The sequence below is a fragment of the Rhizobium changzhiense genome, from assembly GCF_013087625.1.
In the GTDB taxonomy this organism is placed as follows: domain Bacteria; phylum Pseudomonadota; class Alphaproteobacteria; order Rhizobiales; family Rhizobiaceae; genus Rhizobium; species Rhizobium sophorae.
Map to the genome: position 1 here is coordinate 631485 of NZ_JABFCQ010000003.1, position 115343 is coordinate 746827.

General features: G+C 59.5%; 94 protein-coding genes and 8 pseudogenes (1 of these 102 only partly in view). 64 read left to right on the forward strand and 38 right to left on the reverse strand.

Annotation, left to right across the window (positions count from 1 at the left end):
• From G9X68_RS18055 to G9X68_RS18065, 3 genes and pseudogenes are all read left to right on the forward strand, one after another.
• Positions 1–612, forward strand: the 3' portion of a protein-coding gene (locus tag G9X68_RS18055) for an MBL fold metallo-hydrolase (protein ID WP_171603547.1). The gene continues 255 nt to the left of window position 1, outside the view; only the last 612 of its 867 coding nucleotides appear in the window; its start codon lies off the left edge, out of view; the stop codon is at positions 610–612.
• Between the two features lie 85 nt (positions 613–697).
• Positions 698–1222 (forward strand): annotated as a pseudogene (locus tag G9X68_RS18060) (hypothetical protein); the annotation flags it as partial.
• Positions 1223–1921: 699 nt separating this feature from the next.
• The gene (locus G9X68_RS18065; RefSeq protein ID WP_171603548.1) at positions 1922–2227 is read left to right on the forward strand and encodes a putative quinol monooxygenase; all 306 of its coding nucleotides are present in this window, start codon (positions 1922–1924) and stop codon (positions 2225–2227) included.
• Positions 2228–2285: 58 nt separating this feature from the next.
• On the opposite strand, the gene G9X68_RS18070 is transcribed toward G9X68_RS18065, so the two are convergent.
• Complete coding sequence (locus G9X68_RS18070) at positions 2286–3386, reverse strand: LacI family DNA-binding transcriptional regulator (RefSeq protein ID WP_171603549.1); 1101 nt, start codon at positions 3384–3386, stop codon at positions 2286–2288.
• Between the two features lie 516 nt (positions 3387–3902).
• Here G9X68_RS18070 and G9X68_RS18075 point away from each other — a divergent pair.
• The 7 genes from G9X68_RS18075 (at position 3903) to G9X68_RS18105 (ending at position 11747) form a co-directional block, all read left to right on the forward strand.
• Positions 3903–4937, forward strand: coding sequence for a 2-dehydropantoate 2-reductase N-terminal domain-containing protein (locus G9X68_RS18075; protein WP_171603550.1), 1035 nt, complete (start codon positions 3903–3905; stop codon positions 4935–4937).
• A gap of 117 nt (positions 4938–5054) precedes the next feature.
• Positions 5055–6116, forward strand: a complete 1062-nt coding sequence (locus G9X68_RS18080; RefSeq protein WP_171375924.1) for a ketopantoate reductase family protein — start codon at positions 5055–5057, stop codon at positions 6114–6116.
• Between the two features lie 52 nt (positions 6117–6168).
• Positions 6169–7275 carry a sugar ABC transporter substrate-binding protein gene (locus tag G9X68_RS18085; RefSeq protein ID WP_240603640.1) on the forward strand — a complete coding sequence of 369 codons (1107 nt, stop codon included), beginning with the start codon at positions 6169–6171 and terminating at the stop codon, positions 7273–7275.
• A 15-nt stretch (positions 7276–7290) separates the two neighbouring features.
• Complete coding sequence (locus G9X68_RS18090) at positions 7291–8316, forward strand: ABC transporter permease (RefSeq protein ID WP_171603551.1); 1026 nt, start codon at positions 7291–7293, stop codon at positions 8314–8316.
• Entirely contained in the window at positions 8313–9824 is a 1512-nt protein-coding gene (locus G9X68_RS18095; RefSeq protein WP_171603552.1) for a sugar ABC transporter ATP-binding protein, read from the forward strand. The genes G9X68_RS18090 and G9X68_RS18095 overlap by 4 nt, the downstream gene beginning before the upstream one ends.
• A gap of 62 nt (positions 9825–9886) precedes the next feature.
• The gene (locus G9X68_RS18100) at positions 9887–10867 is read left to right on the forward strand and encodes an ABC transporter permease (protein WP_171375921.1); all 981 of its coding nucleotides are present in this window, start codon (positions 9887–9889) and stop codon (positions 10865–10867) included.
• 106 nt (positions 10868–10973) lie between these two features.
• Complete coding sequence (locus G9X68_RS18105; RefSeq protein ID WP_171375920.1) at positions 10974–11747, forward strand: SDR family NAD(P)-dependent oxidoreductase; 774 nt, start codon at positions 10974–10976, stop codon at positions 11745–11747.
• 188 nt (positions 11748–11935) lie between these two features.
• Here G9X68_RS18105 and G9X68_RS31970 read toward each other — a convergent pair whose 3' ends face one another.
• Both G9X68_RS31970 and G9X68_RS18115 read right to left on the reverse strand, forming a co-directional pair.
• Complete coding sequence (locus G9X68_RS31970) at positions 11936–13657, reverse strand: extracellular solute-binding protein (protein ID WP_171603553.1); 1722 nt, start codon at positions 13655–13657, stop codon at positions 11936–11938.
• A 72-nt stretch (positions 13658–13729) separates the two neighbouring features.
• The gene (locus G9X68_RS18115) at positions 13730–14767 is read right to left on the reverse strand and encodes an NAD(P)-dependent oxidoreductase (RefSeq protein WP_171375918.1); all 1038 of its coding nucleotides are present in this window, start codon (positions 14765–14767) and stop codon (positions 13730–13732) included.
• Between the two features lie 244 nt (positions 14768–15011).
• Here G9X68_RS18115 and G9X68_RS18120 point away from each other — a divergent pair, with 244 nt between their 5' ends.
• The 32 genes and pseudogenes from G9X68_RS18120 to G9X68_RS18275 all read left to right on the forward strand — a co-directional run bounded on the left by G9X68_RS18120 (position 15012) and on the right by G9X68_RS18275 (position 50630).
• Complete coding sequence (locus G9X68_RS18120) at positions 15012–16145, forward strand: ABC transporter substrate-binding protein (protein WP_171375917.1); 1134 nt, start codon at positions 15012–15014, stop codon at positions 16143–16145.
• A gap of 65 nt (positions 16146–16210) precedes the next feature.
• Entirely contained in the window at positions 16211–17698 is a 1488-nt protein-coding gene (locus tag G9X68_RS18125; protein ID WP_171603554.1) for a sugar ABC transporter ATP-binding protein, read from the forward strand.
• 10 nt (positions 17699–17708) lie between these two features.
• A complete protein-coding gene (locus tag G9X68_RS18130) occupies positions 17709–18674 on the forward strand; it encodes an ABC transporter permease (RefSeq protein ID WP_171603555.1) in 966 nt (321 codons plus the stop codon).
• A complete protein-coding gene (locus tag G9X68_RS18135) occupies positions 18674–19654 on the forward strand; it encodes an ABC transporter permease (protein ID WP_240603892.1) in 981 nt (326 codons plus the stop codon). Before G9X68_RS18130 ends, G9X68_RS18135 begins: the two co-directional genes overlap by 1 nt.
• Before the next feature lie 18 nt (positions 19655–19672).
• A complete protein-coding gene (locus tag G9X68_RS18140) occupies positions 19673–20461 on the forward strand; it encodes a glucose 1-dehydrogenase (protein WP_171603556.1) in 789 nt (262 codons plus the stop codon).
• A gap of 15 nt (positions 20462–20476) precedes the next feature.
• On the forward strand, positions 20477–21244 hold the full coding sequence (locus G9X68_RS18145) for an SDR family NAD(P)-dependent oxidoreductase (protein WP_171603557.1): 768 nt from the start codon (positions 20477–20479) through the stop codon (positions 21242–21244).
• A 16-nt stretch (positions 21245–21260) separates the two neighbouring features.
• A complete protein-coding gene (locus tag G9X68_RS18150) occupies positions 21261–22334 on the forward strand; it encodes a 2,3-butanediol dehydrogenase (RefSeq protein WP_171603558.1) in 1074 nt (357 codons plus the stop codon).
• Between the two features lie 3 nt (positions 22335–22337).
• Positions 22338–23105 (forward strand): SDR family NAD(P)-dependent oxidoreductase, encoded by a 768-nt coding sequence (locus G9X68_RS18155; protein WP_171603559.1) that lies wholly within the window; start codon positions 22338–22340, stop codon positions 23103–23105.
• Positions 23106–23117: 12 nt separating this feature from the next.
• The gene (locus G9X68_RS18160; RefSeq protein ID WP_171603560.1) at positions 23118–23402 is read left to right on the forward strand and encodes a YciI family protein; all 285 of its coding nucleotides are present in this window, start codon (positions 23118–23120) and stop codon (positions 23400–23402) included.
• Positions 23399–24412 (forward strand): Gfo/Idh/MocA family protein, encoded by a 1014-nt coding sequence (locus G9X68_RS18165; protein ID WP_171603561.1) that lies wholly within the window; start codon positions 23399–23401, stop codon positions 24410–24412. Before G9X68_RS18160 ends, G9X68_RS18165 begins: the two co-directional genes overlap by 4 nt.
• Before the next feature lie 10 nt (positions 24413–24422).
• Entirely contained in the window at positions 24423–25406 is a 984-nt protein-coding gene (locus tag G9X68_RS18170; RefSeq protein ID WP_171603562.1) for a zinc-dependent alcohol dehydrogenase, read from the forward strand.
• A 4-nt stretch (positions 25407–25410) separates the two neighbouring features.
• Positions 25411–26469: an SDR family oxidoreductase gene (locus tag G9X68_RS18175; RefSeq protein ID WP_171603563.1), complete on the forward strand. Its 1059-nt coding sequence runs from the start codon at positions 25411–25413 to the stop codon at positions 26467–26469.
• Between the two features lie 17 nt (positions 26470–26486).
• Positions 26487–27368 carry an intradiol ring-cleavage dioxygenase gene (locus G9X68_RS18180; protein WP_244956190.1) on the forward strand — a complete coding sequence of 294 codons (882 nt, stop codon included), beginning with the start codon at positions 26487–26489 and terminating at the stop codon, positions 27366–27368.
• Between the two features lie 9 nt (positions 27369–27377).
• Positions 27378–28442: a maleylacetate reductase gene (locus G9X68_RS18185; protein WP_171603564.1), complete on the forward strand. Its 1065-nt coding sequence runs from the start codon at positions 27378–27380 to the stop codon at positions 28440–28442.
• A 394-nt stretch (positions 28443–28836) separates the two neighbouring features.
• Positions 28837–30009, forward strand: coding sequence for a sugar ABC transporter substrate-binding protein (locus tag G9X68_RS18190; protein WP_171603565.1), 1173 nt, complete (start codon positions 28837–28839; stop codon positions 30007–30009).
• Between the two features lie 54 nt (positions 30010–30063).
• Entirely contained in the window at positions 30064–31575 is a 1512-nt protein-coding gene (locus G9X68_RS18195; RefSeq protein ID WP_171603566.1) for a sugar ABC transporter ATP-binding protein, read from the forward strand.
• Positions 31576–31604: 29 nt separating this feature from the next.
• Positions 31605–32546, forward strand: a complete 942-nt coding sequence (locus tag G9X68_RS18200; RefSeq protein ID WP_171603567.1) for an ABC transporter permease — start codon at positions 31605–31607, stop codon at positions 32544–32546.
• A gap of 17 nt (positions 32547–32563) precedes the next feature.
• Positions 32564–32812, forward strand: a pseudogene (locus tag G9X68_RS31975) (YciI family protein); the annotation flags it as partial.
• 822 nt (positions 32813–33634) lie between these two features.
• Positions 33635–34645: a GlxA family transcriptional regulator gene (locus G9X68_RS18210; protein ID WP_171603569.1), complete on the forward strand. Its 1011-nt coding sequence runs from the start codon at positions 33635–33637 to the stop codon at positions 34643–34645.
• A gap of 185 nt (positions 34646–34830) precedes the next feature.
• Positions 34831–36510, forward strand: a complete 1680-nt coding sequence (locus tag G9X68_RS18215; protein ID WP_206679762.1) for an ABC transporter substrate-binding protein — start codon at positions 34831–34833, stop codon at positions 36508–36510.
• Between the two features lie 70 nt (positions 36511–36580).
• Complete coding sequence (locus G9X68_RS18220) at positions 36581–37594, forward strand: ABC transporter permease (RefSeq protein WP_168311998.1); 1014 nt, start codon at positions 36581–36583, stop codon at positions 37592–37594.
• 3 nt (positions 37595–37597) lie between these two features.
• Positions 37598–38473, forward strand: coding sequence for an ABC transporter permease (locus G9X68_RS18225; RefSeq protein ID WP_168311999.1), 876 nt, complete (start codon positions 37598–37600; stop codon positions 38471–38473).
• Positions 38470–40560 (forward strand): dipeptide ABC transporter ATP-binding protein, encoded by a 2091-nt coding sequence (locus tag G9X68_RS18230; RefSeq protein ID WP_171603571.1) that lies wholly within the window; start codon positions 38470–38472, stop codon positions 40558–40560. The genes G9X68_RS18225 and G9X68_RS18230 overlap by 4 nt, the downstream gene beginning before the upstream one ends.
• Positions 40560–41819, forward strand: a complete 1260-nt coding sequence (locus G9X68_RS18235; RefSeq protein ID WP_171603572.1) for an MFS transporter — start codon at positions 40560–40562, stop codon at positions 41817–41819. Before G9X68_RS18230 ends, G9X68_RS18235 begins: the two co-directional genes overlap by 1 nt.
• The gene (gene hydA / locus G9X68_RS18240) at positions 41816–43249 is read left to right on the forward strand and encodes a dihydropyrimidinase (protein WP_171603573.1); all 1434 of its coding nucleotides are present in this window, start codon (positions 41816–41818) and stop codon (positions 43247–43249) included. Before G9X68_RS18235 ends, hydA begins: the two co-directional genes overlap by 4 nt.
• Positions 43246–44007 carry an SDR family NAD(P)-dependent oxidoreductase gene (locus G9X68_RS18245; RefSeq protein WP_168312003.1) on the forward strand — a complete coding sequence of 254 codons (762 nt, stop codon included), beginning with the start codon at positions 43246–43248 and terminating at the stop codon, positions 44005–44007. The genes hydA and G9X68_RS18245 overlap by 4 nt, the downstream gene beginning before the upstream one ends.
• A gap of 33 nt (positions 44008–44040) precedes the next feature.
• Positions 44041–45078, forward strand: a complete 1038-nt coding sequence (locus G9X68_RS18250; protein ID WP_171603574.1) for an NAD-dependent epimerase/dehydratase family protein — start codon at positions 44041–44043, stop codon at positions 45076–45078.
• Complete coding sequence (locus tag G9X68_RS18255) at positions 45078–45986, forward strand: allantoinase PuuE (protein ID WP_168316416.1); 909 nt, start codon at positions 45078–45080, stop codon at positions 45984–45986. Before G9X68_RS18250 ends, G9X68_RS18255 begins: the two co-directional genes overlap by 1 nt.
• On the forward strand, positions 45979–47664 hold the full coding sequence (locus G9X68_RS18260) for a thiamine pyrophosphate-requiring protein (protein ID WP_171377228.1): 1686 nt from the start codon (positions 45979–45981) through the stop codon (positions 47662–47664). Before G9X68_RS18255 ends, G9X68_RS18260 begins: the two co-directional genes overlap by 8 nt.
• 16 nt (positions 47665–47680) lie before the next feature.
• On the forward strand, positions 47681–49015 hold the full coding sequence (locus tag G9X68_RS18265) for a dihydroorotase (RefSeq protein ID WP_171603575.1): 1335 nt from the start codon (positions 47681–47683) through the stop codon (positions 49013–49015).
• A gap of 10 nt (positions 49016–49025) precedes the next feature.
• Positions 49026–49799: an SDR family NAD(P)-dependent oxidoreductase gene (locus tag G9X68_RS18270; RefSeq protein WP_171377230.1), complete on the forward strand. Its 774-nt coding sequence runs from the start codon at positions 49026–49028 to the stop codon at positions 49797–49799.
• A 45-nt stretch (positions 49800–49844) separates the two neighbouring features.
• Positions 49845–50630: an SDR family oxidoreductase gene (locus G9X68_RS18275; RefSeq protein ID WP_171603576.1), complete on the forward strand. Its 786-nt coding sequence runs from the start codon at positions 49845–49847 to the stop codon at positions 50628–50630.
• A gap of 324 nt (positions 50631–50954) precedes the next feature.
• Here the strand turns inward: G9X68_RS18275 and G9X68_RS18280 are convergent, their stop codons facing one another.
• From G9X68_RS18280 to G9X68_RS18315, 8 genes are all read right to left on the reverse strand, one after another.
• Positions 50955–51884 (reverse strand): aldo/keto reductase, encoded by a 930-nt coding sequence (locus tag G9X68_RS18280; protein ID WP_168312010.1) that lies wholly within the window; start codon positions 51882–51884, stop codon positions 50955–50957.
• A gap of 368 nt (positions 51885–52252) precedes the next feature.
• The gene (locus tag G9X68_RS18285; RefSeq protein WP_171603577.1) at positions 52253–54496 is read right to left on the reverse strand and encodes a glycoside hydrolase family 95 protein; all 2244 of its coding nucleotides are present in this window, start codon (positions 54494–54496) and stop codon (positions 52253–52255) included.
• Positions 54497–54498: 2 nt separating this feature from the next.
• The gene (locus tag G9X68_RS18290) at positions 54499–55596 is read right to left on the reverse strand and encodes an ABC transporter ATP-binding protein (RefSeq protein WP_171603578.1); all 1098 of its coding nucleotides are present in this window, start codon (positions 55594–55596) and stop codon (positions 54499–54501) included.
• Positions 55597–55633: 37 nt separating this feature from the next.
• A complete protein-coding gene (locus G9X68_RS18295) occupies positions 55634–56668 on the reverse strand; it encodes a LacI family DNA-binding transcriptional regulator (protein ID WP_168312030.1) in 1035 nt (344 codons plus the stop codon).
• Positions 56669–56808: 140 nt separating this feature from the next.
• Entirely contained in the window at positions 56809–58860 is a 2052-nt protein-coding gene (locus G9X68_RS18300; protein ID WP_171603579.1) for an alpha-amylase family protein, read from the reverse strand.
• Positions 58861–58864: 4 nt separating this feature from the next.
• Positions 58865–59686, reverse strand: coding sequence for a carbohydrate ABC transporter permease (locus G9X68_RS18305; RefSeq protein ID WP_171603580.1), 822 nt, complete (start codon positions 59684–59686; stop codon positions 58865–58867).
• On the reverse strand, positions 59683–60642 hold the full coding sequence (locus G9X68_RS18310; RefSeq protein WP_168312015.1) for a carbohydrate ABC transporter permease: 960 nt from the start codon (positions 60640–60642) through the stop codon (positions 59683–59685). The genes G9X68_RS18305 and G9X68_RS18310 overlap by 4 nt, the downstream gene beginning before the upstream one ends.
• Positions 60642–61949 (reverse strand): ABC transporter substrate-binding protein, encoded by a 1308-nt coding sequence (locus G9X68_RS18315; protein ID WP_171603581.1) that lies wholly within the window; start codon positions 61947–61949, stop codon positions 60642–60644. The genes G9X68_RS18310 and G9X68_RS18315 overlap by 1 nt, the downstream gene beginning before the upstream one ends.
• 157 nt (positions 61950–62106) lie before the next feature.
• On the opposite strand from G9X68_RS18315, the gene G9X68_RS18320 reads away from it, so the two are divergent.
• Positions 62107–62946 carry an SDR family NAD(P)-dependent oxidoreductase gene (locus tag G9X68_RS18320; protein WP_171603582.1) on the forward strand — a complete coding sequence of 280 codons (840 nt, stop codon included), beginning with the start codon at positions 62107–62109 and terminating at the stop codon, positions 62944–62946.
• A gap of 124 nt (positions 62947–63070) precedes the next feature.
• Here the strand turns inward: G9X68_RS18320 and G9X68_RS18325 are convergent.
• A pseudogene (locus tag G9X68_RS18325) lies at positions 63071–63619 on the reverse strand (aminotransferase class I/II-fold pyridoxal phosphate-dependent enzyme); the annotation flags it as partial.
• A 319-nt stretch (positions 63620–63938) separates the two neighbouring features.
• Positions 63939–64392 (reverse strand): annotated as a pseudogene (locus tag G9X68_RS18330) (Ku protein).
• A 918-nt stretch (positions 64393–65310) separates the two neighbouring features.
• On the opposite strand from G9X68_RS18330, the gene G9X68_RS18335 reads away from it, so the two are divergent.
• Positions 65311–65505: a hypothetical protein gene (locus G9X68_RS18335; protein ID WP_003577126.1), complete on the forward strand. Its 195-nt coding sequence runs from the start codon at positions 65311–65313 to the stop codon at positions 65503–65505.
• 295 nt (positions 65506–65800) lie between these two features.
• On the opposite strand, the gene G9X68_RS18340 is transcribed toward G9X68_RS18335, so the two are convergent.
• The 7 genes and pseudogenes from G9X68_RS18340 to G9X68_RS31985 all read right to left on the reverse strand — a co-directional run.
• Entirely contained in the window at positions 65801–66073 is a 273-nt protein-coding gene (locus G9X68_RS18340) for a hypothetical protein (RefSeq protein WP_017959920.1), read from the reverse strand.
• A gap of 745 nt (positions 66074–66818) precedes the next feature.
• Entirely contained in the window at positions 66819–67091 is a 273-nt protein-coding gene (locus tag G9X68_RS32420) for a DUF982 domain-containing protein (RefSeq protein ID WP_372353425.1), read from the reverse strand.
• Positions 67092–68878: 1787 nt separating this feature from the next.
• The gene (locus G9X68_RS31980) at positions 68879–69295 is read right to left on the reverse strand and encodes a hypothetical protein (RefSeq protein ID WP_244956226.1); all 417 of its coding nucleotides are present in this window, start codon (positions 69293–69295) and stop codon (positions 68879–68881) included.
• 744 nt (positions 69296–70039) lie between these two features.
• Positions 70040–71413 carry a metallophosphoesterase gene (locus G9X68_RS18355; protein WP_171603583.1) on the reverse strand — a complete coding sequence of 458 codons (1374 nt, stop codon included), beginning with the start codon at positions 71411–71413 and terminating at the stop codon, positions 70040–70042.
• Positions 71410–72723, reverse strand: coding sequence for a protein kinase domain-containing protein (locus G9X68_RS18360; protein WP_171603584.1), 1314 nt, complete (start codon positions 72721–72723; stop codon positions 71410–71412). The genes G9X68_RS18355 and G9X68_RS18360 overlap by 4 nt, the downstream gene beginning before the upstream one ends.
• 19 nt (positions 72724–72742) lie before the next feature.
• On the reverse strand, positions 72743–73639 hold the full coding sequence (locus G9X68_RS18365; protein ID WP_171603585.1) for a vWA domain-containing protein: 897 nt from the start codon (positions 73637–73639) through the stop codon (positions 72743–72745).
• Positions 73640–74086: 447 nt separating this feature from the next.
• Positions 74087–74203, reverse strand: a pseudogene (locus tag G9X68_RS31985) (SMP-30/gluconolactonase/LRE family protein); the annotation flags it as partial.
• Between the two features lie 31 nt (positions 74204–74234).
• Between G9X68_RS31985 and G9X68_RS31990 the strand changes: the two are divergent.
• From G9X68_RS31990 to G9X68_RS18385, 4 genes are all read left to right on the forward strand, one after another.
• On the forward strand, positions 74235–74501 hold the full coding sequence (locus G9X68_RS31990) for a type 2 periplasmic-binding domain-containing protein (protein WP_244956192.1): 267 nt from the start codon (positions 74235–74237) through the stop codon (positions 74499–74501).
• Positions 74502–74831: 330 nt separating this feature from the next.
• Positions 74832–75716 (forward strand): DUF72 domain-containing protein, encoded by an 885-nt coding sequence (locus tag G9X68_RS18375; protein ID WP_171603586.1) that lies wholly within the window; start codon positions 74832–74834, stop codon positions 75714–75716.
• 652 nt (positions 75717–76368) lie between these two features.
• Positions 76369–76953, forward strand: coding sequence for an alpha-ketoglutarate-dependent dioxygenase AlkB (locus G9X68_RS18380; RefSeq protein WP_171603587.1), 585 nt, complete (start codon positions 76369–76371; stop codon positions 76951–76953).
• A 279-nt stretch (positions 76954–77232) separates the two neighbouring features.
• Positions 77233–78165, forward strand: a complete 933-nt coding sequence (locus tag G9X68_RS18385) for an NAD(P)/FAD-dependent oxidoreductase (RefSeq protein WP_171603924.1) — start codon at positions 77233–77235, stop codon at positions 78163–78165.
• Between the two features lie 50 nt (positions 78166–78215).
• Here the strand turns inward: G9X68_RS18385 and G9X68_RS18390 are convergent.
• Together G9X68_RS18390 and G9X68_RS18395 are read right to left on the reverse strand one after the other, a co-directional pair.
• Positions 78216–78784 (reverse strand): annotated as a pseudogene (locus G9X68_RS18390) (nutrient deprivation-induced protein).
• A gap of 99 nt (positions 78785–78883) precedes the next feature.
• A complete protein-coding gene (locus G9X68_RS18395; protein WP_171603588.1) occupies positions 78884–79930 on the reverse strand; it encodes a DMT family transporter in 1047 nt (348 codons plus the stop codon).
• Between the two features lie 90 nt (positions 79931–80020).
• Here G9X68_RS18395 and G9X68_RS18400 point away from each other — a divergent pair, with 90 nt between their 5' ends.
• Positions 80021–80638 carry a CGNR zinc finger domain-containing protein gene (locus G9X68_RS18400; protein WP_171603589.1) on the forward strand — a complete coding sequence of 206 codons (618 nt, stop codon included), beginning with the start codon at positions 80021–80023 and terminating at the stop codon, positions 80636–80638.
• A gap of 654 nt (positions 80639–81292) precedes the next feature.
• A complete protein-coding gene (locus tag G9X68_RS18405; protein WP_171603590.1) occupies positions 81293–81790 on the forward strand; it encodes a sigma-70 family RNA polymerase sigma factor in 498 nt (165 codons plus the stop codon).
• A gap of 1 nt (position 81791) precedes the next feature.
• Here G9X68_RS18405 and G9X68_RS18410 read toward each other — a convergent pair whose 3' ends face one another.
• Positions 81792–82178, reverse strand: a complete 387-nt coding sequence (locus tag G9X68_RS18410; RefSeq protein WP_244956193.1) for a response regulator — start codon at positions 82176–82178, stop codon at positions 81792–81794.
• Between the two features lie 453 nt (positions 82179–82631).
• Here G9X68_RS18410 and G9X68_RS18415 point away from each other — a divergent pair, with 453 nt between their 5' ends.
• On the forward strand, positions 82632–82838 hold the full coding sequence (locus tag G9X68_RS18415; protein WP_171603592.1) for a hypothetical protein: 207 nt from the start codon (positions 82632–82634) through the stop codon (positions 82836–82838).
• A gap of 50 nt (positions 82839–82888) precedes the next feature.
• Here G9X68_RS18415 and G9X68_RS18420 read toward each other — a convergent pair whose 3' ends face one another.
• On the reverse strand, positions 82889–83386 hold the full coding sequence (locus tag G9X68_RS18420; protein WP_171603593.1) for a DUF4142 domain-containing protein: 498 nt from the start codon (positions 83384–83386) through the stop codon (positions 82889–82891).
• A gap of 153 nt (positions 83387–83539) precedes the next feature.
• Between G9X68_RS18420 and G9X68_RS18425 the strand changes: the two genes are divergently transcribed.
• Positions 83540–83908, forward strand: a complete 369-nt coding sequence (locus G9X68_RS18425) for a hypothetical protein (protein ID WP_171603594.1) — start codon at positions 83540–83542, stop codon at positions 83906–83908.
• A gap of 269 nt (positions 83909–84177) precedes the next feature.
• A complete protein-coding gene (locus tag G9X68_RS18430) occupies positions 84178–84438 on the forward strand; it encodes a DUF982 domain-containing protein (RefSeq protein WP_171603595.1) in 261 nt (86 codons plus the stop codon).
• Here G9X68_RS18430 and G9X68_RS18435 read toward each other — a convergent pair.
• Positions 84401–84886, reverse strand: coding sequence for a response regulator (locus G9X68_RS18435; protein WP_342355351.1), 486 nt, complete (start codon positions 84884–84886; stop codon positions 84401–84403). The genes G9X68_RS18430 and G9X68_RS18435 overlap by 38 nt on opposite strands.
• Before the next feature lie 6 nt (positions 84887–84892).
• The gene (locus G9X68_RS18440) at positions 84893–85870 is read right to left on the reverse strand and encodes a PAS domain-containing protein (RefSeq protein ID WP_171603596.1); all 978 of its coding nucleotides are present in this window, start codon (positions 85868–85870) and stop codon (positions 84893–84895) included.
• Between the two features lie 201 nt (positions 85871–86071).
• On the opposite strand from G9X68_RS18440, the gene G9X68_RS18445 reads away from it, so the two are divergent.
• Both G9X68_RS18445 and G9X68_RS18450 read left to right on the forward strand, forming a co-directional pair.
• Positions 86072–86584: a ferritin-like domain-containing protein gene (locus G9X68_RS18445; protein WP_171375787.1), complete on the forward strand. Its 513-nt coding sequence runs from the start codon at positions 86072–86074 to the stop codon at positions 86582–86584.
• 214 nt (positions 86585–86798) lie between these two features.
• On the forward strand, positions 86799–87305 hold the full coding sequence (locus G9X68_RS18450) for a YciE/YciF ferroxidase family protein (RefSeq protein ID WP_128461526.1): 507 nt from the start codon (positions 86799–86801) through the stop codon (positions 87303–87305).
• Positions 87306–87373: 68 nt separating this feature from the next.
• Here the strand turns inward: G9X68_RS18450 and G9X68_RS18455 are convergent, their stop codons facing one another.
• The 8 genes from G9X68_RS18455 to G9X68_RS18490 form a co-directional block, all read right to left on the reverse strand.
• A complete protein-coding gene (locus G9X68_RS18455) occupies positions 87374–88240 on the reverse strand; it encodes an SDR family oxidoreductase (RefSeq protein ID WP_280526511.1) in 867 nt (288 codons plus the stop codon).
• Positions 88241–88353: 113 nt separating this feature from the next.
• A complete protein-coding gene (locus G9X68_RS18460) occupies positions 88354–90651 on the reverse strand; it encodes a glycosyltransferase (protein ID WP_171603598.1) in 2298 nt (765 codons plus the stop codon).
• Complete coding sequence (locus G9X68_RS18465; protein WP_171603599.1) at positions 90648–93887, reverse strand: glycosyltransferase; 3240 nt, start codon at positions 93885–93887, stop codon at positions 90648–90650. Before G9X68_RS18465 ends, G9X68_RS18460 begins: the two co-directional genes overlap by 4 nt.
• Positions 93880–96231, reverse strand: a complete 2352-nt coding sequence (glf, locus tag G9X68_RS18470; protein WP_171603600.1) for a UDP-galactopyranose mutase — start codon at positions 96229–96231, stop codon at positions 93880–93882. The genes G9X68_RS18465 and glf overlap by 8 nt, the downstream gene beginning before the upstream one ends.
• Before the next feature lie 66 nt (positions 96232–96297).
• Positions 96298–97317, reverse strand: a complete 1020-nt coding sequence (locus tag G9X68_RS18475) for a glycosyltransferase (protein ID WP_425328649.1) — start codon at positions 97315–97317, stop codon at positions 96298–96300.
• A gap of 381 nt (positions 97318–97698) precedes the next feature.
• Positions 97699–99270, reverse strand: coding sequence for a PQQ-dependent sugar dehydrogenase (locus G9X68_RS18480; protein ID WP_171603602.1), 1572 nt, complete (start codon positions 99268–99270; stop codon positions 97699–97701).
• Complete coding sequence (locus G9X68_RS18485) at positions 99270–99707, reverse strand: DUF2231 domain-containing protein (protein ID WP_171603925.1); 438 nt, start codon at positions 99705–99707, stop codon at positions 99270–99272. The genes G9X68_RS18480 and G9X68_RS18485 overlap by 1 nt, the downstream gene beginning before the upstream one ends.
• Positions 99708–99884: 177 nt before the next feature.
• Complete coding sequence (locus G9X68_RS18490; RefSeq protein ID WP_171603603.1) at positions 99885–100475, reverse strand: SOS response-associated peptidase; 591 nt, start codon at positions 100473–100475, stop codon at positions 99885–99887.
• A gap of 56 nt (positions 100476–100531) precedes the next feature.
• Here G9X68_RS18490 and G9X68_RS18495 point away from each other — a divergent pair, with 56 nt between their 5' ends.
• Positions 100532–101029, forward strand: coding sequence for an SOS response-associated peptidase family protein (locus G9X68_RS18495; protein ID WP_171603926.1), 498 nt, complete (start codon positions 100532–100534; stop codon positions 101027–101029).
• Here the strand turns inward: G9X68_RS18495 and dinB are convergent.
• Both dinB and G9X68_RS31995 read right to left on the reverse strand, forming a co-directional pair.
• Positions 100983–102117 (reverse strand): annotated as a pseudogene (gene dinB / locus G9X68_RS18500) (DNA polymerase IV). The gene G9X68_RS18495 and the pseudogene dinB sit on opposite strands and share 47 nt — an antisense overlap.
• Before the next feature lie 3 nt (positions 102118–102120).
• Positions 102121–102384 carry a hypothetical protein gene (locus G9X68_RS31995; RefSeq protein WP_244956219.1) on the reverse strand — a complete coding sequence of 88 codons (264 nt, stop codon included), beginning with the start codon at positions 102382–102384 and terminating at the stop codon, positions 102121–102123.
• Positions 102385–102558: 174 nt separating this feature from the next.
• On the opposite strand from G9X68_RS31995, the gene G9X68_RS18505 reads away from it, so the two are divergent.
• From G9X68_RS18505 to G9X68_RS18520, 4 genes are all read left to right on the forward strand, one after another.
• On the forward strand, positions 102559–103317 hold the full coding sequence (locus G9X68_RS18505) for an ImuA family protein (protein ID WP_171603604.1): 759 nt from the start codon (positions 102559–102561) through the stop codon (positions 103315–103317).
• Positions 103238–104749, forward strand: a complete 1512-nt coding sequence (locus G9X68_RS18510; RefSeq protein ID WP_171603605.1) for a Y-family DNA polymerase — start codon at positions 103238–103240, stop codon at positions 104747–104749. The genes G9X68_RS18505 and G9X68_RS18510 overlap by 80 nt, the downstream gene beginning before the upstream one ends.
• The gene (locus G9X68_RS18515) at positions 104746–108009 is read left to right on the forward strand and encodes an error-prone DNA polymerase (protein WP_171603606.1); all 3264 of its coding nucleotides are present in this window, start codon (positions 104746–104748) and stop codon (positions 108007–108009) included. Before G9X68_RS18510 ends, G9X68_RS18515 begins: the two co-directional genes overlap by 4 nt.
• 202 nt (positions 108010–108211) lie before the next feature.
• Positions 108212–108706: a hypothetical protein gene (locus G9X68_RS18520; protein WP_171603607.1), complete on the forward strand. Its 495-nt coding sequence runs from the start codon at positions 108212–108214 to the stop codon at positions 108704–108706.
• A gap of 158 nt (positions 108707–108864) precedes the next feature.
• Here the strand turns inward: G9X68_RS18520 and G9X68_RS32000 are convergent.
• Positions 108865–108980, reverse strand: a pseudogene (locus G9X68_RS32000) (ATP dependent DNA ligase); the annotation flags it as partial.
• 52 nt (positions 108981–109032) lie between these two features.
• Positions 109033–109344 carry a hypothetical protein gene (locus G9X68_RS18525; RefSeq protein ID WP_171603608.1) on the reverse strand — a complete coding sequence of 104 codons (312 nt, stop codon included), beginning with the start codon at positions 109342–109344 and terminating at the stop codon, positions 109033–109035.
• Positions 109345–109906: 562 nt separating this feature from the next.
• Here G9X68_RS18525 and G9X68_RS18530 point away from each other — a divergent pair.
• From G9X68_RS18530 to G9X68_RS18545, 4 genes are all read left to right on the forward strand, one after another.
• On the forward strand, positions 109907–111490 hold the full coding sequence (locus G9X68_RS18530) for an ABC transporter substrate-binding protein (protein WP_171603609.1): 1584 nt from the start codon (positions 109907–109909) through the stop codon (positions 111488–111490).
• Between the two features lie 129 nt (positions 111491–111619).
• Complete coding sequence (locus tag G9X68_RS18535; protein ID WP_171603610.1) at positions 111620–112600, forward strand: ABC transporter permease; 981 nt, start codon at positions 111620–111622, stop codon at positions 112598–112600.
• Positions 112600–113523, forward strand: a complete 924-nt coding sequence (locus G9X68_RS18540; protein WP_171603611.1) for an ABC transporter permease — start codon at positions 112600–112602, stop codon at positions 113521–113523. Before G9X68_RS18535 ends, G9X68_RS18540 begins: the two co-directional genes overlap by 1 nt.
• Complete coding sequence (locus G9X68_RS18545) at positions 113520–115343, forward strand: dipeptide ABC transporter ATP-binding protein (protein ID WP_171603613.1); 1824 nt, start codon at positions 113520–113522, stop codon at positions 115341–115343. The genes G9X68_RS18540 and G9X68_RS18545 overlap by 4 nt, the downstream gene beginning before the upstream one ends.

A 115343-nucleotide genomic window follows, 5' to 3' on the forward strand; every position in this document is an offset into this window, starting at 1 on the left:
GGCGATCACTTCTTCGGACTGGCACCACTTCTCGAACGTTTTCCGAATGCCAGGGCCGTTGCAACGCCGGCCGTGGTCGAGGCCATGCGCGAGCACCTGTCGCCGGCCTCGGTCGAAAACTTTTGGCGCAGGCTTTTTCCAGGCCAGATCCCCGAGCGGCTGCTTGAGGCAGAACCGATGGAAAACAATGAACTGGAGCTGGAAGGGCACAAGCTTCTGGCCGTGAACGCGGGGCGCACCGATACGGCCGTGTCGACAAGCCTGCATGTCCCGTCGACGGGGCTGATCGTCGGCGGCGACGTCGTCTACAACGGCATTCACCTCTATCTCGGGGAAACCACGACCGAGAGCCGGCTCGAATGGATTTCGGCGCTGGACAAGCTCGAAGCCCTTGCCCCTAAAGCGGTGATCGCAGGGCACAAAGTCCCGGAAAATCCTGACGACCCGCGCATCATTAGCGAAACGCGGCAATATATCCGCGACTTCAATCGCCTGAACAAAACGACCACGACGGCGCGCGAACTCTACGACGCCATGCTGCAACTCTATCCCAATCGGGTCAACGTCGGCTCGCTCTGGGGAGCCGCGAACGTCGCGAAGAAGCGCGCTTGAAGCCGAAGACGGGCTGGTCGTCATGACCCGCCCCTCCCTACGATCCAAAACACGTCCAACGACCTCATTTCGAAAAGAAAAGACAATGCAAAAAATGCTCTTTGCCGCTACTCTCGCCTTGGCGACTGCTTTGGCGGGCTTCGCAACCGTGGCTTCCGCAGCCAACAACGGGCCGCTGGACGCCCGCACCATCGGCACGATCGAATCGCGCTTCGGCAAACTCATGGAGCTGGCGAACAAACACGACATCAAAGGTTTGCACGCGATGTTCTGGCAATCGCCGTCCGCTCTTCTGGTGGCGAAGAGCGCCGTTCCATCCGAAGGCAATTGGGCTGGCTTCTGGGGCAACGACGCGATCGACCAGAAGCTGCATGACATAGCGGCCTCCGGCCCCGTCGTGCTAACGCCTGATCTTTCAAAGCTCAAGGTCGTCGGGCTGACACTCGATATCGCGGAGTCCTATGCACCTATGAAAATTACTGTCTCCTATGCCGGACAGGATGGAACTCCCAAGCCGTTCCTGATGATCATCACCTGGAAGAAGATCGCCAAGGACTGGAAAGTAGCCTCGGAAATCATACTGCCTGTGCCGCCGACACGGTCGCCGAAAAACTCCGCCGGTCATAGCAACCCCCGGAGCAAGCTTCGATCTCCACCACCCACGAAGGAAGATAATTTGGACTGCTATCGTTTTGAGGGCTTGCTGAATTCAAGCGAAGCTGACCGACGAGTTTCGCGCTCGGTCGGTCGCTTCGCCTGATCATGTTGAAGGCTCAACTCCGGCGGTTCCATAAGGCTGGCGCTGCAAAGCCGCTTTTTCAGCGTCGCTATGCAGAGGTGATGCGGGTCAAAAGTTCACCTCCAATCAAGGCGACCAAATCAAAACAGTCCGCCCCGCCAATCATCAGATGTAATGCCGTCATGCGGAAAAATATCCGAACCGGATAAAATCGTTCTCGAAAAACGCATTCACCCCGCGCACAATCACGTCCACTGAAAGCTGGCATGGGGGATGCCAGCGGATTGGGATCATCCGCGTTATCCATCAATTTCGGAGGAAAAAATGGGCACATTCGATTGGAAAAGATTCTGGGCGTGGCTCGCGGAATGCGGTGCCGTCCACTGCATTTATGATGCGAGCGAAATACGTCCGACGGCTAAGTCGTCCGCTGAGAAGCAAATCCTCCTCGGCAGACGCGGTTCAGGCTCTCGCTGATATCGTCCCCAATTTCAAGGATCCTGGCCTGCGATTGGCGGCCGACACCGCAACGGAGCGGCAGGATTGGACATAAGCCAGGGAAGGGCAACTATGTCGCAGCAGCTTACGGTGATAGCGCATCTGGTCACCCGGCCCGAGAAGATCGACGAGGCAAAGATGGCCATGCTGTCGCTGATCGGGAAGACCCGCTCAGAAGATGGGTGTCTCGACTACGATCTGCATCAGGACAGCGACAATCCCATGGAATTTACATTCTACGAGATCTGGAAAAATCGCGAGGCGTGGGAAGAGCACATGGAGATGCCCTACCTGAAAGAATTCGTCGCCCGTGGAGACGAGTTCTTCGAGATCGAGCCCAAAATTCGTTTCATGGCAATGATTTCCGGCAGGAGATAATTCGCGCCGTCAAATGCGGGAAGGCGCAACAGCTTAGCGATCGCTCTGAGGGATCAGCTCATTCGACGGCATCATGATCCGCTCTCAGCGTGAGACGATCGGCTTTGCCCGGTGCTGGCGCCGGGCCGGTCGTGCCGCGAACGATCATATGCGGCGTGAGTAGAACGCGTTTCACCGGCTGACTATGATTGCTTATCAGGCTCATGAGCAGCTCGGCGCTTTCAAAGCCAAGATCGCGGCCAGCCGTATGCAGGCTCGTCAACGGCGGTGACAGCAAATCCATGAACCGAAGATCATTGATGCCGGTCAGTGAAATCTGTTTCGGGCAGGCGATCCCTGCAGACTTCAGGGCGATCAGGCACCCGACGGCGAGAAGGTCGTTAAAGGCCAGGACAGCAGTGCTCTTCAGCCCCGCGGCCAGCATCTGCCGCATGATGCGCTCACCTTCCGCGACGTCATAGGCTCGCGCTTCGATCACATCAAATCGGCAACCGGCGGCTTTATCCAGTTGGGCGCCGGCTTTGAAGCCGGCAAGCCTGTTCTGAGCCGTTGATGCCGCCAATGGCGGGGTAATGTACACGATATCCCTGTGACCGAGCTCTAGCACGTGCTCCACCAACGCCTGGACACCTGCGGTATCGTCCATCGTCACCGACGAAATAAGGCTGTGCCGCGGATCGCGAAGGACAGCCACGGTCGGTATACCCGATTTCAGGCACAGCTCTACCGACGGGTCGTTCAGCTCAAAACTCGCCACGATGAGACCGGCAACGTATTGGCCGCCCATACGCTCGATGATCGAGACCAATTTGTCCGGTTTATAGTCCGAGCTTGCGACAAAGGTTATATACCCGTCTTTCGCGACACGCTCTTCGATTGATGCGATGATCGGCGCGAATAAAGGGTCGCTGAGACTGGGAACGACAAGACCGATCGTTCCGGATTTCTGCGTGCGCAGACTTGAGGCCAGCGTGTTGGGCTTGTAGCCGAGCTCTTGGGCGACCTTCTCGATTTTCTTGACGACCTTGCCCGAAATGCGATGACGGGAGGTCGGGTTCAACGCACGCGAGGCGGTCGAAATATGCACGCCGGCACTGTTCGCAACGTCGACGATCGTGACGCGAGAGCGCTTTTTATCATTGTCCGATATACCAGTCATATTTCTGTCCAATCACGTGCAAATGGCGCGTCATGAGCGCGAAAGGTAGTTGATCAAACCTTTGCGCACAAGGCGCGCACCGAGGCGTCCCTTGGCCGTTGTCCATCGATTTCACAATGGCGTGCGCCAACAGCCGGGGATCGTTTATCTCGACTTCGCCTCGCGGGTAGCCAAGTGCGCCATCTCGGCTTGCATCCGTAGAAATGCCCATAGTCCTTCAACTGACTGCGCGGCAATCCCGTGTCGGCATTTTGTGTGCGCCGGTTTCGTTGCTTGCTTTGACCATGACGGCTGAAACTAGTCCCGTCGTGGAAAAAATGCAAACGGTTGCCTTAGCTGTACGCGCCACTCCTCCCGCATCTAAGGGCTTTCATTGATATATTGAGCTCGTTTCATTCTGGATGACTTTTCCCTTGTGCAAACGTTTGTTCTTGACACCGGTATTCCGAGACGATATCGGTGCTCCAAGATCCGGCGGACCGAAATCCGCCGAATGGGACGCGGAGGAGAGGCGCTGTGGCTTGGGATGAAGCGCGGAATTTGAGGATTGCCGTCGTTGGCACGGGCGCCCAGGGCGCCTCGATTGGCGCTGATTTCGCATTGGCGGGCCTGGATGTCACCTTTATCGAGCAGTGGCCGGAGCACGTCGCCGCGATGCGGGCAGCCGGAATAACGGTCAACATGCCTGACCGCTCGATCACTGCAAACGTTCGCGCACTTCATCTTTGTCAGGTGGCGGAATTGCGCGAGCACTTCGATATAGTCTTCCTTGTGGTCAAGGCATACGACACCAAGTGGACGAGCCAATTGATCGAGCCCGTATTGGCATCTGATGGGCTCGTCGTCGGTGTTCAGAACGGGATGACGCAGGACGATATCGCTTCCGTCGTCGGCGTGGAGCGCAGCGTTGGTGCTGTCTTCGACATGGCCTCCAACATGTTCGTGCCCGGCATGACCAATCGCCAGAACGACCACGATACCTCCTGGTTCGCGCTTGGCGCGCTCGATCCGGCAAATCAGGGTCGCGTGGAGAAGATTGCGGAATTGCTACGCCACAGCGGCAGGGTCGAGGTCACAGAGGACATCCGCTCGGCCAAATGGATGAAGCTGATCGTCAATGCCGCCCAATTGGTGCCTTCGGCGATCCTCAACCTACCATTCGCCGAGGCGATGAAGGTTCCCGGCATGGCCGAAGTCATGCGGGCTGCCGGATACGAAGCGATGCGCGCCGCGATTGCCGATGGTGCGAAGATTGTACCGATCCTCGGCATGCAGCCGACAAAGGTCAACGACCCCGAGCGCTATGTCGACCAGATATTCGACGAGGTCCAGAAGACTTTCATGATGGCCGACACGCTGACGACAGTCCTGCAGGACTGGCGCAAGGGCCGTCGCGGCGAGGTTCTGGATCTCAACGGGCACGTCGTGCGGACCCTCGAAAAAGCGGGTCAGACGGCTCCCGTCAACAAGCGGGTTGTGGAAGCTGGCCGCGCAATCGAGGCAGGGAAACTGCCGCCCCAGCTTTCGAACAGTTCGCTGCTCGTCGCGTGAGCTCTGAAGTTTTGCGTCGGTTCGCCGATGCGCAACCTGGCGGTCCGCCGGCCGGGAGAGATGTTCTCAAATCATGCGCGTGTCATCGCGCATGCCAATGTCAGAAGGAGATGCCATATGAGTTGGGATAGAAAGGGCGGCCCGAGGATCGCTTTTCTCGGAACAGGCGCACAAGGTGCGTCCATTGGAGCCGATTTTGCTCTGGCTGGCCTTGATGTCACCTTCATCGAGCAATGGCCCGATCATGTGAATGCTATTCGCGAGAATGGCATTACCGTCAACCTGCCGACCCGGACGATCAACGCCAAGGTTCCGGCACTGCATCTGTGCCAGGTCGCCGAAGTCAAAGAGCCCTTCGACATCGTCTTTTTGGTGGTCAAGGCCTACGATACCAAGTGGGCTTGCCAGCTGATCGAGCCGGTCCTGGCGCCCGATGGTCTGGTCGTCGGCCTTCAGAACGGCATGACCCATGAGGACATTGCCGGCATCGTCGGTCGCGAGCGCACCATTGGCGCCGTCATCGAGATCGCCTCGAACATGTTCGTACCCGGTGTCACCAACCGCCAGAACGATCACGACGAATCCTGGTTTGCCCTTGGCGCGCTTGATCCGAAGACGCAGCTGCGCGTCGAAGCGGTAGCCGAACTGCTGCGCAACTCGGGCACCGTCGAGGTTACCGACGATATTCGCTCCGCCAAGTGGATGAAACTCGTGGTCAACGCTGCCGAGCTGATCCCCTCGGCGATCATCAACCTGCCACTGGCCGACGCCGCCCGCGCGCCAGGCATGCTCGAAGTCATGCGCGCCGCCGGATATGAGGCGATGCAAGCAGCTCTGGCCGATGGCTCGAAGATCGTACCGATCATCGGCATGCCGCCGGTCACGACCAACCATCCCGAGCGCTATGTCGACCAGATCTTCGAGGAGGTTTTGAAGACATTTTCTCGCGAGGACACGCTGACCACGTCTCTGCAGGACTGGCGCAAGGGCCGCAAGGCCGAGGTTCAGGAGGTCAATGGCTGGGTGGTCGACATCCTGCGCGCCCATGGGCGCACATCACCGATCAATCAACGCGTCATGGACGTCGCGTTCGACATTGAGGCCGGCAAACTCGAGGCGCACCCGGACAATTCGAAGCTTCTTATCGAAGCCTACGAGGCCGTGGCCGATCACCGCTGAGGACGCAGCCACCGGTCGGTTGGACAGAGTTTAACAAGAGGAGGAGAATGACATGAGATCGCATCAAAAAGCTCGCATATCCGCGCGCTGGCTTCTGACGACAGTCGGCGCCTGCGCAATGGTGGCACTTTCGCTCGGCCACGCCGGCGCTGAAGAGGCCAAGGGCGGCAAGCTTATCATCGGCATCGACGAGACCGCTTCCGAATACTGGTCCGAATACATGCAGGGCGTGAAGGATATTGGTGACTCCCTCGGCAAGGAGCCCGTCGTTCTGACCAGCAACTACCAGGGAGACCAGCTGCTCGCCCAGCTCGGTGCTACCTACGCTACAGGCTGCAACCAGTGCGCGCTCGCGACCGACCCTTCTTCAAACGCCTTCGTCAAGGCGGTCGTCAACCGCTCCGCCAAGGCAAAGGTCCATGTCGTCACCATCTGGAACCGGCCGGAGAACATCCACCCCTGGGATACCGATCCGAAATACTGGGTCGCACACACGTCCTTCGACGGCGTCATGTCGGGTTACTATCAGGGCATGGCGCTCTGCAGGGCGTTGAACGGTAAAGGCAAGATCGCCGCCATCCAGGGCGTTCCGTCGACGCCGCCGGCGTTTCAGCGCATCGCCGGATTAAAGAAGGCCCTCAAGGAATGCCCGGGGCTCGAGCTCGTCGACACGCAAGTGGGTGAGTGGCAGGAGACCAAGGCGCAGAACATCACCCGCACCTGGATGGCTCGCTATGGCGACCAGTTGCAGGGCATCTTCGCCTCCAACGATGCGATGGGCCGCGGCGCCGTCGCTGCGCTCAAGGAAAAGGGACTGAACGGCAAGGTTCTGGTGACCGGTTCCGACGGTTCGAATATCGGCCTTGAAATGGTCAAGAGCGGTGACATGCTTGCCACCGTCTGGAACGATCCGGTTCTGCAAGGCGCCGTTTCAATATCGCTCGCCTATGCCGCCGCCATCGGTGACATCGATCCGGAAAAGCTGACGCATGCCCAGCGCGACTTCTACATCAAACAGGATGTTGTCACCAAGGACAACGTCGACAAGTACCTGGAGATGAAGAAGAACGCGCCGAAATACACTTACGCCGACATCAAGAAGGACTTCTGGAAGGACTCGGCAGGTCAGATTCCAGAAGGCGCAAACGACAACAAGTAATTGGAGGATAGGTCGATGGAGGCCGCTACCAGAATGAGCTCCAGAACGGGCAGCCAGTCGTTGACGCTTCTTGGCGAACTTAAAACCAAGTTGCCACTGGCCCAGATCGCTGCACCGATCGCAGCGCTCATCGTGCTGTCCGTGGGCTTTCAGCTGATCAGCGGTAGCTTCTTCACCATCGACAACCTCAAATCTGTTGTGGAGGCAGCGGCGGTACCCGCAATACTCGCCGCTGCCATCAGCTTCGTCGTCATCATGGGCTCCATCGATCTTTCGTTGGAAGGTATCATGGCGGCGACCAGCATGATCGTTGCCCTGCTCGTCGCCAATGGCGTCAACGGCAATGACTACGGCGTCATGGGATTGCTCATCGCGCTTGCGGCCGGCCTGGGGTTTGGTCTCTTCAATGCCGTGCTGAATGCAGTCCTGAAGATGCCGTCGTTGATCGTGACGTTGGGAACCTGGTTTATCGGCTTGGGCATTGCAGCTTTGCTTTTCCCCGCCCGCGTGCCGCAGATCAACGATCCGTTCATTCTCGATCTGGCCAGGTTCCGGATCTTAGATATCAGCCTGGTGGTCTATATCGCCCTGGCGGTCATCGCGGTCAGCGAACTCATCCTGAATTTCACGACCTTCGGCCGCATGATTTACGCGATCGGCGGCGACGAGGGACTGCTTCTGGCCTCCGGCCTGCGCGTCCGGCGCTTCAAGGTCATTGCTTTTGCCATTTGCGGCCTGCTGGCCGGCATGTGTGGGGTACTGCTCTCGGCGCAGCTGAGCACCGGCAATGCGAATATCGGCAGCGGCCTGTTGTTCCCCGCCATCAGCGCCGCCGTTCTAGGTGGAACTGTGTTGACGGGCGGGCGCGGCGGCGCCGTGCAGTCCGCACTTGGAGCTGTGATCCTCGAAGTGCTCAATAACGGCCTCATCCAGATCGGGGCAGGTCCATACACGCGTAACATCATCAGCGGCGCCGTCATCGTCGTCGCGGTTGCCGCAGGCGGCTGGCATCGCCGCCGAAAAATGAGGGTGGTTAAATGATCGGCTCGCTCGTTCTCAAAGGCATTCGCAAGACCTACGGCAATGTCGTGGCGCTCGAGGGCCTGGATCTGGAAATCCCCAATGGGCAGGTTCTCGGTCTGATCGGCCAGAACGGCTCTGGGAAATCGACCCTCCTGAAGATATTAGCGGGCCTGACCACACCCGATCAGGGACAGCTGATCCTCGATGGTAAACCGATTGTGTTGGATTCAGCGCAGAGAGCCGGCAGTTACGGCATTGGGATGGTGCATCAGGAGCAGTCGCTGATCCCCAACCTGACCGTCGCGGAAAACATTTTCCTCGACAAGCCGCACCCGGCCAAGCGAAACGGCCTCTATCGTTGGTCGGCCCTGACCAAGGCTGCCCGCGCGCAGCTTCACAAAATTTCGGTCGACCTGCCGACGCACGTTCTGGTCGAGGATCTGCGCTTTGCCGAACGCCAGCAGGTGGAGTTTGCCAAGGTGCTGGCCATCGAGGAACTGGTCGATCGGCCGCCGATCATCCTGTTCGACGAGCCGACATCGGTGCTGACGCCGGATGAAATCAAGCTCCTCTTCAAGCAGATCAACCGACTTCGCGGCAATGCCACGATAGTTTTCGTCTCGCACCGCCTCGAAGAGGTTCTGGAGATCAGCAACCGCATCATCGTCATGACCGACGGCCGCAAGGTTGCGGAACGCAAGAGCGACGCCGTTGACCGTAGCGAACTCTATGAATTGATGATCGGCCGGCGGCGAGTGGTCGACGTCAGAACCGATCGCAAGCCGATCGATGCCCCGCCGGTCCTGAAGATCGACCGTCTCGGCTGTGGGTCACATTTCCGTAATGTCAGTTTCGACCTTCGCCCCGGCGAGATCCTCGGCATTGCCGGCGTTCTCGGATCCGGTGCCGAAGAAGTATGCCGAGCTCTGTTCGGCGCCGAGAGTATCGAAACCGGTGAGATCGAGCTCGATGGCAAGGCACTGACGCCCACTTCGCCGCGGGCAGCTGTCCGCTCCGGCATCGGATATCTCCCAGCGGATCGGCGAAGCGAGGGCATGTTGCCCAGCCGGTCGATCATGGAAAACGCTGTCCTCACCTTCGGTCTTGAGTATGGCCTGCGTTCTCTGGTCCTGCGTCGCTCCAAGGAGCGGCCGGCCGCACTCCACTGGATGCAGCGCCTGAAGGTCAAGATGGACACACCCTTCGCGCCGATCTCCAGCCTGAGCGGCGGCAATCAGCAAAAGACCGTGTTGGCAAAATGGTTGATGGCCAAGGAGCTGAAGGTCTTACTCCTTGATCATCCGAGCAGAGGGCTCGATCCCGGCGCCAGAGACGACCTGTTTGACGTGATCCGCGAGCAGGCGCGTAAGGGCCTTGCGATCATCTTTGTCGGAGACACGATCTCCGAGCTTCTGGAACTCTCCGATCGCGTCGTCGTCATGCGCGATGGCGAAATCACGGCCCGCTTCGATCTGTCCACCGAAGAGATGCCGAGGGAAGAGGAAATCGTCGCAGCCATGGTCTGACCGCCTTTTTGGAAGGCGATCACCCGAGCAACTCGAACAATAGCTATACGGACGGCAGGAACATGGGAACAGCGCTAGACAATTCCATTATCCGCACCCTGGGTGCCGATCGATCGACGGTCTGGAGAACTTTGGGACCGTTGGGCGTGCTGATCGCACTGGTGGCTATCAGTGCCATCATAGCGCCCGGCGTCCTGGAACCGGATTCCCTGATCGGATTCCTTTCGGATGCAGCTCCGATCGTCGCCCTCGTCATCGGCGGCACTTTGCCGATATTGGCCGGGAGTATTGATCTTTCCGTTGCCGGCGTAGCCTCGCTGACCGGCGTTCTGGTCGTCGCGCTCAATCCGATCCTGGGTCCGTGGACATCCGTTCTCGTCGTTGTCATTGCGATGGTGTTCGGCGCGATACAGGGCTTTATCCATGCCTGGCTGCAACTACCGTCATTCATCGTCACGCTCGGCACGCTCAGCATGCTCTCCGGCCTGTCGCTTCTCCTGTCGAACGCGACCGCCGAGCCGGTGCCGGACAGCGACATCCTTGTGACCTATCTTGCAGACAGCACCGGCGGCATCCCGAATAGCGTCATTGCGCTGATCCTCATCGTCGTGGTGTTAGGGCTCATGCTGCGTTACCTCCGCCTGGGGCGTGATATCTATGCGCTGGGCACCGGTGAAAAGACGGCGATGATGTCGGCCGTCAATGCAGTTGCGGTACGAACGATCATCTTCGCCATATCGGCGGGATGTGCGGCAATCGCCGGTCTATTCCTGGTCTCGATTACAACGTTCAGTTCACCGACGCTGGCAGGCAATCTGCTGCTGCTGTCGATCGTCGGCGTCGTGCTTGGCGGCACCGCCATATCGGGTGGCGTGGGCGGCCTGATGCCGGCTGTCGTGGGCGGCCTGATCACATCCTGGCTGCGGATCCTCACCGTCATCATCGGCGTGGCGCCGACCGCGCAGAATATCGTCTTCGGTCTGACGGCTCTGTTTGCCGTCGCACTGACAACTGATCGCAGCAAACTCGGGATCATCAAGTAGCGATTGGGCGACAGGCAGTTCGGCCGTTCAACATTGCTATCGGTGAGCTCATAGCCGGGTTCGGCGGGACGCAAGGATGGCGGCCGCAAATTCAAGGGAGAGCATCATGAAGGACGGAAAACTTTGCATTCTAACGGGCGCAGCAGGGGAAGTCGGCCGCGCCACGGCCCGACGATTTGCCGAATCCGGCTGGTCGATCGTGCTCTGCGATCGGACCGACGACGTAAAGGCTCTGGCCGATACGTTGTCGAGAGAGTTCATAGGCGAATATTTTGGCGTCCAGATGGACCTCACAAACGATGAAGAAATCGATTCCGTCGCCAGACTGGCTGCCCAAACCGCCATCCCCTTGCGTTTCCTCGGGCTCATCGCCGCAATCAACCACGATGCCGTCAGCATCGAACACATGGACATGTCGGTTTGGGACAAAGTCCATAATGTGAATCTGCGGGCAAACGTGAAGTTCATCAGCGTCTGCGTGCCACTACTGCGCAAGGCCGGCAACGCATCCATTGTCACCGTCTCGAGTTTCTGGGGGAGGGAGGGCCATGCATTCTTCAGCCCCTACTGCGCGTCAAAGGCGGCATTGATTTCACTGACGCAGAGTGTGGCAGCAGAACTCGCTCCCGATATCAGGGTCAACTGCGTCGCACCCGGCAACATCAACACGCCGATGCATTTTAATGCGCTTGCTGTCGAAGCCGAGAAGCGAGGTATTTCGGCAGAGGAGATGCGTGCGACAGAGTGGAGCAAGATACCTATGGGTCGACCAGCCGAAACCGCAGAAATTGCAGCTGCCATCCATTTCCTATCAACGGATGACGCGAGTTACTTCATCGGCGCAACTCTCGACGTCAACGGCGGGTGCCGGTTGACGTAACCATACGGGCGCTGCTTGGCTTGACGGCATGAACCCTTACCGAGGGCCACGCCAAAAGTGCCTAGCCGCGTCTACTCAGGCTCCGATCGTCCTTCCATGGCAATTATACTGCTATGGGTGGGCGGCAGCAGGCGCACCCTAATCCATCCGCCTTGCTACATGTGTGAAATCAGGAATCCAGGGTTTGTCTAAAGTGCCTGGTGCCTGGCCCACTTTTTGTGCCTGGATTTCAAGCTGGACTCCACCAGCGCGGCCGCACTCTCAAGAGCGGCTCGTGGGGATTTTTTTCCAAGCAGAGCGTCATGGATCTCCGTACCAAGAACCTTCTCGATTGTGGTGTATTGGGGGATATTGGGACGCTGCCAGGTATGCAGCAGGTTTTTCTTGGCCAGTTGGTCGACAAACCGCACAATCGGCGAGCTTGCCGCCGCTTCCGGATCGGCGCTGACCGAAAAGCGTGGCGCTACCGGGAATCCGTTCTTCACATGCGCCTTCATCGCCTCGCGCGAGGCCATCCAGGCGATGGCGTCGGCGGCAAGCTCAACGCGTTCTTCGGGTAGGTTTGTCGGAATACAGAACAGAAAGCCCCCTATTGGCGAAACCCTTGTCCCGCCCGGCCCCGACGGCTGGGGCAGGTACTCGACGCGGCGCTTTACGACAGATTGAACGTCATATTCGAAGCGGGCAGTGCGCATCGTCCAGAAATAGCCGAGGCTGGCGCGCCCTTTGAAGAATATCTCGAGTGTCTGGTCCCAGGCCATTTCGAGTATGTTGGGCGGCGATATGTCCAGCAGCCGCCGCATGAACTCCAGAGCGGCAAAACCTGCGTCCGATACGATCGTACAGCTCAGTTCGTCCGGATCGACGCCATCCAGCGTGAAGCCCGACCTGGTCTTCCTGAGCGAGATTGCCGGTTGACCGCATGCCCCAAGGAAGAAGAGAAAGCTCGACGCGATCGGCATGCCCCGCGCACCGTCCCAGACGGCCCCGAACATTCCATTCTCAGGTGCGTGAAACCGCCGACCGGCGGCAATCACCTCGTCGAACGTCTTTGGAAACGGCAGGTCGGCATCGCTGAAGAGATCCCTGCGGGCTGCCAGGATTTCGATGGTACAGTAGCCGGGCACACCGTAGTCTTTTCCTTCCCAGGTGGCGGTGGACCAGATGGACGGGTGAAAGTCGAGGGGATTGATGCCCGTCTTTTGAATGTAAGTATCGATGGGGCGGACGATGCCGCTCTCGGCAAATTCACCGAGCCATGGCATGTTTATGGCGATGACATCGTAGTCGGAGACCGGCTTGCTGCCATTCTCGCGCGCACGCCGGTACAGTTCCGGCAGAGGCAGAAGATCGAAGTTCTTGCGGGATGCAAGGTTGTTGCGGAAATCCGCCCACATGTTGCGCATCGCCGAGAAGTAGTTGTCGTCGTTCAGCAGAAACCGCAATTCGATCTGCGACTCCGCCCTCTTCTGGACCAGGCGCATCGGGGGAATGATCTGGGATCCGAGCGGCGTTCCCCCGAAATAATACTCATCTTCCTCTTCACCCACGCGCAGGCCAAGCGTTTGCGCAAGCAACGACTTCGTCTTGCGCGCATAGGTCTGGAAGGAGCGCAGTAGACCGTCGCTCGGCTGCAGCGCGAAGCTTTTGCCCGTCGATCCCTTGGCGATGCGTTGGATATAACCCGCCTCGATCAGCCGGTTTATCAGCCGCATTGAGGTAGCATAGGCCAGGCCCGATTCCTGACCGAGCGTCGAGATGGAAACGGTTTGACTGAGTATATGCGACTTGATGAGATAGGTGACGATTCTCCAGACCGCATCGTCGTCGGAGATCTCCACCACCTCTCTAAAGGGACGTCGCGTTTTTTCGAGAAAGTCGATCACGCGCAGCATCTCGTATTCGTTCACGTCGGCCTCCCCACCGTCGCGCATCCATTCAGAAAGAGTTTAAACAGGAAAACGCAAGATTGACGAGTGCACTCAGACTGCTGTGAGGTTTTGCGGTTTGTCTTCGCGTGGCGAAAGACCAGCCAGCCTCTCGGATTGTTCGAACAACACGAAGAAGTCCTTTTCAGCGAGCCCGTCCGCATAAGCGGCTTCGTACTGCTGCCGGATCATGGACGCCAGGTACATCGGAACATGGTCCGACTTCGCCGCACCGAGGATGAGGTCGAAATCCTTCATCATTTGCGAGACTGAGAAGGCCGGATCGAAGTTGCGGCTGACCAACAGGTCACGCTTGTAAGCTATCAGAGGCGACGCTACGGCACTTTCGCAAATGACGCTCAGCATCGTCTCGACGGAAAGGTTGCCTTTCAGGCCGAGCGTCAACGCTTCGCCCAGCAGGGCGGCGGTTGCGCCGACCAACGCATTGAGAACGAGCTTCAAATAACGGGCCTCTTCTCCCTTGCCGAGATAAAATTGCCGGGAGGAAAAACATGCCAGCATCGGTTCGACCTTCCGGTAAGCATCATCTGGCCCTGAGACCATCACCGAAAGGTTCCCGGAAGAGGCTGTGATCGTGCTGCCCGATACCGGTGCGCGGAGATAGGCAACACCGCGTTCGCTAAGTGCTGCGCTCACCTCTGCGGAAATTTCGGGAGAGACGGTGCTCATCTCCATCAGGATCTGACCGGGGTTCAGAGCATCCGCGAGAGCGCCCCTGGATAGCACCAGATCGCGAAGAATGGCATCGTTCGGAATTGTCAGCACCACGACGTCGGATGCGGCTGCCAGATCCTCCAGCGAATGAGCGACATTGGCGCCTTCCGCGACAATCGTTGCGCGATTTTCCGGTAATGGTTCGAATACCGATAGCGCGTAGCCGGCTTCCAGCACGCGTCGGCTCATGGGGGCCCCCATCTTGCCGATGCCTGCCCATCCAACCCTTAATGTTTCACCCATCTTAAACCTCCCTTCCTTGCCGGAAATTGCCCCGGCGTGAAGTAACCAATGCTGTTGTTGTCGGAGAGGTTCGTGCGAACATGCCGTTTTCCGCAGATGCAGAACGCGTGTCACTCCTCCCACAGGTTTAGTATGGCGAGGCAAAAATAGAATGCGCGACTTAAAATATCCATTTCGGATAATTATAGGTTTGTGAAAGATGTGGTTCATCCCTTAACTTTCACATCGGATCGCACGGCGGTTCCTATGGGAGGAATATAGGCCGTCAACAGAGAGACATACCCCGAGGCGCTCGCCATTCCGGGAGCAATACTTTGTTGTCATGCGGTTTGACTAAGTTACATGAGGAGGATCGATCATGAAAACCAAAATTATCGGTATGTTTACTTCACTGGCTTTGCTGTCCGGCGCGGCCCCGACACTCGCAGACACCTATGCCGGGGTTCCGCGAACCTTCCTTTTCAACCCGTCGCTTGATGTCTGCTTCAAGGATACTTCACAATACAAGAAGGACGGTCCCTATGTGATCGGCTTTTCGAATGCCGGGCTTGGCGACAGCTGGCGCGTTGTCATGCTGCATTCCATGGAAAAGGCCGCTTTTGAACACAAGGACCAGATTAAGCAACTGCTGATCACCGATGCGGGTCATGACGACGCAAAACAGGTTTCCGATATCCAGGACCTCATTTCGCGCGGCGTCGATCTTCTTGTCGTCAGCGCCAATACCGAACAGGCGGTCGATCCGGCTGTGTCCCGCGCCATGGAGCGCGGAATTCCCGTCGTGATGGTCGACCGTCGTGTGTCTTCCGACAATTTCGTCACCTTCGTCACCGCATCGGATGCGATGATGGGCCGTCTCTTCGCGCAATGGATCGTCGAAAAACTGCATGGCAAGGGTAACATCGTCATCCTTGGCGGCCAGGCGGGATCGAGCCCCAACGAACTGCGCGTCAAGGCGGCCATGCAGGTTCTGAACCAGTATCCGGACATCAAGATACTTGACACTGTCTACTCCGACTGGAGCCCCGTAAAGGGCAAGCAGGTCATGCAGGCCGTCATCTCGAAATACGGCAAGGACATCAACGCGGTGCTTTCTACCCATGGCCTGCAGACGCCAGGCTCCATCGAGGCCTTCCTCGAGGCAGGCTTCAAGCCGGGCGATATCCCGCCGCACACCACATCTGATGTCAACGGACCGCTGCAGATGGCTTTGAAATACAAGGTTCCGATGCTCGAAGTGGGCTATCCCCCGGCCATGGGCGGCACCGCGATCGATGTTGCGCTTAAGGTGCTTGCCGGCGCTCAGGTTCCCTGCACCTACGAGATCAATGCACAGATCGCCACGACCGATGGCGATGAGACCCCCTCGATCCATCCCGACCTTCACATCAAGGACATGGTGCTTCCGAACGCGCCGGCCGACATGCTGGTCACCGGCGGAATGGGTCCCGACTACAACCCGACGACATTCAAGATCGACTACCCGCAATAACCTCCCAGGAACTCGGCGGGGCGCGAATGCCCCACCGTTTTTTAGAGACTCGCGAGGATCAGGCAATGTTGTCACTCGACGGAATATCCAAATCGTTCCCAGGCGTTCACGCGCTGACGGATATGCGGCTCGACGTTCGTGCAGGAGAGATCCACGCGCTTGTCGGGGAGAATGGTGCGGGAAAATCGACGCTCACGCGTATCATCGCCGGTGTTCACCAGCCCGACAGCGGCGTGATCCGGTTTGACGGAAATGATGTGCGCTGGGCAAAGCCGCGTGACGCGAAAGAACGAGGCATTCACGTCATCTACCAGGAATTCGTGCTCTTCCCGCATCTGACGGTCGCCGAGAACATTTTTATCGGCCACGAGCGCAGAAACCGGTTTGGTCTGATCGACCACCGCAGGACGGCCAATGACGCATTGGAGCTCCTTGCACGGTTCGGGCTTCAAATCGACCCGAAGGCTCTGGTCAAGGACCTTTCGGTGGCCGACCAGCAGATGGTTGAGATTGCCAAGGCGCTCGTTCATGACGTCAAGCTGCTCATTCTGGACGAGCCGACTGCTGTCATATCCGGACATGAGGTCGAGGTCTTGTTCGGGCGTCTTCGAGGACTTCGCGATGCCGGCGTTGCCATCATCTACATCTCCCATCGCCTCGAGGAAATCTTCGCGCTTTGTGACCGGGTGACGATTCTTAAGGACGGCAAATATGTGGGAACACGCGATGTCGCAGCGGTCAATCGCGACCAACTGATTGCTCTCATGGTTGGACGGTCCCTTTCCGAACTCTTTCCGTCGCGCCGACCGGCTGCCGAACGCCCGGTGGTGCTGGAAACGCAGGACCTTAGCATTCCCGGCCGCGTCAGGGCCGCATCGATCGCGCTCAGGGCCGGAGAGATCACCGGGCTTGCTGGCATGGTCGGTTCGGGACGGTCCGAACTCGCCTTCGGGATATTTGGCGCCTTGCAGAAATCGGAAGGCCGGATTCTCATCGAGGGTCGGGAGATCGCTTCCATGACGCCGGCACGGGCGATCGCTGCAGGCATCGGCCTAGTGACCGAGGACCGGAAGGGACAGGGGCTGGCGATGCTTCTCGACATTGCGGCGAACGTCACCGCCTCGACATTGCCGAGCGTGACGCGCTTGGGCCTGATCGATAGCAAGCTCGAGAACGATATCGCCCGCGCGGAAATCGAGAACTACAAGATTGCCTGTCGCGGTCCCTCGACGGCCGTGTCTCTGATGTCCGGCGGCAATCAGCAGAAGGTCATCGTCGCCCGCTGGGCCCGGACCAGCACGAAAGTGCTGATCCTCGACGAACCGACCCGTGGCGTCGATGTCGGCGCAAAGGCCGAAATCTACCGGATCATGCACGATCTCGCCAATCGCGGGATAGCGATCCTGATGATCTCCTCGGAACTTCCCGAGATCGTCGGCATGTCTGATCGCGTCATCGTCATGCGCGAGGGGACAATCACCGGCGAGCTCCTCGCCCACGAGATCAACGAAGAGGCCGTCATCGGCCTCGCGACCCATCACGCGGCGGCTTGAGGATATTGTCATGAGCGCCATCGCTTCCACCACATCCCGATTTTTCAGCGGTTCGCGCGCCGGCCTCGCCGTCGTCGTCGGCCTGCTTGTCCTGCTGTTCCTGATAGGCCTGACGGTTTCCGATCGCTTTGCGACCTCGAACAACATTCTCAACATCTACGAGCAATCGACCGGGCTCGCCCTGGTGAGCCTCGGCCAGACTCTGACGGTGCTGACCGGTGGCATCGATCTTTCCGTCGGCTCGATCATCAGCCTGTCATCGATGCTGACCTCGGGCCTGATCAACGGTGACCCGAACATGGTCATTCCTGTCGTCGCTGGCGTCCTCGTGCTCGGCGCAGTCATCGGCGCAGTGAACGGTGGCGTCATCGTCCTGACCGGCGTGCACCCGCTGATCGTCACTCTCGGGACCGGTGCGGTACTTCAGGGGATCGCGCTTCTCTACGGCCTTGGCCCGATCGGCAAGGTGCCTTTGAATTTCGATTACTTTGCCTATGGGCGGCTTGCGGGCGGCCTGTCGGTCGGAGCCACGTTCGTCCTCTTTCTGTTTATCGTCACTGCACTTCTGCTGCGCAACACCAGATGCGGGCGCTATGTCTACGCGGTCGGTGACGATCCCCACGCGTCGGTCCTGATGGGCCTGCCGAAGACGGGCGTGATTATCGGCGTCTATACGCTGTCTGGACTGTTTGCCGCCTTGACCGCCGTCTATCTCGTCAGCCGCTTCGGGGTGGGGCAGCCCTATACAGGTGCAAACTACACGCTTGCATCGATTACGCCCGTGGTGGTCGGCGGCACCATGCTGGCGGGTGGGCGAGGGGGCGTCATGGGCACGCTTCTGGGCGTCTATCTGGTCTCGCTGCTCAACAATCTGCTCAATTTCCTCGATGTCTCCACGCACTACCAGCTGGTCGCCCAAGGCCTGGTGATTATCGCGGCGGTATCTGTCTACGTTGAAAAACGGAGGGTCGCGTGATGAATGTCGCCAATGCCAACAAGGGTGTTGCTATGACGCGCTCTGCTCCAAGCTTCACTTTTCTTGCCGCCGCGAAGTCGTACGGCATCTTCATTTTCCTCGTTCTTGCGATCGCCGCAGCGACGATAGCGAGCCCCGCCTTCATCAGCGGCGCCAACGTTTCCAACATGCTGATGCAGCTTGCTCCGCTCGGGATCGTGGTCATCGGCCAGGCCTTTGTGATCCTGGTGCGCGGCCTCGACCTGTCCGTCGCCTCGGTGATGGCAACGGCCGCGGTCATTGCCACGAGTTTCAACGGGCAGAACGGCGACGCGCCGATGATCGTCGCGGCCTGCGTGCTCATGGGAGCAGCAACGGGACTGGCCAATGGCCTCCTGGTGACGAAGCGCAATGTGTCGCCCTTTCTGGCTACGCTCGCAACCATGATCGTCCTGCAGGGATTGCGCTTCGCCTGGACGCAGGGTGCCCCGTCCGGCAACGTGCCGCCTGTCTTCCGGGCGCTCGGCGCGGGCACGGTATGGGGCATTCCGTACAATCTGATTGTCATGCTGACGGTCGCCGCGGTCTTTGCAGTCCTTTTGCATCGCGCCGCCTTCGGCCGGCGGGTCTATATCACGGGCGGCAATCCCATCGCTGCACGCCTCGTCGGCATCTCCGCCGATCGCATCATCATTCTCTGCTACGTCATCTGCGGCATCCTGGCGGCCGTGGCTGGGCTCGCGCTTTCGGGCTTCGTCGGCGTCGTCGACAATTTCGTCGGCAAGGGGTTCGAACTGGACTCGATCGTTGCTGCCGTGATGGGCGGCGTCGCGCTCTCCGGTGGACGGGGTTCTGTTCTGGGCGCACTCGCCGGCGCCGCGATCCTTGTGGTGTTGTCGAACGCCGTCGTGATGGTCGGCATGCCGGTTCAATTGCAGATCATCGTCAAGGGCGTCGTGATCATCGTCGCCGCGAGCCTTTACGTTCGCACCGTTCGCTGAAACAAAAGGGAGAATTTCGTGAGCCAGTCGGAAGTAAAGAAGGTTGTCATCGTCACCGGCTCCGGCCGCGGAATCGGCGCCGGCATTGCTGCGGACCTGGCAGCAAATGGCGCAAGCGTCGTGATCGCGGATATCAATAGGGATGCTGCGGTGGCCGTTGCCGCCAGGATCAAGGACGCCGGCGGCGAAGCGTTCGCCAGCAGCGTGGACGTCTCCGAGCGTGCGAGCGTCAAGACGCTGATCGCGGAAACGGTTCGCCACTACGGCCGTCTGGACGTCATGTTCAACAATGCCGGCATCAGCCAGACCTGCCCGTTCCTGGACGTCACGGAAGATGACTTCAACAGGATCATGAAAATCAACGGCCTGGGTGTGCTGATCGGCACACAGGAGGCTGCAAAGCAGATGATTGCCCAGGGCGGCGGCGGCAAGATCATCAACACCGCGTCGATCGCCGGCAAGCAGGGCTACCCGCTCTTTGCACATTATTGCGCATCGAAATTCGCCGTCGTCGCCATTACGCAGGCGGCAGCGCGAGCACTTGCCGAGCACCGGATCACCGTCAACTGCTTCGGTCCTGGCGTGGTCGCGACCGAACTTTGGGAGCAGCTCGACCGGGAGTTCATGGAGTACGGTCTGACGTCCAAGCCGGAGCAGGCGATCAACGAGTTCTCGCAGTCGATCCTGCTCGGACGTGTTTCCGCGCCGAAGGATATCACCGGCGTTACGACGTTCCTGGCGTCCGATGCCTCGGACTACATTACCGGCCAGACCGTCATGGTCGATGGCGGTATGGTTCTGATCTGAGGGGGAGGATAGCCGATGTCACGTTTGAGGAATAAGATCGCTATCGTCACCGGTGGAAGCACCGGGATCGGTGAGGCAACCTGCCACCGGTTTGCCGAGGAAGGCGCCAAAGTCGCCATCTTCGACGTTGTCGCGGAGCAGGGAGCACGCGTCGCGGAATCCATCCGGGAAGCAGGCGGAGATGCTGCCTTCTACAAGGTCGACGTCTCGAAAGAGGATGAGGTGGCGCCGGCAATCGAGCAGGTCGTCAATGCCTGGGGGAAGCTTGACATTCTGGTCAACAATGCCGCCGTGACCGGCGTCAACAAACTCGCGCATGACGTGACCGTCGATGAATGGGACCGGATCTTCGCCATCAATGTGCGCGGCGTTTTTCTCTGCACCAAGCATGCGGTCAAGCCGATGATGGCGGCAAAGGGAGGTTCCATCGTGAATTTCTCGTCGATCTACGCACTGATCGGAAACGACGACCTGCCGCCCTATCACGCCACGAAGGGTGCGGTGCTGGCAATGACCAAGACGGATGCCATCTGTTACGCACCCTTCGGCATCCGGATCAATGCCGTTCATCCCGGTTCCACCAAGACGCCGTTGTTCATGAAGGCGGGTGAGACCTATCCGGGCGGTCTCGATCACTACCTCGACATGATGAAATCGAAGCATCCTCTCACGCTTGGCGAGCCCGTCGACGTCGCCAACTGCGTACTTTTCCTAGCATCCGACGAAGCTCGTTTCGTGACCGGCAGCAGCCTTGTCTGCGACGGCGGTTACACTGCGCAATAATCAGAAGGACATACCCATGAAGGCCGTACGCTACTACACAAAGAAGGACATTCGCGTCGAGGACGTTCCGGCGCCGAGCGGGCCGCTGGGGGACGACATGGTCCTCATCGAGCCGCTGGTCTGCGGCATCTGCGGCACGGATCTGCACGAGTATATCGCCGGCCCGATCGTTACCCCGGCGGCGCCGCATGTCTATTCCGGCGCGACGCTGCCGCAGATCCTCGGGCACGAGTTTTCCGCGCGTGTCATCGAGGTGGGCAAGAACGTCACGCACGTGTCGCCCGGTTCACGTGTCTCGATCCAGCCGCTGATCTCCCCGCGTGATGATTATTACGGTCGCCGCGGTCTTTTTCATCTCAGCGAAAAGATGGCCTGCGTCGGCCTCTCCTGGGATTGGGGCGGCATGGGCGAACGCGCCGTCGTCAACGGCTACAATGTATTCCCCGTTCCCGACAGCGTTTCCGATGTCCAGGCTGCGATGATCGAACCTGCCGCCGTCGCGCTCTACGGCGTCGACCGCGGCGGCGTGGAGGCTGGAAGCACGGTACTCGTCTCCGGCGTCGGACCGATCGGTGCGCTCGTCCTGCTCGCCACCAAGGCGGCCGGTGCGACCACCATTTTCGTCTCGGAACTCAATCCGAACCGCCGGGCTCTCGCCAAGCAGCTGGTCCCCGAGGCGATCGTTTTCGATCCGCGCGAAACAGACACCGAGAAGCTCTTCCGCGAACACACCGACGAAGGCGTCGGCGTCGATGTGGCGCTCGAATGCGTCGGTGCCGAAGCCTCGCTCAACCTGTGCGCAAAGGCAGTGCGGCGGCAGGGGACAGTCGTTCAGGTGGGCTTGCACGTCAAGCCGGCGGCGATCGACGCCATGCTCTGGGCCCTCAAGGACATTACCGTCGAGGCAACCTGGTGCTATCCGGTACAGATCTGGCCGCGAATTGCGGCAATGATCGGCTCCGGGATTTTCCCGGTCGAGAAGATCGTTACCGCACAGATCCGCCCCGAGGACGTCGTCGAGAAGGGCTTCGAGGCACTTCTCGATCCGGCGGCTTCGCATATGAAAATTCTCGTCAACATGAAGGCCTGACCCATGAAAAACCCCATGGACATCAGCGGCCGTAATATCCTGGTCACCGGGGCCGCAGGTGGAATAGGCAGCGCCACATGCCTCTACCTCGCGTCACTCGGCGCGACCGTCATTGCCGTCGATCGCGACGCTTCGGTCGAGAAGACCCGCGATGCGGTTCGCGCGGCAGGCGGCAAGGCCGAATGCATCACCTTCAACGTCGCCGACAAGGATTCGGTGGAGGCGGCGGCTGCGACCGTCGCCGATAAATTCGGCAAGCTCGACGGGATCTTCGCGAATGCGGGCATGTCCTACGAACGGCCGGCGCTGGAGCACAGCGAGGCCGACTGGCGGACGGTCATGTCCGTCAATCTCGACGGTGTTTTCTGGACGGTCCAGGCCTTCGGACGCGCCATGATTGCCAGCGGGCAGGGGGCTGTGGTGATGACGGCCTCGATTGCCGGCATCAAGGCCGTTCGTCCCGAATTGCATGTCGGCTATGACGTATCAAAAGCCGGTGTCGCCCATATGTGCAAGGTTCTTGCGGCGGAATGGGCGCGCTCGGGCGTTCGCGTCAATGCTGTCGGCCCCGGCTATACCGATACGGTGATGCTGGCGGAGGTCGGGCGCACCCAGCCGGCCGTAATGAAGCAATGGATGGACGACACGCCTGTGGGCCGGCTCATCAAGCCGGAGGAAATTGCCTCCGCCGTCGCCTTCCTCCTCTCCGATGCTGCCAGCGGTATCACCGGCCATGTGTTGATGGTCGACGGCGGCTACTCGATCGCCTGAAAGGACACGACAATGCATTACATCGTTCATTGCCTCGACCACGAAGGCGCGGTCGACAAGCGCCTTGCGAACTACGACGCGCACAAAGCCTATCTGTCGAGTGCAAAGACGAAAACGGTCATTTCAGGTCCGTTGCTCGCCGATGACAACGAAACGATGATCGGCTCGCTGTTCCTGCTCGAAGCCGACGGCAAGGAAGAGGTTGTCGCCTTCAACAGCGCAGACCCGTTCACCAAAGCAGGCGTCTGGAAGACCGTCAATATCCATCCCTTCAGCAAGCGGGTGGATAATCGATGACCATCGTCGAAGAAAAGCCGGTCATTGCCGCGATCGTCGGCCTCGGCTGGTGGGGCAAGAAGATGGCGAGCCTCGTCAATGCCGGCGGCGCCGAAATGCATTTCGTCCGCGCGGTCGATCCAAGCCAGGAGGCCAAAGCCTTTGCGGCCGAACTCGGGCTGCAGTTTTCGCATGATCTCGCCGAAACGCTGGCCGACGACACGATCGAGGCCGTCGTTCTTGCGACACCGCACTCGCTGCACCAGCAACAGATCGAGCAGGTCGTCGCCGCAGGCAAGCATGTCTTCTGCGAAAAGCCACTCGCCTTGACCCGGCAGGGTGCAGAAAAGTCGGTCGGCCTGTGCCGGAACGCCGGCCTGGTTCTCGGCATGGGTCACGAACGCCGCTTCGAGCCGCCGATCGCGGAGATCCTTCAGTTCGCTGCTGCCGGGAAGCTCGGCAGACTGCTGCAGATCGAAGCCAATTTCAGCCACGACAAGTTCCTCGGCCTCGATCCGTCGAACTGGCGGCTCAAGGCCGATCAAGCGCCGGCAGGCGGGATGACCGCGACCGGCATTCATCTGACGGATCTGTCCGTCAAGCTGATGGGCCCGGCAAGGGACGTCCGGGTGATCTGCGAGAACCTGGCTTCCAAGATCCCGCAGGGCGATACGATGAGCGCCCATATAGGTTTCGTGAATGGCGGATCGGCCTATGTATCGGCGACGCTGGCGACGCCCTTCGTCTCCCGTTTCGCCATCTACGGGACGCTCGGCTGGATCGAGGTGCGCGACAAGGCGCATGTCGAGGCCCCGGACGGCTGGATCGTCACGGAAGGCTGGAAGGACAAGCCGATCACGGTGCGCGAGGTCGCTCCGGCCGAGCCCGTCCGCGACAATCTTCGCGCCTTCGCGCGCGCCGTCCGCGGCAAGGCCGATTATCCGATCACCGGCGAGGACATGATCAACAACATCGCATTGCTCGAGGCCATCGTCCGCTCCGCGCGCACCGGCGCCGTCGAGACGGTTTGAGGAGGACACCATGAAGGCTCTCGTTTTCGAGGCACCGGAAAAACCTGTCATCGTCGATACCGCGATGCCGGACCTTTCTCCGAATGAGGTGCTTGTCCGCACGCGCGCCGTCGGCATCTGCCATTCGGACTACGAGCTGCTTGCCGGCCGGTACATCATCCCGATTTCCTACCCCGTGACACCAGGTCACGAATGGAGCGGCGAGATCGTCGAGGTCGGTCGCAATGTTACCGGCTACCGCAAGGGGGACCGCGTTGTCGGCGAATGCGTCGTGCGCACGCCGGAGCGCCTGCACCATTTCGGCTTCTCGATGAGCGGCGCCGACCGCGAGTTTTTCGCGGTCAATCCCGAGTGGCTTCACAAGCTTCCGGAGGCGGTTGACGACAAGAAGGCGGCGCTGATCGAGCCCTTCACCTGTGGCTTCTATGCCGTGCTCCGCTCCGGCGGCACGAACGCGAGTGAAACGGTCGTGGTGTCAGGCGGTGGAACCATAGGGTTGGTCTCGGCGGCCGCTGCGATCGGCATGGGTGCACGAGTGATCGTTGTCGATCCGCTGGCGTCGCGCCGTGACGTGGCAATACGGCTCGGCGCCGACGTCGCCATCGATCCCTCCGACGGAGGAGCGGCTGAGAAGATCCGGGAGCTGACAGACGGCAAGGGTGCCGACCTCGTGGTCGAGGCGTCTGGCCACGACGCATCGCTGGCCGCAGCCTTCGACTACGCCCGCGAGGATGGGAGAATGTCGATGGTGGGCATCAATATCGGCCGGAAGGTTCCTGTCGAGCTCGGCCAGATCCAGATGAAGAACCTGACGGTGCGCGGCTGTATCGGATCTCCTGGCGTCTGGCCGGCGGCCATACGCTTCCTGGAAAAGACAGGTCTCGACCTGTCGCCGATCCAGACGCATGACTTTGCGCTGACCGACGCGGTCCAGGCTTTTGCCTTCGGCCAGGATCCGACGAAAAGCATCAAGATTACCCTGTTGAATGGTTGAGTACATGAGCAAGCACGCCCTGATCGTCGGCGCCACTGGCATTACCGGAAGCAACCTCGCGCAGCATCTGCTGGCCGAAGGTGGCTGGAGCGTTTCCGGCCTCTCCCGATCCGTCAGCCCGATTGCCGGTGTCGAAACGCTGAAATGCGATCTGGTCGATCCGGACTCGGTCCGTGGCGCGCTGGTGGGCTTGAGGCCGAGCCACGTGTTCATCACCGCCTGGTCACGCCAGGAAACGGAGGTGGAAAATTGCAGGGTGAACGGTGCGATCGTCCGCAACGTGCTTGACGGTTTGCAAGGCGGCAGCGTCGAGCATGTTGCCCTGACCACCGGCACCAAGCACTATCTCGGGCCATTTGAATCCTATGCGAAGACGCAGCCGGAAACGCCGTTCCGCGAGGAGCAGGAACGTCTTCCCGGCGAGAATTTCTATTATGTACAGGAAGACGAGGTCTTCGCCGCTGCGGCGCGCGACGGCTTCACTTGGTCCATCCATCGGCCGCATACACTCATCGGCTATGCTGTCGGCAATGCGATGAACATGGCCGCGACACTCGCCGTCTATGCATCGATCTGCAGGGAGACCGGCCGGCCTTTCATTTTCCCCGGCTCACCACAACAATGGCAAGCCGCGACCGATGTAACCGATGCACGCCTGCTTGCGAGACACCTGCAATGGGCCGCAACGACAAAGGCAGCTGCCAATCTGGCCTTCAACGTCGTCAATGGCGAGGTCTTTCGCTGGAAGTGGCTCTGGCCGCGAATTGCCGCCTATTTCGATATCGAGGCAGCGGCCTATCCCGGTGTGCTCAATCCCCTCGAAAGCCAGATGGCGGATGCGGAGGCGATCTGGGACGAGATGGTCAGGAAGTACGGCCTCCAGCCCAACGCGCTCTCGCGCGTCGCGTCGTTCTGGCATTCGGACGCCGACCTCGGACGGCAGGTCGAGACTTTCAACGACATGGGCCGGAGCCGGAAACTCGGCTTCATGGAGTACCAGGACACGACCCAATCCTTCACCGATGCCTTCGACCGCCTGCGGGCGGATCGGATCATCCCGTGAAGCAGAAGGAGGAATTGATGACCGAGACCATGCGCAAAACGATATCTTCGACTGGCTACTTCACGGAAGAAAACTCGGTCGAGACCGTCAACGCCAGAATGGGAAAGGATATCAACCCGCGCCTTGGCGCAGTGATGGCCTGTCTCGTCAAGCATCTCCATAATTTTGCGCGTGAGATTGAACTCACCCAGGAGGAGTGGGAATTCGGTGTCGATTTCCTGACCCGAACAGGCCAGATTTGTACGCGGGAGCGGCAGGAATTCATCCTACTGTCGGATACGCTCGGCCTTTCGATGCTGGTTGACGCCGTCAACAACAGGCGGCCGGAGGGGGCGACTGAAAACACAGTGTTCGGACCCTTTCACGTGGAAGGCGCCCCGGTGCGCCAGATGGGCGACCAGATCTGCCTAGATGGCAAGGGCGAAAGCTGTCTCTTCATCGGGCGCGTCCTCGATCTCGACGGCAATCCCGTCGAGGGAGCGCGCATCGATGTCTGGTCCGACAATGCGGAAGGCTATTACGACGTTCAGCAGCCAGATCTCCAACCGAAATGGAACAATCGCGGCGTCTTCGTCACCGGGCCGGACGGACGCTACAGCTTCGTCGGTATCAAACCGGTATCCTATCCGATTCCCGATGACGGACCGGTCGGCAAGATGCTCGCGGCCCTTGGGCGTCATCCGTTCCGACCGGCGCACATGCACTACATGGTCCGCGCCGACGGCTTTCAAAAGCTGGTGACACACACTTTCGTCGGCGGCGACCCCTACCTTGAATCCGACACTGTCTTCGGGGTCAAAAAGACGCTTGTGGCACGGTTCGAGCGCGTCGAGCATGGGAACACGCTCTGGCGTTCGGATTTCGATTTCGTGCTCGTAGCGTCAGCACAGACACGATAGGAGGGCGAATTGGATAATTTCGTCTACAACGCCAATCCCGGTCGCGTCATCTTTGGCAGTGGAACAATCTCTCGGCTTGCAGAAGAGGCCGACAGGCTGGGCGCTCGTCGCACATTGGTTCTCGCTACGCCGGAACAAGCCGCGCAAGCCGACGATATTGCGCGGCATCTGGGCTCTCGCGTTGCCGGACTTTATCCGAAGGCGACGATGCATACCCCCGTTGAAGTCACCGCCGAGGCAATGCAGGTCGTCGAAAGGCTGCAAGCCGACGCCGTGGTTTCGATTGGCGGCGGCTCGACGACCGGCCTCGGCAAGGCGATAGCCTTCCGCACCGATCTGCCGCAGATCGTGGTTCCCACGACCTATGCCGGATCGGAGGCGACGCCGATCCTCGGTGAAACCGAGAATGGCCGCAAGGTCACGAAATCAGATCCGCGCATTCTTCCCGAAGTGATTATCTATGACGTCGATCTGACCCTGACGCTGCCGGTCTCGCTGTCGGTGACGAGCGGCATGAATGCCGTCGCCCATGCCGTGGAAGCGCTTTATGCGCGGGAGGCCAACCCGATCATCTCGATGATGGCGGAAGCGGGCATCGCAGCCCTTGCGCGCGCTCTGCCGCTCATTCGAAACGATCCCCAGGACAGAAGCGCCCGCGCCGACGCTCTGTACGGTGCGTGGTTGTGTGGTGTCTGCCTCGGTTCCGTCGGCATGGCGCTGCATCATAAGCTTTGCCACACATTGGGTGGCATGTTCAACCTGCCGCACGCGCCGATGCATACCGCCGTCCTGCCGCACGCGGTGGCCTATAACAGCGCAGCGACGCCGGATGCGATGAAGCGGATAAGCAGGGCGATCGGCTCGGAAGATGCCGCTGGCGGCCTCTACGATCTCGCATCAGGGCTTGGTGCGACCATGTCGCTGCAATCCCTCGGCATGCCCGAGGACGGTGTCGAAGCAGCCGCCGAACAAGCAATGGCAAACCCTTACTGGAACCCGCGGCCGCTGGAAAAGGATGCCCTCACCAGCCTGCTTGCCGGCGCCTATCGCGGCGAGGCGCCAGCATTCCGGTGATCCTCGATGGAACCTTATGCTCCTGGGCTCCGAGACCGAGTTACGAATGCGACGATAGCCGAAGCTACTCCGCTCGGCAGTTCATCGGGGTTGCATCGCAAGCTCATGGCGTTGTCGTGCGAGAGATCTCACGAATACAACGGAACGGCGGAACAGACATCCAAAATGGATAAATATGCCGTTTCCATTCTACGCCAAGTTTTTAAATTGAAACTGCATTAATCGCTCGGATGGAGAGCGATCATGGGAGGATGATAATATGCCTAGCCACGACACTCGCGGCTTAAGCCGCCGATCTGTGCTGAAATATTCCGCACTTGCTGCAGCATCATCGCTTGCAGCGCCGTTTATAATGAGAAAAACTGCAAGGGCTTCCAGCGATTCTATAACTATATTGAATACGTTCCCAACTCTTGCCAATGAATACTGGCAAGGCTGGGATGCGGGCTGCAAGCTCGCGACCGAGCAACTCGGCCTGAAATACATCGCGCAGACCTTCGAGGATTCCGTCGACAAGCAAATCTCCCAGATCGAGCAAGCGCCGTCGCTCGGGGTGAATGCCGTTGTGACATTCGCGCAGAATGCCGAGGTCATGAAGGCGCTTGCGGCGACTGCCAGTCAGGTCGGTATCAAGCTTGCCAATGCGCATTCCACGGCCGCCCGGCTCGACGCCGACGACCCGGCGTATGCCGGTTCCTATCTGCTTTACAGCCAGCCCGATAATATTCGCGGAACGGCGGCGATGGCGCAGGCCCTGTTCGACAAGATCGGCAACGAGGGCAAGGTCCTCTATGTTGGCGGTCTGCCAGGCAATTTCTCGGCCGATTCCCGTGCGGCAGGCGTCAAGCTGGCGCTGAAGAACAATCCGAAGATCGAGCTGGTCGCCGAGCAGCCGGGTGGTGAGAACCGCGTCGCGGCGCGGCCCGTCGTCGAAAATCTGCTGACCGCCCATCCCGACGTCGCGGCGATCGTCTCCTACAACGACGATACCGCCATCGCCGTGCTCGATGTGCTGCGCGAACGGGGCCTGAGTGGCTCCATCGTCACTGCAGGAATCGATGCGACGCGCGAGATGCTCAACCGCGTCAGGGAAGACAAGAGCGCGCTCGGCACGGTCTCGATCAACGCTCCTTTCATGACGGGATATTCGGTCGTGACCCTCTACGACGCGCTTGAAGGGATCGCTTATGATCCGCTTGAGAAGATGCGCTATTTCGACTCGATCTTCCTCGATTCGCCGGAAGCTGCTGAGAAGTATCTCGGTGCCATGGACCAGAGCGGCCGGATCAATTTCGACTTCAAGGCGATGTCGCGTCATCTCAACGGCGACAACTGGAAGATCCAGTGGGGCATGGAAGTAATCGATCCGTCCTATTTCTGGAGCCAGATCGAGTCCATGCAGTCTCTGAAGCCGAGCGGCTGGGCTCTGCCGGAAAGTGTCGAGGCCTCCCTCAAGGCCGGCAATGCGGACAAGCTCAACAAGATGTACCGGGATCACTTCGTTCCGGGGCCGCTGAGCGACGTTGCCGGTATGACGCGCTCGAAGAAGACGGTCCTCGGATTCTGAGGCACCGGGGAGCGCTGACCCGCGCTCCCTTGTCGGCGAACTGGATATCAATTTATGGCGCAGCATCTCGAACTCCGTTCCATCACCAAGCGCTATCCCGGCGTGACCGCCCTGCGAAATGTTTCGTTTCGCATGAAATATGGCGAGAGCCTGGGCCTCGTCGGTGAGAACGGCGCCGGCAAGAGCACTCTCCTGGACATTTTGTGCGGCCTTCAGCGGCCCGACGAAGGGGAACTTGTCCTTCACGGCCGGAACGTCGTCTTCGACCAGCCCGGCGAGGCGACAGGCGCCGGCATCTTCCGGGTTCATCAGGAGCAGGCCCTGATCCTGGTCTACCCGGTATTCCAGAACCTGTTCTTCGGCCTCGAGGAGCATTTCTGTCGCTTCGGCATTGTGCAGTTCAAGGAAATGCAGATGGGGGCGCAGACCATATTGCGCGAACTCGGCATCGATCTCGATGCATCGGAAATCACCGGAGAGCTGAATTTCGGGGCCCGGCAGTTGGTGGAAATCGCCCGTGTCGTCGCACAGTCCGAGATACTGAAGATCGATCGCCCTCTCGTGCTGCTCGACGAGCCGACGGCATCGCTTTCCGGTTCCGAGCTCGAGCTTTTCTACCGGACGGTCGGCGTCCTGAAGACGCGGTTCCGCGCCTCCATCGTCTTCATATCGCATCGTCTGGACGAGGTATTGCATCTTTGCGATCACGTGCTCGTCCTGAAGGACGGACAGGTCGTCGATGCCGATGTCGCCGAGCCGACCGAGGCGAAGCTTCATAGCCTCATGGTGGGACGCGAGCGACTGACGGATTTCTACGCCACGAACCGGCAGAGGCGAGATTTCGGGGCGCCGGTCCTAGAACTGGCGCAGCTGACGACGAAGCACTTTCGAGACGTCACGCTTTCCGTGCGGGAAGGAGAAATCGTCGGCATCGGCGGTCTGGTCCAGTCCGGCAAGACCGAACTTGGGCGTGCGATCCTGGGTGTCGAGCCGAGCAGAGGCACAATCAGGATTCTCGGACGTGACGTGACCAATCTCGCCCCTTCTGCCCGCATCGAGCTCGGCATTGGCTATGTGCCGCTGCACCGCCATCTCGACGGGGTGATGCTGGGTAGATCCATCCGTGACAACATCATATTGCCGTCGCTCGACAAGTTCGAGCGCTGGGGAGTCCTGTCGTTCTCAAGGGCGTCACGCTTTGCGTCGGAGCGGATGCACGAGCTGCGGATCAAGGCTCCCGGCGATGCCACGCTGGTCGGCGCGCTGAGTGGTGGGAACCAGCAGAAGGTGGTGCTCGCCAAATGGCTGTCGAGAAAGCCACGGCTGCTGGTCGTTGACAATCCCACACGTGGCGTTGATGCCGGCGCCAAGGAGGAGATCTACCGTCTGCTTCGCGACGTGACGGAAGCCGGATGCGCCGTACTGCTCATTTCGGATGACCTGGTGGAGCTGATCGAGTTGTCGAGCACGCTGTTCTTCCTGTCGAACGGTTCTCTGTCGAACAGCGTTCCGGCACCTCCCGATAGAAAGCCGAAGGAACACGATGTCATCGCGATGATGTTCTGACGTCAGGCGTAAATTCCAAAGGAAATACAATGATCAAACTTGCCACTCTGGGGCGATTTACGCCGTTCCTTGCCGCCATCATACTGGTACTGTTCTTCTCCGTCATGCAGGATGCCTTCTTCACCTGGGCCAATGTGTGGAATATCATCCGCCAGTCCTCGGTCCTGCTGGTCGCCTCCATGGGGGTGACCTTCGTCATCCTCATCGGCTCCATCGATCTTTCCGTCGGCGCGATCATGACCCTGTCGGCGGTGTGCGCAATCACCCTGGTGCCGGTGATCGGCGAGGCGGGGATTCTGGTGGGATTGATCGTCGGCGGCCTGTGCGGCGCATTCAACGGCCTCCTCAATGCAACGCTGAAACTGCCGAGCTTTCTGGTGACGCTCGGTTCGCTCTTCATCTTTCAGAGCATCGGCCTGATCATTTCCGGAGGCCGACCACTGCCCTGGACGACGCCGATCTCCAGCGCGCTGGCCGGCGGCGTTGTGTTCGGATCCTTCCCGAAGATAGGCCTCTGGGCGATCGCGGTCCTTCTGGTCTGCGCGTTCGTGGCCCGCTATACGCGCTTTGGGCAATATATGTACGCGATCGGCGACAACGAGCGGACGACCCGCATGTCCGGCATATCGACCACACGTCTAAAGATTGCGGTGTTCGTCGTAGCTGGTATCATTTCCGGGCTCGCTGGCATCTTGCTCGGCATCCGCACATTTTCGGCATCGCCCGGCATGGGCGATCCCTTTCTCCTGGATACCATTGCCGCAGTTGTCCTGGGCGGAACGTTGCTGACGGGCGGTGTCGGCGGCCCGTTGCGCACCGTCTTTGGTGTGCTGACGATAGTCATCCTGGCCAACGGCATGACGCTTCTGCAGGTGGATCCCTTCTTCCAGATCGGCATTCGCGGCGCTGTGGTCATTCTTGCAGTGCTGATCACGACAAAACGTGGCCGGCTCGATCAGATCGTCAAATAGCACCAATGGAGCGGCAAATGCTGGCAGCACGAATTGCATATTCAAGCGAAGGGCACGCGGAGGTGCGCGCTCGATACTTCGAGGATCACAAGCTGCACCTCCGTTCCACGGGCTTGAAAATCCGCCAATCAGGCCCGCTCTTCAACGGAGACGGACCGCAGATCGGCGCCCTGATCGTTGCGGAGGTTGAGGATCTGGCCGAACTTACTACATTCAGTGCGCGGGATCCGTTCGTCGTCCACGGTGTTTATCGGCAGGTAGAAGTCCTCGAATGGCGGGTGACATCGGATAGGATACTTTACATCGAGTTGAGTGAAATAAGATCAGCCGGGCTCGGACATACTAAGGGCATCTGGAGCGCTCCATCGATTGTCTGGACCTGGATCGATGCTCAAGTCGTGCGAAATGTCCTCCGCAAAGGTGATCGAATTCGTTCTCAGTTTCGAGCCCAGCACAACGAAAGCCGGGCCTCGCCTATAATAGTCGAAAAGTGAGCACAAGGCCTATATTGCATTGCAACATGTGCATGACTGCACTGCGATTTAAGCGCTGGCGGTCGAGGCAGCAACAGTTGGCGAGGAAGCTTCGGCTGCAAAACGCACAACTGAAGAGGATGCTGGATCGGTTCGAACGCTGAACGCCGCATTATCCACTCTCCGGGTTTCGGCCTGAAGAACATATAGTCTTTAAGGCGTCGCCGAAAACGCGGCTTCGGGCTGACTAGCGACCGAAACAGTAACCTGCGCTCGCGCTCGGATGTCCGCTGATCAAAAGAACTGGCGCCGGTTCGTATCTAGGATGACGTTTTGAATCCACGCAGGCGCCGGCATTATAATCGGGCTCAAAACCGTTGTAGCAAGTCATGATGGGATGTGTCACACAGCCATCCATCCCCCATCGACCAGCATAATGTGTCCATCAATTTTGCGTTGCTTCATCGATGGCGAGGAACAAAGCGGCTTTCGCGACTTCCGGCTCACCATGCGGTGACGCTTAGTCGTGGATGTTTGTGTTTCGTTGCCTGCCCGAGTCCGCCGCTGCTGCGGACCGGCAAATGCAGGGTAACCGGGATGTTTGGAGTTCGCCCCATGACGGATCACACCTATACGCTTAAGCAATTGGCACAGGGGCATCGACCGATCCGGATTGGCTTTTTCCTGGTGCCGGACTTCCCTCTGATGACCTTTGCGGCAGCGCTCGACTCGCTGCGGCAGGGCAATCGTCTGGCCAAGCGAAAGGCCTTTGAGTGGCTCATCCTGTCGGCGGATGGCGGCCATGTGAAGTCCAGCAGCGGACTGGGCTTCGATGCAGATGCGGCAATCAGCAGGGCGCCGCGCTGCGATATCGTCATCCTCTGCGCAGGCATCAATTATGCCGATGCCTATGATGCCAATGTCTTTGCATGGTTGAGGCGCATCCATTCGGAGGGGTGCGTGCTTGGAGCAGTCAGCACTGCCGTCTTCTTCCTGGCAAAGGCGCGATTGTTGGAAGGGCGACGATGTGCCGTTCATTGGGAGTCGCTTGCAAGCTTTCGCAGCGAGTTTCCGAACTGTCTCGCCACGGACGACATTTTCGCGATCGACGGACGTTTTCTGACCTCCTCGGGCGGAACCGTCACATTGGACATGATGCTTTACCTCATCTCGGCCGTGGAGGGTCGGGAGTTGGCAGCACTCATTTCGGACCAGTTCAACCACGCGCGGATACGGCGCCAGGACGACGTTCAGAGGATGTCGCCCGAAGATCGTTTCGGCATCCGGAATGCCAAGCTCGCCTTCGTGGTTCGTCGGATGGAAGCCAGCCTCGGCGATCCGGTCGAAATTTCCGATCTCGCCAATAGCGTGGCGCTTTCGCTTCGCCAGCTCGAGCGGCTGTTTCACGCCAATCTCGGCAAGAGTCCTACCCATTTCTACATAGAGCTTCGCATGACACGCGCGAGAGAACTGCTGGTCTACACGGAACTGGCGATCGGTGAGATCGCCGAAATCTGCGGTTATCAGTCAGCTTCGCATTTCGGCCGCTCATACCGCACGCGATTTCGCGAGAACCCTGCCGCGACTCGAAAGGCAGAGAAGCTGCGAGAGGAGCCAATGTCATGAACAATGTCGATCCACGCAGAGAAGATGTCGGATCACCGCATATCACGGAGGTCCATCCCGTTTTAACGTAAATCAAGACGGATGGGTGACGGACAAAAAGTCCGCTGTGACCGAGCCTGGGACGAGTATCTTGCCGGCCGGTCCGACCAACAAAAATTCGGAACAGTTAAAGCGCTAACTAGGAGATGACTACCGTGGACAAGTCTCAGCATTCCTATATCCCGACTCTGGTCGAACAGATGTCGAGCGGCTCGATCGGCCGCCGAGAATTTCTGCGTAAAGCGACGCTTCTTGGTGTTTCGGCCGCAGCCGCATATTCTCTTGCCGGCGTTCCAATGCCGGGCGACGGCGCCCGGGCCGACGATATGCCGAAGGGCGGAAACCTGCGCATCGGCATGCGTTGCATGGAAATCAAGGATCCGCATCTGGCCGACTTTGCCGAAAAGTCGAACGTCATCCGCCAAACCTGCGAATATCTGACCCTCACGGATCGCAACAACATTACCCATCCTTATCTGCTGGAAAAATGGGAAGTCAGCAACGATCTGAAGACGTGGACGCTTCATGTGCGCAAGGACGTCAAATGGCGCAAGGGAAAGCCGCTGACGGCCGACGATGTGATCTGGAACCTGAAGCGGGTTTGCGATCCAGCAATCGGTTCGTCGATGCTCGGGCTTTTCACCGGTTATCTCGTGCAGGAATACGAAACCGGTGAAAAGGACGACAAGGGCAATCCCAAGAAGTCGAGCAAGCTCTGGGCTGACAATGCCATCGAGAAGGTCGACGATCACACCGTTCGTCTCAACTGCTCCTCGCCGCAGATTGCCGTGCCCGAGCACCTCTACCACTACCCGATGTTCATCCTTGATCCGGAAGAAAACGGTGCTTTCGGCGCTGACGCGAACGGCACGGGTCCCTTCGTTATCACCGAATACGTCGTCGGCAAGGGTGCCAAGTACAAAGCCCGCACCGACTATTGGGGCACCGGGCCATATCTCGATACGTTCGAATATGTCGACCTCGGCGACAATCCGGGGGCCGGTATCGCGGCCATGGCTTCCAAGCAGGTCGATGGCCTGTCGGAAGCTGACGCAGTCCAGATCAATGCAATGAAAAATTTCCCGCATGTGGCAGTCTATCAGGTCGATACGACCCAGACGGTCGTTGCTCGCATGCATCCAAATATCGACCAGTTCAAGGACAAGCGCGTGCGCCAGGCGATGCGCTATGCGATTGACCGCGACAAGGTTATCCAGACCGCGCTTCTCGGTGCCGGTGTTCCTGCCGAAGATCATCACGTCGCGCCGTCACATCCCGAATATGCGGCCTTGCCGAAATATCCCCGAGATATCGAGAAGGCCAAGAAGCTCCTGGCCGACGCAGGCTATCCTGACGGTTTTGAATTCGACATGACGACGCGCCCCGACCCGACCTGGGAGCTCAACACGGCGCAGGTCCTGGCCGAACAATTCAAGGACATCGGTGTGAAGGTCAACATCAAGTCGCTGCCGAGTGCGCAATATTGGGAAGTCTGGACGACGTCGCCGTTCAGCCTGACGGCCTGGGGCCATCGGCCGCTGGCAATCATGACGCTGTCGCTCGCCTACCGTTCGAATGCCGCCTGGAACGAGTCCAACTATTCCAATGCGGAATTTGACAGGCTGCTGACGGAAGCCGAAGGCATCCTCGATCCGAAGGAGCGCAGCAAGGTCATGGCGAAGATCGAGGCGATCATGCAGGACGACGGACCAATCGTTCAGCCCTTCTGGCGTGTTTTCTCGACCGTCATGGACAAGAAGGTCAAGGGCTTCGATCTCCATCCTTCGCAATACATCTTCGCGCATCAATACGCGATCTCGGTATAACCTCCCGGCTGGTGCCTGGCCGCGTTCGCGCGGTCGGGTGCCGGGCGCAGATATTCGGGCTTGTCCGGCTATGGCGAATTTCCTCCTCAAGCGCTTGGCGATGATGGTCGTGACGATGCTCTGTGCCTCGTTTCTCGTCTTCGCCGTCTGCGAGTTCACTCCCGGCAGCGTGGCGCGCAAGTCGCTCGGTCCTTTCGCTACCCAGCAGCAGGTGGACCTGCTGTCGCAGAAACTGAAGGCCAATGATCCACTGCTGGTGCGCTACGGTCGCTGGCTGGGTGTGCTCGTCGGCGCAATCCCCGATCCGCTTCAGGATCCGGCCACCGGGCTGAACTTCAAGGACCCGCGTGGCGCCCAGTATTTCGGCAACTTCGGATATTCCACCCTGAACAAGCTACCCGTCAACGACGTCATCTGGGATCGTCTCGGCAATACCTCCATCCTCGCCGGGCTGGCGTTCCTGCTGATCGTGCCGCTGTCGATCATTTTCGGCATCCTGTCGGGGCTGAAAGAGGGCGGGGTGCTGGACCGGACGCTTTCGATCATCTGTATCACTTTTACCTCCATTCCGGAGTTCGCGTCAGGCGTCTTCCTGGTGACGCTCTTCGTGATCCTCTGGCCGATCCTGCCAGGCACGAGCCCGCTCAACAGCGATGGTGGCTGGGCAGTGCCCTATCAGTTCGTCCTGCCCGTCGCGGTGCTGGTCATCTATGACTTCGGCTATGTCGCCCGCATGATCCGCGTCTCGATGATCGGAGTCATGGAGCGGCCCTATATCCGCACCGCAATCCTCAAGGGCATGAGCACGCGCCGCATGGTCCTAGGGCACGCGTTGCGGAATGCGATGATCGCACCGTTCACCGTGCTCCTGCTGCAAATCAACTTCCTGATCAGCGGCGTCGTCGTCACCGAGCTCGTCTTTGCCTATCCGGGCTTCGGCCGCCTGATCCTCGATGCAAGCCTGTTCGGCGATATCGCAACGCTCGAGGCCGCAACATTGATCACGGTTGCCATCGCCGTTGTCACGCAGTTGCTTGGCGACCTCGGCTACATGCTGCTCGATCCACGCATCCGGGTGAGGTAAATCATGGCTGTTCATGACAATATCACCGGAGTGGTCACCGCACCGCCAAAGCGTGCTGCAAGGCCCAACTGGATGCGCATCTTTCATTCGCGCACGGCCGTCGTCGGGTTTTGCCTTGTTCTCTTCTGGGTACTTGCAGCCCTTCTTGCGCCCGTCCTGCCGCTACCGTCGCCGACGGATTCCGATGTCATGGCGATGAGCAACCCCTATCCTTCCGCTGCCCACTGGCTGGGGACCGATATTCTCGGTCGTGATATGCTGTCACGGTTGATCTTCGGCGCCCGCACAGTGCTCTCCGTTGCGCCGCTGTCGGTGGCGGTCGCAATGATCGTCGGCATCACGATGGGGATGATTGCAGGCTACTATGGGGGCTGGATCGACGTGCTGATCAGCCGCGTCTCGGACATCATACTGGCATTTCCGGTTCTCGTTATCTACGTCATCCTGATCGCCAATATCGGACCGTCGGTCCTCAACATCGTCATTGCGACGATGATCGCCTCGGCACCGGGTATCGGTCGCATAACGCGCGGCCTGGTGCTGGGTCTGAAGCAGCAGGAGTATGTCGCGGCAGCAAAGCTGCGTGCTGAAAGCACGCTCTACATCATGATCGTTGAACTGCTGCCGAACTGCCGCAGCCTGCTGATCGTCGATGCCTGCCTGCGCATCGGCTACACGATCATCACCATCGGCATCCTCGGTTTCCTCGGCCTCGGTCTGCCGCCACCGAACCCGGACTGGGGTGGCATGGTCAAGGAAAGTGTCACTGTACTGAATGTCTGGCCACACATGTCGCTGATCCCGTCTGCCGCGCTCGTCAGCCTGGTCCTCGGCTTCAACCTGCTCGCCGACGGCATTCGGGAGGCATGGAAATCATGAACATCATCGCGTCCAGTCTTCAAGGAGCGGCCATGTCCATCACGCCGTCGATCGATTGTGAACCCGTTATCGACATCGCCAGCCTTCGCGTCGAGTTTCGTGGCAAAAGCGAAACGGTCGTCGCGATCCCCGACCTCTCGTTTAAGGTCATGCCGGGCGAAAGCTACGGCCTTGTAGGGGAATCGGGCTGTGGCAAGAGCACGACGGCCATGGCGATCATGGGCTATCTCGGAAATACCGGGGTGATTGCCGGCGGCAGCATCCGCTTCAACGGCAAGCAACTGGTCGGTGCTTCGGCCAAGGATCTGCGCTCCATCCGCGGGCGGCAGATCGCGATGGTCTACCAGGATCCGATGAGTGCGCTCAATCCGGTGAAGACGATCGGTGCGCAGCTTGCCGAAGTCCCCCTGCTTCACATGGGCGCAAGCAAAAAAGATGCCATTGCCATGGCGGAAGCGATGCTTGCCGACGTCCGCCTGCCGGACCCCGGCGACATGATGAAGCGGTATCCGCATCAGCTTTCCGGTGGCCAGCAGCAGCGCGTGGTCATCGCCATGGCACTGCTTGCCAAACCGTCGCTGTTGCTGCTCGATGAACCGACAACCGGCCTCGATGTGACGGTCGAAGCTGCCGTCATCGATCTGATCGCCGAATTGCGCCAACGCTATTCGACCAGCCTGCTGTTCATCTCGCATAATCTCGGCCTGATCGCAGAGAGCTGCGATCGTCTCGGCATCATGTATTCCGGCGAGATGGTAGAAGAGGGAGCGACATCAGAAGTATTCCGCCGGCCGAAACATCCGTATACGCGCGGCCTTATCGATTGCATTCCCGACATTACCGGCGATAAGCGCAGCCGCACGCTCGCTGCCATTCCGGGCTCGATCCCGCTGCCGCAGGAAAGGCCGCAGGGCTGTCTTTTCGGGCCGCGCTGTTCGAGTTTTGTCTCCGGCCTCTGCGACCGTCCGGACCTTGCTCTGGAGCCGGCGGCGGAAGAGCATCTGGTGCGCTGCGTCCGCTGGCCCGAAATTTCGGCAGTAGAAGCGACGGTTGCTCCGGTCGAGACAAAGATGACTGCAAGATCGACGGCGATAACGCTGTCCGATGTGAACCGTCTCTATCCCGTCGGCCGCCAGAAGACCGTCAAGGCAAACGAAGCGGTCAGTTTCGAAGCGGCTACGGCCGAGATCGTGGCGCTGGTCGGCGAGTCCGGCTGCGGAAAATCCACGCTGGCGCGCATCGTGACGGGTCTCGACAAGGCGACCTCGGGCGAAATACGCATGGCTGGTGAAAATATTGCCGAATTGCAGGCGAGCGAGCGTCCGCGGGAACTGTTGCAGCAGGTTCAGATGATCTTTCAGAACCCTGACAGCACGCTCAACCCTTCGCATTCCGCCGCTTTCTCCATCCGCCGTTCGATCAAGAAGTTCGGCATCCGCAAGGGAAAGGCGGAGATCGAACAGCGTGTTCGCGAGCTTCTGGAAATGGTGCGATTGTCTCCGGCCGTTGCAGACCGAAAACCAAACCAACTCTCCGGGGGCCAGAAACAACGCATTGCCATCGCACGCGCCTTTGCGGCGGAACCGTCGCTCATCGTCGCCGACGAACCGGTCTCGGCCCTCGACGTCTCGGTGCAGGCCGCGGTCGTGACGCTGCTTCTCGACATTCAACGGGAAAAGCATGCCACGATGCTGTTCATCAGCCATGACCTGGCGTTGGTTCGCCACGTGGCAGACAAGGTTGTGGTCATGTATCTCGGTAAGGTCATGGAGCAGGGGACCGTCGAGGAAGTCTTCGGCGAGGGCGCACATCCCTATACCGAAGCACTTCTCTCAGCGATCCGCAGCCCGCATCCGGATGAAGCGCCGCGCGAGCGTATTCGCCTGTCCGGCGAAACACCGAGCGCGGTCAACGTACCCGCCGGCTGCCGTTTTGCGACGCGGTGCCACCGCAAGCTCGGCAGCATCTGCGACACCGCTCCGCCCCCACTGCGCAAGATGTCCGATACGCACGAGATTCTCTGCCACATTGATCAGGCAGATCTGGCCGCCCGGCCTTCCGTCCTTGCTTTTGCCGAAAAGGCATAATGATGCGCGATCCCGATCGGATTGGTGACTTCTGGCGGAAAGCCGCAGGCCTTCGTGCAATCCTGCATGTCATGGCGAGCATCTGCATCGTCGCGACTGGCAATTCTCTTCTGACGACCACAGTTTCTCTGCACCTCAGTGACCCTGCAATCGATCCCCACATTGTCCAGTTATTGCTGACGGCGTTTCCCATAGGCTTCCTTGCCGGATGCCTGTCAGCCCGCTTCATGGTCGTCCGCTTGGGACATGAGCGCGCTTTCCTGGCCGTCGCATTGTTCGCCGGTGTTGGCGCCTGCGGCTACATGCTGACGCAAGCCGCGCCGGTCTGGTTCTGCCTGCGCCTGATAAACGGCTTTTCCATCGCGACGCTGTTCGTCGTGTCCGAAAGCTGGATCAATCTTTACGCTGGCCAGAAGAACCGCGGAGCTTATTTCTCGCTCTATATGCTGATGACGTCGCTGGCGACGCTGTTTGCGCAATTGCTTGTCGAAGCGGCCGGAGCGGACTCTCCCCATCTCTTTCAGATCGTGCTCGGTGTCGTCCTGCTTGGACTAATCTACGCCCGCTTTGTCGGTGGACCCTGGCCCACCTTGCGCCTGCCGCTGGCAGTGGCGGTCGAGGCCGGTAACGCTCACTCCGGGCATCGGTATGGCATCTGGCGGCTCGTCGCTCTCGCACCGGTGGCTGTCGTCTGCGTCTTTCAAGCGGGCATGACGAATATGAATGTCTATACGATGACGCCGATCTATGCGGAGCGGGTGCACCTTGACGCGGCGGTGGCCGTGACACTGGTAACCGCCTTCAGCCTGGGCGGCATGCTCGCTCAGGCGCCGGTCGGATGGTTGTCGGATCGTATGGACCGGCGCGTTCTACTTCTCGTTCAGGGATTGGCGGGAGCAGGACTGTGCGCAACAATCGCCTGGGCCGGAAGCTATCCGCAGATGCTTCTCTACGGTCTGTTTTTCGCCTATGGCGCGATTGCGCTGACAATTTACCCGGTCGGCATCGCTTACGCCAACTCACAGCTCGACAGCCGCCATATGGTCTCGGCATCGGGTAGCCTCCTGCTCCTCTATTCGATCGGCAACATCATGACACCTGGGCTCGCCGCCCAGCTGATGGAGCTGTTTGCACCGCAGGCACTCTTTCTTCTGCTCGGGAGCGGAGCGTTCCTGGTTGCTGCTACTGCCTGCTTCAATCTGCTGCGCCGTCCGATCGGCGCCACCAAACATTGCCTCGTCTCGGGAGGAAGCGAATGATGCCCGCCAAGCCTTATGACCTCGTGATCCGTCGTGGCCGTGTGGTGCTGCCGGATGCGACCAGGCAGATCGATATCGGCGTTCGCGACGGCGTGATTGCGGCGCTCGGGCCGGATCTCCCCGAGGGCAAACATGAAGTCGCGACCGAGGGGCGTATCGTTCTGCCCGGCGGCGTCGACAGCCATTGCCACATGGATCAGCAGCCATGGGAAGGGAAGGCGACAGCTGACGATTTCAACACTGGCACGCTGTCGGCGATGTGCGGTGGCACGACAACTGTGGTGCCTTTCGCCATGCAGATGCGTGGCCAGTCGCTACGCGACATCGTCGAGGATTACCACGAGCGCGCCCGTCCGAAGGCGCATATCGACTACGGTTTTCACCTGATCGTCGGAGATCCCTCAGCCGAAGTGTTGGGCAACGAAATTCCCCAGCTGATCGCGGAAGGCTGCACCTCGATCAAGATCTACCTCACCTATGACGGTTTGAAGCTCGATGACTATGAGGTGCTGAATGTGCTCGACCTTGCCCGCGCGCAGGGCGCAATGGTCATGGTTCATGCGGAAAACGACGCCTGCATTCGCTGGTTGACCGAAAAATTCATTGCCGCGCGCAAGACCGAATTGCGCTACCATGAAAAAGCGCATTCAGCGATCGGCGACCGTGAAGCGACCTTCCGGGCGATCAGCCTTTCAGAACTGATCGAGACGCCGATCCTCGTCAGCCACGTCGCTGCGGGCGGCGCCGTCGAGGAGATCCGCCGCGCCAAGGCGCGCGGGCTTCCGATCTACGCCGAAACCTGCCCGCAATATCTCTTTCTTTCGGCTGAGGACATCGACACCCATGATCTCTCTGGCTCCAAATGCGTCTGCACGCCGCCGCCGCGCGACAAGTCGAACCAGCCTGCAATCTGGGCCGGTATCCTGGACGGAACGCTGGAGGTTTTTTCTTCGGATCATTCGCCGTGGCACTATGCGGATAAGATAGCGGGCGGGCCGGGGACGCCCTTTCACCGTATTCCCAATGGCATTCCCGGCGTGGAGACGCGCCTTGCTTTGCTGTTTTCCGCTGGGGTGAATGGTGGCCTGATCTCGCTGCAGAAATTCGCCGACCTGACGTCCGGCGCGCCGGCACGCCTTTTCGGGCTTGCTCCGCGCAAGGGGCAGATTGCCGTCGGGGCAGACGCCGATATTGCGATCTGGGATCCGGATCGCAGCGTGACGATTAGCAATTCCCTGCTGCACCACGCCACCGACTACACGCCCTACGAGGGGCAGGTGGTCAAGGGCTGGCCCGTCATGACGATCTCGCGCGGCGATATCGTCTGGGACGACGGTAAGATCCTGGCGGAACCGGGCCGTGGCCAGTTCATCGCCAGAGAGCGGCCTTTCCCGCCGCAGCAGGGACTTTCGAAGGTCCTCGCATCATGACAACGCCGATATCCCGCCTTGAAGGCAAGGTGATCTTTCTGACGGGCGCAGCAAGCGGCATCGGCGCGGCGATCGCGCGCCGCTGCATCGACGAGAAAGCCTTCGTCATCTGCGCAGACCAATCGCTCGATGGAGCCAACGCGCTTGCAAAATCTCTCGGTCGGCAGGCGCTGGGCATACAATGCGAGGTTACCGAGAGCGGCTCGGTCAAGCGTGCGGTGGAGACCGGCGTTGAACATTTCGGGCGCCTCGATGGCCTCGTGCACAATGCGGCTGCACCCTCGATGGATGGGAGTGTCGTCGACCTTGCCGAGCCGCAATGGCGGCTGGAAATCGATGTCATCCTGACCGGCGCCTTCCTTGCCAGCAAACATGCGCTTCCGGCCATGATCGAAGGTGGCGGCGGCTCGGTCGTCTTCATTGCATCGCAATTCGCTCATGTGGCAACCGGCAAGGCCGTCGCCTACTGCGCCGCAAAGGCCGGTCTCGTGCATCTCGCCAAGGCCATGGCGGTTGACCATGCGGCTGATGGCATCCGCGTCAACAGCCTTTCGCCCGGGGCCGTCGCCACTCCACGGCTGCTGCAACGGTGGCCGGATCTCGAGGCGGCCAATGCCGGGTTGGGGCCTGCGCATTTGCTCGGACGCATCGGGCAGCCGGAGGAAATAGCCGCCGCCACCGCCTTTCTATTGTCGTCGGATGCATCCTTCGTCACCGGAACCGATCTCCTGGCCGACGGTGGCTACGCGACGCGCTGATACCTGTGTTGAAAATCTTTGGATGGATTTGAGATGACCCTTCTCGTTACCGGTGGAACCGGCTTCGTCATGAGCGTCCTTGCACGGGCATGGCTAGAACGTGATGCCAATGCGCGCGTCGTCATTCTCGATCGCGCCGGCCTGGATGCGGTGGCGGAGCGCTATTTTGAGCCGGTCCGTGATCGGCTGACGGTGGTCACCGCCGACATCTGCGAGCCCACTCAATGGGATGCGAGACTCGACAGCCACGATGTCCGCTACGTGGTGCATGGCGCCACCGTCACCCCCATCTCACGTGGCAGCGCGGCTGAAGCAAAGCGTCAGCCAGAGGCCGAAGACCCGGCCAGGATCGTCGATGTCAATTTCATGGGCACGGTGCATATTCTCGAATGGCTGAGAAAGCGTCCCAGCATCCAACGCCTCGTCTTCGTCAGTTCGGGATCGGTCTACCGTCATCACGGGCCGGACTGGACGGGCGAACCGCTTCCGGAAGACGGCTATGTTGCACCGCTGACGCTGTACGGCATTTCCAAGTTTGCAGCTGAGATGGTCGTCAACCGCTACGCCGATCTTTTCGGTCTGTCGGCAGCCTCCGTCCGGCTTGCGTCGGTCTATGGACCGATGGATCGGGTCACCGGCAGCCGCAATTTTCGGCATGTGCCAAACCGCGTCGCCCATATGGCGCTTGCCGGGGAAGCCGTCCGGCCGAACAGCCTGGAACCTGTCGGCGATTATGTCACCTCGACGGATGTGGCGGATGCGATCATCGCGCTGCTTCTCGCAGAGCGCCTCCGTTACCGGCACTACAATATCGGCAGTGGCGAGACCTCGACCATCGGCGACATTATCGGCTGGGCGAAGGAGCGCGCACCTTCTCTGCAGGTCGAAGTGAGCCCGGCGCAAACCGCCAACATCATCCAGGACATTTCACTGAAAGACGGCATGTGGGGAGCCTACGACATTGCCCGTATCGCGCGGGACACGGGCTGGCAGCCACGCAGCGCCAGGCAGTCGTTCCACGACTACATGGACTGGATCGTCGAAAACGAAAATCAGAGCGAGGGAAAGTGATGAGCGCTGCTGCAAAAGATCAATCGCGCGATTTTGTCGGCTATGGCCCGAACCCACCGGTCATCACCTGGCCAGGTGGCGTGAAGCTGGCGATCAACCTTGTGCTGAACTATGAGGAGGGCGCCGAATATTCCTGGCTTGAAGACGGGCGAAACGACAACTGGGGCGAATACAATATCCCCAACAGTCCGCCGTTGCGCGACCTCGGCACCGAAACACATTTCGAATATGGCAGCCGCGCCGGCGTCTGGCGCTTAGCACGACTGCTCGACCGCTGCGACATCCCCGTAACGGTATCGGCCTGCGCCGTTGCGCTGGAGAAAAACCCTGCCGTCATCGAGTGGATGAATGCCCGTGGCCACGACCTGCTCGGCCACGGCCTGCGCTGGAGCGAATATTCCGGCATGCCGCGCGATGAAGAGGAGCAGCAACTCCACGAAGCCGTCGCCCTCTATCAGAAGTTGACTGGCAAAAGGCCGCTCGGCTGGAATTGCCGCTCCTTTCCAAGCGTCAACACCCGCGATCTGATCGTCAGGGAAGGCGGCTTCCTTTATTATTCGGACCCCTGCAACGACGATCTTCCGTATTTCCTCGATCACGAGGGTACGAAGCTTCTCGTCGTACCCTATTCGAAAACGCTGAACGACAGCCGCTATCTGATCGCGCCGGGCTATAGCAATCCGCGCGACTTTGTCGAGGATTGCCGATCGGCGATCGACTACATGATCGGCGAAGCGGACGAAACCGGCGGGCGAATGCTGACGATCGGCGTACATGCCCGCTGGATGGGCCAGCCCAATCGCGCCTCCGGCCTGCGTGACGTTATCGAACACGTCAAGTTGACCCCCGGCGCCGCCTTCATGCGGCGCGAGGACATCGCCCGTTATTGGATCGCTCATCATGGCTGACGGCACGCATGCACTGACGGACGGCCATTTGCGTGCAGAGACGATGAGTGGCGCCGAATATATTGCCGGGGTCCTGAAGGAGGAAGGTGTCAAGCAGATCATCGGCTTTCCGGCGAGCGAGCTTTTTGATGCTTCAGCCGCGCTCGACATTCCGCCGCTGATTGCGCGCACGCAACGCGTCGCCGTCAACATTGCAGAAGGCTATGCCCGAGCGACAGCCGGCAAGGAGCTTGCCGTTGTCACCGTGCAATATGGTCCGGGTGCCGAAAGTGCATTTGCCGGCATTGCGCAGGCTTTCAACGACCGTGTGCCGATGCTGTTCCTGCCGACCGGCTACCCCCGCGGATCGGAAGCAGTCGCCCCGAATTTCGAATCCCGCCGCAACTTCCGGCACATTACCAAATGGTGCGAGGCGGCAACGCAGGTCGATGATCTGCCGAAGCTGATGCATGCGGCGATTTCGCGTGTCAGAAACGGGCCGCCCGCGCCGGTCCTGCTCGAATTGCCGGTCGATCTGCTGGCCGAAAGGCTTGATGCTCTGCCGACCGATCATCGTCGACCACGCCGTAGCGTACCGCAGGCCGGCGACCGTGAGGTGGTCGATCTGGTCGAAAGCCTGCTCGCCGCCAAAAATCCAGTCATTCTCGCGGGGCAGGGGGTGCTGTCAGCATCGGCGACGCCGGAGTTGGTCGAGCTTGCCGAACTCTTGAACATTCCGGTCATGACGACGCCGAACGGCAAGAGTGCCTTTCCGGAAGATCATCCGCTTGCTCTCGGAACGGCCGGACGCGCTCGGCCCGCGACCGTCGACCATTTTCTCGAGGGGGCGGATGTGGTGTTCGCGCTCGGCAGCAGCCTAACGCGCTCCTACTACATCCTGCCGGTCCCGGACGATAAAACCATTCTGCAGGTCACGCTCGACGAGGCGGATCTCGGCAAGGACTATGCGGTTGCCCAGGGCGTGGTCGCAGACGCCGCCTCGGTCGTGAAACAGATGATCGCGCTCATCCGCAGCAATTATCTCCCTCTCGGCGAACGTCAGCAGCCGGCAGCAGAAATCGCCGCTATCCGCGCCGTCTTCATGGAGAAGTGGATGCCGCTGCTGACGTCGGACAGCACGCCCATCTCGCCTTATCGCGTCGTCTGGGAGATCATGCAGGCGATGGATCCGAAGACTTCGATCGTCACGCATGATGCCGGCAATCCGCGCGACCAGTTCTGCCCGTTCTACGTGGCAACTACACCCGGCAGCTATATCGGCTGGGGCAAGACGACCCAGCTCGGCAGTGGCCTTGGGTTTGCGATCGGGGCCAAGCTTGCGCGCCCCGATGCGACGGTCGTCAATCTGATGGGCGAGTCCGCCTTCGGGATGGTCGGCATCGATTTCGAGACCGCCGTGCGCTGCAATCTGCCTGTCTTGACCATCGTGCTCCGCAACAACGTGCTCGGCGGTTATGCGAAAAGTATGCCGATTGCCAGCACGAAGTATGGCGCAAATCAGGTGACAGGCAATTACGCGCCGATCGCCGAGGCGCTCGGCGGCCACGGGGAGTGCGTGCGCGACCCGGCACAATTACGCCCCGCATTGCTGCGCGCCCTCGCCAAGGTCAAGGCTGGGCAGGCAGCCCTTGTCGAGGTCGTCACGCACGAAGAGCCGCGGCTCGCGGGTCTGTGGTAGGGAGGCGGAGGTTGGAATGTTCGACACGCTGATTACCGGCGGCATGGTGGTTACTGCAACCGGTCAAAGCCCGGCGGATATCGGCATTCTCGACGGACGCGTCGCGGCCCTGCGAGCGCCGGGTGAGCCCGCGATGGCGCGCAGCTTCATTGATGCGAGCGGCAAACTCCTGCTGCCCGGCCTGGTCGACGCCCACGTTCATCTGCGCGAACCGGGGCTGACGCAGAAGGAAGACTTCGAAAGCGGCACGCATGCCGCAGCGCTTGGCGGTGTCACGACCATCCTCGACATGCCGACGGACGATCCGTGGACGGCAACCGCGCAGCAATTGTCGGATAAGATGGAAAGCGCTGCGGGGCGGATCAGTGTTGATGTCGGTTTTCAAGCAGTAGTTTCGAAGCGCTGTGACAGCCTGGAGGACCTGCTTGCCTTGTCGCCTGTTTCTCTTGAACTGTTCACTGCCGACGTACCCGTCGACTACTGTTTCGACAGTCTGGATGCTGTCACTGAGATGCTGCGCCGGTTGGCAGGCGTCGGGCCGGTGATCGGCGTTTCCCCTGGCGACCAATCGATCCTCGAGGGCAGCGCCGGACGTGACCGTGGTGGCGATATCCAGGCATTTCTGGCAAGCAGACCGCCGCTCGCCGAAGCCGGGGGTATCGCTCGCGCGGTGTTGGCGGCGGCCGAGACCGGGGCACACGTGCATGTGCGCCAGGTCAATTCGAAGCTTGGAATCGAGACCTGGCGCCGCCTTCATGGCATGGCGGATGTCACCGTCGAAACGACGCCGCAGAACCTGTTCTTCACCTCCGGCGAATACGAGATCTCCGGCGCCAGACTCAAGGGATCGCCTCCGTTCCGCAGCCACGACGATGTCGCAGCCCTGCGCAATGCGGTCGCGGAAGGACTGATCACAATCATGGCCACGGATCACGCGCCGCATAGCCGAGCCGAGAAGTCGGCGACCTATGGATCATTTGCCGACATTCCCGGTGGGATGCCGGGCCTCCAGACGCTGCTTGCGGTGATGTTGGATCTTGTCGCTGAAAAGCTCATCGCACTTCCGGATCTGGTGCGCATGTGCTCCTATAACCCTGCTCGCCGCTTTGGGCTCGGGCTCTCGAAAGGATCGATCGCCGTCGGTTGCGATGCAGACATCCTTATTGTCGACATGACCCGTTCCACCGCTATCACGGACGCCGGTCAGCTTTCGCGTGCAGGCTACACGCCGTTTCACGGCAGACGCACCGCTGGCAAGCTGACGGATGTCCTCCTGCGCGGCGAGTGCATCGTCAAAGACGGAACGCTCATTGCTCCCTGCCGCGGTCAAGTTGTCCGCAGCGTTGCCTGAAGGAACTCCCATGCCTCTGCTTGATAGAAAAGTTGCAATTGTTACCGGCGCCAGTTCAGGTCTCGGCCGTGCGATTGCGCTGCGCTACGCGGAAGAAGGCGCGACCGTTGTGATTGCCGATGTCTCGGAGGCGCCGATCGAGGGAGGCGATACCACGCTTGCCCGCATTATGGCTGCAGGGGGAACGGGCCTGTTCATCAAGACCGACATCTCCAACTGGGCGGATGTCGATTCACTCGTCACGCAAACGGTGAAAGAGTTCGGTCGGCTCGACATCATGGTCAACAATGCTGCGATCTACACCTCGACCAATCTTCTCGAAACCTCTCCGCAACAATGGGACCGGGTGATGTCGGTCAACGTCACCGGTTTCTTCTATTGCTGCAAGCGCGCGGCTGAGCAGTTCCTGACGCAGGAGCCTGAGGGCGAGGCACGAGGGCGGATCATCAATATTTCCTCCCAGCACGGCATGCTGGCTTGCCCAGGTGATTTTCCCTATGGCGTCAGCAAGGGGGCGATCGTGCAGATGACCCGACAGATCGCCGTCGACCACGCCGCCAATATGATCCTCTGCAACGCGATCGCGCCGGGGAAGATCATCACCGGCAAGCCAGGTGTTGCCAATGATCCCGACGCGCTCGACTATTCGCGCCGGCGCACGCCGTGGCCGCGCCTCGGCGAACCGCGCGACGTCGCGGGGGCCGCCCTTTTCCTCGCCAGCGAGATGGCGAGCTACATCACCGGCGTCAACCTGATGGTCGACGGTGGCTGGATGGCCGGCTGATCGGGTGCTGAACAAAAATCGACAACAACGGAAAGGAAGCAGACGATGGATCTGGGATTGAAAGGCAAGATAGCCCTGGTATTGGGCGCCGGCGGCGGGCTTGGCGGGGCAATTGCTAAAACGCTCGCCGTCGAAGGCGCGCGGATCGCGGTTGCAGATATCAACAGGGAAGCAGCGGAAAAAACGGTTGCCGATATCCGCACGGCTGGCGGCTTAGCGATGGCGCTTCAATGGGACCTTGCCGAACTCGGCGTGATCGAGCCCAATCTCGCCGCCATCGACGAGCAAGTCGGCTCGGTAGACATTCTTGTCAATATCACCGGCGGCCCGCCGCCGACGCTCGTTTCCGGTCAGAGTGCCGAGAGCTGGCGTAAATACTTCGACAGCATGGTTCTGTCGGTCATAGCAATCTCCGATGCCGTACTTCCCAGGATGCGTGAAAAGAAGTGGGGACGCATCATCACCTCGACATCATCTGGCGTCGTCGCGCCCATTCCCAATCTTGGCCTGTCGAATGCCCTGCGCATGTCGCTTCTCGGATGGTCGAAAACACTGGCGGGCGAGGTCGGTCGTGATGGCGTGACCGTCAATGTCGTCTTGCCAGGTCGTGTCGCCACACAGCGTATCGCCTTCCTCGACGAACAGAAGGCGAAGCGCGAAGGGAAGGCCGTCGAGGAGGTTTCAGCGGCAAGCACTGTATCGATCCCAGTCGGGCGCTATGGTGATCCGCAAGAATATGCCGATGTCGTCACGTTCATGGCAAGCAGGCGCGCCTCCTATCTGACCGGATCGCTGATCCGGGTGGACGGGGGGCTAATCTCAAGCGTGTGATTGCGCCCTGCCTTCGATTTCGGTTGGCAAGCAGGGCCTTTGACTGAAATTTCGACTGCCTTGACTGCGAGAAGAAGCCATCGGTTGGCCAGCGATGTTTGCTATGGCTTTAACTCTCAGTCATCGGCGCAGCCATCGAATTTCCAATGGACAGGCGCGGCATGGGAACAGTGTGAGGTGGGAGTGTCTTTTCCGGCCCCGACGTCTCGATTCGGTCTAAAACGATAATTCGCGGAAATCTTCGCGATGGTATCTATGTCCTGTAAAACCGTAGTAAGACGCGGCTTGATGGCGACATTCGCGAACGCCACCATCGCATGCGGGTTAGGGCAGAGTATGTCCCGCAGCTCGGAAGAGGCGATACCATTCCTCGCGGGTCATCGAGATAGAAGAACCGGCCGCGGCTTCGACGACACGTTCCGGCTTCGTAGTGCCGAGCACGACTTGAATTTTTGCCGGATGACGGATGATCCACGCAACCGCGATACCCGTCGGCGTTACACCGTAGGCCTTGGCGAGTTCGTCGATTGCGCCGTTCAGATCTGCGAAATTCTCGCTATCGCCGAGGAAGACGCCATCGAAGAAGCCCTTCTGGAAAGGCGACCAGGCCTGTAGCATCATCCCGTTGATACGAGAATAATCGAGGAGACCGTTGTCGCGGTCGATCGACTGGTCGAGCCCGGCCATATTGGCCGCAATGCCCGATGCAATCAGCGGCGCATGCGTGATGCTAAGCTGTACCTGATTGACGATGAGCGGTTGCTTGACCGCGGTTTTCAGCAGTTCGACCTGGCCAGGTGTATGGTTTGAAACACCGAAATGGCGGACCTTGCCGGCAGATGTGAGCGTGTCGAAGGCCGCAGCAACCTCTTCCGGTTCGACAAGCGTATCAGGACGATGCAGCAGAAGCACGTCCAGATAGTCGGTCTTCAGCGCTGCGAGCGACTGATCCACCGAGGCCAAAATGTGCTCGGCAGAGAAATCGAAAAATCCCTTGCGGATGCCGACTTTGCTCTGGATGACAAGCATCTCGCGTTCGGCGGCGGTGAGGAAAATCGCCTCGCCGAAACGAGCCTCGCAGCGATGCGGAGCACCGCCATAAATGTCCGCATGGTCGATATAGGTGACGCCGGCATCGCGTGCGCTGCCAACCAACTGCTGGATTTCGCCATTGCTCATATTGGCGATCCGCATCATTCCGAGAATGATACTCGACACTTTGAGGTCGGTCTGTGGAAGCGTGTATGTTTTCATTTCAGTAAAACCTCATGCAGGTTGCAAACTGGCTGACTTCACTTCTGGTAACAAATTTGATTGGCCGCATGCTCGCCGGGCGAGAGGCCGCTCCTCCGATTGCCTATTGTCGCGAACGATGCGCCGCGCAAGCTATGACCTCATCATCGGCGCGATTTGCTCTGATCACTCTTCAAGCAAGCGTGTTTCGCGTGCCTGCGTGACGCGATCATAGCGTCGCCTGCAGGCTTCGGGTCCTTGCGCTCGAGTGCAAGCACCGTCTTCGACAATCTCGGCGACGTCCGGCGTGTAGCCGCAAACCCGTCTCCGACCAGATCGGACAAACCGTGTGCCGTACGAGCTCAGCCCAGCACGTCATCCGCGCGGATTTAGCGCAACTCGCTTCCGCCCTCGAAAAAACTTTCGCCAGCGGCGAGATCGACTTTGCGTCGCGTTTGGCCGAAGCGAAGGATCGAACTGACATTGCGCGAGGCCGTGAGCCTAATCGTCAGCGGTTCGCCATCCTCCCAGTCAAGATCGAGCAGCATGCCGCCGCGGAGGCGCAAGCCACGGATCCTGCCGCCAGGCCATGCCGTCGGCAACGCAGGGAGTAAATGGATTTCCCCAGGGCGGGACTGCACGAGCATCTCTACGATGCCTGCTGCACCGCCGAAATTTCCGTCGATCTGAAAGGGCGGATGAGCGTCGAACAGGTTTTTATAGCTTCGTTCCGGCGTGAGAAGCAGTTTCAGTACGTTGTGGGCATGGTTGCCATCGCGCAGCCGCGCCCAAAGGTTGATGCGCCAGCCAATGCCCCACCCCGTCGCGTCGTCCCCGCGGATCTCCAGTGAACGGCGGGCGGCGGCGGCGAGGTCGGGGGTTCTGTCCATGTCGATCTGCCAGCTCGGATAGAGGCCGTAGAGATGCGAGACATGGCGGTGATGCATCTCCGGCGCCTGCATGTCCCAGTCTTCGAGCCATTCCTGCAACTGGCCATTCGCACCGATCCTGTCGGGCGCAAGGCGCGGCAGCACACGATCGATGTCGGCGACAAGATTGGGCTCTTCACCGATCGAGACTGCGAGAGGGCGCAGGAGACCCAAAAAATCGCGGATGAGCTGGCTATCCATCGCCGGACCGGCGCAAATCGAAGCTCCGTACGGGTGGACGTTTTCGGGTGAAAGCGACGGGTTCGTCACCAGATAATCCGTGCCGGGAAGCGGGACGAGCACGTCGAAGAGGAAGTGTGCCGCCTCCCGGGCGATCGGAAACAGTCGACGTCGCATCGCGTCGGCGTCATCAAGGTAGTCGCAAGCGTCCAGCAACTGCGCCATCAACCAGATACCGCCCGTTGGCCAGAGTCCCCATTTGGCGCCGTCGATCGGTCCCGTTGCGCGCCAGAGATCGGTATTGTGATGCATGACCCAGCCGCGGGCGCGATAGTGTACATGTGCCATCGCCTTGCCGGTCTGGGCAAGCTCTTCGGCCATTGCGACGAGCGGCTCGAGGCACTCGCGCAGATTGGCCGGTGCCGGTAGCCAATAGTTCATCTGGAGATTGATGTTGGCTGTGTATTTGCTGCCCCAGGGCGGCTCCGTTTCCGCATTCCAGATGCCCTGCAGATTGGCCGGTTGCGTCCCGGGACGCGACGAGGCAATCATCAGGTAGCGACCGAACTGCACATACAGCGCCGCCAGCGCCGGATCATCGCCACCAGCGAATCCAGCGATACGGTGGTCGGTTGGAAGCGACGCTGCAGGCGTCGATCCGAGATCGATGGCGAATGCGCCAAACAGCCGCCGATGCTCTTCGATATGGTCGTCGCGCAACGATACGAAGTCGCGCGAAGCGGCTCTTTCGAGCCTATCGACGATATCGCGCTCGGGATGTCCCAACACGTCGTCGTAGCGCCTGAAGCTCGTCGCCGCATCGAGAAGGACCAGAACCTCGTCAGCGCCTTCTACCGACAGGGCTCCCCCCGAAGCGTTCACCGTTCCACCGCTGTTGATAAGCCGGATGCCAAAGGCGAACCGGAGAGCGGCGGCAATGCCGGATTCTGCTTTGCCCTTTCCCGAAAAGCTCAGCTGAGATCCCTCTCCTATGCGCATCTCTCCCTGCTGTGGACTGTCGATGGAGATCCGGCAGCTTATCGCGCGTTTCCGGTCAGCGGAGAGGCGCAGGACGAGCACACCATCGACTGGCGACACGAAGGCTTCGCGCAGGTAGGTGGTGCCGTCGGCAGTGTAGGACGAGGTAGCGATGGCGGTATCGAGATCGAGCGCGCGCCGATACCCGGAGACGCGCTCGGCGCGCTTGAATTCGAGGCGGAGATCGCCGATCGGCTGGTAGGACATCTCCTTGATCGGCCGTGCCATCAGATGTTTCTCGGCCAGCGCCTCGGCGTCCGCATAGTTGCCGTCGAAAATCAGCTGCCGCACGGTTCCCAGATGACCAAAAGCGTCTGGATTGACGGGCTGATAGGGACCGCCGGCCCAGAAGGTGGATTCGTTTATCTGCAGGTGTTCGCGCAGGGGATCGCCGAAGACCATGGCTCCGAGCCGGCCGTTGCCGAGCGGCAGCGCGTCCGTCCATAGCTGTGCGGGCGTATCGTACCACAGAAGATGAGCGGTCATGGCTACTCCGCCGGAAGAGTGTTTGCCGGGCGCGTCCCGCGGATGCGCTCACCGTCCCCACCGAAGAGCAGGGCCCTTCGTGCGGGGAAGCCGGCAGTGACGATTTCCCCCGGGCGGCGGATGGTCTCGGAGCGGTCCTCGATGATGACGGCCTGCCCGGAACTCAGCGTGCCATAGATGAAACGGGTGCCGCCGAGATTTTCCACCACGTCGACCTTGAGGTCGATTGCGCCGCCAGCATCGTCACGTCCGGTGAAGTGCTCGGGCCGAATGCCGGCCTTGATCGGGATGTCGCCTTCGCCCCGCAAAAGACCCGTCTTGAAGACAGCGCCGCAATCGAGCCTGACAACGCCATTGGGGTCCAGCGTGCCATCCAGGAAATTCATGCGCGGGGAGCCGATGAAACCGGCGACGAAGAGGTTGTCGGGGTCGGCATAGAGCGTATCCGGTGTCCCTGTCTGCTCGATCTTGCCTGCTCGCATGACGACGATCTTGTCGGCCAGCGTCATCGCTTCCGTCTGGTCATGTGTGACATAGATCATCGTTGCGCCGATGCGCCGGTGCAGTTTCGCGATCTCGACACGCATGGACACTCTGAGTTCAGCGTCGAGGTTTGACAGCGGCTCGTCGAACAGGAACACGGCGGGATTGCGCACGATCGCCCGGCCGATGGCGACACGCTGACGCTGACCACCGGAGAGTTGCGCTGGCTTGCGCTTCATCAGCGGTTCAATCTGCAGCGTTGCCGCCGCAACAGCAACGCTGCGCTGGATTTCGGCCTTGCCAAGGCCCGCCATGCGCAGCGAGAAGCCGATATTCTGCTCGACGGTCATATGCGGATAGAGCGCGTAGTTCTGGAAAACCATGGCCACGCCGCGCTCGATCGGATCGGCTTCGTTCATGCGCCGCCCGTCGATCTTGAGGTCGCCTGCCGTGATCTTTTCGAGGCCGGCGATCATCCGCAGCAGCGTCGATTTTCCACAGCCGGAAGGGCCGACGAACACGGTGAACGAGCCATCGTCAACGCTCAGATTGAGATTGCCGATCGCCTCAAAGCTCCCATAGGTTTTGTCGATATTCTGCAATTCTACGCTGGCCAAAATTTCCTCCCTTTGACCGCTTGGCAAGCAGAGCGCGTCAGGTGATCCGTCGCGTCGAGCCTCGCAGGATGATGTCGCATTCGAGAACGACGCTGCGCGTCGCGCCGCTCGAGGATTCCGTCAGGCGTTCCACAAGAATGTCCGTGATCTTTTCCGCAATGCCGGCGACCGGCTGCGCGACTGCGGTAATGCCAGCTTCGTAGAGCCGGAAGACCGCTACATCGTCGAAGCTCGCCAGCGAGATATCGTCGGGCACGTGACGACCGTTCTCCTTCAGCCAGCTGAGTGCCCCGACCGCCATGCCGTAATTGGCGGAGAAGATAGCTGTGGGTGGGTTTTCCAGCGACATCAGTCGCTTGGTCGCCTCGTAGCCGCCATCCATGCGCCAGTTGCCGCGCACTGCCATTGAAGGATCCACCACGATGCCCCGGTCGCGCAGCGCCTGCTCGTATCCGGCCAGGCGTTCGATGCCCGACGAATTGCGCGGGTCACCCGTCAGCATGCCGATGCGCGTATGGCCGAGATCGATGAGGTGGCTGATTAGGCGGTAGCTCGCACGGTGGTTTTCGACCATCACCCGGTCCGCCGCGAGCCCACGCACGTCGTTATTGTAGAAGATGATCGGCACGTCATGTTCGATCAGGTCGTCCACCCGGTCATAGACTTCGGCCGTCCCATCCATGATCAGCGCATCGACGCGCTGCGCGGCGAAAAAGTCCAGCGCTTCGGCAACCACGCGCGGATCGCCGCCATGGCAATAGGTCAGGAGCGCGCGACCAGTCGAGCGGACCGAAGTGGCTAGGTGCTCCAGCATGCGGGCATGAAACTCATCGAAGGTCGGGACCAGAAAGCCGATCATATGGGTCAGATCGGTACGGATAGACGCTGCCGCTGCATTTCGCCGGTAGCCGAGCTCCTGGATCGCCCGCTCGATCTGCTCACGGTTCGAGCGACGGACCGTCTCGCCGTTGAGATAACGCGACACGGTGCCGACAGCGACGTCCGCCACCCTGGCAACGTCGATGATCGTGGCTCCCCGCCGCCTTCCGGCCGTCCGATCCGTTTCATGCATTTCAAGCGGGCTCCTGCAGGTATTCATGGGATTGTGACACGTTTTCGCGCCCATCTCCGTCGTATAGCCCAGCGCCCGGCCGCTCACCAGCATTGCGAGCGGCGGTGCGAAGTCTGAAACATAGAAGGCGTCGATCTTCATCAGGCGCCTTCGAAGACCACGGCACTATGGATGCGCAGCCGTGGTACCGTGATGCTGATGGCGCCGTCTGCGCCGGCTTCCCACGCCAGATCCTCTCCGGTCATGGCATCGAAAACCCGCTTCGGCTTTGCCGGCAACCGCACGCTGGCGTTAACCGGGCCGATCGACGGGATGTCCTCGATCATCTCCATCACCCGTGTCGAGCCGTCATCGCCACGAACATCCTTGCCGCGGATCTGCGGCGGTCCGTAGAGAAGATGCAGGATGTGGCGATTGTGCCCAATCTGCCGGGTCAGTGTTGCCCGGCCGGATGAGGGAAGATCGGTAACCATCGCCGGATCGGGAACGAGACGATCGAGAAGCCCGCGAACAACATATTTATAGAGCGGCTGCCCAATAGCCCGGTAAAGTCGAAAGATGGGGTAGGCGATATAAGCGATGCCCCCATGCTCGGTCACGGCAGCGCCAAGCATATCAGCCGCCGTATCGTCCGGAGCATGCTGGTGCGAGCAGAAATGTTTGTAAGACCGGTTGAAGTAGGAGGGGTAGATACCGGCCAGCACCGTTGCGCCGATCGGGCGGACGGTTTCGGCATCATCGTAGAAAACGAAAGCCGTTTCCGGCATGGACGGATCAAGGTCCTTGCCTGCCTTCACATAGCTCGGTCTGAACGCGATCGGCGTTGGCTGCCGCTCGATGCCGAAATCGATAGCAAAGGCCCCATCATCCCCGATGCCCGAATGCCAGGAGGCGATGATCTTGCCGCCACTGGCGAGATAGGCTTTCAGCCGCGACGCAAGGGCAGCATCGACCGGGATTTCGTCCGGCAGGATCAGCAGTCGGTATTCCTCGAAACGAGCGGAACTGTCGAGCACGTCGAAGGGCCGCTTCAGTTCCTGCAGCATCTGTGCTGCGCCATCGTCGCTCGGATGATTGCGCGCGCCCTTAGGATTCATATGCTCGGCCGACAATATGGCGATCTCGGAGACCTGCTTGGCGCCGTGCAGAAATGGCTCCAGCTTTTCGACGCGTCGATAGGCCGGCGCGATCGAGGCATAGGTATCAGGATTGATAGCGCCGTTCGGATGCAGTTGGTCGCCGACCAGGCACTTCGAGCCGAGCGCGATCATTTGCGCACATTCATAATCCAGTGCATCAGGGTGCTTGAAACCGCCGAACTCGCCCCACGAGGTGTGGAACTTGCCTGTATGAGCCAGGAAATCCATGCCGAGCGTTGCCGCGTAGCGCGCGCTGGACGGAAAGTGGTCGTAACCCCAACCGCCGGTCGGCAGGCTTTCAAGCTCGAGATGAGAATAGGTGGAAAAGCGCTTCGGGCCCTGCTTGTGGATATGTCCGCAATTGTAGAAGACGCGGAGATTCGGGAACTCCCTGAACAACGCCTCGCTCGTTTCGCGACGGAACTGTTCGTTGACGGCCTCGTCGTTTTTCAGCCGGTCCGCCGGATTTTCTGGATCGAGACCCTCGCACTGCATGCGCTCGATGCAAGCAGGGCAAACACAATCCGGCGTGAGGATGATATCGAAGAACAGACCCTGCGTCGGGTAGCTTTGCGCGACTTCGCGCGCCTGGTCGAGAATGTATTTCCGAAGGCCGGCATGGTTGAGGCAGAGCGTATGCCACGCCGGGCTGAGCTGCTTGCCCGCCGAAGAGTCGTCGGGACGGTCGTGATGGTATTGGTTCGACGCGGTCATGGCGCGCCATTCGGGATGTTCGCGCGCCGTCAGTTCGTCCCACTGTACCGAAATATAGATCGGGCTTTCGATATCGGCCGCTGACAGGGCCTTCACCATGTCGCCGAGGAGGTCCGGGCGGGCGAGCTGCGGATGTGGCTTGCCAACCTTGGTCGGATAGTAGGACCAGCCGTGATGGCACTTGGCGAAGATCGTGATCGAGTCGACATGCGCCGCCTTCAGCGTTGAAACGAAGGTATCCGGATCGAAGTCGGCGCCGATGCCGGGAATATGTTCCGACGTATGGAAGTCGAGATGGATCTGGCGGTAGCGCAGCGGCTTGTTTGTGGTGTTAGGCATGGTCCTATTCCTTTGCGCCGGTGCGGGTTTGAGAGCCGGCGGCGAACTGACGTTGGAAGACAAGAAAGACAAGGAGGGGAACGATTGTCGTGATGATCGCCGCCACCGAGCGCAGGTCCCAGTTGATCTCGTAGCTGCCGGAGATGCGGGCGAGCAGCACGGGCAGGGGTACGTCGCTGCGCAGGAAAAGCATCGGCAGCAGCAGGGCGTTCCAGGTCCAGAGGAACTGCAGGATGCCGACGGCGAAGATCGGCGACAGGCTGTTCGGCAGTACCACATGACGGAAGGTCGCAATCGGTCCGCAGCCATCAATCTTGGCTGCTTCCACTAGTTCGCGCGGGAAATCTTCGAAGAAATTTTTGACGAGGAAGATCGACCAAGCGAAGGACATCCCGACATAGGGAATGAGAACGGAGAGAATGCTATCGATCAGCCCGAGATCGCGCCACAGAGTGAAGAGCGGAATGATGACGACCTGCTGCGGCAGTACGAATGCGTTGATGATGATAATCAGCAAGATGCGGCGGAACGGAAAATTGAGGAAATGAAAGGCGTAGGCCGCTGCCGGCGTCAAAAGCATCGTCAACGCCGTCGCAATCCCCGCTGTTTTAATCGTCACCCACATGGATTGGGAGAGCGGATATTTCTCCCAGACGCGGTGCCACGCATTGAAGGTCAGATCGAAGCGCTCGAAGTGCCACCAGCCAAGCGAGACGCCCTCGGGAGGACGCAGGGAGGTAACAACAATGCCGGCGATTGGGATGACCCAGATGCAGGCGATGATGCCGACGAAGATGACAATCCAGCGGGGAGCCTTGCCGATCATTTCGCACCTGCCGTTCGCTGGATAATGGCGGGGATCGAGACGATGAGCACGGCCAGCAGCAGGATGACGGTCGCAGCGGCCCCATAGCCCAGTTTGAACTGGGTCATGGATTCTCGGTACATGAAATAGCCAACCGTCTCGGTTGAGCGCACCGGTCCGCCGCCCGTAAGGATGTAGATGATGTCGAAGGCGCGCAGCGCACCCAGAAGGTTGATGAAAACCGCGACACGCACGCCGGGCATCGACAGCGGCATCATGATGTGGCGCATGGTCGAGAGCGGCTTGGCGCCGTCCATATAGGCTGCTTCGAGCACGGATTTCGGGATTGCCTGGATGGCGGCGAAGATCAGCATCAGGGGCAAGCCTACGCCGCTCCACGATGCGGCTATGATGAGTGCCCACAGCGCCGTATTGGCATCGCCGAGCCAAGCATGCGAGAAGCTGGAAAACCCGAAAAGCTGGATCAGCGAATTGAGCAGGCCGCCGGCATCGGCCCTATAGATGCCAATCCACATGTAGCCCGAAACTGCCTCCGAAATACCGAAGGCGGCAAAGATCATCACGCGGAACGGCAGCGTCTGTCGTGGCGCGAACGCGCACGTCATTGCCAGAGCCCAGCCAATCGACACCGAAATCACCGTCGTCCCGATCGTGAAGATCAGGGTCGTTAGCATCGTGCTGCGAAAGGTGGCGTCCGAAAACAGCCGCACATAATTGCCAAAGCCGATGAAGGAAGGCTTCCGCAGGCCCTGTATGTCCCAGAAGCTCAAGCGGATAGTCTCCACCAGCGGATAGACCACGGCGACGGCAAAAAGCACGATGACAGGTGCGATCAGAATAAAAGCGGCGGGCGTGTCCCTGAGCAGACGTCGGCGGCCTTCAATGCTGACCGCCAGCGGAGAAACCTGCATCACGCCCGCCGCTTCCCGCACCGGGGAAGCGGAGGTTCCAGCCATCAGTAGGAACCCTGGGCCTTGGTTTCGATTGCCGCAAGGACGGCATCGATATTAGCAGCCGAGGGATCCTGCAGAAATTTCTGCAGCTGCACGCGATATTCATCGACGAGATCGCCGGGCAAGAGATCTCCGAGCACGAATTGCAACCTCGAGCTTGCGACCGCTGATGTCGCCACCTTCTGCGTCTCGCCATAGAGCGACGTGTCGGTATTACTGCTTGGTGACGCATAGCCGTTCTTGGCAAGAATGTTGGCGGCATCGGCGCTCGTCCAGAAATCGAGGAAGGCGTCTGCTGCCTTCGGATTGGGGCCGTTTGCCGTGACGAGCAGTTCCTTGGTATCGACGCTCGACGTGTCGTCATGACCCATGCCGAGGGCTGGGAACTGGAAGAGACCGTAATCCTTACCCTCGGTGAGTTTGTAGTCGTTCTTGGCGCGATTATTCATCCACATGCCGATCAGCAGGTAATTTTTGGCGTTCGCCTGGAAGATTTGGTCGGCTTCCCCGTCCCAGTCGTTGGCGAGCATGGTGTTCGGCGCGCCGCAGCAGCCCGCGGTCAACATTTCGGCATACTTTGTAAGCGCCGTCTTCACCGCAGGGTCGGTCCACGGAATTTCATGCGCTCCGAGCTTTGCTGCCGTCTCGACGCCGGCCGTCCTCAAGAGGAGCGTTTCGAACCATTCAGCATGCGCCCAGTATTTGCCGGGAATGGCAACTGGAGCCGCGAAGCCCGCGTTGGTGAGCTTCGCAAAGCTGGCCACGAAATCTTCCCACGTCTTCGGCGGCTCGGTGAGATCCGCCTTGGCAAGGTGCTCCTTTTTATACCAGATGCCGGAGCGGTCGCCGAAGGTGTAGGTCAAGCCATAGGTCTTGTCGGCTATAGCGCCTAGTTCCTTCCATGATTGGCTGATGAGCCTGTCCCAGCCGAAGGACTTCCATTGGTCGTCGATCGGCCGCAGCATGCCGGCATCGAGCAGTTCCTTCCGGAAGGCCGGCCAGGTGTTGTAGAGAACATCGACCACTTCGCCGCCCATGAGTGCCGTGCGGATGCCGCCGCGCATGTCTCCTTGGCCGGTAATGGCAACTTCCCTGATCGTTACTTTTGGATATTTCGCCGTAAATGCATTCTGGATCTGATGCATCATGTCGAGCTCGGAACCACCGAGCCAATTCAGCACTACAAGTTCGCCGCTCACGCTATCCTGCGCGTTTGCGCTGCCCGTCAACGCCATCAATGCGGCGCTTCCCGCACCGGCAAGCAGGGTGCGGCGACGTATCTCATGCGTGGATCTACTGCTGTTGGTCATGTCACATCCTCCCAAACGTTGACTTTGCCTTTCGCACTCAATTTAATTGAAACGTTATCATCTATCTTGAAACTAGCAAGGGTTTTGTCCGATAGTGCTTAGGAGCCGAACCGTTGCGTTCCGGCGGCGGCGGCGCTGCACAAGATAGGAGCATAAAATGACCCTGCTTAAGGACAGCGTAGCGGTCGTCACGGGTGGCGGTAGAGGAATCGGTCGGGAGATCGCGCTCCGGCAGGCGCGAGAAGGCGCCAAGGTCGCGGTGCTTGCGCGAACCGCCACTGAGATCGAGGAAACAGCCTCGCTGATTGAAGATGAGGGCGGGCAAGCGATCGCGGTGACGACCGACGTTACCCAATACAGCGCCGTCGAAAACGCTTTTGCCCGGATCGCATCTGAGTTGGGTCCGGTTGATACTTTAGTCAACAATCACGGTTCTTTCCAGGCTTTCGGACCGATATGGGAGTGTGATCCTGTTGCCTGGTGGCGGGATGTGGAAATCAACTTGCAAGGAACGTTTCACACCTCCCGCGCGGCTTGTTCGACAATGTTGGCGCGCGGCAGAGGCCGGATCATCAATCTCGTTGGCGGAGGGACGGGCAACAGTTTCCCACACGGTTCCGGATACGCATCGAGTAAAGCAGCGATCATGCGGCTGACCGAGTGTCTCAATGATACGACGATCGCTCATGGCATACGCGCCTTTGCCGTCGACCCGGGGCTCGTACGCACCGACATGACGGAAAAGCAGTTGTTTTCGGAGGCAGGCAAAACTTATCTGCCCGCCATCCAGCAGCTCTTCGACGATGGCATCGATATCCACCCTTCTCGAGCTGCACTTCTTATCGCGGACATCGCCGCCGGCCGTTTCGATGTGCTTGCTGGTCGCCTCTTGCGCGGAGTCGACGATCGAGATTTGCTCGAAAAGGAAATGGACGCTTTGGCTGAAGCCGATGGAAGGGCATTGCGCTTCAGCGCGATAGAGCAACAGAAACTCTGAGCGCGATGAAACGGCGCATCTTGAGGCGGAGCGGCCGCAGGACAAGGCTGTCCACGTTATTCTCGAAAACCACGCCACCCGCGAGCGTAACGGCGGATTTCGTCGTCAAAACGCCTCCGACGAGCGCGAAGCCGATGACCAGTGCATTCGGGTGCCGCGGTTTTGCGACGTCGGAGATGTGGTTCCGCAGCTTGAGCAGGACCGCGAGACCGGGCGTTGTAACTTCGACAACGCTGTCCGAGCTTGGTAGACAAGCAAGCACGGCCTGCTGTCGCGATGCATAGAGCCTCTTCATGCGGCGGATGTGCCTCAGATAGTGGCCCTCCCTAATGAACTCCGCGACCGCCATCTGCACTGCTGGACCTGGCGCAGGCATGAGGCAGGCTGCCGTCTCCGCGAATAGCGGCACAAGCGCCGGAGGCGCAATGACGAAGCCGAGCCGAAGCGCTGGACTTATGGTCTTGCTGAAGGACCCGATGCGGATGACACACCCGGCCCGGTCAAGCGAGGCGAGGGCGGGAGCGGCTCTGCCCGTCAGCTGTAGTTCGCTCAGGTAGTCGTCTTCTACGACCCATGCATTATTCGCCGCGGCCCAGTCGAGCAAAAGCAGGCGCCGTTCGAGCGACAAGGTGTGGCCCAGGGGTGCCTGCTGCCCCGGAGTGACAACCGCAAGCCATCCCCAGGTAAACCATGCGATTGATGGCCTTGCGGCGGAAGGAAAACGCCGGCCCGGATGGCCGCGAAGGATGACGAATTGCGGCGCGGATATCAAAGCCTGAAGCTAGAGTTGGAGTCGACAAACGAGAGCGGCATCGAGGAATACCTAGCCCAGAACGCACCGCTCATCGATCCCGTGGTAAGACCACCACCAAAGACCTTATGACGGCTCCGGGCCGGAGGCAGCCGCTGACGGCATTTGCTACCTAATACCGGAAGTCTATCCGCCAACCAGTTGTCTCGTGAGCAACCTTGGTTTCCAACAAGTGCATGGACTACCCGGCCTTCCTGCCTTTGAGATCGGCCTCGACGCTCTTCCGGAGTGCTTCCATAATATTGACCACATTGGATTTGGGAGCCGCTTCAGCAGCTTTTCCCTTCGACGCCTTATTGGTTTCAACACCTTCTTCTTCTCGGTGGTGAGCTTCAGTAGGCTAGTCTGAATGGGATCGCTGGCCATGTCAGGCGACCAGTGGGCGGACTGTCGGCCGGGACGAACTTGTCGATTTCGATCGTCTTCACCGTGTCGAGCGCGACGGCATCCAGATCGTCCTCGGTCAGGATAACGTAGTCGTTCTCCCCGCGAGCGTAGCCCTTGGCTTCGTTCTCGTCCTTGACGGGCTTGCCCGTGACGGAATCGATGTACCGGGAGACGACGCGGTTGCCCGTCTCTTTGTCGTAAGTAACATAGGCGACCGCTTTTGGGCGCATAGTTGCCGTCCTCGTCATGGCTCCGGCTCTCGATCGTGTCGTGATGGTCGCGAAAACCCAACCCGCGATCGCGGTCTCTTGTGAATCTAGTTCAAACCGAGGCCATCCGCGAGATCGGCCCTACCGATGTGAACTAGAGCTGAGTTCACCGAGTTCTTTTCGTCCGACGGAGCGGTCTGAAGCTCTGCGGCGGCAGCTTCCAAAACCTCAACATCATCATCCTCAGTGGAGTTCGATGAGCGTCCATCGAGATAGGAGAGGGTGATTGCCAGAGCGGTAGCCAGATTATGCATCGGGGGACGCCCCTTCCATTGCCGGGTCTGATGCCTTTCTGACGAGAGCCGGGGGCATCGATTTCGATTTTAAAGCAATTACACGTCCCGATGCAACCTGCAAAACCCTCGAGTTTACCGGTCCCTAAACATCTCAGGTCCGTGGTCCTTTCGATGAGAAGGACGTTCAACAAAGGCTATCTATTTAAAAGTAGGAGTGACCGCTTGATTACCCGAGTCTGAAAGAGGCTGAAAGAAATGCCGTCTATTTGCAATATCGCCGAGTAAAGCCGTTGACGGGCCTTCGACGATGGGTCGGACGAACGTACATCATTTGTTACTTCGCACCTGCGGTAATTGTCATACGATTCAAAACGCTAAATAATAACAAAAATCAGTTGCTTACTCGAGGTTTCTCGACTACGTTTTTTACAGAATAGTTTTGAAATAACCGGCCCTCGCCGGCGATGCTCAGCGGTCGTTTGACCTCGCTTGAGGAGGATGATGGCGTTGTTTGCCGGACTTCGTTTCTTTGCAATGGTGCAGCGAGTGCGTGATCTCGTCTCGATCCGATACCGAACTACGACGGCAATCTGACGCGTCGTAAACCCTTTGTTCCACTTTTCAAAGATGGTGCTCCCGTGTGGCGCGCCCGAGGTTTGTTATGCAAAAGCAAGCTGTCGTATTCAACGGTCAGGAAGTCGGGATCGCGGTCCCTGTCGAAAACCGCCTCAAATTCATCGCTGTCCGCTTCAATGTCATCGACTTGGACAACAGGCTCTTCGACACGGTTACCGAAATCCGGCGCGCCATTACTGAGCATCTCGCGTCCAGCGGTCGTGCGATCACCTCGCACTGAATGGCAGGAGATATTTTTCTACGTTATGCGGCGTCCGTCGTCGGAGGCCGACATGAACGCAAACCCCATCTGCTTCACAACGCTGCCCGATTACGAGAACTCAAAGGTGAAGAACGGTGGACGAAAGACCATCAGCCGAGGCTGTTCAAGGCCCCACGTCTCAACCATGAAACTCCCGAACACCATCATCGAACTGAATTCTCTCGTGGCTCCGAGGTCGATTGTCGTGTGGATGTCCGATTGAGATTCCTTGGGCCCAGCAAGCTGATCGGCCAGTGCTTAGGGCTCTTGCTTCCTATTCACGAACTTCAAGCTTGTCGCCATATTTCAAGGCGAGCCGACGGCAGTCCTCGCAATTCAACATAATGCCCTCCGCAACGACACTCGCGGCGGCGGTCGTGCAAACCGAAACGTCCAGTCTCGCGACATGCAGAATTGCATTACCCAGTAGCATATCGCAGGGCGCAGTCTCGACTTCGGCCCCGCCCACGCTATGCGCAACGACGCCGCGCACGGTCGCCAGCATTCCGCGCTTTCTTAATATGGTTATGTCGGCATCCCTTGCCATGACGATCCCTTCTGCCGCCCGGGGCGCAGGATGTCCGCCCGATACGCCGCATCTGCAACCAAACGGACGCGAGACACCGAAGTTCCCATCGCCCATCCAGCGGACATTCCAGGAAGAAGCGCCGCGGATTTTCGTTCTTCACATCCTTGGTCCACGCATCGGCGGACGAAATCTCGGGGGCTGCGTGGCGGCTGTTGTCGATTGGAACGCCGAGATTTGAACCGCGGCCTGATTAGCGTACCTTCTACAAGAGTTCCCAACGCGGCGAGAAACCATTCCGGATACTTGACTTGTCTGCCGTACGAGTTTCGGGGAGCCTAGCAGCCGGCGGTATCGTTGTCACTGCAGGGGAAGCGGCCGAGCTTCGTAGCGGATATTAACGTTTCCTGCGAGGTCAAAGGACTGTCAGCGATGCATCGGGTCGGCGTAATCAATTAGAGCGGAAGCGAGGATTTCGCTCCTCTGACGCTTGTAATGAGCGACCGAGAAAAACACAGGATGGTCCGATCACTCCGCGACGGTCCTCATTGTCGGCCGGTTGACACGACACACTCACGATGAGAAGGCTGCGAGGGCGAAAACACTGTGGCCGGAAGTAAGCATCCATCACTGGTGAAGAGGCTGAACGATTCCAGCATTATCTGAGAAGAGCAATCGTTCGAGATCACAAATCACACCTCGTCGTGTGCAGAAACAGGCTCGGCTCATCGTTGATGCGTCAATTTACAGTCCGATGTTGGTTCTCCTACCGTTCTATTTCGGTCGAGTAGGGGATTTCGGCTTCCTTCAACGCCAACAAGAACAACTCCAGAGCGCTTTCGTCTGAAACATGTCCGTCATCGACGCCTTCACAGGCTTCAAGGGCCGCGATGTAAGCCTTTCCGTCAGAGACTGGCCAACGGGCCGATAGGAGATCGAAGGCCTGTTTTGCCGATCTCACGGTGATCGACTTTCGCAAATGTATAACGACATTCTTCCACAAGACACACGCTCCATCGCTAGCGGACAAACCGCCCAAACGGAGCGTCCACTTCGTCCCAACTTCAGTCTACGACGAAGGTTCCTGGCGCTTGTTTTCAGCCATCCTGAGGTCCAGTGCCTGTCGCAACTGGCCCGCTGACAAGTCCGGGTCTGCACTTAAAAGATCAATGGCGGCAGCGTATGCGGCTTCCGCGCAATTCCCGCCTGCATCGACGGAGTTCGCGTCGCACCAGTCGGCTATTACCTTCGCGAGCATCTCTATGCGCCGTTCGGATAGTTCCGGAAGATTTAAGAGGTTTAGAGACATTATTGTGGGCCCACCTAAGGCAAGAGCACGTCTGATCGCCCAATCGGCCTCGCCGATTGGTAAAATCGCCGACTGGAGTCTATACGCTTTTATATGGCGCGATGGTATGACGGTCCGCAAGGGGCCGAGTTCTACGGAGTGGCGGCGGCCCAAGGCCAATCGGGTGACAAGGCACTCGCCCTATCAGTCCGCCTGGGGCGGCCGCCTACCCTGGTATGACGTTGTCTCCTTCGGGGGCCAGGGTTTCGAGCCTGACACGGTTCTTTCGGAGGCGACCAGCGCGGGGTACCTGCTCGGAGGATTCGATCCCTAGACGTCCTTACGATTGCTGGTCGAGGCGCCCGACAATCTCGATTGTAACGTCACGTGGCATTTCAGGCCCTTGCTAGGGGGGTATGCGGGGAGGAAGAATTTGGTGACGGACTGCCAGACTCTTCGACTTTCTCGATCGTAGCCGAGGGGAGCTCCGACGCTAAGATCCTACGCCACGCGGCTGGCCTGCTTCGGCCCGAAATCGCTGACTTTTTTCGATATGTCGATATGGAAGATGGCTATCCATTTAGTGGCACAGGCAATCTTCAGAAGTTGTTCCAGGCCTTGTCGCGCTGCGAACACAGATCAATGTTGTCGCCGTTTTTGACAATGACGCCGACGGTGTCGCAACCCTGTGCGAAGACGGCGCAGCTTTACCTTCGTGAGAGCTATCGGGTTTGTCGTCTACCTGACCTCCCTGAGTTCGTTACTCGGGGACCGACAGGCGACGTCGGGTCCGACATAAACGGGCGAGCGGCTGCGATAGAATGCTATCTCGAACTTGCGCGTTTGAATCGGCCAGCGCTTGTAGAATGGGGCGGTTTTAATCGCGATGCCGGCCAATAGCGCACATATCGACGCCGCTTGGTATGAGAAGCGGGTTCTGGGGTCGCCAGTCCGACTTAGGTCCGTCTTCCCCTCGGCTCGATCCAGCTTAGATTTTCCTGATCCTTGTTAAAAGGACACCAGGGAGGTTTTAGCAATGTTGCCGTCTCCAGTCAGAACCTCCCTGGTGAAGCTTTTGTCGAGAGGTGAAGGCGACACCTAGTGGAGCACCATCGCCCCACGGTCGGTCATCATGGGCGAGCGTCCACTCCTTTTGTTCGTCGATGGAAAGCCGATCACAGATCAGGCGGCGCGCACAACGTGTGAGCGGAACATCGGTTACGCTGTGTTGGCGTCGCTGGATGCATTAAGTCCCCTTTAAGCTGATCGCACGTTCGCCCTTGAGATCGCAGGACGTTCAAGGGGGCGATGTCAGGAGAAGCCCCAAATGGATGAGCCTCCTCGGCCGCGATGGCATCCGCCTAGGGACGTTCTAGGCCAAACGCTTTAAAAACGCTTCCCCTCGCCGAGCAAACCCCGCCCGAGCGTAGCCGGTTTGAGCACAGGTCGACGGCCGGCACCCTCAAGCAGTGCTTGTACAAATCGATTATGGCCGCGCGGGCAAGAGGCCGCGAGATTACGAAACCTTGGAGGCTGTCTCACCCAAGGGCAACTAAAGCATCGCTCTGTTCGTCCGTTTCCACCCCTTCAGCCGTGGTCTTAAGACCTTTCGCTCGGGCCATACTAGTCATCGATCCGAAGTCGTCGATGGCGATCCGCACCCCCGCATTTCGGAGCATAGCAATGTTCCGATCGTGCTGGTCAGTGCCAGGCAGTGCAAGTGTCCAGTAATTGGGCTCTTCCCCGAAGACAGTCGAGACCTGCACGACGGTGAGCTTCCCGTCGAAGTGCTTTGATGAACGCGCCCAGTAATAGACTTCCGGTACCAAACTTATGCGGCTAATGTCGGTGTCCAGAAGCGGCTCGTCGTCGTCGAAATTGCCGTTGCTAACGGCATCGTATGAGTTAAGGCTACTGCCTCCACCGCGGGTTCCGTATGCGGTCAACTGCACCACACGGCCTTAGCTCTTTGACGCTCAGCTCCTGCTCTCGTGGAGCAAGGATTGGCGGGATCGTGTTAGCCATCCGCACGGCCGCGGCAGGAGCGGCACGTATAAGGCACAAAAAACAGATCGGATGGCGCGGACATCAGCCGCTTGGAGCGTGTGTGGTCGTCGATCCTCAGAAGTAATAGCCGTCGAGTACGCCAAGTAGAGCGCCTCCTATCAGGGAAAATATCAGCGGCAAGATGATGAACAGGAACATGACGAGGAGCATAAAGCGCATCAGGCACCCAGCCGCTGCTGCCCTTGGAGGTGGCGCTTCCGGAATAGGATAGGTTGACCTTCGAGTGATACGACCGGCGCGGGAGAGGGCTCGAAGCATCTCCAGCATTTTTACCGTGTGGATGTCGCCGGCTGAGGCGCCGTCGGTCTCCGCCTCAGGGCGGGCAGACCTCCGTCGCTCTTTCCGGCCCCATGGCCCGGGACTCGTATCCAGCGGTGGTGGTTCCGCGCGGGGCGCTGCTTTGGGAAAAGGGACCGGCGGACGTGGGCGAACAGGAGGGGGGACCGACGGTGCGGCCGGACTCAGCGCATCGCCAAACTTTGCGCCGCATTGCGGACATGCGGGTGCATCTAACCAATGACCCGGCTTGTGGTTCGTACAGTAGAAGCGGACTTCTGCCTCATGGCAGGCCTCGCACTCGCCGGAAGTCGCTGTGGAGGTGCCGCAGTTTGGGCAACGCAAGATGACGCCCGTCATGCTTGAGGCTCCTGGCCCGGGTGATTGTCGATGCTGTCGGCCGCCGGCTGAGGATAATAGGCACGGATCATTTCGGCGGGAATGTGCAACCGATACACGCTCGGCAGGGCTCCTTCGACATATCGCGCCATAGTTGGAACCCGCTCGTAGGGCCCGAATGCCTCGCGGCTCAACCGACGCGAAAGGGCGACGGTCGTGAGCAGCGGATTAGCCCGATAGGCGGGGAAGCTCGCATACCTTTCTTCCACGTGATCATGGCCGCGTACCATATGTGTGACGGGCCGTCCGAGACCGGCACTCAAAGAGCAGAAAGCAGCGAAGTCCTCGTAGCCGAACTGGCTCCCGCGGGAGAAGCGGTTTGGCAGCTTCCTGCGGGCTTTCGGATGGGCCCTTGTCCATACAAAATCAGACAGGGACATCGGGTTGTTCCAATCCCCCGATTCAGCGAGGCCGGGATGCAAGTCAACCAGCGGAAAGCCTCCGTGGGCGGCAAGCAATCCGTCGGGAAAGAAGAGTGCGCGCGGAGCGTTCGTAAACAGGCGCACGGCAAGCTTACCGGCCCGCTCGATCCATTCGTGGGTGAGGTTAGCGTTGAGGAAGTCGGCAAAGTCCGATGGCGTCACGCTCGAGGAAAATCGTACGCCATCGTAAGACAGTGCTTCGTCGTGATTGCCGGCGATGGCGCACACGCGGTCGGGCGCGTCTACGATCAGTTCAAATACGCGGAGAAGGATTTCGAGGCTAAAACCCTCGTCATCGAAGAGATCGCCAAGAAACAGGATCCGAGGTGGACCTTCTCCGGGCTGCAGGTCCGGCTGCCGCATTGCCGCAAGTGCAGCCTCGAGCGCCAGAAGATCACCATGCAAGTCGCCGATGATCCACAGCGGGATTTCGCCATCGAAGTCAGAAATCTTGATGACTTTGTCGGTGGGATCGGCGCGGAATTTGTCGAACAACATGCCAGGCCCATCGGCAAGGTCAAGCAGACCCTCCATTCTTTCAACCGTCGACCGAATTTCGGAGCGGATGGAGGACGGGCTGGCCCGGTTGAGGACAGCGTTCCAATCAAGGTCATTCACCTCGACGATTTCTAATGGAGCAAAGGCCGCCACCTTCGAAAGATCCTGGTCAGACGGCAGGCTTTCCGACCTGGACGCAGGCTCTCCATCCAACGGCGCAGCAGCCGCCGGTGGAGGTTCGGGGCCTGCAGCTGGAACAGCTGCGGCAACCGCGCCGAGGGAACTGGAGGGACCCGGCGCCCCTGGTTCATCTTTGGGCACATCGGTCATCACCGGATGAGCCTCTGCGATCGCCGGCTGCTCGCAGGGAGGATCGGACTCGGGCACTTCACGTCCGCCGGCCGAGGTCATTTGTTGAGCGCCCGCACCGTAAGGGGCATCTTGGCGATGCCTTTGGCCTGGCGGCCGACCGCAATTCGATCACCTTGCCTGAGCGGACGGGGAGCTGTCAGCGTCAGGCCGTTCACGAGTGTTTCGTTGGTCGCACCCGCCACGGGAGATACCACCCATTGCCGTGCAGGATTTCGTTCCAGGACACATTGGCGATTATCCCAGAACTCGCTTTCCGGCCCGAACTGCCGCAACAGGGGTTTTCCAAGTTCCGTCATCACCCCGATATGAAGCGAGCGTCCGTCCGCACCAAGCAATTCGATCCTCTCGGAGATGATCAGCTCTGCCGAAGCGGGAGGAGTGATGCCTTTTGTTGTCGATGCAGGAGCTTTCTGTCCGGAGACGGCAGAGCCTGCGCCGCGTCCACTCAAAGCAGCCCGAACTTCCGCAGCCGTCGGTCTCGCAGCGGGATCTGGAGACAGGCATCGGTGGAGGACGGAACTGACATCGGCATTGCTCGCAGGTGCCGGCATCAACCCGGCAAGTGCCGGAGGTTTGGCGGCATAGCTTTGCACAAGCTTTGCATAATCAGCCTGGTCCTCGGTCCAGTACGGATGATGGCCGGCGAGAAGTTCGTAAAGCATCAGGCCGCAGGTGAAAATATCCGAAGCCAGCCCCGGAATAGCTCCGCGCGTCATATGTTCGGGGGATCGATAGTTGTCAGTGCCAACATAACCCTGATGCCCGTGCCAGGGCGCGCGGCGGTCAGCCAACAAGGAGAAGTCCATATCGATCAGCTTAAGCTGGTAGCCAGAGCTGATCGACGGATCAGTGATCAAATATGCGTTCGCCGGCTTGAGATCTGCGTGGACGACCTTGGATTCGTGCAGTGCCGCGATACCGGTCATGAACACCTTGGACCATGTGAGGTGACGTGCCCAAACCGTGGCATCACTAGTCGCGGCCTGCTTGGTGCGACGATGCTGCTCCCGCTCCTCATCGAGCATATGCTGCAAGTCGGCACCATTCTCGACGAACTCGAATGCCTGAAAGTAGCAAGGCCCGCCCCAGATCTCTTCGAATGCGTCGACCTGGCGCACCGCAAATTGACCAGCCCGGCCATTCCGGACGCGTGCTCCGAGCTCGTTCTGATAAGCAATGAAATCCCTATACCAGACAACTGTCGGAGCAGGGGACTTATATTGCTTGAGAAAAACCTTCTCACCCGTAGAAGTCTCAGCTCCATAGGAAATAGCCATCATTCCCGGTCCGAAGACTTTCGTGACGCGATACTGCCGGATGCGGTCGCCGATTTTCAGTTTCTTGGCCATGGCTTTCGGGACAGTCGGGCTAAAGCGCCACGGTCGCTGCCGACCGGGATACGCTGGCGGCCAACTGCTTCAAGGTGTTACGGAAGTTAACCGGGTCGGAGGTAAATTTCTGGAGCGCCTCCTGCGGGTTCAGCCCTGCGTATTCCACCACCTCCCATTCCGACTTGTCGATCTGGCTCAGTCTATCGTAGCCCTCGAAATTCGGGGCAAAGAGGCTGAGAATAATTCGATTGGCCATGACAAGGTTAGCCACGTCCTGCAACGAGCCGCCCTTTGCCTCGGCAATGCTCATGGTCTCCTTGAATGAAGCATCGGTGAAGACGATGACAACACGCGCCGCATCGCTTCTATAGCGCCATTTCGCCGGATCCTCCGTCTGCGAACCCTTCGGCACAGCCTCCATAGAGGCGACTTTATAAAGAGCATCGAGAAGCGACTCCGGCTCGTCCCCGCCGCCGTTTGCCTGTAGCGTGCCAAGCTGCGCCTTGAGCGCACTGGCATCGCGCACGAAGTCATTGTCGACGATCCATGGCAGGCCTTCGGCTTGGGCGGCCTCAATGTCACGGTAGCCGACAACCTTGCCGCGCCAATCTTTGACAGGGGCGGCGTTGTTCGGGTCGCCGTGGCTTAAGGAGTCAATAAAGGCCTCGATATTTCGCCGCAGCGCGTCGATGCAGGGGTCCATGCTGCCGCTAACATCGACGAGGAAGACAATATCGGCCACGCCTTTGGTTTTTGGACGCTCCTGCAGGGTCTGGCTGTCGGCTGATAATGACGGCGCGCTGTCTACCGACGCTTCTACCGCCGGCTCATCCGGTGTGGACGAGATCGGCCCGGTTGAGGTTGGTGTCGCGGCGGGAGCTGGGCTCCCCGGGGTAGGAGGCGTCTGTTGGTCCGGTTGCTCCGTATCACTCATCAGTCAGCTCCAATAGTTTGGTGTTACGCGGCAGATCTGCCAGCGCCGTAACGACAACACGGCCGCGACATGAAAGTTCCTACTGTCGTCGGATCGGAGAACAACCGGTCTCGGGCGGGACGCCTTGATCATTCCTTCGCCCCCTGTTTTGCCTCGACGAAGTCCAGCATACGGGGCTGAAGATTAATCTCGTAGGGATCATCATGAGCCGGCCGACGCTCCCCGCCGACGGCGGCCCGCGCAGTTATCCTGCGCTATGAGTCGGTCAATGTAACCCATGCCGCAGCCACCGTTGCGCTTGGGGCGGCGCTCGCATTGTTTCAGTGCCGCCAATAGCTAGATAGTGCACGGCGGCCGCGGGCACGCCTCGATGAGAATCCCGTCACACAGGAGTCGGAACGTGCCGTGTCCGCCGGACGGCACCGATATAGGCGCCAGTTCGCCAGCTTACGGCGTCTGGGCGCCGGTTGCTGCGACGTAGACCGAATAGAGTGAGCGGGTCGCGGCGTGAAGAGGTGGTTGCATTTGGGCCCGCCGAAGGGTGAGGTTTGCAACGGTCTGGGCAGCCGCCGTCAGGATCAGCCCGGATGTCCGCATGCATGGCCGTCGTCGGATCGCCATCCTATTTCGCGAAGCGCAAAATCCTGCAAACCCTCGCGATCTCGGTGAGCATCGGGGCGTAAGCTATCGGCAGACCACCGGCGGAGGGCTTTATGCCTGGGAGCTCGAACTCGACGGGGAAGAACTCCAGGTCAGGGAGAACGGCCCTTTGATCATTAACGACGGCGAAATGTTGGAGGCCGCTGCCTTGGACGGCTTGGCGCTCGCCTATACGTTCGAAAGCCAGGTCCACAGTGCATAAATGATGGCCAGCTGATCCGCGTTCTTGACGACCGGTGTCAGCCGTTCTCCGGCTATCATCTCTATTACCTGAGCCGACGCCAGCATACGGCTGCGTTCGCGCTGCTCGTCGAGGCGCTCCGATTCAAAAGCTAGCGCTCCGCCAGGCTATTCCAGCGCTCGAATGCGCATGAACGAGTCAACACCCATTTTGAACACCAATGCGGCGGCTGCGTTACGACATCAACTAACAATGTTGGTAACGACGGACCGCTTGGGTCGTGCAAAAATGTCCAAGATTTGATCAGATTTTCCCATTGTCTTGCGCCGAAGCGCTTCGCACGGATGCCAAATGATAAAGCGCACTGCTGAAGAGATTGAAAGTCGGCGGGCACGGCGCGCCGAGCGCCGCCAAAAACAGCGCGATGCTAATATTGCTCGCGCCGCTAAAATGCATATAGCCCGTCTGGCGAGCGATCCGCTGACTGTGATCACCTCCGATGACAATGTCGCCAGGCGGGTCCATATTGGATGTTCCGGGTGGTATTACTGGCACTGGAAGGGCTATTTTTACCCGACCGACGCTCCCTCCAATCAATTGTTTTCGATCTACCAGCACAATTTCAAGACCGTCGAACTCAATGCCCCATTTTATTCCTGGCCGACGGTGGCAACTGTCAAGACATGGAAACGTCAGGCCGAGCCGAGCTTCGTCTATACGATCAAGGTGTGCGAGCTCATCACGCATATCAAACGCTTCGAAGATACCCACACCCTCATTGAAGATTTCGGATACGTCGCAGACGTTCTTGGAATGCAGATGGGATGTTTTCTGTTTCAGCTTCCACCGAGCGTCCGCTACTCCACAGACATGTTGCAAATGATCTTGTCGCAGCTGGATCCCCGTCGCAGGAACGTCGTCGAATTCCGTCACAAGAGCTGGTGGAATGAGGATGTTTATAGTGCGTTTAAAGCTGCAGGCGCGATCTTCTGTTCATGCAGCGGTCCCCGGTTGCCGGATGAGCTTGTTCGGACAGCCGACGACATCTACATCCGGTTCCATGGGATCAAACAATGGTACCGCCATGACTACAGCGATGCCGAATTGACGGTGTGGGTGGAGCGAATCAAGCTGTCTGGCGCTAAGACCGTGTGGGCCTATTTCAACAACGATCGCGATGGCTATTCGATCAAGAACGCCAAGCGGCTTTTACAGCTGATCGACGCATCGGCCTGATGGCCCCTCTGAAGATTGCTACTTGTTAAGTGATGACAGTCGCGCAAATGCCACGTCATCGCTGTCATGCTGCCGCCCTCAACGAAATCCAGCCGGGACACCGACTTCGCTTAGGTTGAAATGGCGAGAAATTTTGGAGCGCCATCGCCGCAGGTCGGGCATTGCGCAGTGCAGCCTCAGCGTGGCGCTGACCAGGCGGCGTTCCAGCGATGGCCTGTATGAAACCGAGGAGCTGCTGCGAGGGCGGAATTAAACCGCCGAGCAGCCACCAGATCGGTTGGACTGATGCTTAAATCGTTAAATGCGCTTCAAGATCAGGGCCTCCCCGCGGGACATGGGTTCAAAGACGCTGGACTTGCGTGGCTCGGATCACGATTTCCTCCTGATCGAAACGAGCCTCAAGCTGTGTTCGGTATGCCGCCCACCAGGTTCGGTCGAGACTTTCAGTCATGACTTCGGCAACAACGATGAGAGGCGGACCACGCCTCTCCACTACGAGGAACACACTGGCGCGGCCGACGTTCCTGGAGTTCTGAGCATGCTGGATTCCGCCGTCAGAAGATCCGGATCGTTCTGTGAACCACTGTCAACGACATCGAGATGCTAAAATTTGTGAGGCCACTGCGGCGGTAGGCAAATACGAGAACTTTACATGAGCACGATGGACCATCATGATCTCTTTGGTGCAGTCGAACCGTCCCTGCCGGACGGATTTCGCTATTCGCCGGATGTGGTCTCCGACGATCTGCAGCAGTCCATCCTGGAAGAGATGCTACAGCTGCCGTTCAAGGCTTTCGATTTCCACGGATTCGAAGGCAAACGCAGGACGGTATCCTACGGCTGGAAATACGACTTCGATACACAGCGTGTCCGAAAGAGCGAAGATATTCCGGTATTTCTTTTGCCGCTTCGCAAAATCGTATCTGCATTTGCTGGCATCGACCCCGATCGGTTGGAACAGATTTTGGTAACCGAATATAGTCCCGGAGCTCCGATCGGCTGGCACAGGGATAAATTCGTCTTCGGTCGGGTCGTCGGAGTCTCGCTGCTATCTGCATGCACTTTCCGGCTAAGACGGCGCCAGGGCAGCAAGTGGCAGCGTAGCTCGATCACGCTCGAACCGCGATCGGCCTATGTGATGGCGGGCGAAGCCAGAACCCTGTGGGAGCATTCCATCCCGCCAGTCGCCGAGCTGCGTTATTCGATAACTTTCCGTGAACTGAGCCCAGTAACCTGAGGGGGCGTCGCTCATTGTCGCCCAACCTGTTGTCCGCCCATTGTTCCCGGGAATCTTGATCGCTTCAGCCGATACAAAAGCGCCGGAAATCCATCCGCGTTCGGTGTGAAACCAACGGAATGGCGCTGATCAGGGTTGTCCTCGACAGCATCGCGTGGATGTCAACGGCATCGCGAATGATGTGAGCGGAGAATGGAACCATCGTCGTTACCCGAGGTTGGCAATGACGTCCAACATTCGAGTAATCCCGGTCGGGGCCAATAGGATGAGAATGGAATGATGACCACCGCATTTGAAGACGAAGTAAAAGACTGCTTGGTCATCGGGGGCGGTCCGGCTGGCCTCACCGCGGCGATTTATCTGGCGCGCTACCATCTTTCGGTAACGGTCTTCCACGATAACTCCAGCCGGGCTTCTAGCATCCCTATGTCGCACAACCACGCGGGGTTCCCGGGCGGCATCAGCGGCACTGAGCTGCTGGCGAGAATGAACGCCCAGGCTCAGCTCTACGGGGCAGCCATTCGATGCCGCAAGATCACGACCCTGCATAAAGTCGACAACCTGTTCGTGGCAGAATTCGAGAACGGCAGCATCCGCTCTCGGGCCGTACTCCTGGCAACCGGAGTCGTCAACCGACGGCCTGCGATGCCACAGGCAACCCATGATGAAGCCGTGGCTCGTGGCCTTCTGCGCTACTGTCCCGTCTGTGACGGTTTTGAGGTAACGGACAAGCCCGTCGGTGTAGTCGGAACTGGAACGAAGGGGTTCAAGGAGGCCGTTTTCCTTCGAAGTTATACGAAGGATCTCACGCTGATATCGCCCGAGGACATACATGATCTCTCCGAAATCGAGACGTCGTCCTTGACCCAACTCGGAATAAGAGTGGAGGCCGGCCCTGTAATCTCGACCGATCTGGACAAAGATATGATCCGCGTCGCAACGCCAACCGAAACCTATTCGTTCGCTTCCATATATCCGGCTCTCGGATCCGATATATGTTCGGAACTGGCATCACAAGTTGGCGCCAGGCTATCGGAAGAAGGGTGTGTTACCGTCGATGGTCACCAGAGGACCACAGTGCCAGGATTTTACGCCGCAGGAGACGTGGTCGCCGGTCTTGACCAGATCAGCCACGCCATGGGGCAGGCAGGGGTTGCTGCTACGACTATCCGCAACGACCTTGGCGAGCAATCAGCGCTGGCGCGTTGTTAACCTTCGGAAACATCAGTAAACTGGCGCATTGAAAGTAAACGCGCGGAGATTTAGCCATTGGTGTAGCCTCCTGCTGCAGATGGCTCCCTGCGCGTAGCCGGGGATGTCCGCCTCGTTGCTTGTATTGGCGGTCGCTTGGCGGAAGCGGTCAAAAACCTGCTCGCGGTCAATCCCGCAAGTGCTGCAATCCCAAGAACGCCAGCGGCTGCTTGCGGCCGAATTCTTCAGCCATCGCCGCGATTTCGCCGATGTCTTTGTCTTTCATCTGCGTGGCGAAGCCCTGGACGCTTCGTCCGATCTGCTTGGCATAGCGTCCGACCTCCGGTTGGTCGGATGCTTCCAGTTCAGCGCCCAGCTTCTCAAGCGCCGTTGCCACGCCGCCAACCTGGCGGGCAGCGAAGTTCGCTTGATCGGAAACCACCTCTTTGACCTTCTCGACTGCGGTATCGGCGCCTTCTTTTATGGTGTCCTTGGCGGCGGTCACGTCATCAGCCAACCTCTCCTTCAATCCCTCGAGTGACGCGGCAGGTTGCGGTGACGACGTCGCATCCCCAGATTGCATTGATGTTTCGGATGACGGCCGTGGCCTGCCATCGATTTCTGTGAAGTCGTTTGACACTGAAGCCTCCCATGACTGAACGAACGGCTACTGCCGGACCCGCGAACTTCGAGTGGCCGGCCTTGTTCCCACCTCCGCCTCCCCGGAGCGATTTTCACCTCACCGTAGTCGCCCACGCATTGCTGGTTTTGTTTGATGAATGCGCGGGATTTCGCTTTTGGGGTCGTTGTCGAGATCTTCGTGAGGCCGTTTCCGATCGGCTTCACTTTCGAAAGCGGTTGCGTCGGTCGCCGGCGCTCCTGACATGGCAAGATAGGCGCCACTCAACATCACAAAGATGCCAATCACATCCAGTGCGGTGATCTGCTCGGCGAAGACTGCTGCGCCAAGGGCGACGGCGATCACCGGTGACACAAAGGCATAGCTGCCAGCGCGAGAGGCGCCAATATCCCTCAGCAGGCGCATGAAGGTCGTGTAGCCGATCAGCGAGCCGAAGATCACAAGGAAGAACCAGCCGAGCCAGGCGACTGTGCCCCAGTCGCCGGAGAGGGCGGAAACTGCCCCCGGTTCGAAAGCCACGGCTGCAATCAGCAGCGCGATGCCTCCGACCAAGGTTGTCACACCTGAAACGAACAAGGCCGGATAGGTTCGTAGAAGTGGACGGGCCAGCACCGAGCCGTAGCCATAGGTGAAGGCTGCTGATGCGACCGCCAATCCGCCCCATAGGCTCGCGCCTGGGAAGGCTTCAGCAGCGGGCAGACTTACATAGGCGGAGGCCGGCCAGAACAGGACGACCAGTCCACAGACCCCCAGAGCGATCGCAAGGATGCGACGGCCATCCAGCGTCTCTTCGTTGAGGAGGAGAGCGAACACCAGGAGTGCGATGGGGGTGAGCGACATTTCCAGAACGGCGGCAGTCCCGGAATCGATATATTGCATTCCCCAGAACAGCGGGCCGTAGCAGAGCGTGATCATCAGGATGCTGACGACCACGAAGCGAATGCCATCTTGAACCTTGAACCTCGCAGTCTCGCCTTTGGCCAGCGTATAGAGAAGAAGCAGAATACCGGCAGCGGTGAAACGCGTGCCGGCAAACAGGAGAGGCGGAACGGCCTCGATGCCCGCCTTCGTTCCGATCCAGGTGCTCCCCCAGATCATGCATAGCATTAGAAAGCGCAGCTGATTTTTGTTGACGCCGGTGAGCATGAGCGATCCGATCATTGTAACGAGTAAAATTTATTTATCTCGTTACAACCCGCTCTTGTTCAAATCGTTCCGCAGAACGATATTCAAGTCATGGACACGCAAAAAACGATCTATGACATCAGCCTTCTTGGCGGTCATCCGGCCCTCGACTTCGTCAACACGGTCGATAGTCGCGGTGAACGTTGGGGGCCGGATTTCCTGAAAAGCTACGATGACCTCGTGGCCTGGGCCCGTCGTCTCGATGTGATTGCCGAGAAGGATCGCGACGCCTTGCTGGCCAAGGCTAATAGATCGGGGTCCGACGCTGAAAAAGAACTCGGCCACGCAAAGGACCTGCGGGAGGCGCTTTGCCGACTGTTCCTGTCCGAGTTTGATGACAGCCAAGTTAGTCCGAATGATCTCAAGCTTGTTGCCGACATGGCCAGACGTGGCCTATCGCAACAAACATTGGGTCAGGTTGGAGGCATCATCGAGTGGCGTCGCTCGGACGCCAAAGACTTGGATGCGATCAGCAATCGTATCGCCGTGTTGGCGGCCGAGTTGCTGACGTCGCGAGACGAACGCCGTCCTGTGCGCGCGTGCCAAGGTCGAAATTGCGGCTGGCTTTTCCTGGACCAGTCTCGTGGCGGTCACAGGCGATGGTGCTCGGACAAAACCTGCGGATCAAATGCAAGAGTGCGGAGGTTTCGGGCCGTCGGAGCCGCCTGAAGTTCGGTTGCCTTACCAATTTGGGAAGGCGCCGGCTTGGGACTAGAGATGTCTTGGTCGCTGAAGGCCCGCACTGCCACTCGGTGGTCACCAAGGGCATAGCGGGCCTCCGTCCAAGGTCCTCTCACGGAGAATAGCACGAACCGCGTGTCGAATATTGGTCGTGTGCAAGGGAAACTGCGTCGTTGCCTACTGCGCGCTCTCGCCTCCGGCGCATTGCGTTCACCAATCGGTTCGCGACTTTCTAAGGGTGACAGCACTACTTTGATGCAACTGTCCTTCTCGTCCGGGACGTCTCTCCGTCTTCCAGCGTCACGATGTGTGATCAGGAGAAGCTCGGGCCGATCTCACTTTCCTCGATGCGGCGCCGGCGGTTCAGCACTATCGGTTTACGTGCGTTTGACCCGTCGGGATCGTGAGGGCGTTGTTTCATGGCGGCGCCGAACGCGATCTCGTCAAGAAAGCCCCCATGGATCGCCAGACACCGAAACGATGCCGAGGCCAGGACGCCATGCGACGAGACTGACAATGTAACTTCGCCAATTCAGGGTTCGGATCGTGTCGTCGGCAGAGCGTGGGGCGCGGCATAAGAATCAGCGATCCGAGTGGAACGGAACAGATAAGGCGAAGTTCACTCATCAGAGGAGAACCCCAATGTCCATTAATGATCGTCCAGGTTTTACGGACGCCGAACTGCTTGAAAATATGCCGGCTCTTAGATCTTTCGCCAAACGCTTCAATCATTCGTCGAGCGACATCGATGATCTTGTTCAGGAAACGCTTGCCAAGGCGATCGCGCATTCCGGGAATTATCAGCGCGGCACTCAGCTGCGCTCCTGGCTGTTTACCATCATGCGCAATACATTCTGCACCAAATTCAAAATATCCAAACGAGAACAGGTCGGTGGGATCGAAGATTCCGCCGCTTGGGCGTCGTCGCCGCCCTCGCAGATCTGGGAATTGCGCGGCCGCGAGCTAGAGGTTGCGATATCTTCCTTGCCCACTAACCATCGAACCGCCATCGTCCTGGTATTTGTTCAGGGTGTCAGCTACGAGGACGCGGCAGATCGGTGCGGCGTTCCGATCGGGACAATCAAGAGCCGGGTCAACCGGGCTCGCTCTCATCTGACAAAGGCCCTCGACAGCGAATGATCTAGTGGTATTCGGCGGGCCTCTGGCCGAACAAAGCTTCCGCGATCTTTCCCAATTCGGTCGGCTTTTCGCAAAGCGCAAAGCCTGTGAACCTCGTCGGAATTACCGAGGGGTTGAAGGCTGTGGCGAAGACAAATGGGATATCGCGGCGCTCAAGCTCGTCAGCGACCGGAAATACGAAATCGCCTTCCAGGTGAACATCCAGGATTGCTGCGTCGATCTCCTCATTCTCGACGAGATCCAAAGCGGCGGTCACACCAGCGACCGGACCGATAACTGTGGCGCCAGCTTTCTCAAGCTTCCGGCGTGTCTCATCCGCCAAAAAATATTCGTCTTCGACGATCAGTACGCGCTTTCCTGCAAAGAGCTCGATGGCCAAATTGTCCAAATCCTCGCTCCTCTGCCCCATTGTGACGGGCTGGTATATCGATGGTATAGGCGACGAGTGGTAGCAGGCATGGCGGGGTTATGAAACTAGACGCAATCATTCAACTGTCTTGATTGAACCGGGCGGACCGCATCCACGCGATCTACCACCAACCTAACCCGGGTTGCCCTGCCGCGAGCACGGCCGGTACTCATCTACTATCGCCAGCTGAGGCTGTGGACTGTCCGCTTGCGATTCCGCTTCGGCTTTCTGCCATCGTCCATCCGGCGCGCCCTCCGTTTCAATTGGCGTAAGCTAGCCGCCGGGCTCCCGATCGGTTGCCATCGTACGTTTCCTTGATCGGGTTTGAACCAACCAACATGCCGCAGCGACGAATGTTCCCGGCGTTTCCAAAGAGGGCTGGAACATTGGAAGAGCCGTGAGGTTGGCTCTTTGAAAACCAGGAGAATGGCGATGAATGGAACTGAGTGGGCGATGCTTTTCGGGACGCTGACGCTCATGTGCTGGATGGGAGCGGGTCTTGTTGCCGTGATACTCGATACCAAATATGAAGCCCGGCATGAAGAAACACGGAAGGGCTCCGAAGTCGTCAAGCTCGGGCTGACTGTGCTTGGCCTCGTTTCAGCCTTCGCAATGGCCGCGGCAATAGTATTGTTATGACAATGGCGCTACGTTGATGAAAATACCCAGCGTCCGGATCACCCCCACCGTCATTTCAATGTCAGGCCGCGGATTCGCGTCAAATGCATACGAAGGTCCGGCAGGATCTTTGCAGCCGTCCGCTTGAGTTGGCCATCCGGCCCCTGCTTTGAATAGCTCTCGAAGAGGTTCACTGCTTCTTCATGTGCGGTCACTTGAGTGGAAAGATAGGCCTGATCGAGATTGGCGGCGTCGCTTTGCCGGAGGGCGGCCAGCTTCGCAGTATACTCTGCGTCAAGAGCGGCGGGCAGTTCGATGCCGTCCTGTTTCGCGGCATTGTTTAGGACAGGCCCGGCCTTGCCGTGATCCCTGATCATGTCGTGCGCGAACTGTTTGGCGTCGTCAGCCTTTCCGCTCGCAATCTCGATCTTCGCGGCTTCGATCTCGAACATGTTCGACATGGCGGCCTTTGCCGCGAAGTCGGTGGCGTGCTGCTTGGCAGCGTCGTCTGCTGCCATGGCGGAAAATGCAGTCAAGCAGACTAGAAGGGGGGCGAGAACGAGTTTCATCGAGGTCTCCATCAGAGGAATTGCCGTCTCCAACCTCAGCGCGCCGCAAATGTTCCGGAGATTTTTGCGCAATCGGGCTGCCCTTCGGCGAAAAGTTTGGAACTTCCGCAACGTGCCCGGGTTGGTGCGGTCCACCCCTAGGGAGTTTTTATAATGACGAATTCGAACCACCACTCGCAGCGCCAGCCCGAACAAGTAACCGAGAACGCGACGGACGCGCGACAGGGGCAATACGGCAAGCCCGTGCTTGCGGTGCTCGTCAGCGCACTCCTGCTGGCGATGGTTGCCTGGGGCGCGGCTGAGATCTGGGGAGAAAGCATCGACACCGATACGAAACCCACGGCATCGACGGTCCCCGATCCAATCAACAACCAGCCCCATGGCGCCGGAACGTTCGACAACAACCCGGCTGGCGGCGGCAGCCAGCCGCCCGAAGCGACCGATCGTGATCCTACGCCTCAAGGCAATGGCGGCGGTCCGACCATGGTCACGACGCCCAGCGGTACCGAGAAGATCCGTTAGTGCTAAGCGCCAAGCCAACGCATCGCGGCGGATTAGAGAGTGGTCGCGGTCACTCGACACGACCAGGGCGAATGCGGTGGCGCGAATAACGACCGGCGAGCGCACGATCGTGCGCAAGGTTTGGCCACATCCTGTCTGGTGCAAGGACGTGCGGCCGGGTTTCCACCTCGCAGTTGCTCCGATCGAGACTGACGAGGCTAAAGACCGCGCCAATGACATCGGCGCACGCGCGCAACGGGCGGGAAAGCCCGTATCGGAAGGAGAACGGCATGGACAAGGTGATCGAAGTAGATTTCAAGGTGACTTGGTTGGCACCGGTTTTTGTGAGGATAGGCAACGGCTACCGGGAGCGGGTGGATGGACCAGAAGCCGCGCTCGAGGCGCTTGCCCATCGCTGGCCCGAATCCCAAAGCGAGATCTACGGCGAAGCAAAGCTTCGCTGTCTTAAGGCGCTCGTTCAGCATGGTAGTGCAGAGACTGCGCGAAGCCGCTTCATCGACGCCGCCATTGCAGCAGGCGTCTTTGCTTGAGCAACGTCACGCACAGTGCCGCGATGCTTGGATGCTCGGCGGCATTCGGTTCGCTGAAAGCGGTCAGGCCTTTAAACCCCCTTCGCGCGTCGATAAGCCGTTTCAGGTCCGTCGGCCTTCCCATATTGGCGACACCGGCAAGCACCGGGTGGGCTGCAAGCTCAGTGGCATGGACCGCGCTGGCGAGGACGAATGGAACACCCAACGCTTTCAACTGAAGAGCGACGGGCGTGACTTTCTCGCCAACGAGATTGAAATCCAGGACCGCTGCGTGGGGACGCTCCTCGCTGACCAGATCAAGAGCATGATCGACCGATGCAGCCGGCCCCAACACCCTGAACCCTCCGTCGATCAAGGCCGCCGTGAGCTCCATTGCAATCAGCACCTCGTCTTCTACCACCAGGACGCATCGTCTGCCTTCAACATCGATTTCCGCAGGATCGTCCATTTGTCCTCACAACGGGATTTTGATCGTGGCGGCCAAACCATTCGGATCGTATTTTAGTTCCGCCTTTCCGCCGAGATGAGCGGATGTCCCCTCGATTAGGTCGGTGCCATAGCCGCGCCGCTTAGGCGGGGTGACAGGTAACCCGTTCTTTTCCTGCCACTCGCAGATAAGATATGTCCGGCCCCTCGGACCAGTCTCGAGTGCCCACGTAACGTGGATCTGCCCATCAGGAACGGACAAGGCGCCGTACTTCACGGCGTTGGTGCCGAGCTCATGGAATATCATGCCGAACGCAAGAACCTTGGAACTGGCAAGGGTCACCGCAGGGCCATCGCAATGAAGACGGTCCAGGCCGGGCTCACCGACCGATTGCCGCAGCAGTACTTCAAAATCAATAGTCTGGTCGGTAGTTGCGATTTCCTGCGCACGAAGCGTGACCTCAAACCGTCCGAGGAAGATGTCGCGATACTCGGCGGCAGTACGATCCTCGGTTTGCGTCTGCATGGCGATATAGCGCATCACCGCAAGCAGGTTCTTCAGGCGGTGGCGTGTCTCCGCAACGACGAAATCTCTCTCCGCGTCCTGGCGCCGGCTCTCGGTGACGTCATTGAAGAGAATGAGGATGTTGCTGCTGTTATTGTCGGGATGGATGAGACGGCGCGCATCGACAAGAAACGTCCGCTGCCCGATTGCAGGAAAGTCATGTGTCACTTCAAAGCCGATAACGGCGGCGGCTTTTGGGATCACCGACGCGATCAGTTGGTGGAGCTCGGCTATTTCCCATTGACCGTTGCCGAGAGCAAAAAAGCTTTGGCCCAGGATGTCATCCCGTTCGACCTCGAAAGTTCGGGCGAACGCGTTGTTGGTATTGGTCACGCAGAGATTGTGGTCCAGTACAACAATCGGCTGGGTCATCGTGTCGACGATGCCCTGAGCCTGCACGTGTCCGCTTTTCAGCAAGCGGTAAAGGTCTTCCAGGATCATCTAGGCCCTGCTCCCACGGCAGAAAGTTGCACGTCTTGCGCTCGTTTTCGCGTGTTCGACAAAAGAAACTAGCGTGAGAGCCTTGTCGGTCCAGAGCCTGGGCCACTCGATCGGAAAGACGGCGCCGCCGCTCACTCTGCCGAAAAGTTTGGAACATCGCCGGGCGTGCGAAGTTCGAGCCGGTCAACAAGGAGATTTTCGATGTCCGAGAACGAAACCCGAGAAATTTTTATCACTGGCCTTAAGAATGCCCACGCCATGGAAAACCAGGCGCTTTCGATCATGAAACCTCAGCTCTCGCGTATTGAGAACTATCCGGAGATTGCAGCAAAGCTCGACCAACATATTCGAGAGACCGAGGGCCAGATCGTCCGTATCAAAGAGGTGCTCGACAGTCTGAACGAAGACCACTCGTCGCTTAAGGACATGGCACTTTCCCTGACGGGGTCGATGGCCGCGATGGGCCATACCATGGCCGGAGACGAAATCCTGAAGAACGCGTTCGCGAACTTCGCCTTCGAGAATTTCGAAATGGCGGCTTATAAGTCGCTGCTGACCATCGCCGAAGCCGGCGGCTATGGAGCGGCCAGCGCTGCTCTCCAGGCAAACCTTGCCGAAGAGAAGGCGATGGCACAGTGGCTTGATGAAAACATTGTCTCCGTGACAACCAAGTTCCTTTCACTTCGCGAAGCCGGCGAAAAAGCCAAGGTCTGAGGGAACAACGGTGGTCCCGCGTGGTTACACACCTGCGGATCGGCCCGGCGCCCCTTGGCGTCGGACTGTCTGGCAGTATCGCTGATCGGCCTCTCTTCCTTGGCCGGAAAGAGACGGCGCTCCGGCAACGGAGCGCCGGTTAATTTCGGAGAGGAAACAATCAAAACTACTCGGGAGTTTACCCCCGCAAGCCCATGCCACAGGAGGAATAACCATGGCGACTAGCACCACGAAAACCCTTGATGACCTTTTCCTGGATACACTCAAGGACATCTATTTCGCAGAAAAGCAGATCCTGAAGGCGCTGCCGAAAATGGCCCGCGCCGCCCAGTCTGAGGAAGGCAAGGCAGGTTTCCTGCAGCACCGCGACGAAACTCAGGCGCAGATCGAACGCCTGGATCAGGTATTCGAGCTTTTAGGCAAGCCGGCACGAGGCAAGACCTGCGAGGCAATTCAGGGCATCATCGCCGAGGGTGAAGAGATCATGGAAGAGTTCAAGGGGTCGCCGGCACTTGATGCCGGTCTCATCTCTTCGGCTCAGGCAGTCGAACACTACGAGATCGCCCGCTACGGCACTCTCATCGCTTGGGCAAACCAGCTCGGCCTCAAGGATGCTGTTCCGCTGCTTCAGGCAAACCTTGCCGAAGAAGTAGCGACGGACAAGAAGTTGACCCAGCTTGCGCAGGCGTCTGCAAACGCCAAGGGCAAGAGGGCGGCCTAGCCGGCTAAACGATCATGCAGAAAAGGCCGTCATCGTTGGCGGCCTTTTCCTATAGTCTGCGGCTGTGATCAGATCATGATTTCCCCGCCGGTCACCGGGATGATTGCTCCGGTCATGTAGCTGCCGAGATCCGAAGCGAGAAGCACGTAGGCGCCGGCAAGCTCCGCAGGCTGTCCAGCCCGCCCGATCAGGGTATTTCCTCCGAACGTCGCAGCTTTTTTGGCCGGCATCGTCGAAGGGATGAGCGGCGTCCAGATGGGGCCGGGCGCGACCGCATTGACGCGAATGCCTCGTTCACCGAGCATCTCGGCAAGTCCCGCCGTAAAGTTGGAAATAGCGCCTTTCGTCGAGGCGTAAGCTAGCAGCTCGGGTGACGGCTGGCGCGACTGGATGGACGTGGTGTTGATGATGGCACTGCCGCGCGCCATATGTGGGATTGCCGCCTTTGCGAGAAAGAACGGTGCGTAGATGTTTGTGCGAAAGGTCTCGTCCCACTCTTCGGCATCGATATCGGCGATGTCGGCATAAGTGCGCTGAAAGGCGGCATTGTTTACCAAAATGTCGATACCGCCCAACTCAACGACGGTGCGCTGCACGAGCATCTTGCAGTGATCCTCCGACTTGATGTCGCCGGGGATGACAACGGCTTTGCGGCCTGCCTGCTTTACCCATTTTGCGGTGTCGTTGGCGTCCTCGTCCTCGCTTAAATACGAGATGACCACATCGGCGCCCTCTCGAGCAAAGGCGATTGCCACAGCTTTGCCAATGCCCGAATCCGCGCCCGTAATCAGAGCAGCCTTGCCTTCGAGCTTTCCGCTTCCCCTGTAGGATTTCTCACCATGGTCGGGCACAGGCTGCATAGCCGCTGTTTGGCCCGGCGGCTCCTGTTGTTGCGCAGGATAGGGTGGCGTCGGGCGGCGCGTGTCGTCGGTCATCGTCATGATCTCCTTGATGGTTGTGAAAGGCAAACATCCCGAAGCGGTAAGGGTTCCCGGCGGCAACCGTTCTTTCAGCCGCCTTCGCGCGATGGCAATCTGAATGCCGGCAGCTAGCCGCGTTCGGTCTCGCTAGCTTCCGAGCCCGATATGACGAGGTCAAAGGTTGCAAACTCTTTTGCTCGTTCGCTTATCGCAGCACCCAGGGGAGCAAATGGCGCCCGTCCTCCTGGAGGGACATCGGCGGAGAGGAGGCCATTTGCGCAAGGCCGATCGTCATCCCAACCAGGATGATTGACGATCGGATACAGGCACAAACCTTCCAAGGGCACCCCCGACCGGATCGCATCCAGAGCCTGGTCGGCAACATAGTCAAACCAGGATACGCGCCGATCATCCTCAATGCCGGTCTCGGCAATAAGCATTGGCTTGCCGTAGCGCGCGAACGTCTCGACCAGAATTCGGCTGAGGGGCTTATAAAGCGGATGGTCAAGGTCGATCGGCTGACCGCCGTGAATCCACTGATTATTGGAATAATAATTCACACCGAGGATATCAAGATAGCGTTCGCCGCCTCCGATCTGTGGCCACATCCTTCCGCCAATCAGGTCCCAGGCCTGAAATTGCGATTGGCGATGTCCTTCGGCGGTACGCGCATCGTGAGGACGGGACGGATCCGCGACGACATTGATCACCGGCTCGCAATGGACGAAGCGGGCCCGGGCATCCACGGAGATAATGGCATCCATCGCTGCGATGGCGGCGCGTGCCATCTGCACCTTGAGTTCGAATCCACGCCCATTGGCAAACGGGTTCAAATAGCCGACGTCACCACCGCCCCATGAGAAAAACGAGATCTCGTTGACAGGGCAATAAAACGGAATGCCGTCGCTCTCCTCGCGGACCAACTCGGCGCATGCACGTGCGAACCGCGCGAAGCGATCGACGAAGCGAGGCGACCAGATGTCGAGATCGTCCGGCCAGCCATAATGCAGGAGATCCCAGACAACTTGGGTCTTTGTTGCCTCGGCCGCCTGGAGCATCGAACGAATGCTCGACCAGTCGTATCTGCCAGCTTTTTCAATCAGGTGCCATCGGAAGCCATCGCGCACGGTGCTGATACCAAAGCCTTGAAGTTGGCGATAGTCGGTCTCGGCATGGTGATCGTGACCAGTCGCGGCGATCAAGTCGAGTCGATCGCCCTGCGTCTCACCGCTTTTTGGCCGGAGCCGATGGCTCGAACATTCGAAACCGCCCTGCAGGAATGATTGGAACAGACCTGTAGGTCGCGCTGCCTTTCGCTCTCGATGGACATCTGCCAGAAGCCGCTCCCACTGCGGCAGCACTGCCTCGACGGAGTAGTCCATCTCGACCTTCCGTCGCAGGGCGGTGCCGAGTGCGTGACGGCGCGCAGGGGACTCGATAAGCGCGACGATATTTTTCGCAACGACGCCTGGACTGCGATGGGGCACGAAGACACCGGACAGCCCATCATCGATCTGCTGCATAGCACCGTTATCAGGCGTCGCAATCACCGGGAGGGAGGCCGCCCCGGCCTCTGCGATAACGTGCGGCATGCCTTCGCCGGATGACAGCCAGACGAATATATCAAATGCGGCGAGCAGGGACGGGATATCGTTCCGGTCGCCGAGAAACTGAAGCATACCATCGAGCCCGCGCCGGGCGGCCAGGGCTTTGAGCTGCACAGCATATTCCGGCAGGAAGGCGTCCGGCCCGCCGACAATAACGAACCGTGCACTTTTGGTGGTGGCATGAACCAGTGCGGCGGCCTCAATAAAGTCCTCGACATTCTTTTTGGGATCGAGCCGGCCGACCCAACCGATCAGAACCTCATCTGTCGCGATCCCGAGACCCGCTCGCGCCCGGTCGCGGTGTGACGGGTCGAAGGCAGAAAGATCGGTCATAGAGGGGATTTCCAGGGCATGATGGTCGCGACCGGGCATTCGCGACGCGGCCGCGTCGCGGATCGAGCGGCAGACGCCCACATAACGCGCCGTCAGATGTTTTGGGCCGGCCAAAGCCTCTGAGACCAGCCCGCCGTGTTCAATGAGGGGCGGGCGAAGATGCAGTCGCTCCAATGCCGGATAGATGTCCGCTACGTTCTGGCAGGAAACGACAATGTCGTAACCTGAGATTTTCCCGGCGAGATATTTTACCGTATCCCCGAAGGACAATTCGTAAGGCGTCGTATCGACATCGATCCCCAGCCCTCGAAGCTGCCGGTGTGTTTGCTCCGGCATGCCGGGTTTTCGGAAGCAGGCCACGACGTCGAGGCGATAGCGACGGCGGTCGAGATTCTTGGCAAGCAGCCGGACTTCCGTCTCCTCGCCCCCGACGACCAGCCAGGCGAAGACGAAGAGGATCCGCAGAGGCGCTGGTTCAATCGTCATTCGCCGGCCTTGAATATAACCTGGAGGAATTCCGGCCGGTTCTCGATCAGATCGACGAGGAAAGCAGGCGCTTCGTCCATAGGCACGATGTGAGTGATCATGTGCTCGCGGATCGTCGCACCCTCCGTTTTCAAGAGGTCGAGCGTCACGCGTGCCAGCCGTCGACGGTCCCACCGTGGCGCAAGCCCGCGGGGAACGCGGTTGATTTGCGCGCAACGGATGTTCAGGCCGTTGTGATGGAATTCTTCTCCCAGCCGCAAAGAGTTGGCGCCGTCCTGGTAAAAGGCAAGATCGATCACGGTGCCCTGTGGGCGCAAGGCCTTGAGCGCCGTGTGAAGGCTAGCTGCATGAGCTCGCGTCTGGAAGGCCACATCCGCGCCGCGTCCCAGGACGCCGTCGTGCCAGCGCGCCTTGGCATGCTGCCAGGCTTGATCCTCGTCCATCGCCATCAATCCCATCGCCTCCGCCTTGCCGCGGCGAAATTCGGAGGGATCTGTGATCAGAATGTCCGACGCGCCGAGCGAACGGGCAAAAAGCGCCGTCATTAAGCCAACGGTCCCTGCACCGAGGACGATTACCGTTCGCCCGCAGACGCCGGCGCCGAGTGCGGGGACGGTTGCGCCAAGTGCTTCCGCGTCGGCATGGAGGATGCCGTTGGCAGCGATCGGTCCCATCTGCGCGACAAAGACGCCGAGCAGCGGATCGAGTTCCGGCGGCATACTGACAAGAAGATCGTGAAAGGGGTCGGCAGTGTGCCCACTTTTGTGCCCGTAGCTTGCTGCGAGCACCTCGCCATCGGCAAAGCCGGGCACGCGGGATTGCGAAACGCGTGCGACCTCCATGTAACCGAGGAAAGGCACGGGATAGCTAAGATCCGGCTCGTTTTCGATGAAGACGCCGCGTTCGCCATCAAAGCGCGCGCGGAAATAGGGGTTGGTGTTCTTTAGGAACGTCAGCTCCGTCCCGGCGGAAAGACCGGTATAGAGCGTGTCGAGCCGCACATGCCCATCGGCAGGCGGGCCTTCCTCGTATTCAAAGAAATAGGCTCGGCCCGGCGCCTCGATGCCGAGCGAGCGAATTTTGCGGTGCCCAGGCCGCAGTTCTTGAGATATCTCGGCACGTGGTTGTGCCAGCAAGGGCGATAGCTCGCGCCGCTTTAGAACCGGGGCGTCGAGGTGTATCGGCTTCCCGCTGCGTGCCGAAGATACGACGGCCACCGCCAGCCGGTGGGTGATGAGAGCATCACCATACGGGCAGCGGATGCGGTTTTCACCACCACGGACGGCGTCGATGAAATCGCGGTCCTCGCGCCATACCGGATCGCCATCGGCACTACGCACTGGGCGTCCTCTTCCAACATCCACCATGATGTCGCGATCGGTCAATTCGATCGCCAGTCGGTCGGCGAAAATGTGCAGGCCGACGCGGTGGCTCCAGCCGAGAAGGCAGCTCGCGGCGATATTGGCAACTACGCCCGTTTCAAAGGTCAGGCTAGCGGTCGTGACCGTCGGCACATCGAGGCCGGGAAACTCCACCCTTTCCGTGTATCCCGCCCGGCCATATACGTCGGTGACTTCGCCCACGAGGAAGCGCGCGAGATCAAGGAGATGCGTCGCCTGCTCAACCATCTGGCCGCCGGATTGATCCTTCTTCCACCACCACTGCGGAGGCGGTGTGGAATCCAGCCAGTATCCCGACAGCAGTTGCGCTGGATTATCCGCCAGGAGGCTTCGGGCCTCATCGACGATATCGAGGTAACGCCAGTGATAGCCAACGCCAGTGATCAGGCTGGTCTTCGACACGCCCGCTGCGATCTCTTGCGCCAGCGCCAGATCGAGCGTCACAGGCTTTTCGACAAAGAATGGAGTGTTGCGGTCAATGAGGTCCCGTTCCGGCTCGCCATGGGCAAAAGGTGGAATACAGATGTAGACCGCGTCGAGCCGTTGCGTGTCGAGCATTTCGCGGTGATGGCTAAAAGAGCGGGCGCCAAAACGCATCGCCGCTGCATCCGCACGGGGAAGGTCCGGATCGGCAAAGGCGACGAGGTCGACATCGTCGAAGCCGGCTAGGATATCCAGGTGCCGATGGGCGATGCCGCCCACGCCGATGAAGCCCAGCCGCGTTTTTCGCATCTCGGTATCCTTTTGTTTTTGATGTGCATGTTGGGTGAGGAACCGCTCGTAGACGGCGCCAGTCTCATCAGCCATTCGATAGGCTGAAAAGTTGCGCTCGAAACGCGCGTGGCCGGCTCTGCCGGTGGCCTTAAGATGGGGATCGCTCAATGCCTGATTGACGACAGCGGCGATCGACGTCGGGTTGCCGGGCTCCGCAAAATAGGGATGATCACCGCCTAGCGCCTCGACCGTTCCGCCAATCCTCGTCGCGACCACGGGGACGGCAAGCGACATTGCCTCGAGAACGGCGAGTGGAAGACCTTCGAAGTGCGAAGGAAGCACGAAGAGATCGGCCGTGGCCATGATCTCCGCAATATCTGCGCGGTGCCCCAGAAAGCGAACGTGACCGGAGGCGTTAAAATCTCCTGCCAGGGTGCTGACACGATCTTCTTCTGGACCCGATCCGACAAAAAGTAAAACCGCTTGAGGGTGAGTTATTAGGATGTCCGGCAAGGCGCGGACAAGCGACGCGTGATCCTTCTGCTCGGTGAAGCGGGCGACCATCAGCAGCACAGTTTTACCCACCAGGTCGAGCGCTTGCCTTAGTTCAGCCGCTGCTCGCGCCGGCGATAGCGGAAAGATGCCGTTGCGCACGACTGTCAAACGCGACGGTGCGACGTTTGCCTCGCAGAAGCTCTGGCGCGAGGCCTCGGAAACCACGATGTGATGCGACAGCCTCCCGGTTTCGCGCCGGTAAAGCTCAATCTGATCAGCATCGGTGAGCAGATAGGGGAGATGGTCCGTGCGGATGATCGGCATTGCCAGGGCGTCTGCAGCGGCGGCTAGGCCGTGTCCCTCCCATCCGATTCCGGCATGAACGTGCAGAAGATCAATACTGGACCGCGCCAACCACTCCTGAAACGCGCCCGCGTCTTGGCTTAGCTTGATGCCGATTCCGTGGCGCGCAGCACGCGGCAACAAACCGCTCCTGTCCTCGCTCAACAGGGCTATTGTGACTTCCCACCGTTCGCTCAACGCCCGCCCGAGAGCAAGCATATGCTCGCCCATGCCGGACGGTTCAGCACTGTCGGTCGCCAGCAGGATATGAGGCCTTTTACTCATGCCGGGCGCCGGCAAACGCTTTGCCGGCCTCATGCCGGAGCTTCAGGCGCCGGTAGGTCGCCAGTGCTTGTCCGACGACTTGGTCCATATTGTAATATTTGTAAGTTCCTAGCCGCCCGACGAATGTTACGTCGCTCTGTGCGCGGGCGAGGAGCTCGTATTGTCTATAAAGTGCCTGGTTCTCAGGACGGGGGATCGGATAATAGGGATCGCCCTCGGCACGGGCATACTCATAGCTGATGCTCGTCTTTGGATGAACCTGGCCGGTCAAATGCTTGTATTCGGTCACGCGAGTGTAACGCACATCCTCGGATGGGAAATTGATAACCCCGACCGGCAGTAGCCGTCGTGCATCGTGCGTTTCATGGTGAAATTCCAGACTGCGATAAGGCAGCCGGCCTAAACAATGGCCGAAATACTCGTCTATGGGCCCGGTAAAGATCGTGTGGCTCGCCAGCCCTTCCTGCTTCAGATCGGCGAAATCCGTGCCGACCATGACCGTTATGTTTTCATGGTCGAGCATGCGTTCGAACATGCGCGTGTATCCGGCAAGCGGCATCGCCTGGAAGCGGTCGAGGAAATAGCGGTCGTCGGTATCTGTGCGGGTAGGCACCCGCGCGGTGACTGATTTGTCGAGCTTCGAGGCATCAAGGCCCCATTGCTTGCGCGTGTAGCCTTCGAAGAAGGTGCGATAAAGCCCGGAACCGATTTGAGATATGACGACGTCTCTCGATGTAGTCACAGGATCGCAGGGTTCCGCCCGGTCGGCCAGGAAGCGTGCGGCCGCAAATTCGTCCTGAAGGTCGAGGCCATAGAGCGCGTTCAGGGTCGTGCGGTTGATGGGGATGGGAAGTCGCAGAGCGCCAACCTGTGCAAGCACGCGATGCTCGTAAGGACGCCATGCCGTGAAGCGCGAAAGGTATGCAACCACATCCTCGCTGTTGGTGTGAAAAATGTGCGGGCCATATTTATGGACGAGGATCCCCGCGTCATCGTAGTGATCATAGGCGTTTCCGCCTATATGAGGCCGCTTGTCGCAAACAAGCACCTTCCTCCCACCATCTGAAGCAAGTCGTTCGGCCAGCACCGATCCGGCAAATCCCGCACCGACGATCAGATAGTCGTAGCTTCCCGGCGCTGGCCGTTGGGTGTGAACGGAAAATCTTTGGGGCAGGCCACGGGACAGGACTTTCTGCGCTGCAGCCTCTTCGACAAGTGCCGACATCTTACGAAAGGTGCTCTCCCAGGATGATCGGGCCAAAATATCGTCGACGGCTTGCAGCCATGTCTCATCATTGCGGGAAATATGAAGGGCAGCATCGCAGGCCTCCGCAAAGGTTTGTGGGTCATTGGCCAGGAAGACGCCTGGCACATCGCCATACCCGCGGACCACATCGACAATTTTGGTTCCGACGATCGGCCGGCCTGCGGCGAGGTATTCAGGAGTTTTAGTCGGACTAATGAATCGTGTGGCATCGTTCAGCGCAAATGGCATAAGCGTCGCCTCCCAACCCGAAAGGTAGGCCGGCAGATCGCCATAGGTTTTCTGACCGAGATAATGGATATTGGCTGCGCGCGGCAAATCATCCGGCGAAATCTTCACAACCGGCCCAAGGAAGATGAAGGAATAGCCGGGCCGCGCCGCAGCGGCGCTTTCGATCAGATCCAGATCGAGCCGCTCGTCGATCACGCCGTAATAGCCAAGGCGAGGATGAGGAATATCGACCTGGTCCCAGGGTTCCGGCAAAACGTTCCGCGCTGCGCGGAAGTGATGACTGTCGACACCGGATGGAAATGGGTGGATGTTGTCGTGTTGCTCCCGTTTCGCTTCATACAGGCTTATGCCACCGGTGAAGACGACGTCGGCGGCAGCAATCAACGTCTGTTCGGATGCCTTGAGATTGGCGGGCGCAAACTTGAAGTTTGCCAGCTCGTCCATGCAGTCGTAGACCACCGCCAGCGCATCGACATGCCGGGCGAAGGCAAACATCAACGGAGTGTAGAACCAGAGGATCGGGCGCTTTCCACCGTAAAGCGTGATGAGTTCGTCAAGCAGCTTGCCAAGAGCGGCTTCACGGTCGGCCTCGCTCCACCCATTTGGAATGCGCGGACGGACCGCCTTGACGCTTGTACCTTCGAACGGATGGATCTCCAGATAGGCAAGAGGATGGTCGGTCGGGATGAATTCTTCGAAGAAGAACACTGGGCGCTCTCGCGAGAATCGCTGCATCAGATGCTGAGGCCTCTGGAGCACAAAGTCCCATCGAAGATGCGAGAAGCAAATGAGCGGAGCTTCCTCCAGCAAACCGCTGCCGGACAACGGCACAGAATTCAGCAGATTCATCAACCACCTCGCAATCACAACGGCCCCCCGAACCTGCGATTGCGGCGAATGTTCCAATTAATCTGGCTAAGTTATTCCCATAAGGTTCTTGAGCGTCCGAAGGCTATGCGGCCATGTCCAGTTCTCCAAGACGACTTGACGGGGATCAAAGCTTTGCAGCCGTCCAAGCATGTCGCGAATACCCGCGTGAAATTCCCCGGCGGAGGCAGCACGGCCCGTCTTCGGCGTGATGTATTGCAGTCCGCAGCTCAGCTGACTGTTTGCAAGCACGGGTATTCCAGCCAGCATATACTCCGTCAAAATGGCCGGTGCGCCGTCATCGACGCCGCAAACGACGCCGATCCGGGCCTGGTTCATAAGCCTGTTCACCTCCGCAAATGGTACCCCGGGCGGATCGATGAAATCGACGTCGATGCCGAGTGCTCCAGCTTGCCGGCGTAGCGCTTCCATCATCTCGCCATAGCCGCAGACGCACAGTGCACGCAGCGAACGGGGCAGTTGGCTCAGCGCGTCGAACAGAATGTCATGCCGCTTGTAAGGCTGAGCAGCAGCGACGTAGATCACGTCATAGATCTTTTCCAGACCCAGGGGCCTGAACGTTACCTCCGAAGCAAACTCCGGTCCAATCGGCATGACAGCGGTGCGCATATCGGGATGTAGAACGCGCACTGCTTCCGACTGCCACGCGGCGCCGGTGAGAATGAGGTCGAAATGGCGGCTCACCTCAGATGGCACGCGCAATGCCGGTGCGTCGATCGAGTTGTAGATTTTGAAACTGTCGGGGCACGCCAGCAATATGTCTTCGCTGACGCCAAGGCCCCATATGCACAAGATCGACGGTGGTCCGAAAGCCTGAATATGGCCCAGCATATCATTTGATGCGAATGGCGCTTCAGGCCCATTCATCTGGAACGACCGGCGCGTCAGGAATGGGCTGCCGTTGGCCCGACACATCTGTGGCAACGCACCACGGCGGTGGGTCCAAATCTCCGCGCTGTCGGCAAGGCCTCCTTTGAGGGCCGCAAGAGGAAGCCGCTCGATGTAGCCACCGGCGACCTCGATGTTCTGTTTCGGGTGAACGGTCATCTCTGGGATAGGTCCGCAATTGCCCGACAACCATCGCTGCCGAAACCAGGCTACCGTCTCGAATTGGGCGTCGCGCCAATCGCCCTCCTGGAAGTCGCTGATGACGACTATCCGGCGTGGTCGCTTTGGTGCTTGCAGCGCAACCGTTTCCAATGAAGTCCCACCTTTGAAGCCGATGTAAGTTTGCGTTTCAGTGCCGCGAACCCTTTGCTTGAATGCGCCTTCGGCCCGATGTTGAAAATGCGGCGGTTAACGATCGCGACAGAATAGCGCGCTGGCACTGCTGCCGCCCGACGGTGCTATGGGAAATTGGCTCTTCTCGATGTCGGCCAGTCTGGCCACAAACGTGACGAGAAATAATTTGAACCCGATGAAATCTCCTTAAGGACCAGCCGCAGGGGCGATCTGCATTTGCGCAGGCTGCGACTTTTCCAGTTGCCCGACAACTGGCTCCTGGTCGGTCGGACGCTTTTCGGGCGACGCCGGCGGCGTCTGGGATTGAGCAGCCGACCCCGTCATTTCCGATCCGATGTTTGGATCTACGTCGGGAGTCTGATCTCTTATTGCATTCGTCGAGACTTGCAATTTTACCTGGTCCGTACCGATTGGCTGCGGCGTGATTTTGCCGTCGGACGATGATACGCGCCAGACGGTATTGCCGGCGTCATCGGCAACGAGCAGCGCTCCCGTCCCGTCGATCCCGACGCCGACCGGCCGGCCCTTCGCCTGGTCGCCCTGTATAAAGCCCGTGACGACGTCCTGCGCCTTGCCGGATGGCTTGCCGTTTTCGAATGGCACGTACACGACTTTGTAGCCGTTGAAGCTGTCCCGATTCCAACTGCCGTGCTCGCCGATGAAGGCGCCGTTGGCGTAGGCGGCCGGCAACGCTGAATTCATAGAAAAGGTCAGTCCGAGCGCGGCGACATGGCTCGACAGCGCATAATCCGGTGGGATCGCCCTTTCGACCATGTCGGGACGCGGCGGATGCACGCGCGCATCGACATGCTTGCCATAATAGCTCCATGGCCAGCCATAGAAACCACCTTCCTTGACCGAGGTCATGTAATCGGGAACGAGGTCCGGTCCGAGTTCGTCGCGCTCGTTGACGACCGTCCAGAGCGTCCCTGTCTCAGGGTTGAAGGTGAGGCCGTTCGGATTGCGCAGACCTGAAGCGAAGACGCGCGCCGCGCCGGTGTGCCGGTCGACCTGCCAGATTGCTGCGCGGCCCTTTTCCGCTTCAAGCCCGTTCTCGACGATGTTGGAATTCGAGCCGACCGAGACGTAGAGCATCTGCCCATCAGGGCTGAGCGCCAGATCCTTGGTCCAGTGATGATTGATCGGACCACCGGGCAAGGGCGTCAGGGTTTTCGGTTGGGCGGTGATTTCATTCTGACCAAGTTCATAGGGGTAGGCGAGAATGGCGGACGTCGAGGCGACATAGAGCGTGTTATCGACCCAGGCGACACCGAACGGCGAATCGAGTTTCTTCAGAAGATCGTGCCTCTCATCCACCTTACCGTCGCGGTTCGCGTCACGCAGCAGTGTGATGACGTTGCTTTCCTTCTGCTCACCGCCGCCACCATGAGCGATCGACATGATCCAGCCCCGGATCAAATCCTTCGGCCGTGAGGTCGGTTCGCCTGATGGGCCGCGCGACTGAATCACCAGGACGTCGCCGTTCGGCAAGGTGTGGACTGTCCTCGGATTGGCGAGGTCATTGGCGTAAGCAGTGACCGTCAAACCGTCCGGGGCGGCCGGCGTCTCCCCATCCTTCCAGCCAACGACCTCCGCCACCTTCAGATCAGGCAGCAGTGAGGCGGTTGGTTCCGGAAGGACGGGGTTCGGTCCGATCTGCTGAGAAATATCAAAACCTCCGCTTTGGGCGTAAGCCGCAAGGCCGACGCCGAGAGATATCGGCAGAACCGAGGCGCCGAGAATCTGGGACTTTTTCATCATATCCTCCAGGCCAGTCTGGCATATTTTCGAGCGGAAACTGCTGCGGCCACCAGGCACAAGACAAAGGTGAGGGCCGAAAGCATCAGTCCATATGGGACTACGGCCGTCCATCCATCTCCGGCATGGATAAGGTTGTTGGCAAAGGAGAGGCCCAGTATGATCAGATAGAGAAGCGCGGACAGGAGCGGCGGCCGCAACGGGCGGGTGCGGGGACGCATCAGATCCATCAATCCGGCCAGAATGGCAAGCGAGCCCAACATGAGCCCGGCGAGCAGCAACCATGCAGAAAAATTCTGCCACATCACGTTGCCGCTCTGCCAGAAGGCAATGTCGGTCGCTAGTGCGAGCGTGAAGCAGACGAAGGGAAACGGGACAAAGAGCGACTGTATCGGATAGGCGGCCGCGTCTCGATTGCTGGCGGAAAATATTGCCATGCATACTCCGTAGGACGAGAGCTTGAAGATGCCTATCAAACCGCTCCGACAGGAGATGGTTCCGTCACGGTGCATTGCGACACCAACCGCCCGCTCGAAAGAGGAGGGATTGCGAAGGAAGATCGGCCCGGACAGGGAGCAAAAAGAAATGTGTTGCTTCGCCAGCCGGTTTAAAGCTCAGCCGACGTGTTCGATCGAAAGCGTGCCAGGCGGCAGGGGCCTGAGCAGCGACTTGACCGAGACGGTCGGATCGAGCCAATCAGCCCAGGCGCCCCGTTCGAGAATAACGATCTGCCGGTCGTGGTATGGCGCAACGTCCGGCCCTGGCTCCATCGTCAGCATCGTGAAGGCCTGGCCCACCTCGGGCGTGTCGCGCCAGATGCCGGCGATGCAGAAGATCGGCTCGTCCTTCTTCGTGAACAGCCATTTGTCCTTGCGCTTCTTTTTCTGGTCCTTAGGTTCGGTGAATTCATAAAAGCCGTCGGCAACGATCAGGCAGCGGTTGGAATTGAATTCCCGGCCTTCCGACCGGAAATTGTAGACCGGTCGCTTGTTCGGCCCCGGCCAGCTCCAGCGCCGCTGCACCAACTCCGCTTCATCGCTCACGCCATCGATAGTCCTGACAATGGGAGCGACATCGGTGATCTTGATGTCCTCACGCGCTTCGAGGTTCGGCGTACCTTCACCGAAACGGATCTTGATCTTGAGGTCGGCGAAGTCCTCGACGATCGAGGCGACATCCACCATCAGCCGATAATCATTGCACATGTGTCCTCCGTTCCGGTTCTGGTTGTCTCGTGGACGTGTTCCTGCTATGTTCTATTATTATGAGCGCGAAGGTTTTCCAGTCCGATGCCCCGCTCGACGAGCGCCGCGTCATCATAAGACGCCATGAAGGCGATGTGGAGATGGTGGAGCTGCTTTGGGGTCTGCGTCCGCGCGACGGCGGGCCGCGTGCAGTGAACGTCATCCGATCGGAAGGAAGGACGTTTCCGACGCACCGATGCCTGGTGCCGGCGTCCCAGTTTCGCCATCGGAGCTTCAGCTTTTCGCTCGCCAATGGCGACTGGTTCTATTTCGCGGGAATATGGCGGCCTGCGACCCCCGATTGGCCGGAGGCCTATGCCGTCCTGACGACCGAGGCGAATACCGATATCGCGCCGTTCCATGACCGGCAGATGGTGGTTCTCACCCGCGATCAACGGATGGTCTGGCTCGACGCACTTGTGCCCGAGGAGGAAATCCTTCGGCCGCTGCCGGCGGGGACATTCAGGGTCAGGCGCCATTCGACCCCTTCTGTTGAGACAATGCTCGCCGTCTAAGCGCCAGCCGCAGCTGCGGTTCCGTGAGAGCTGCGCGCTGTTCCAGCGAAGACAGCGTGACGCCGAGCAGGCGGATCCCCTTTTGCGGCGGGAAGATTGTCGCGAGAAGCAGGTCGACCACGTCTTCAAGATCGGTAATCGCCGACAGAGGTGCGGGAACGGTCTTGCTGCGCGTGATCTGGCTGAAGTCGGCATATTTGACCTTGAGTGTTACCGTCTTGGCGCCAATTTCATTGGCCTCGCAGTGGGCCCAAACTTTCTCGATTAGCGGCTGAAGCCCTTCGCGGGCGGGCTCAAAGGAATGGATGTCCTGCGAAAACGTGTCTTCCGCGCCGATAGATTTGCGCTCCCGGTCCGGCTTGACCTGGCGATTGTCGATGCCGCGGGCGATCCCGTAGAAGTACGGACCCGACTTCCCGAAATGCTGAACCAGGAATTCGAGCGATTGCTGCTTGAGGTTCGCGCCGGTCTCGATCCCCAACCGGTGCATCTTTTCAGCGGTCGCCGGCCCGACACCGTGGAATTTCTTGACGGGAAGCTGTTCGACGAAGGAGGGGCCGTTCTTCGGGGTGATGACGGCTTGGCCGTTCGGCTTGTTGAGGTCGCTGGCCATCTTGGCCAGGAACTTATTGTACGAGATTCCCGCCGACGCGTTAAGCCCCGTCGCCGCCTTGATCCTCGCGCGGATCTCCTCGGCGATCTCGGTCGCAATCTCCATGCCCTTCAGGTTTTCGGTGACGTCGAGATAGGCCTCGTCGAGCGACAGCGGCTCGATCATCGGCGTGTATTCGGCGAAGATGGCGCGGATCTGCATCGAGACGGCTTTGTAGGCGTCGAAGCGGGGTTTGACCGAAGACAAGATCCGGGCATTTCCGCTGCGCAGTCACCGACGGCATGGCGGAATGGACGCCGAAGGCTCTGGCCTCGTAGCTGGCGGCCGCCACGACGCCTCGGGCGGCAGGACTACCGACGGCAACCGGCACGCCACGCAGTTCCGGATTGTCGCGCTGCTCGACCGATGCGTAGAAAGCGTCCATGTCGACATGCACGATCTTGCGCGGCCGCTCGTGGTTGTCTTCGCCTGTCATCATCTAGCTTCCATCAGCGAGACCATCACTCAAACATGGGAAGTGTGCCCCACACTTGTCCCCATTGGGCGTCTGCATCCGCTCGCAGCCCATAGCCATGCGTCGGCGGATTTCCGCGAAGCTGACGCTTGCGCCAAACGCTTTCACCAACAGTTTGCGCTCATGGGCACAATGGCGATCGCAGAGGAGGCAGATGAGTTCGACCACCGGGACCTGGTGATTTTTCAGTCTCGGCATCGCATCGTCCACAAGCCGCGTTCGGCGCATCCGAAAATATTCCTTCCTTGCCATCCGACTGAATCCGCTGACGATTTTTCTGCTTTGCATCCGTGCTCAACTTCAGCGGGCTACATGCGCATTGACTCATTTACGCCTTAAGAACAAATACAGAACATACTGCTGTTTCTCAAGCTGAAAACGGGTTGCCGTCAAAGGGAGATCATGAACTCAGCCGCCGCTTCAAACGCCGTCCTCGACGGCCTGCGCGAGCAGATCGCGCACCTCCAAAGCGCCAGTCAGCGCAAGCGAGGCGTTTTGCCTTTCGGCCTCGCACAAATCGACGATCGGCTTCCGGGCGGTGGGTTGGCCTATGGGGCGCTGCACGAGTGTGCCGGCGGCGGGGCGGGCACCGTCGATGGGGCGGCCGCCGCCCTGTTCGTGGCCGGGATAGCCGCCCGCACTCAAGGGAAGGTCGTCTGGTGCCTGACACGTCCCGACCTGTTCTTCCCGGCCCTGGCTCAGGCGGGTCTGCATCCGAACCGGGTCGTCTTTGTCGAGTCCGATAAGGAGGAGGACGTTCTTGCCAACATGGAGGAGGGCCTCTCATACGGCGGCCTCGGCGCAGTGATCGGCGAGATCGTCCGGCTGCCGATGGCGGCGTCGCGGCGGCTGCAACTTGCTGCCGAGAAGAGCGGCACAATGGCGCTCGTGGTGCGGCGCTGGAGACGGCAGACCGAGGCCAGTGATTTCGGGCAGCCGACAGCGTCGACCACGCGCTGGAGGGTGAGCGTCATTCCGAGCGAGGAACTGCCGGTTCCGGGCGTCGGACGGGCGAGGTGGTTTCTGGAACTGATGAGGGTGAAAGCGGGTGAGTGCGCCGAGTTCGAAGTAGGAGCCTGCGATGCCGAGGGTCGTATCGATATTTTTTCCCGACCTGCCGACGGACAGGATCAGGCGGGCCGATCCCGCCATTCCCGTTGACCAGGCGATCGCCGTCATTTCGAAGAGCGGCTCCAAGCGCTGGGTGTCGGCCGCCGATGCCGCCGCCAGGAACGCCGGTGTCCATTTGGGCATGCCGGCCGCCAAGGCGCAGGCGCTCTTCCAGGGCCTTCGGATGATCGATGCCGATGCCGCCGCCGATGCAGCGGCGCTCGAGCGCATCACCATGTGGGCGCTCAGCCAGTATTCACCGATCGTCGCCGTCGACCCGCCGGACGGCATCGTCATGGACACGGAGGGCGCCGACCATCTGCAGGGCGGCGAGGAGCGCATGTTGACGAGCGTCGCCAACCGCTTTCGTGCCAAGGGCCTGACTGCACGGGTCGCCATTGCGGACACGTGGGGCGCGGCTCATGCATGCGCCCGCGCCATCAACCGGGAAACCGTCGTCGTCCCGAGTGGCGGGACTATCCGGGCCGTCGAACGCCTTCCGATCTCGCTGCTGCGGCTGCCCGAGAAGATCGTGGGCGATCTGCGCACGCTAGGCTTTCGGGTGATAGGGGAACTTTCGGCGACGGCGCGCGCTCCCTTGGCGCTTCGCTTCGGACCGGAAGTGGGCCGCCGTCTCGACCAGATGTTCGGTCGCATCTGCGAACCAATAGATCCCATCCGTAGCCCGGAACTCATCGAGGTCAGCCGGGCGTTCGCCGAACCGATCGGCGCGGCGGAGACGATCAACAAGTATGTCGGACGGCTGGTTGTTCAACTCGTCGCCGAACTTCAGCGGAAGGGTCTTGGCGTCCGTCGCACCGACCTCATCGTCGAGAAGGTCGATGGAACCAGACAAGCGATCAGAGCGGGAACCGCCAAGCCCGTGCGAGACGTCGCGTGGCTGACGAAACTGTTCCGCGACCGGACGGAAAAGATCGAACCGGGTTTCGGCATCGAAAAGCTGACCCTCGTCGCGGTGATGTCGGAACCGCTCGAGGAGAAGCAGACGGCGTCCTCGCTTGTCGATGACGAGGACGCCGACATCACGCCGCTGATCGACGTCTTCGGCAATCGAGGCCAGCGAGTCTACCGGGTCGCGCCGGTCGCGTCCGACGTTCCGGAGCGTAGCGTCCAGCGGATCGCCGCGGTCGGCGAGGAGGTGACGGAAGGTTGGGTTCACCATTGGCGACGGCCGGTGCGGCTGTTTGCGCGTCCGGATCCGATCGAGGCGATAGCTCTGCTGCCGGATCATCCGCCTGCCAGCATCACCTGGCGCGGCAAGCGCCATCGCGTGAAACGCGCGGACGGCCCGGAGCGCGTGTTCGGCGAATGGTGGAAGCGTGACAGCGAATTCGAGGCTGTGCGGGACTACTTCGTCATCGAAAACGAGAGCGGCGAACGATACTGGATCTTTCGCTCCGGCGACGGCATCGATCCCGAAACGGGCTCCCACAAGTGGTTCATGCACGGAATATTCGGATGAGATACGCCGAGCTCCAGGTCACGACGCATTTCAGCTTCCTTCGCGGTGCGTCGTCGACCGACGAGCTCTTCGCAACCGCCAAGGAACTCGGCATCGAAGCTCTCGGCGTGGTCGACCGAAACTCTCTGGCAGGCATCGTCAGAGCGCTGGAAGCATCCCGCGCGACGGGCGTCCGCCTTGTCGTGGGCTGCCGGCTCGATCTGCAGGACGGCATCTCGATCCTCGTCTATCCGACGGATCGCGCGGCTTATTCGCGCCTGACCCACTTGCTGACGCTCGGTAAGGGCAGAGGCGGCAAGGCGAACTGCATCCTGAATCTCGACGACGTCGCCCTCTATTCTGAAGGCCTCCTCGGTATCCTCGTGCCCGACCTCCCAGACGACGCCTGCGCCGTCCAACTTCGCAAGATGGCGGAGATCTTCGGAGACGGGGCATACGTCTCGCTCTGTCTCCGGCGTCGTCCGAATGACCAGCTAAGGCTACACGCGTTGGCGAACATGGCCGTCAAGCATCGGGTGAAGACGGTTGTCACCAATGACATTCTTTTCCACGAGCCGGGCCGGCGGCAGCTTCAGGACGTCGTCACCTGCATCCGCAACAACACCACCATCGACGACGTCGGCTTCGAGAGACAAAGGTATGCTGACCGCTACCTAAAGCTACCCGATGAAATGGAGAGGTTGTTTCCACGCTACCCCGCGGCGCTGGCCCGGACGATGGAGATCGTCGAGCGATGCAAGTTCTCCTTGGACGAGCTAAGCTATCAGTATCCCGAGGAGGCGATCCTCGCAGACAAGACGCCGCAGGAATCCCTCGAGCATTATGTCTGGGAATGCGTGCCAAACCGCTATCCGGAAGGCCTGCCGCCGGAGGTTCTCAAGATCGTCCGTCACGAACTCGATCTCATCCGGACGATGAAATACGCCCCATACTTCCTGACCGTCTTTTCGATCGTCCGCTTCGCCCGGTCTCAAGGCATCCTCTGTCAGGGGCGGGGGTCGGCGGCGAACTCGGCCGTCTGCTACATCCTCGGCATCACCAGCATCGACCCTTCAACCAACGACCTTCTATTTGAACGCTTCGTCTCCCAGGAGCGCGATGAGCCGCCAGACATCGACGTCGATTTCGAACATGAGAGGCGCGAAGAGGTCATCCAATGGATCTACAAGACCTACGGCAAGGACAAGGCCGCCCTCTGTTCGACGGTGACCCGTTACAGGGCGAAGGGCGCCATCCGCGACGTCGGCAAGGCGTTGGGGCTGCCCGAGGACCTCATCAAAGCCTTGTCCTCGGGCATGTGGGCGTGGTCGGAAGAGCTGGTCAGCGACCGCAGTCTTCGCGATCAGGGCTTGAACCCGGAAGACCGCCGTCTAGCGTTGACCCTCAAACTTGCGCAGCAGCTCATGGGTGCCCCTCGGCATCTGGGCCAGCATCCAGGTGGCTTCGTCCTGACGCATGACCGCCTCGATGATCTTGTTCCGATCGAACCCGCCGCAATGGTCGACCGACAAGTGATCGAATGGGACAAGGACGACGTCGAGGCGCTCAAATTCATGAAGGTCGACGTGCTGGCGCTCGGGATGCTGACCTGTATGGCGAAGGCCTTCGTTCTCATTCGAGAACACAAGGGCGAAGATCTTGATCTCGCCAAGATCCCGCAGGAGGACCCGACGACATATGCGATGATCCGGAAAGCGGACACGTTGGGGACGTTTCAGATCGAGTCCCGAGCACAAATGGCGATGCTGCCCCGGCTCAAGCCGCGGACGTTTTATGATTTGGTCATTCAGGTCGCGATAGTGCGGCCTGGCCCGATCCAGGGCGATATGGTGCATCCCTATCTCCGTCGCCGGGAAGGCAAGGAGCCGGTCGTTTATCCGACGCCGGAACTGGAAGCCGTTCTCGGCAAGACGCTCGGCGTTCCGCTCTTCCAGGAGTCTGCCATGAAGGTCGCGATGGTCTGCGCCGGCTTCACCGGCGGCGAGGCCGACCAGCTTCGCAAATCGATGGCGACCTTCAAGTTCACCGGCGGCGTCTCGCGCTTCAAAGACAAGCTCGTGTCCGGCATGATCAAGAACGGCTACACGGCCGAGTTTGCCGAGAAGACCTTCAGCCAGCTCGAAGGATTCGGCAGCTACGGATTCCCGGAATCCCATGCGGCGTCGTTCGCCTTGATCGCCTATGCCTCCAACTATGTGAAATGCCACCATCCGGACGTCTTCTGCGCGGCACTCATGAACTCGCAGCCGATGGGATTTTACGCGCCGGCCCAGATCGTCGGCTGCGCCCGGAACCACGGCGTCGAGATTCGGCCCGTCTGCGTCAACAATTCCCGGTGGGACTGCACGCTCGAGCGCATTGGCAATACTGACGGACACGCAGTCCGCCTCGGGATGCGCATGGTGCGCGGCCTTGCCGCCGCCGATGCCGCGCGTGTCGTGGCTGCTCGCATGGATCAGTCGTTCGAAAGCGTTGACGACATGTGGCGACGGTCCGGGGTCCCAGCGGCGTCTCTGGTCGAACTCGCCGAGGCCGACGCCTTCCTGCCGTCGCTGGGACTTCAGCGCCGCGACGCCTTGTGGGCGATCAAGGCCCTGCGTGACGAACCACTTCCGCTCTTCGCCGCAGCTTCTGAACGCGAGGCGAGGGTGGTCGCCGAGCAGCAGGAACCCGAGGTTGCCCTCCGTCAGATGACGGAAGGGCACAACGTTGTCCAGGACTACAGTCATATCGGGCTGACGCTACGCGAACACCCCGTCGCATTCCTGCGGGCGGCCTTGACGGAGCGCCGGATCGTCACCTGCGCGCAAGCCATGAACGAGCGGGATGGTCGCTGGTTGATGACCGCCGGCCTTGTCCTTGTCCGGCAGCGACCCGGCAGCGCGAAGGGCGTCATCTTCATGACGATCGAGGACGAGACCGGTCCGGCCAACGTCGTCGTCTGGCCCAAGCTCTTCGAGCAACGCCGTCGCGTCGTCCTCGGGGCATCGATGATAGCGATCAATGGGAGAATTCAGCGCGAAGGCGACGTCGTTCATCTCGTGGCCCAGCAAGCCTTCGACCTGTCGGGCGATCTCTCCGGGTTGGCCGACCGCGACGCAGAGTTCCGGCTGCCAACTGGCCGTGGAGACGAATTCGCGCATGGCACCCCGGGAGCTCCGGATTCGCGGACCAGGGTGGCGGCTGCAACGCCGAGGGACATCTTCATTCCGGACCTTCATATTGATCAGCTCAAGGTGAAAAGCCGAAACTTCCATTAACACGACGCGCGGTCAGTCAGTGAGATATGGCTTTTGCGGTTCTCTTGAGTGGGAGGTGTTGCCCGCCAGGAGCGGTTACGCCCGCGCTCATGCTGTGCACGGCGGCCAACACGGTTTGCGATTGACTCTTTCGATAAAAAGAACAAAATAGGAACATCCCTGCAGCAATCCGATAACCCGTTCCGTGTGTGGAGGATTTAGCATGCCCACCATCTTGTACAAAAACGATCAGAATATCTCACCCGACGATGTCATGAAGATCGCGGTCTACGCGGAGCACGTCGGTAGACAGTGCTATGACGTTTTCGCCGAAGACGGTTCGAGGTCTCGATCAGAAGTTCTGTCCCGTCGAGCGCAGGCCGTGTCCGATTCCCTCGATTTTGGAAACGAACCGTACTTCCCCCCGGAGACGACGAAGAAGGTTCTCGACCTTCACGCCACGGTCTCTGGCATGTGCTTCGATAGGTTCGGCGAGCGCGGCCATATGGGCAAGTCAATGGACCTGCTTGGAATGGCCCAGGACGTGGACGATGTGCTCGACAAGCTTGTCATTTACCACCTTTCACCGGAAGAGTTGCAAGAAGCCGAGGCCGATTGGGCGCATGAAGGTCAATTCTTTCCCAAGGACGATATCAGCGGTGACGACACGGACTTTCGGCGGGGTGTTTGTTTGACGTCCTGTCCGAAGTTGGCATGAGAGCCTCCTGTTTCACCTGCAGATCGCATGCCAGAGTGCGCAGGTTTTGCGTCCAAGCCGCTTGATCACGCCAGGCCGACCGGGAAAATTCATCTTCGTCAGCGCAAACGCGAAAATAGGTCCATGCACCCGCTGATGTCGAAGACCGCGGCGTGATCCTAAATCTCACGAAGGCCTTTATAGGACGCGTGGCGGCAACTGCCGCCATAGTCCAGCCCCGGAACTCGATCTCGGCGATCAGCGTCGGTTCCGCGAAGACCACGTTCTTGAATTTGTCGATGAAACCACTTTTGCGGTCACGGCGCCGCCTTTGCGCGTGTGGCTCGTCAAGGCTTGAGCTTTACAAGCTGCTCCCCGCTTCTTGCGTCCCAGATCGTTAGGTCGACGACAAAATCTCCCCTTTTCGATATCAGGTCGAGCAAGGCTGCGGCCAGACGTCCCGCGCAGATCGGGTTGGTCGCCAGGTCGAGTGTTTCATTGCTTGTCAGCGCCAACCGAAATGAAAGGTCACCGTCTTCCACTGGAGAAAATGGTGTGGCACTGTCGAATTCAAGATAGGCGTCCGCTTCACCGTCGGCAGAAGGCCGACGACGTTCGAAGGCTCGGTGAAATTCACTCTTTTGTTCGGCGGACAGCATTGTGACCATTCCTCAATCGCGATTATCGGCCAGGCGCCGCTCGATCGCGAGCGTCAGTCTTCTTTTGTTTTGACATCCTGAGCATAGATGGACCTCGCATCTTGCAGCGTCAACGACGGCGGGACGTCGAACGCCTACGACCGAGATTCCGATCGCCCAGGCGCAGAGGCCGAGGTACCGTCGAACGCGTGGCCAAGCTCCACGACGCAAAAGGAGCAGATGTTGTCGGTGGAGATGGCGAGATTTGCGCGTTGCCTTCCCTGGATATTTTTTAGGCGTCAAAATGTGATTTTGTGATATTTATAGAAGTATCTGACCCGCTTATTCTGCCTGCGCAATAGATAAATGCTGAAAAATTCGCCATTCTTGAGATCTCAGCTAGCGCCGCACCGGTCGAATTTTCTGAAATTGCACTTATAATACAAATCATCGCAGCCGGCTGACGGCGAGAGTATGGCATTGTGGTTTTCTAATTTCCAAGAATCCATTGAAAAAGGAAAAAATGCCCGATATCGTGGAATAATAAGAAAGCCACATAAAACCACAAAAAGGGAAGCAGCTTATGAATGACATCAGCAGACGCAAATTCCTCGCTGGGCTTGGTGCGGCTGGCACGGGTGCCGGTCTCCTGCAGATCAACCCGGATTTTCTGTTCTCCTCGGCCTTTGCCCAATCGGGCAAGACGGTAGTGTTCCTGTCGGCAGAAAACATTACGGGCAACTGGGACCCGACCGGTCACACGACGCTGTCGCAGAAGAATATTGAAGGCTTCGTCATGGGTTTCCTGACGCGGACGCCGATGACAGTCGAAAAGCCCGATGAAGTGGTCTACGAACTGGCCACCAGCATCAAGCTTCTCGACCCGAACAAGCTCGAGATCAAGCTGCGCGAAGGCGTCAAATTCCACGACGGCAAACCCTTCAAGGCCGAAGACGTCAAGGCGACCTTCGAATACGGCTCCGGGCCGGACCGCCCGGCCCAATTCTATCCCGGCCCGACCGAGACGCTTGTTATCACCACCCCTGACGACCACACGGTCATCGTCGATACCTCCAAGGGCGGATATCCGGCCCATCTGTTCATCTTCCTCGCCTCATACCTGCCGATCATGTCGGCGACCGATGTCGCCGGTGGCCCGACCGGCCCGCTGACGCAGCGCCTGAACGGCACCGGCCCGTTCAAGTTCGTCAAGCAGGAAGGCAATGCCACGATCCTCGAAGCCTATCCTGATTATTTCCTCGGTACACCGAAGATTCCGGGGATCAGCTTCAATTTCGTCGGCGACAGCACGACACGCATGTTGTCCCTGCTCAATGGCCAGGCCTCGATCGTCGAACGTCTGGAACCGGAGCAGGTGACCTCGCTCGAGGGCAACGACAAGATCGCCATCAGCAGCGTCGTCTCGGTCGAGAACAAATATCTCTGGTTCCGCTGCTCGAAGGCGCCGTTCGACAACCCGCTGATCCGCAAGGCGGCCTGCCACGCGATCGACCGCTCGATGATCGTCGAAATTCTGGGCTCGGCCGGCCATGCTTCGTCCAATTATGTGTCGCCGGTGAAGTTCGGCTATGTCGACTTGCCGAACTATCCGGAATACAGCCCGGAAAAGTGCCAGGCTCTGCTGGCCGAGGCCGGCTTCCCCAAGGGCGAGGGTCTGCCGCCGCTGGAATACATCACCTCCGTCGGCTTCTATCCGAAGACCAAGGAGTACGGCGAGGTCATCACCGCCATGCTGCAGGAACAAGGTTTTCAGGTGTCGCTCTCCGTTCTGGAAATCGCCGCCTGGAACGAACGCCTCTACGATCGTCCGGGCGGCGGCCCCGGCCATATGGTCGATTGCGGCTGGTCCACCGGTTCGCCCGAACCCGACCTCGTGCTGCGCACGCATTTCCATTCGACCTCGAAGCGCATCACCGGCATCGTCGACAAGGAACTCGACGCGACACTCGACAAGGAGCGCAGTGCCCCGTCGCTCGATGAGCGCAAGAAAATCCTACAGACAGAAACCATGCCCATGCTTGCCGAAAAGGTGCCGGCTCTGTCACTGTTCACTTCGGTGATGATCCACGCAATGGACAAGTCGCTGGCTGGCCTATTCATCTATCCTGACGGGTCCATGGACGCCTCGAAGGCCGCGTTCGGCTGACGCTGGCTTGCGTTTTCCGCGGCGCTGGAGGCCGGCGCCGCGGAGGTTTTCGTTCGCTCATGATGTCAACAAGCGACCGCGACCGTCACCGCTCAGGACGGATCGTTCCGATTGCTGCCAGGATATGACATGTTCATTCTCAGTTTTCTGGTTCGACGGCTGGCGCAAGGTGCACTGATCGTCTTTCTGGTGACGCTGCTTATCTTCACGCTGTTGCGTGTGGTTCCCGGCGATCCTGTCCGGCTGATGGCCGGCGGCATGGCGCCCGAAGCGTTGATCGAGCAGATCGCCAAGGACATGGGCCTGCGTGATCCCATATTGGTTCAGTTCGGCCGCTATATGAGAGGCGTCGTCAGGGGCGATCTCGGACAATCCTTCGTACGGCCTGCGAGCGGCGCTTCCACAGGCGGTTCCAGATTCGGCGATTCCACCCGCGGCGAACGCGCCGAAGTGCTGACCCTGATCGGTGACACGCTACCGATGACGCTGCAACTCGGCGGCCTGGCAATATTCTTCGCCCTGGTCTTCTCGTTCTTGGTCGGCATTCCCGGCGGACTGGCGCCCGGACGATGGCCGGATCGCGTGGCCTTCTACATTTCTTCGATCTTCATATCGCTGCCGAACTTCTGGCTCGGCATCGTCCTTGCCATGCTTCTGTCGGTCAAGCTCGGCTGGCTGCCGGCCATCGGCTACTCCGGCTTTGCCTACACCATCCTTCCGGCGATCGTTCTGGCCGTCGAGCTGGCGCCGGTGCTGATCCGGACGCTGACCGGATCCGTGGCTACCGTGATGATGGAGCCTTTCATTGCAGTCGGAAACGTCCGTGGCCTTAGCCGCAGCCGCATCATCGTCGCCCATGCGCTGCGGAATGCCTCCGTTCCTCTGTTGAACCTAATCGGCATCCAGATCAGTGGCCTGCTGGGCGGCGTCCTCGTCGTCGAATTCATCTTCGATTATCCGGGTCTCGGACTTTTGACCATCAACGCCGTGCTGCAGCGAGATTTCCCGCTGATCCAGGGGATCGCCATCGTCACCAGCGCGATCTTCGTCTTCATCAACATCGCAGTCGACCTGATTGCCACCATGATCGATCCAAGGTTGGAATATTGATGAGCGTGACAGAGACAGACATCCCGGCAATCCCGGTCCCGGCAACGCAACGTGGTGCTTCGGTTGCTCGGCGTATCTGGCGGATTGCCCTTGCCTCCAACGAATTCCGTGTCGGCGCTGCCATTTTTACCGTGCTGGTTCTGGCGGCCCTGCTTTATCCGCAACTGAGCGGCATCGACCCCACGAAGATGAGTGTCGCCACGCGCCTGCATGCGCCGCCGTTCATGGGCGATAAATGGAGCTGGACGGCGCCGCTCGGCACCGACCAGATCGGCCGCGACATGCTGGTGCGCAGCCTCGTCGGCCTCCGCTACTCGCTGCTCATCGGTCTTTCCACCGTTCTGGTCATGCTACTCATCGGCTGTTCGCTCGGCACGATCGCCGGATATTACGGCGGCCGAGTCGACATGGCGATCATGCGCCTGACCGATGCCCAACTGTCGATCCCGATGATTATTCTGGCCATCACCGTGCTCGGCGTATCGCGCCCGACGATCCCGGCGATCATCCTCGTCCTCGGCCTGTCGAGTTGGCCAGTCTATGCCCGCGTCACCCGTAGCGTCGTGATGACTGAGCGCAAGCGGGAATATGTGCGCGCCGCCGAAATCTACGGCGCGTCCGATTTCCGCATCATGGTGCGCCTGCTGGCGCCCTTGGTGCTGCCGCCGATCATCTTCGTCTCGGTGCTCGATGTCGCCCGGATGATGATCTTCGAATCCATCCTCGGCTTCATCGGGCTGGGCGTTCAGCCGCCGACGCCGACCTTCGGCAACATCATCGCCGACGGCCGCAAGTATCTGCTCAATGCCTGGTGGATCGCCACCATGCCAGGGGTGTTCCTGTGCCTGTGCCTGACCAGCATAAACCTGATGGGCGCATCGCTCGAACGGGCTCGCAATCGTATCTATGGAGGCAAATCGTGATTGGCACACCGCTTCTGGAGGTTCGCGATCTGAGCGTCGGCCTGGAAACGGGCGGCGGCATACGTCCGATCATTTCCGACATCGGCTTCGATCTGTCCCCGCGCGAAATTCTCGGCATCATCGGGGCGAGCGGCGCCGGCAAAACCGTGCTGTCGCGGGCGCTCGTCAACTGGATCGATCCGCCACTGACGGTTACGTCCGGATCGGTGGTCTACAAATCCCAAAACATCCTCGATCTGCCGGCACAAAAGCTGCGCATGCTGCGCCGCGAGATCGCCTATGTCGGCGCCAATCCGGCAGGCGCTCTCGATCCGACCCTGCCGGTCGGCCAGCAGATCGTCGAGAAACTGCGCGCGGTCGCACCGGAGATTGCGCATGAGGAAGCCAGGAAGCGGGTCATCGATCTGCTTGGCGCGGTGCGCATCCCGTCGCCGCAGATGCGCTACCACGAATATCCATCGCAATTCAGCGGCGGCATGATGCAGCGAGCCCTGATCGTCGATGCGCTGGTCAGCAATCCGGCTTTCCTCGTCGCCGATAATGTCACCCAGCCGCTTGATGTTACGGTCGCTGCCCAGGTGCTGCGCCTGATGCGGGAGTTGACGACGCGTTTCGACACTGCGATCGTCTTCATATCCTCGTCGTTGCCGCTGGTGAGTGACGCTGCCGATCAGATCCTGGTTCTGGCCGAAGGCAGGGTCGTGGAGCGGCAGGCAACGAAGGCACTCGTCGACACGCCGGAGCATCCCTATACCCGAGAGCTGATCAGCCAGATCCCGAAGATCTGGACAAGCGAAGCGGTCGCCACCAACCAGCCGGCCGAGACCCGCGAGCCGATCATTAGCATTCGTGATGCCACCCGTTTTTACCGGGTGCGCAAACGCGGCACTTTTGCCAGCTACAGCACCGTGCGCGCCGTGCGCAACGTCACCTTCGACGTCTTTCCGGGCGAGAACTTCGGCATCGTCGGCGAATCCGGCTGCGGCAAGTCCACTCTCATGCGCCTTCTCAGCCGGCTGGAACGGCCCGATAGCGGCCAGATCCTCTGCGACGGGCAGGATATCACCAGGCTTTCCGGCAAGGGACTTTTGAAGTTCCGGCGCGATTTTCAGCTGGTGCTGCAGGATCCCTTCAATTCGCTGCCGCCACGCACCGCCATCGGTGCAATCATCGAGGAGCCGCTGAAGACGCACGGCATCGCCAGGGGCGCGGAGCTGCGTGACCGCGTGCTCTCGGTGATGCGTGAGGTTGGCCTGCCCGGTACGCTCTACGACGAGCTTCCCTTGGGTTTGAGTGCCGGCCAGCGCCAGCGCGTCAACGTCGCCCGCGCCATGGTGCTGGAGCCGAAGGTGCTGATCATGGACGAGACGCTGTCGTCGCTCGACCAGACCGAGCAGTTCAAATTGCTGAAGCTGTTCGAGCAGTTGCAGGCCCAGCACGGCCTGACCTATGTCTACATTTCCCACGATCTGGCCATGGTACGGCGTGTCTGCAATCGCGTTGCCGTCATGTATCTCGGCGAAGTCGTCGAGATCGCCGACAACGGCCGGCTGTTCTTCGATCCAGGCCATCCCTACACCAAGGCCTTGCTCAGCGCCGTGCCGACGCTGGAGGAGCGTCGCTACAAGCCGGAAGACTGTCTGCTGGAAGGAGAGCCGCCAAGCCCGATCGACCTGCCGCCCGGTTGCAGTTTCGCCAGCCGCTGCCCGAACGCATTCGGCCGCTGTCACAATCAAAGTCCGGTCCTGACCGCCCGCGGCAACAAGGATCTGGCTGCTTGCTTTTTGGTGGAAAACGCGCTTTCCCATGCCGCAGCTTGA

Bases quoted from the DNA above. Each gene is read 5' to 3' on its own strand.
- G9X68_RS18135 (WP_240603892.1), top strand. From the start codon at position 18,674: ATGAATGTCGCCAATGCCAACAAGGGTGTTGCTATGACGCGCTCTGCT.
- G9X68_RS31995 (WP_244956219.1), bottom strand. From the start codon at position 102,384: ATGCGCCGAACGCGGCTTGTGGACGATGCGATGCCGAGACTGAAAAAT.
- G9X68_RS18145 (WP_171603557.1), top strand. From the start codon at position 20,477: ATGTCACGTTTGAGGAATAAGATCGCTATCGTCACCGGTGGAAGCACC.
- G9X68_RS18505 (WP_171603604.1), top strand. From the start codon at position 102,559: ATGAACTCAGCCGCCGCTTCAAACGCCGTCCTCGACGGCCTGCGCGAG.
- G9X68_RS18450 (WP_128461526.1), top strand. From the start codon at position 86,799: ATGGCGACTAGCACCACGAAAACCCTTGATGACCTTTTCCTGGATACA.
- G9X68_RS18295 (WP_168312030.1), bottom strand. From the start codon at position 56,668: ATGCATGAAACGGATCGGACGGCCGGAAGGCGGCGGGGAGCCACGATC.
- G9X68_RS31990 (WP_244956192.1), top strand. From the start codon at position 74,235: ATGCATGGCCGTCGTCGGATCGCCATCCTATTTCGCGAAGCGCAAAAT.
- G9X68_RS18250 (WP_171603574.1), top strand. From the start codon at position 44,041: ATGACCCTTCTCGTTACCGGTGGAACCGGCTTCGTCATGAGCGTCCTT.
- G9X68_RS18125 (WP_171603554.1), top strand. From the start codon at position 16,211: ATGTTGTCACTCGACGGAATATCCAAATCGTTCCCAGGCGTTCACGCG.
- G9X68_RS18455 (WP_280526511.1), bottom strand. From the start codon at position 88,240: ATGACCGACGACACGCGCCGCCCGACGCCACCCTATCCTGCGCAACAA.
- G9X68_RS18080 (WP_171375924.1), top strand. From the start codon at position 5,055: ATGAGTTGGGATAGAAAGGGCGGCCCGAGGATCGCTTTTCTCGGAACA.
- G9X68_RS18445 (WP_171375787.1), top strand. From the start codon at position 86,072: ATGTCCGAGAACGAAACCCGAGAAATTTTTATCACTGGCCTTAAGAAT.
- G9X68_RS18490 (WP_171603603.1), bottom strand. From the start codon at position 100,475: ATGTGCAATGATTATCGGCTGATGGTGGATGTCGCCTCGATCGTCGAG.
- G9X68_RS18310 (WP_168312015.1), bottom strand. From the start codon at position 60,642: ATGGCTGGAACCTCCGCTTCCCCGGTGCGGGAAGCGGCGGGCGTGATG.
- G9X68_RS18170 (WP_171603562.1), top strand. From the start codon at position 24,423: ATGAAGGCTCTCGTTTTCGAGGCACCGGAAAAACCTGTCATCGTCGAT.
- G9X68_RS18510 (WP_171603605.1), top strand. From the start codon at position 103,238: ATGCCGAGGGTCGTATCGATATTTTTTCCCGACCTGCCGACGGACAGG.
- G9X68_RS18260 (WP_171377228.1), top strand. From the start codon at position 45,979: ATGGCTGACGGCACGCATGCACTGACGGACGGCCATTTGCGTGCAGAG.
- G9X68_RS18130 (WP_171603555.1), top strand. From the start codon at position 17,709: ATGAGCGCCATCGCTTCCACCACATCCCGATTTTTCAGCGGTTCGCGC.
- G9X68_RS18305 (WP_171603580.1), bottom strand. From the start codon at position 59,686: ATGATCGGCAAGGCTCCCCGCTGGATTGTCATCTTCGTCGGCATCATC.
- G9X68_RS18220 (WP_168311998.1), top strand. From the start codon at position 36,581: ATGGCGAATTTCCTCCTCAAGCGCTTGGCGATGATGGTCGTGACGATG.
- G9X68_RS18540 (WP_171603611.1), top strand. From the start codon at position 112,600: ATGAGCGTGACAGAGACAGACATCCCGGCAATCCCGGTCCCGGCAACG.
- G9X68_RS18225 (WP_168311999.1), top strand. From the start codon at position 37,598: ATGGCTGTTCATGACAATATCACCGGAGTGGTCACCGCACCGCCAAAG.
- G9X68_RS18460 (WP_171603598.1), bottom strand. From the start codon at position 90,651: ATGACGATTGAACCAGCGCCTCTGCGGATCCTCTTCGTCTTCGCCTGG.
- G9X68_RS18195 (WP_171603566.1), top strand. From the start codon at position 30,064: ATGGCGCAGCATCTCGAACTCCGTTCCATCACCAAGCGCTATCCCGGC.
- G9X68_RS18300 (WP_171603579.1), bottom strand. From the start codon at position 58,860: ATGCCTAACACCACAAACAAGCCGCTGCGCTACCGCCAGATCCATCTC.
- G9X68_RS18335 (WP_003577126.1), top strand. From the start codon at position 65,311: ATGCAAAAGCAAGCTGTCGTATTCAACGGTCAGGAAGTCGGGATCGCG.
- G9X68_RS18085 (WP_240603640.1), top strand. From the start codon at position 6,169: ATGAGATCGCATCAAAAAGCTCGCATATCCGCGCGCTGGCTTCTGACG.
- G9X68_RS18105 (WP_171375920.1), top strand. From the start codon at position 10,974: ATGAAGGACGGAAAACTTTGCATTCTAACGGGCGCAGCAGGGGAAGTC.
- G9X68_RS18395 (WP_171603588.1), bottom strand. From the start codon at position 79,930: ATGCTCACCGGCGTCAACAAAAATCAGCTGCGCTTTCTAATGCTATGC.
- G9X68_RS18425 (WP_171603594.1), top strand. From the start codon at position 83,540: ATGACGAATTCGAACCACCACTCGCAGCGCCAGCCCGAACAAGTAACC.
- G9X68_RS18175 (WP_171603563.1), top strand. From the start codon at position 25,411: ATGAGCAAGCACGCCCTGATCGTCGGCGCCACTGGCATTACCGGAAGC.
- G9X68_RS18100 (WP_171375921.1), top strand. From the start codon at position 9,887: ATGGGAACAGCGCTAGACAATTCCATTATCCGCACCCTGGGTGCCGAT.
- G9X68_RS18280 (WP_168312010.1), bottom strand. From the start codon at position 51,884: ATGAAAACATACACGCTTCCACAGACCGACCTCAAAGTGTCGAGTATC.
- G9X68_RS18400 (WP_171603589.1), top strand. From the start codon at position 80,021: ATGGACACGCAAAAAACGATCTATGACATCAGCCTTCTTGGCGGTCAT.
- G9X68_RS18230 (WP_171603571.1), top strand. From the start codon at position 38,470: ATGAACATCATCGCGTCCAGTCTTCAAGGAGCGGCCATGTCCATCACG.
- G9X68_RS18515 (WP_171603606.1), top strand. From the start codon at position 104,746: ATGAGATACGCCGAGCTCCAGGTCACGACGCATTTCAGCTTCCTTCGC.
- G9X68_RS18355 (WP_171603583.1), bottom strand. From the start codon at position 71,413: ATGACCTCGGCCGGCGGACGTGAAGTGCCCGAGTCCGATCCTCCCTGC.
- G9X68_RS18315 (WP_171603581.1), bottom strand. From the start codon at position 61,949: ATGACCAACAGCAGTAGATCCACGCATGAGATACGTCGCCGCACCCTG.
- G9X68_RS18480 (WP_171603602.1), bottom strand. From the start codon at position 99,270: ATGAAAAAGTCCCAGATTCTCGGCGCCTCGGTTCTGCCGATATCTCTC.
- G9X68_RS18065 (WP_171603548.1), top strand. From the start codon at position 1,922: ATGTCGCAGCAGCTTACGGTGATAGCGCATCTGGTCACCCGGCCCGAG.
- G9X68_RS18360 (WP_171603584.1), bottom strand. From the start codon at position 72,723: ATGGCCAAGAAACTGAAAATCGGCGACCGCATCCGGCAGTATCGCGTC.
- G9X68_RS18320 (WP_171603582.1), top strand. From the start codon at position 62,107: ATGACCCTGCTTAAGGACAGCGTAGCGGTCGTCACGGGTGGCGGTAGA.
- G9X68_RS18375 (WP_171603586.1), top strand. From the start codon at position 74,832: ATGATAAAGCGCACTGCTGAAGAGATTGAAAGTCGGCGGGCACGGCGC.
- G9X68_RS18420 (WP_171603593.1), bottom strand. From the start codon at position 83,386: ATGAAACTCGTTCTCGCCCCCCTTCTAGTCTGCTTGACTGCATTTTCC.
- G9X68_RS18520 (WP_171603607.1), top strand. From the start codon at position 108,212: ATGCCCACCATCTTGTACAAAAACGATCAGAATATCTCACCCGACGAT.
- G9X68_RS18150 (WP_171603558.1), top strand. From the start codon at position 21,261: ATGAAGGCCGTACGCTACTACACAAAGAAGGACATTCGCGTCGAGGAC.
- G9X68_RS18530 (WP_171603609.1), top strand. From the start codon at position 109,907: ATGAATGACATCAGCAGACGCAAATTCCTCGCTGGGCTTGGTGCGGCT.
- G9X68_RS18430 (WP_171603595.1), top strand. From the start codon at position 84,178: ATGGACAAGGTGATCGAAGTAGATTTCAAGGTGACTTGGTTGGCACCG.
- G9X68_RS18120 (WP_171375917.1), top strand. From the start codon at position 15,012: ATGAAAACCAAAATTATCGGTATGTTTACTTCACTGGCTTTGCTGTCC.
- glf (WP_171603600.1), bottom strand. From the start codon at position 96,231: ATGAATCTGCTGAATTCTGTGCCGTTGTCCGGCAGCGGTTTGCTGGAG.
- G9X68_RS18465 (WP_171603599.1), bottom strand. From the start codon at position 93,887: ATGAGTAAAAGGCCTCATATCCTGCTGGCGACCGACAGTGCTGAACCG.
- G9X68_RS18255 (WP_168316416.1), top strand. From the start codon at position 45,078: ATGAGCGCTGCTGCAAAAGATCAATCGCGCGATTTTGTCGGCTATGGC.
- G9X68_RS18525 (WP_171603608.1), bottom strand. From the start codon at position 109,344: ATGCTGTCCGCCGAACAAAAGAGTGAATTTCACCGAGCCTTCGAACGT.
- G9X68_RS18365 (WP_171603585.1), bottom strand. From the start codon at position 73,639: ATGAGTGATACGGAGCAACCGGACCAACAGACGCCTCCTACCCCGGGG.
- G9X68_RS18385 (WP_171603924.1), top strand. From the start codon at position 77,233: ATGACCACCGCATTTGAAGACGAAGTAAAAGACTGCTTGGTCATCGGG.
- G9X68_RS18415 (WP_171603592.1), top strand. From the start codon at position 82,632: ATGAATGGAACTGAGTGGGCGATGCTTTTCGGGACGCTGACGCTCATG.
- G9X68_RS18215 (WP_206679762.1), top strand. From the start codon at position 34,831: ATGACTACCGTGGACAAGTCTCAGCATTCCTATATCCCGACTCTGGTC.
- G9X68_RS18245 (WP_168312003.1), top strand. From the start codon at position 43,246: ATGACAACGCCGATATCCCGCCTTGAAGGCAAGGTGATCTTTCTGACG.
- G9X68_RS18435 (WP_342355351.1), bottom strand. From the start codon at position 84,886: ATGGACGATCCTGCGGAAATCGATGTTGAAGGCAGACGATGCGTCCTG.
- G9X68_RS18070 (WP_171603549.1), bottom strand. From the start codon at position 3,386: ATGACTGGTATATCGGACAATGATAAAAAGCGCTCTCGCGTCACGATC.
- G9X68_RS18200 (WP_171603567.1), top strand. From the start codon at position 31,605: ATGATCAAACTTGCCACTCTGGGGCGATTTACGCCGTTCCTTGCCGCC.
- hydA (WP_171603573.1), top strand. From the start codon at position 41,816: ATGATGCCCGCCAAGCCTTATGACCTCGTGATCCGTCGTGGCCGTGTG.
- G9X68_RS18485 (WP_171603925.1), bottom strand. From the start codon at position 99,707: ATGGCAATATTTTCCGCCAGCAATCGAGACGCGGCCGCCTATCCGATA.
- G9X68_RS18475 (WP_425328649.1), bottom strand. From the start codon at position 97,317: ATGACCGTTCACCCGAAACAGAACATCGAGGTCGCCGGTGGCTACATC.
- G9X68_RS18090 (WP_171603551.1), top strand. From the start codon at position 7,291: ATGGAGGCCGCTACCAGAATGAGCTCCAGAACGGGCAGCCAGTCGTTG.
- G9X68_RS18380 (WP_171603587.1), top strand. From the start codon at position 76,369: ATGAGCACGATGGACCATCATGATCTCTTTGGTGCAGTCGAACCGTCC.
- G9X68_RS18265 (WP_171603575.1), top strand. From the start codon at position 47,681: ATGTTCGACACGCTGATTACCGGCGGCATGGTGGTTACTGCAACCGGT.
- G9X68_RS18535 (WP_171603610.1), top strand. From the start codon at position 111,620: ATGTTCATTCTCAGTTTTCTGGTTCGACGGCTGGCGCAAGGTGCACTG.
- G9X68_RS18285 (WP_171603577.1), bottom strand. From the start codon at position 54,496: ATGACCGCTCATCTTCTGTGGTACGATACGCCCGCACAGCTATGGACG.
- G9X68_RS18275 (WP_171603576.1), top strand. From the start codon at position 49,845: ATGGATCTGGGATTGAAAGGCAAGATAGCCCTGGTATTGGGCGCCGGC.
- G9X68_RS18210 (WP_171603569.1), top strand. From the start codon at position 33,635: ATGACGGATCACACCTATACGCTTAAGCAATTGGCACAGGGGCATCGA.
- G9X68_RS18095 (WP_171603552.1), top strand. From the start codon at position 8,313: ATGATCGGCTCGCTCGTTCTCAAAGGCATTCGCAAGACCTACGGCAAT.
- G9X68_RS18235 (WP_171603572.1), top strand. From the start codon at position 40,560: ATGATGCGCGATCCCGATCGGATTGGTGACTTCTGGCGGAAAGCCGCA.
- G9X68_RS18180 (WP_244956190.1), top strand. From the start codon at position 26,487: ATGACCGAGACCATGCGCAAAACGATATCTTCGACTGGCTACTTCACG.
- G9X68_RS18155 (WP_171603559.1), top strand. From the start codon at position 22,338: ATGAAAAACCCCATGGACATCAGCGGCCGTAATATCCTGGTCACCGGG.
- G9X68_RS18160 (WP_171603560.1), top strand. From the start codon at position 23,118: ATGCATTACATCGTTCATTGCCTCGACCACGAAGGCGCGGTCGACAAG.
- G9X68_RS18165 (WP_171603561.1), top strand. From the start codon at position 23,399: ATGACCATCGTCGAAGAAAAGCCGGTCATTGCCGCGATCGTCGGCCTC.
- G9X68_RS18340 (WP_017959920.1), bottom strand. From the start codon at position 66,073: ATGGCAAGGGATGCCGACATAACCATATTAAGAAAGCGCGGAATGCTG.
- G9X68_RS18405 (WP_171603590.1), top strand. From the start codon at position 81,293: ATGTCCATTAATGATCGTCCAGGTTTTACGGACGCCGAACTGCTTGAA.
- G9X68_RS18440 (WP_171603596.1), bottom strand. From the start codon at position 85,870: ATGATCCTGGAAGACCTTTACCGCTTGCTGAAAAGCGGACACGTGCAG.
- G9X68_RS18270 (WP_171377230.1), top strand. From the start codon at position 49,026: ATGCCTCTGCTTGATAGAAAAGTTGCAATTGTTACCGGCGCCAGTTCA.